92 protein-coding genes and 2 riboswitches (1 of these 94 running past the window's edge) are annotated in these 115,343 nt (G+C 41.2%); of the genes, 13 read left to right on the top strand and 79 right to left on the bottom strand.

Features of this window, described 5'->3' with window-relative positions:
- From hisA to hpf, 26 genes are all read right to left on the bottom strand, one after another.
- Nucleotides 1–350: the 5' end (the start) of a 1-(5-phosphoribosyl)-5-[(5-phosphoribosylamino)methylideneamino]imidazole-4-carboxamide isomerase gene (gene hisA, locus HNQ41_RS08000; protein ID WP_184663890.1), read on the bottom strand. Its footprint begins 379 nt before the window's first position; only the first 350 of its 729 coding nucleotides appear in the window; the start codon lies at nucleotides 348–350; the stop codon falls past the left edge of the window.
- Nucleotides 343–984: an imidazole glycerol phosphate synthase subunit HisH gene (hisH, locus tag HNQ41_RS07995; RefSeq protein ID WP_184663889.1), complete on the bottom strand. Its 642-nt coding sequence runs from the start codon at nucleotides 982–984 to the stop codon at nucleotides 343–345. Before hisH ends, hisA begins: the two co-directional genes overlap by 8 nt.
- The gene (gene hisB, locus HNQ41_RS07990; RefSeq protein WP_184663888.1) at nucleotides 985–1,575 is read right to left on the bottom strand and encodes an imidazoleglycerol-phosphate dehydratase HisB; all 591 of its coding nucleotides are present in this window, start codon (nucleotides 1,573–1,575) and stop codon (nucleotides 985–987) included.
- Complete coding sequence (hisD, locus tag HNQ41_RS07985) at nucleotides 1,568–2,854, bottom strand: histidinol dehydrogenase (RefSeq protein WP_184663887.1); 1,287 nt, start codon at nucleotides 2,852–2,854, stop codon at nucleotides 1,568–1,570. Before hisD ends, hisB begins: the two co-directional genes overlap by 8 nt.
- A complete protein-coding gene (gene hisG / locus HNQ41_RS07980; protein ID WP_184664011.1) occupies nucleotides 2,851–3,474 on the bottom strand; it encodes an ATP phosphoribosyltransferase in 624 nt (207 codons plus the stop codon). The genes hisD and hisG overlap by 4 nt, the downstream gene beginning before the upstream one ends.
- A gap of 19 nt (nucleotides 3,475–3,493) precedes the next feature.
- Nucleotides 3,494–4,681, bottom strand: coding sequence for an ATP phosphoribosyltransferase regulatory subunit (locus HNQ41_RS07975; protein WP_184663886.1), 1,188 nt, complete (start codon nucleotides 4,679–4,681; stop codon nucleotides 3,494–3,496).
- Between the two features lie 993 nt (nucleotides 4,682–5,674).
- A complete protein-coding gene (locus HNQ41_RS07970) occupies nucleotides 5,675–6,184 on the bottom strand; it encodes an acyltransferase (protein ID WP_184663885.1) in 510 nt (169 codons plus the stop codon).
- The gene (gene ppaX / locus HNQ41_RS07965) at nucleotides 6,181–6,834 is read right to left on the bottom strand and encodes a pyrophosphatase PpaX (protein WP_184664010.1); all 654 of its coding nucleotides are present in this window, start codon (nucleotides 6,832–6,834) and stop codon (nucleotides 6,181–6,183) included. The genes HNQ41_RS07970 and ppaX overlap by 4 nt, the downstream gene beginning before the upstream one ends.
- Nucleotides 6,835–6,862: 28 nt before the next feature.
- Nucleotides 6,863–7,807: a nucleoside recognition domain-containing protein gene (locus tag HNQ41_RS07960; RefSeq protein ID WP_184663884.1), complete on the bottom strand. Its 945-nt coding sequence runs from the start codon at nucleotides 7,805–7,807 to the stop codon at nucleotides 6,863–6,865.
- Between the two features lie 103 nt (nucleotides 7,808–7,910).
- Nucleotides 7,911–8,771 carry a prolipoprotein diacylglyceryl transferase gene (gene lgt, locus HNQ41_RS07955; RefSeq protein ID WP_184663883.1) on the bottom strand — a complete coding sequence of 287 codons (861 nt, stop codon included), beginning with the start codon at nucleotides 8,769–8,771 and terminating at the stop codon, nucleotides 7,911–7,913.
- 125 nt (nucleotides 8,772–8,896) lie between these two features.
- Nucleotides 8,897–9,835 (bottom strand): HPr(Ser) kinase/phosphatase, encoded by a 939-nt coding sequence (hprK, locus tag HNQ41_RS07950; protein ID WP_184663882.1) that lies wholly within the window; start codon nucleotides 9,833–9,835, stop codon nucleotides 8,897–8,899.
- 269 nt (nucleotides 9,836–10,104) lie between these two features.
- The gene (locus HNQ41_RS07945; protein WP_184663881.1) at nucleotides 10,105–10,455 is read right to left on the bottom strand and encodes a phage holin family protein; all 351 of its coding nucleotides are present in this window, start codon (nucleotides 10,453–10,455) and stop codon (nucleotides 10,105–10,107) included.
- Complete coding sequence (locus HNQ41_RS07940) at nucleotides 10,452–10,652, bottom strand: PspC domain-containing protein (protein WP_184663880.1); 201 nt, start codon at nucleotides 10,650–10,652, stop codon at nucleotides 10,452–10,454. The genes HNQ41_RS07945 and HNQ41_RS07940 overlap by 4 nt, the downstream gene beginning before the upstream one ends.
- A 30-nt stretch (nucleotides 10,653–10,682) precedes the next feature.
- Nucleotides 10,683–11,801 carry a DUF4097 family beta strand repeat-containing protein gene (locus tag HNQ41_RS07935; RefSeq protein ID WP_184663879.1) on the bottom strand — a complete coding sequence of 373 codons (1,119 nt, stop codon included), beginning with the start codon at nucleotides 11,799–11,801 and terminating at the stop codon, nucleotides 10,683–10,685.
- 140 nt (nucleotides 11,802–11,941) lie between these two features.
- Entirely contained in the window at nucleotides 11,942–14,824 is a 2,883-nt protein-coding gene (gene uvrA / locus HNQ41_RS07930; RefSeq protein WP_184663878.1) for an excinuclease ABC subunit UvrA, read from the bottom strand.
- Between the two features lie 9 nt (nucleotides 14,825–14,833).
- Complete coding sequence (gene uvrB, locus HNQ41_RS07925; RefSeq protein ID WP_184664009.1) at nucleotides 14,834–16,819, bottom strand: excinuclease ABC subunit UvrB; 1,986 nt, start codon at nucleotides 16,817–16,819, stop codon at nucleotides 14,834–14,836.
- 220 nt (nucleotides 16,820–17,039) lie between these two features.
- Nucleotides 17,040–18,260: a PDZ domain-containing protein gene (locus tag HNQ41_RS07920; RefSeq protein WP_184663877.1), complete on the bottom strand. Its 1,221-nt coding sequence runs from the start codon at nucleotides 18,258–18,260 to the stop codon at nucleotides 17,040–17,042.
- A gap of 159 nt (nucleotides 18,261–18,419) precedes the next feature.
- Complete coding sequence (locus tag HNQ41_RS07915; RefSeq protein WP_184663876.1) at nucleotides 18,420–19,910, bottom strand: S41 family peptidase; 1,491 nt, start codon at nucleotides 19,908–19,910, stop codon at nucleotides 18,420–18,422.
- Nucleotides 19,911–20,609: 699 nt separating this feature from the next.
- Nucleotides 20,610–21,842, bottom strand: a complete 1,233-nt coding sequence (locus tag HNQ41_RS07910; RefSeq protein WP_184663875.1) for a murein hydrolase activator EnvC family protein — start codon at nucleotides 21,840–21,842, stop codon at nucleotides 20,610–20,612.
- 66 nt (nucleotides 21,843–21,908) lie between these two features.
- Nucleotides 21,909–22,802 carry a permease-like cell division protein FtsX gene (ftsX, locus tag HNQ41_RS07905; RefSeq protein WP_184663874.1) on the bottom strand — a complete coding sequence of 298 codons (894 nt, stop codon included), beginning with the start codon at nucleotides 22,800–22,802 and terminating at the stop codon, nucleotides 21,909–21,911.
- The gene (gene ftsE / locus HNQ41_RS07900) at nucleotides 22,792–23,478 is read right to left on the bottom strand and encodes a cell division ATP-binding protein FtsE (RefSeq protein WP_184663873.1); all 687 of its coding nucleotides are present in this window, start codon (nucleotides 23,476–23,478) and stop codon (nucleotides 22,792–22,794) included. Before ftsE ends, ftsX begins: the two co-directional genes overlap by 11 nt.
- Nucleotides 23,479–24,150: 672 nt before the next feature.
- Nucleotides 24,151–24,492 carry a c-type cytochrome gene (locus HNQ41_RS07895; protein WP_184663872.1) on the bottom strand — a complete coding sequence of 114 codons (342 nt, stop codon included), beginning with the start codon at nucleotides 24,490–24,492 and terminating at the stop codon, nucleotides 24,151–24,153.
- Between the two features lie 67 nt (nucleotides 24,493–24,559).
- Nucleotides 24,560–25,441 carry a YitT family protein gene (locus HNQ41_RS07890; protein ID WP_425506976.1) on the bottom strand — a complete coding sequence of 294 codons (882 nt, stop codon included), beginning with the start codon at nucleotides 25,439–25,441 and terminating at the stop codon, nucleotides 24,560–24,562.
- Nucleotides 25,442–25,736: 295 nt separating this feature from the next.
- Nucleotides 25,737–26,841, bottom strand: a protein-coding gene (prfB, locus tag HNQ41_RS07885; protein ID WP_184663871.1) for a peptide chain release factor 2 whose coding sequence is annotated in 2 segments (ribosomal slippage) — nucleotides 25,737–26,768 and nucleotides 26,770–26,841 — 1,104 coding nt in all. Because the reading frame shifts where the segments join, the coding sequence is not laid out codon by codon here.
- Nucleotides 26,842–26,853: 12 nt separating this feature from the next.
- The gene (gene secA, locus HNQ41_RS07880) at nucleotides 26,854–29,394 is read right to left on the bottom strand and encodes a preprotein translocase subunit SecA (RefSeq protein ID WP_184663870.1); all 2,541 of its coding nucleotides are present in this window, start codon (nucleotides 29,392–29,394) and stop codon (nucleotides 26,854–26,856) included.
- Between the two features lie 320 nt (nucleotides 29,395–29,714).
- Nucleotides 29,715–30,278, bottom strand: a complete 564-nt coding sequence (gene hpf, locus HNQ41_RS07875) for a ribosome hibernation-promoting factor, HPF/YfiA family (protein WP_184663869.1) — start codon at nucleotides 30,276–30,278, stop codon at nucleotides 29,715–29,717.
- A gap of 959 nt (nucleotides 30,279–31,237) precedes the next feature.
- On the opposite strand from hpf, the gene HNQ41_RS07870 reads away from it, so the two are divergent.
- Both HNQ41_RS07870 and HNQ41_RS07865 read left to right on the top strand, forming a co-directional pair.
- On the top strand, nucleotides 31,238–31,696 hold the full coding sequence (locus HNQ41_RS07870) for a single-stranded DNA-binding protein (protein ID WP_184663868.1): 459 nt from the start codon (nucleotides 31,238–31,240) through the stop codon (nucleotides 31,694–31,696).
- Nucleotides 31,697–31,748: 52 nt separating this feature from the next.
- Nucleotides 31,749–32,078: a hypothetical protein gene (locus tag HNQ41_RS07865; RefSeq protein ID WP_184663867.1), complete on the top strand. Its 330-nt coding sequence runs from the start codon at nucleotides 31,749–31,751 to the stop codon at nucleotides 32,076–32,078.
- 146 nt (nucleotides 32,079–32,224) lie between these two features.
- On the opposite strand, the gene gbsB is transcribed toward HNQ41_RS07865, so the two are convergent.
- A complete protein-coding gene (gene gbsB / locus HNQ41_RS07860; RefSeq protein WP_184663866.1) occupies nucleotides 32,225–33,433 on the bottom strand; it encodes a choline dehydrogenase in 1,209 nt (402 codons plus the stop codon).
- A gap of 155 nt (nucleotides 33,434–33,588) precedes the next feature.
- On the bottom strand, nucleotides 33,589–35,064 hold the full coding sequence (gene betB / locus HNQ41_RS07855) for a betaine-aldehyde dehydrogenase (protein ID WP_184663865.1): 1,476 nt from the start codon (nucleotides 35,062–35,064) through the stop codon (nucleotides 33,589–33,591).
- Nucleotides 35,065–35,359: 295 nt separating this feature from the next.
- Between betB and cudC the strand changes: the two genes are divergently transcribed.
- Both cudC and HNQ41_RS07845 read left to right on the top strand, forming a co-directional pair.
- Entirely contained in the window at nucleotides 35,360–35,947 is a 588-nt protein-coding gene (gene cudC / locus HNQ41_RS07850) for a choline uptake/conversion transcriptional regulator CudC (protein WP_184663864.1), read from the top strand.
- Nucleotides 35,948–36,068: 121 nt separating this feature from the next.
- A complete protein-coding gene (locus HNQ41_RS07845) occupies nucleotides 36,069–36,968 on the top strand; it encodes a glycine betaine ABC transporter substrate-binding protein (protein ID WP_184663863.1) in 900 nt (299 codons plus the stop codon).
- Between the two features lie 455 nt (nucleotides 36,969–37,423).
- Here the strand turns inward: HNQ41_RS07845 and HNQ41_RS07840 are convergent, their stop codons facing one another.
- The 5 genes from HNQ41_RS07840 to HNQ41_RS07820 form a co-directional block, all read right to left on the bottom strand.
- Nucleotides 37,424–38,203: an energy-coupling factor transporter transmembrane component T family protein gene (locus HNQ41_RS07840; protein ID WP_184663862.1), complete on the bottom strand. Its 780-nt coding sequence runs from the start codon at nucleotides 38,201–38,203 to the stop codon at nucleotides 37,424–37,426.
- A 1-nt stretch (nucleotide 38,204) separates the two neighbouring features.
- On the bottom strand, nucleotides 38,205–39,878 hold the full coding sequence (locus HNQ41_RS07835; RefSeq protein ID WP_184663861.1) for an ABC transporter ATP-binding protein: 1,674 nt from the start codon (nucleotides 39,876–39,878) through the stop codon (nucleotides 38,205–38,207).
- Nucleotides 39,859–40,467, bottom strand: a complete 609-nt coding sequence (locus tag HNQ41_RS07830) for an ECF transporter S component (RefSeq protein WP_184663860.1) — start codon at nucleotides 40,465–40,467, stop codon at nucleotides 39,859–39,861. Before HNQ41_RS07830 ends, HNQ41_RS07835 begins: the two co-directional genes overlap by 20 nt.
- A gap of 50 nt (nucleotides 40,468–40,517) precedes the next feature.
- On the bottom strand, nucleotides 40,518–41,183 hold the full coding sequence (gene tenA, locus HNQ41_RS07825; protein ID WP_184663859.1) for a thiaminase II: 666 nt from the start codon (nucleotides 41,181–41,183) through the stop codon (nucleotides 40,518–40,520).
- A 307-nt stretch (nucleotides 41,184–41,490) separates the two neighbouring features.
- Nucleotides 41,491–41,592: riboswitch (TPP riboswitch) on the bottom strand.
- 329 nt (nucleotides 41,593–41,921) lie between these two features.
- A complete protein-coding gene (locus tag HNQ41_RS07820; RefSeq protein WP_184663858.1) occupies nucleotides 41,922–42,302 on the bottom strand; it encodes a DUF8042 domain-containing protein in 381 nt (126 codons plus the stop codon).
- Nucleotides 42,303–42,643: 341 nt separating this feature from the next.
- On the opposite strand from HNQ41_RS07820, the gene HNQ41_RS07815 reads away from it, so the two are divergent.
- Nucleotides 42,644–44,848, top strand: coding sequence for a glycoside hydrolase family 3 protein (locus HNQ41_RS07815; RefSeq protein WP_246421549.1), 2,205 nt, complete (start codon nucleotides 42,644–42,646; stop codon nucleotides 44,846–44,848).
- Nucleotides 44,849–44,895: 47 nt separating this feature from the next.
- Here the strand turns inward: HNQ41_RS07815 and fliT are convergent, their stop codons facing one another.
- The 6 genes from fliT to HNQ41_RS07785 form a co-directional block, all read right to left on the bottom strand.
- Nucleotides 44,896–45,261: a flagellar protein FliT gene (gene fliT / locus HNQ41_RS07810; protein ID WP_484600384.1), complete on the bottom strand. Its 366-nt coding sequence runs from the start codon at nucleotides 45,259–45,261 to the stop codon at nucleotides 44,896–44,898.
- A gap of 7 nt (nucleotides 45,262–45,268) precedes the next feature.
- Nucleotides 45,269–45,682 (bottom strand): flagellar export chaperone FliS, encoded by a 414-nt coding sequence (fliS, locus tag HNQ41_RS07805; protein ID WP_184663856.1) that lies wholly within the window; start codon nucleotides 45,680–45,682, stop codon nucleotides 45,269–45,271.
- Nucleotides 45,683–45,818: 136 nt separating this feature from the next.
- Nucleotides 45,819–48,077 carry a flagellar filament capping protein FliD gene (fliD, locus tag HNQ41_RS07800; protein WP_184663855.1) on the bottom strand — a complete coding sequence of 753 codons (2,259 nt, stop codon included), beginning with the start codon at nucleotides 48,075–48,077 and terminating at the stop codon, nucleotides 45,819–45,821.
- A gap of 170 nt (nucleotides 48,078–48,247) precedes the next feature.
- Nucleotides 48,248–48,811 (bottom strand): helix-turn-helix transcriptional regulator, encoded by a 564-nt coding sequence (locus HNQ41_RS07795; RefSeq protein WP_184663854.1) that lies wholly within the window; start codon nucleotides 48,809–48,811, stop codon nucleotides 48,248–48,250.
- 36 nt (nucleotides 48,812–48,847) lie between these two features.
- Nucleotides 48,848–50,233 (bottom strand): putative bifunctional diguanylate cyclase/phosphodiesterase, encoded by a 1,386-nt coding sequence (locus HNQ41_RS07790; RefSeq protein ID WP_184663853.1) that lies wholly within the window; start codon nucleotides 50,231–50,233, stop codon nucleotides 48,848–48,850.
- A 132-nt stretch (nucleotides 50,234–50,365) separates the two neighbouring features.
- Nucleotides 50,366–50,454, bottom strand: a riboswitch (cyclic di-GMP riboswitch).
- 320 nt (nucleotides 50,455–50,774) lie between these two features.
- The gene (locus tag HNQ41_RS07785; protein ID WP_184663852.1) at nucleotides 50,775–52,475 is read right to left on the bottom strand and encodes a methyl-accepting chemotaxis protein; all 1,701 of its coding nucleotides are present in this window, start codon (nucleotides 52,473–52,475) and stop codon (nucleotides 50,775–50,777) included.
- A gap of 392 nt (nucleotides 52,476–52,867) precedes the next feature.
- Between HNQ41_RS07785 and HNQ41_RS07780 the strand changes: the two genes are divergently transcribed.
- On the top strand, nucleotides 52,868–53,083 hold the full coding sequence (locus HNQ41_RS07780; RefSeq protein WP_184663851.1) for a hypothetical protein: 216 nt from the start codon (nucleotides 52,868–52,870) through the stop codon (nucleotides 53,081–53,083).
- Nucleotides 53,084–53,137: 54 nt separating this feature from the next.
- Here HNQ41_RS07780 and HNQ41_RS07775 read toward each other — a convergent pair whose 3' ends face one another.
- From HNQ41_RS07775 to HNQ41_RS07700, 16 genes are all read right to left on the bottom strand, one after another.
- A complete protein-coding gene (locus HNQ41_RS07775; protein WP_184663850.1) occupies nucleotides 53,138–55,558 on the bottom strand; it encodes a bifunctional diguanylate cyclase/phosphodiesterase in 2,421 nt (806 codons plus the stop codon).
- 472 nt (nucleotides 55,559–56,030) lie between these two features.
- Complete coding sequence (fliD, locus tag HNQ41_RS07770; protein WP_184663849.1) at nucleotides 56,031–57,698, bottom strand: flagellar filament capping protein FliD; 1,668 nt, start codon at nucleotides 57,696–57,698, stop codon at nucleotides 56,031–56,033.
- Nucleotides 57,699–57,803: 105 nt separating this feature from the next.
- Complete coding sequence (locus HNQ41_RS07765) at nucleotides 57,804–58,118, bottom strand: flagellar protein FlaG (RefSeq protein ID WP_246421541.1); 315 nt, start codon at nucleotides 58,116–58,118, stop codon at nucleotides 57,804–57,806.
- 229 nt (nucleotides 58,119–58,347) lie between these two features.
- Nucleotides 58,348–60,381, bottom strand: a complete 2,034-nt coding sequence (locus tag HNQ41_RS07760; RefSeq protein WP_184663848.1) for a sensor domain-containing protein — start codon at nucleotides 60,379–60,381, stop codon at nucleotides 58,348–58,350.
- A gap of 222 nt (nucleotides 60,382–60,603) precedes the next feature.
- Complete coding sequence (locus HNQ41_RS07755; protein ID WP_184663847.1) at nucleotides 60,604–62,115, bottom strand: MFS transporter; 1,512 nt, start codon at nucleotides 62,113–62,115, stop codon at nucleotides 60,604–60,606.
- A gap of 317 nt (nucleotides 62,116–62,432) precedes the next feature.
- Nucleotides 62,433–63,680, bottom strand: a complete 1,248-nt coding sequence (locus HNQ41_RS07750; protein ID WP_184663846.1) for a globin-coupled sensor protein — start codon at nucleotides 63,678–63,680, stop codon at nucleotides 62,433–62,435.
- 249 nt (nucleotides 63,681–63,929) lie between these two features.
- Nucleotides 63,930–64,619 carry a Crp/Fnr family transcriptional regulator gene (locus tag HNQ41_RS07745; protein WP_184663845.1) on the bottom strand — a complete coding sequence of 230 codons (690 nt, stop codon included), beginning with the start codon at nucleotides 64,617–64,619 and terminating at the stop codon, nucleotides 63,930–63,932.
- A 221-nt stretch (nucleotides 64,620–64,840) separates the two neighbouring features.
- Nucleotides 64,841–66,529, bottom strand: coding sequence for a methyl-accepting chemotaxis protein (locus tag HNQ41_RS16860; RefSeq protein WP_184663844.1), 1,689 nt, complete (start codon nucleotides 66,527–66,529; stop codon nucleotides 64,841–64,843).
- Between the two features lie 272 nt (nucleotides 66,530–66,801).
- Nucleotides 66,802–68,034 (bottom strand): DUF438 domain-containing protein, encoded by a 1,233-nt coding sequence (locus tag HNQ41_RS07735; protein ID WP_184663843.1) that lies wholly within the window; start codon nucleotides 68,032–68,034, stop codon nucleotides 66,802–66,804.
- A 12-nt stretch (nucleotides 68,035–68,046) separates the two neighbouring features.
- Entirely contained in the window at nucleotides 68,047–68,274 is a 228-nt protein-coding gene (locus HNQ41_RS07730) for a DUF1858 domain-containing protein (RefSeq protein WP_184663842.1), read from the bottom strand.
- A 555-nt stretch (nucleotides 68,275–68,829) separates the two neighbouring features.
- The gene (locus HNQ41_RS07725; protein ID WP_184663841.1) at nucleotides 68,830–70,500 is read right to left on the bottom strand and encodes a bifunctional metallophosphatase/5'-nucleotidase; all 1,671 of its coding nucleotides are present in this window, start codon (nucleotides 70,498–70,500) and stop codon (nucleotides 68,830–68,832) included.
- A gap of 131 nt (nucleotides 70,501–70,631) precedes the next feature.
- Nucleotides 70,632–71,867, bottom strand: a complete 1,236-nt coding sequence (locus HNQ41_RS07720; RefSeq protein WP_184663840.1) for a dicarboxylate/amino acid:cation symporter — start codon at nucleotides 71,865–71,867, stop codon at nucleotides 70,632–70,634.
- 1,160 nt (nucleotides 71,868–73,027) lie between these two features.
- The gene (cydC, locus tag HNQ41_RS07715; protein WP_184663839.1) at nucleotides 73,028–74,743 is read right to left on the bottom strand and encodes a thiol reductant ABC exporter subunit CydC; all 1,716 of its coding nucleotides are present in this window, start codon (nucleotides 74,741–74,743) and stop codon (nucleotides 73,028–73,030) included.
- Nucleotides 74,743–76,470 (bottom strand): thiol reductant ABC exporter subunit CydD, encoded by a 1,728-nt coding sequence (gene cydD, locus HNQ41_RS07710; protein ID WP_343043342.1) that lies wholly within the window; start codon nucleotides 76,468–76,470, stop codon nucleotides 74,743–74,745. Before cydD ends, cydC begins: the two co-directional genes overlap by 1 nt.
- Before the next feature lie 4 nt (nucleotides 76,471–76,474).
- Nucleotides 76,475–77,494 carry a cytochrome d ubiquinol oxidase subunit II gene (gene cydB, locus HNQ41_RS07705; RefSeq protein ID WP_184663838.1) on the bottom strand — a complete coding sequence of 340 codons (1,020 nt, stop codon included), beginning with the start codon at nucleotides 77,492–77,494 and terminating at the stop codon, nucleotides 76,475–76,477.
- The gene (locus HNQ41_RS07700; protein WP_184663837.1) at nucleotides 77,494–78,852 is read right to left on the bottom strand and encodes a cytochrome ubiquinol oxidase subunit I; all 1,359 of its coding nucleotides are present in this window, start codon (nucleotides 78,850–78,852) and stop codon (nucleotides 77,494–77,496) included. Before HNQ41_RS07700 ends, cydB begins: the two co-directional genes overlap by 1 nt.
- Nucleotides 78,853–79,285: 433 nt before the next feature.
- Between HNQ41_RS07700 and HNQ41_RS07695 the strand changes: the two genes are divergently transcribed.
- The 3 genes from HNQ41_RS07695 to HNQ41_RS07685 all read left to right on the top strand — a co-directional run bounded on the left by HNQ41_RS07695 (nucleotide 79,286) and on the right by HNQ41_RS07685 (nucleotide 81,275).
- Nucleotides 79,286–79,651, top strand: coding sequence for a Na-translocating system protein MpsC family protein (locus HNQ41_RS07695; protein WP_184663836.1), 366 nt, complete (start codon nucleotides 79,286–79,288; stop codon nucleotides 79,649–79,651).
- 130 nt (nucleotides 79,652–79,781) lie between these two features.
- Nucleotides 79,782–80,789: a sodium-dependent bicarbonate transport family permease gene (locus tag HNQ41_RS07690; RefSeq protein ID WP_184663835.1), complete on the top strand. Its 1,008-nt coding sequence runs from the start codon at nucleotides 79,782–79,784 to the stop codon at nucleotides 80,787–80,789.
- A 12-nt stretch (nucleotides 80,790–80,801) separates the two neighbouring features.
- A complete protein-coding gene (locus HNQ41_RS07685; protein WP_184663834.1) occupies nucleotides 80,802–81,275 on the top strand; it encodes a carbonic anhydrase in 474 nt (157 codons plus the stop codon).
- A 77-nt stretch (nucleotides 81,276–81,352) separates the two neighbouring features.
- Here the strand turns inward: HNQ41_RS07685 and aceA are convergent, their stop codons facing one another.
- From aceA to HNQ41_RS07665, 5 genes are all read right to left on the bottom strand, one after another.
- Complete coding sequence (gene aceA, locus HNQ41_RS07680; RefSeq protein ID WP_184663833.1) at nucleotides 81,353–82,636, bottom strand: isocitrate lyase; 1,284 nt, start codon at nucleotides 82,634–82,636, stop codon at nucleotides 81,353–81,355.
- A 63-nt stretch (nucleotides 82,637–82,699) separates the two neighbouring features.
- On the bottom strand, nucleotides 82,700–82,987 hold the full coding sequence (locus tag HNQ41_RS07675; protein ID WP_184663832.1) for a hypothetical protein: 288 nt from the start codon (nucleotides 82,985–82,987) through the stop codon (nucleotides 82,700–82,702).
- A 36-nt stretch (nucleotides 82,988–83,023) separates the two neighbouring features.
- On the bottom strand, nucleotides 83,024–85,207 hold the full coding sequence (locus tag HNQ41_RS07670) for a malate synthase G (protein WP_184663831.1): 2,184 nt from the start codon (nucleotides 85,205–85,207) through the stop codon (nucleotides 83,024–83,026).
- Nucleotides 85,208–86,144: 937 nt separating this feature from the next.
- Nucleotides 86,145–86,459, bottom strand: coding sequence for a hypothetical protein (locus HNQ41_RS16650; protein WP_246421540.1), 315 nt, complete (start codon nucleotides 86,457–86,459; stop codon nucleotides 86,145–86,147).
- Nucleotides 86,435–88,327 carry a Z1 domain-containing protein gene (locus tag HNQ41_RS07665; protein ID WP_246421539.1) on the bottom strand — a complete coding sequence of 631 codons (1,893 nt, stop codon included), beginning with the start codon at nucleotides 88,325–88,327 and terminating at the stop codon, nucleotides 86,435–86,437. The genes HNQ41_RS16650 and HNQ41_RS07665 overlap by 25 nt, the downstream gene beginning before the upstream one ends.
- Before the next feature lie 194 nt (nucleotides 88,328–88,521).
- Here HNQ41_RS07665 and HNQ41_RS07660 point away from each other — a divergent pair, with 194 nt between their 5' ends.
- The gene (locus HNQ41_RS07660) at nucleotides 88,522–89,817 is read left to right on the top strand and encodes an MFS transporter (protein ID WP_184663830.1); all 1,296 of its coding nucleotides are present in this window, start codon (nucleotides 88,522–88,524) and stop codon (nucleotides 89,815–89,817) included.
- A 162-nt stretch (nucleotides 89,818–89,979) separates the two neighbouring features.
- Nucleotides 89,980–90,522 (top strand): CueP family metal-binding protein, encoded by a 543-nt coding sequence (locus tag HNQ41_RS07655; protein ID WP_425506975.1) that lies wholly within the window; start codon nucleotides 89,980–89,982, stop codon nucleotides 90,520–90,522.
- A 448-nt stretch (nucleotides 90,523–90,970) separates the two neighbouring features.
- Here HNQ41_RS07655 and HNQ41_RS07650 read toward each other — a convergent pair whose 3' ends face one another.
- The 14 genes from HNQ41_RS07650 to HNQ41_RS07585 all read right to left on the bottom strand — a co-directional run bounded on the left by HNQ41_RS07650 (nucleotide 90,971) and on the right by HNQ41_RS07585 (nucleotide 109,497).
- A complete protein-coding gene (locus HNQ41_RS07650; protein ID WP_184663828.1) occupies nucleotides 90,971–94,573 on the bottom strand; it encodes a dynamin family protein in 3,603 nt (1,200 codons plus the stop codon).
- A 614-nt stretch (nucleotides 94,574–95,187) separates the two neighbouring features.
- A complete protein-coding gene (locus HNQ41_RS07645) occupies nucleotides 95,188–97,929 on the bottom strand; it encodes a DEAD/DEAH box helicase (RefSeq protein WP_184663827.1) in 2,742 nt (913 codons plus the stop codon).
- Nucleotides 97,930–97,947: 18 nt separating this feature from the next.
- Entirely contained in the window at nucleotides 97,948–99,201 is a 1,254-nt protein-coding gene (locus HNQ41_RS07640; protein WP_184663826.1) for a hypothetical protein, read from the bottom strand.
- Nucleotides 99,194–99,871: an OmpA family protein gene (locus HNQ41_RS07635; protein WP_184663825.1), complete on the bottom strand. Its 678-nt coding sequence runs from the start codon at nucleotides 99,869–99,871 to the stop codon at nucleotides 99,194–99,196. The genes HNQ41_RS07640 and HNQ41_RS07635 overlap by 8 nt, the downstream gene beginning before the upstream one ends.
- A gap of 50 nt (nucleotides 99,872–99,921) precedes the next feature.
- Entirely contained in the window at nucleotides 99,922–101,847 is a 1,926-nt protein-coding gene (locus HNQ41_RS07630) for a hypothetical protein (RefSeq protein ID WP_184663824.1), read from the bottom strand.
- A 498-nt stretch (nucleotides 101,848–102,345) separates the two neighbouring features.
- Nucleotides 102,346–103,347, bottom strand: coding sequence for an LLM class flavin-dependent oxidoreductase (locus HNQ41_RS07625; RefSeq protein ID WP_184663823.1), 1,002 nt, complete (start codon nucleotides 103,345–103,347; stop codon nucleotides 102,346–102,348).
- 93 nt (nucleotides 103,348–103,440) lie between these two features.
- Nucleotides 103,441–103,908, bottom strand: coding sequence for a hypothetical protein (locus tag HNQ41_RS07620; RefSeq protein WP_184663822.1), 468 nt, complete (start codon nucleotides 103,906–103,908; stop codon nucleotides 103,441–103,443).
- Nucleotides 103,909–104,039: 131 nt separating this feature from the next.
- A complete protein-coding gene (locus tag HNQ41_RS07615) occupies nucleotides 104,040–104,954 on the bottom strand; it encodes an aldo/keto reductase (protein WP_184663821.1) in 915 nt (304 codons plus the stop codon).
- Nucleotides 104,955–105,351: 397 nt separating this feature from the next.
- Nucleotides 105,352–106,527, bottom strand: coding sequence for a cobalamin-independent methionine synthase II family protein (locus HNQ41_RS07610; RefSeq protein WP_184663820.1), 1,176 nt, complete (start codon nucleotides 106,525–106,527; stop codon nucleotides 105,352–105,354).
- Nucleotides 106,528–106,557: 30 nt separating this feature from the next.
- Complete coding sequence (locus HNQ41_RS07605) at nucleotides 106,558–107,277, bottom strand: sulfurtransferase TusA family protein (RefSeq protein WP_184663819.1); 720 nt, start codon at nucleotides 107,275–107,277, stop codon at nucleotides 106,558–106,560.
- A gap of 18 nt (nucleotides 107,278–107,295) precedes the next feature.
- Nucleotides 107,296–107,658, bottom strand: coding sequence for a DsrE family protein (locus HNQ41_RS07600; RefSeq protein ID WP_184663818.1), 363 nt, complete (start codon nucleotides 107,656–107,658; stop codon nucleotides 107,296–107,298).
- 1 nt (nucleotide 107,659) lies between these two features.
- Nucleotides 107,660–107,917, bottom strand: a complete 258-nt coding sequence (locus tag HNQ41_RS07595; RefSeq protein WP_343043341.1) for a sulfurtransferase TusA family protein — start codon at nucleotides 107,915–107,917, stop codon at nucleotides 107,660–107,662.
- A gap of 339 nt (nucleotides 107,918–108,256) precedes the next feature.
- On the bottom strand, nucleotides 108,257–108,460 hold the full coding sequence (locus HNQ41_RS07590; protein ID WP_184663817.1) for a YjfB family protein: 204 nt from the start codon (nucleotides 108,458–108,460) through the stop codon (nucleotides 108,257–108,259).
- Nucleotides 108,461–108,549: 89 nt separating this feature from the next.
- Nucleotides 108,550–109,497: a dimethylarginine dimethylaminohydrolase family protein gene (locus tag HNQ41_RS07585; protein ID WP_343043340.1), complete on the bottom strand. Its 948-nt coding sequence runs from the start codon at nucleotides 109,495–109,497 to the stop codon at nucleotides 108,550–108,552.
- A gap of 589 nt (nucleotides 109,498–110,086) precedes the next feature.
- Here HNQ41_RS07585 and HNQ41_RS07580 point away from each other — a divergent pair.
- The gene (locus HNQ41_RS07580) at nucleotides 110,087–110,281 is read left to right on the top strand and encodes a hypothetical protein (RefSeq protein ID WP_184663815.1); all 195 of its coding nucleotides are present in this window, start codon (nucleotides 110,087–110,089) and stop codon (nucleotides 110,279–110,281) included.
- A 174-nt stretch (nucleotides 110,282–110,455) separates the two neighbouring features.
- Here the strand turns inward: HNQ41_RS07580 and HNQ41_RS07575 are convergent, their stop codons facing one another.
- Nucleotides 110,456–110,875, bottom strand: coding sequence for a DnaA N-terminal domain-containing protein (locus tag HNQ41_RS07575; protein WP_184663814.1), 420 nt, complete (start codon nucleotides 110,873–110,875; stop codon nucleotides 110,456–110,458).
- Between the two features lie 360 nt (nucleotides 110,876–111,235).
- On the opposite strand from HNQ41_RS07575, the gene HNQ41_RS07570 reads away from it, so the two are divergent.
- Entirely contained in the window at nucleotides 111,236–111,481 is a 246-nt protein-coding gene (locus tag HNQ41_RS07570; protein WP_184663813.1) for a hypothetical protein, read from the top strand.
- A 294-nt stretch (nucleotides 111,482–111,775) separates the two neighbouring features.
- On the opposite strand, the gene HNQ41_RS07565 is transcribed toward HNQ41_RS07570, so the two are convergent.
- From HNQ41_RS07565 to HNQ41_RS16855, 4 genes are all read right to left on the bottom strand, one after another.
- The gene (locus HNQ41_RS07565; RefSeq protein ID WP_184663812.1) at nucleotides 111,776–112,921 is read right to left on the bottom strand and encodes a hypothetical protein; all 1,146 of its coding nucleotides are present in this window, start codon (nucleotides 112,919–112,921) and stop codon (nucleotides 111,776–111,778) included.
- Between the two features lie 217 nt (nucleotides 112,922–113,138).
- Nucleotides 113,139–113,546: a hypothetical protein gene (locus HNQ41_RS07560; protein ID WP_184663811.1), complete on the bottom strand. Its 408-nt coding sequence runs from the start codon at nucleotides 113,544–113,546 to the stop codon at nucleotides 113,139–113,141.
- A gap of 365 nt (nucleotides 113,547–113,911) precedes the next feature.
- Complete coding sequence (locus HNQ41_RS07555; protein ID WP_246421538.1) at nucleotides 113,912–114,157, bottom strand: ArsR/SmtB family transcription factor; 246 nt, start codon at nucleotides 114,155–114,157, stop codon at nucleotides 113,912–113,914.
- 401 nt (nucleotides 114,158–114,558) lie between these two features.
- Nucleotides 114,559–115,248, bottom strand: a complete 690-nt coding sequence (locus HNQ41_RS16855; RefSeq protein ID WP_343043345.1) for a reverse transcriptase domain-containing protein — start codon at nucleotides 115,246–115,248, stop codon at nucleotides 114,559–114,561.
- Nucleotides 115,249–115,343: the final 95 nt, after the last annotated feature.

Genomic DNA, 115,343 nt, shown 5'->3' with positions numbered 1-115,343 from the left:
ATCGCTTTTACAAAATCCGGATCAGACACCGCAGAGCTACCGAGGATAATCCGGTCAACACCGTTTTCTAAATAACGAGCGGCATCTTCTTCTGTCCGAATACCTCCACCGACTTGAACACGAACAGGCAAGTTTTTAGCAACATCCAGTACATACGCATCATTGACAGGTTTTCCTTCTTTCGCCCCGTCTAAATCGACGAGATGAATCCAAGAAGCCCCTTCGTCAACAAATCGCTCCGCCATTGCTTGTGGCGAATCACCATACACCGTCTCACGATCATAATCTCCTTGCATCAATCGTACACACTTTCCGCCACGAATATCGATCGCTGGATATACATTAAACACGTCCGCTTCCCTCCTCAACTGCCTTAGCAAAGTTTTTCAACATACGCATTCCGATATCACTACTCTTTTCAGGGTGAAACTGTGTTCCCCACACGTTTTCACGTCCGATGACGGCAGGGACAAGGACGTCATATTCAGCAGAAGCAATCAGCACATCTTCTTCTACGCTTGCAACATAAGAGTGCACGAAATAGACGTGACCAGGTTCAACTTCTTGTAACATCGGATGATCTTCCTTGTGGTAACGCAATAAATTCCATCCCATATGTGGCACTTTGTAAGTGGTGCCCTCACTCGTCTCACCTGAAAAACGATAGACATGGCCCGGCAATAAACAAAGACCGGTCGTATGTCCATGTTCTTCACTTCTTTCCAACAATAATTGCATCCCTAGGCATATCCCGAGTAATGGTCGTCCGTCATTGGCCCATGTTTTTAGCATGTTGGTTAAGCCTTGGCGGTCTAATTCTTTCATGGCATCTGGAAAGGCACCGACTCCAGGCAAGATGAGTCCATCGCTTTTGGCAACTAGCTCTTCGGCATCTCCGGAGATGAAATAATGATGACCGAGGCGCTCTAGAGCTCTACTGACACTGTGCAAGTTGCCCATGCCATAATCGACGACACCGATCATTTATAACATTCCTTTCGTGGATGGGATGCCTTTGACGTTTGGGTCGATGCTTGTCGCTTCGTTCAATGCCCGTCCGAGTGCTTTGAAAATCGCTTCGATGATATGGTGGGTATTATGTCCGTAATGGACGTTTACGTGTAAATTGATTCGTGCTTCAACAGCTAGCTTCCAAAGAAACTCGTGGACGAGCTCTGTGTCAAATGTGCCAACTTTTGCTTGTGGTAGTTCGGCACGAAATTCCAAATGTGGGCGATTACTAATATCGACGACGACGTGCGCGAGCACATCATCCATCGGAACGAACGCATCACCATAGCGACGGATTCCTTTTTTATCGCCGACCGCTTCGAGGAGCGCTTGACCGAGTACGATGCCGATATCTTCAGTCGTATGGTGGTCATCAACATCTGTGTCTCCGTTCGCTTGAATATTGACGTCAAACTGTCCATGCTTTGTGAATAAGTCAAGCATGTGCGTTAAAAACGGTACGCCTGTATCTATCGTCGCCTCACCAGTTCCGTCGATGTCCAATTGCAAATCAATTTCTGTTTCATTTGTATAACGTTGTTTTGTTGCATTTCGTTCACTCATCTTGATCCCCCAATCTTTTTTCGACAGCACGTGCGTGTGCATCTAAACCTTCAAGGCGCGCAAAACGTGCGATCGCCTCTCCGTTATTTTGTATCGCTTCTTGGCTATAAGAAATGACACTCGATTTTTTCGTGAAATCCTCTACATTTAATGGACTTGAGAAACGGGCCGTTCCATTTGTCGGTAACACGTGGTTCGGCCCTGCAAAATAATCACCGACTGGCTCTGAACTATGTTCACCGAGAAAAATCGCACCTGCGTGGCGAATCGAGCCGAGCTCTTTCATCGGGTCATTAGTCATAATTTCCAAATGTTCAGGTGCGAGTGTATTGACGGTATCGATGGCTTCTTGCCACGTTGATGTAACATAAGCAGCACCGTAATTTTTGATCGATGCTTCAGCAACGTCTCGGCGTGGTAACGTTTCTAGTTGGCGGTCGACTTCTTCTGCCACTTCTTCTGCTAGTCGCTTCGATGATGTGACGAGGACCGCTGATGACATTGGGTCGTGTTCAGCTTGACTTAAAAGATCAGCAGCAATATATGTAGGCTTCGCTGATTCATCGGCTAACACGACGATTTCACTTGGTCCTGCGATCATATCGATATCGACAGTGCCAAAGACAGCACGCTTTGCTAAGGCAACAAATATGTTTCCGGGGCCGACAATTTTGTCGACAGGATCGATCGTCTCCGTGCCATAAGCCAGAGCGCCAATCGCTTGTGCACCACCGATTTTATAAATTTCCTTTACACCAAGTTCTGCTGCTGTGACAAGAACCGAATCGGCTAAGCATCCCTTTTCATCAGGCGGGGAGACCATCGCAATGCGTTCAACGCCTGCGACTTGTGCAGGAATGACGTTCATTAAAATCGAAGATGGATAAATCGCCGTTCCACCCGGGACATATACACCTGCTGCATCAAGTGGGGTCACTTTTTGCCCAAGTAATGTCCCATCTTGCTTTGTCGTAAACCACGACTGTTGTACTTGTCGCTCGTGAAAGTCACGAAGGTTTGCGATCGCATCGCGAATGATTTGGAGATCGGCTGTTGCAAAGTTTTCATAGGCGCGTTCGACTTCTTCACCACTCACTTGGACAGGTGATGGACGAACACCATCAAACTTGTCCGTATAGTCCGCGACTGCTTTATCTCCTCGCTTTTGCACATCTTGTAAAATCGATTGAACAGCTTGCCATTGTTCATCTGTCCCTTCATCGACAGAACGTTTCAAAGTCACTTGGTCATCAACTTGAACAACTTTTAACCGGCTCATTCCGAGGTCTCCTCCTTTGCGATCACAGGCTCTAACCTTGTGACCATCTCATCAATCGCCGCTGCTTTCATACGGTAACTGACTGGATTGACGATGAGACGGGATGTGATCGTCATCATTTCCTCAGTTTCGACTAATCCGTTTTCCTTCAATGTCTGACCTGTTGACACGATATCGACAATGCGATCTGCAAGGCCGACAAGTGGCGCTAGTTCGATCGAGCCGTTTAACTTAATCATTTCTACTTGCTCGCCTTGTGCACGGAAATAACTCGAAGCTAAGTTCGGATACTTCGTCGCCACTTTCGGAGCGATGTCCTTCTTACGTTCATAACCAGGCAGAGCCGCTACCGCCATATAACAAGCACTAATTTGTAAATCTAATAATTCATACACATCACGTTCTTCTTCAATCAACACGTCTTTTCCTGCTACACCAACGTCACAAACACCATGTTCAACATAAGTTGGCACATCCATTGGCTTGGCTAAAATAAAACGCATTCCCGCACTTTCCGATTCGATAATCAGTTTTCGTGACTCTTCAAATTCGGGTGGAAGATCATATCCAGCAAGCCTTAGTAATTCAACCGCTTCATCAAAAATACGTCCTTTTGGCATCGCAATCGTTAACCATTCATTATTCACTTGAGCCACCCCCGTTCGTTCCAATCAAATACTCAACCTTTGGATACGCTTGGGAAAACGCATCAACATCAGCAATCCCTGCAATATCTTGTAAAACCACCGTTTCTCCATTTTCTCGAAGACGCTTCGCTTCTCGAACTGCCTCTGCTCTTCGCTCATGGCTGAAAATGAGACACGTAGATTGCTCTTGTTCAACTTCAGCTGACCCTAACGCTTCCACTAGTAAATCGAGACGTAAGCCAAAGCCTGTTGCTGCCTCTTGTTGATCGAACCGGCGCAACAGTTCATCATAGCGGCCTCCACTTCCTATTGGGTAGCCAAGATTTGAACTATACGCTTCAAAAACAACACCTGTGTAGTAACTCATATGCATCAGTAAATTTAAGTCAAAACGGACGTTTTCCTCGACACCGAAAGAGGTTAAAACATCGGATAGCTGCACCAAGTCATCAAGTGCCTGTCGTGCTTCTTCAGTTTCCGCGATTCCATAAGCTTCATCTAAAACTTCTCGTCCGCCGCGAAGTTTTAGTAACTTTTCGAGTCGACGTTTATCAATCGAAGATAAGGAAAGCGACTCGACATGACGACGGAAGCCAACGTAATTTTTTTCATATAAATAACGTTTTAAAACTTCTGCCCGTTCTTCGCTCCCAAGAATATCGATGAGTAATGCATGAACGAACGCGACATTCCCGATCGCAACTTGTACGTCTTGCAGTTCAATGCGGTTCATTGCCGAGAGCATTAACGCTATCACTTCACCGTCTGCACTTACCGTTTCGTCTCCGATTAATTCAACGCCCACTTGTTCGAATTCCGCTGTTTTTCCACCTTCACGCTGTTGTGCACGAAACACATTTGCATCATATGTTAAACGAACTGGACGTTGTTTTTCTTTCAACGTTGATGCTGCAATGCGCGCAATCGGTGCTGTCATGTCTGGACGAAGAACAAGGGGATGACCTTGTTGGTCTAACAATTTGAAAAGTTGTTGCTCTAATATTGCTGACGCATAACCAACTGTATCAAAATATTCTAATGTCGGGGTTTCAATCGGTTCATACCCCCACTGACGCATTTCAGTACTAGTCTTTTTACGAATGCTTTCTTTTACACGATATAAATTCGGCAGTGTATCGCGCATTCCTGTTGGTTTTTCAAACATTAAAGGTTTTACCATTTATGCCACCTCACTCTGTAAATTCAAATAAAGGCTTCTCAAAGGTCATAGAAACGAAGAACAGCGATCCTTCGCACTCCGTTACTTTAGTTCGCTAACGTGATAATATAATAAAGAACTTTAAATAGTAGTCTACCTTTGTTCCCGTTTACCGTCAACCGAAAACTTTCAATCAATTCACTCTTTTTTCGTTACCTATAATTGTAAACGGTTCCGAGGGTGTTTTCAGCTAATAACCACCCAGTGGAAGAAGATACACTTCTCAGCTTAGTTTTTTCGGAAAGCTCGGACTCTTTTCCTCTTCAATTGTTCGGATACTCCTTGGGTTCGGACAGATCCACTACTTTTCTCCCCTTTTTGTCCGAATTCACCTCTTATTCGGACAGTTACACTACTTTTTCTTCCCTTTCTGTCCGAATAACCCTCTTATTCGGACAGTTACGCTGCTTTTCCCCCTCTTTCTGTACGAATATCCCTCTTATTCGGACAGTTACGCTGCTTTTTCTACTCTTTCTGTCCGAATTCACCTCTTATTCGGACAGTTACGCTGCTTTTTCTACTCTTTCTGTCCGAATAACCCTCTTATTCGGACAGTTACGCTGCTTTTCCCCCTCTTTCTGTCCGAATATCCCTCTTATTCGGACAGTTACGCTGCTTTTCCCCCTCTTTCTGTCCGAATAACCCTCTTATTCGGACAGTTACGCTGCTTTTCCCCCTCTTTCTGTCCGAATAACCCTCTTATTCGGACAGTTACGCTGCATTTCCCCCTCTTTCTGTCCGAATTCACTTCTTATTCGGACAGACCCACTACTTTTTCTCCCCTTTCTGTCCGAAACTCCAACCATGTGAATAAGGCGATTAATATGTGATTTCACGACTGTTTAGTGGACAGGGCAATAAAAAAACGCATGAGATTTCTTGTCTGAAACCTCATGCGTTCCCATTTGTTTTTTGAATATTTCCACCTCTGAAATAAACCAGTTAGACGAAAATTTATTCTTTCATCGATGTCTCTTGTTGATTTATTTTTATCACTTGCATTGGGTTGCCTCCGACAAATGCACCCGGAGGCACATCTTTATTGACAAGCGTTGCTGCCGAAACCACAGCCCCATCACCAATCGTCACCCCTGGTAAAATTGTCGAATTAGCGCCGATCATCACTTCATCGCCAATGACAACGTCACCGAGGCGGTATTCATCAATTAAGTATTCGTGCGTAAGAATCGTCGTATTGTAGCCAATCACACAATTACGACCAATCTTAATTTTTTCAGGAAACATAATATCTACCATGACCATTAAAGCTACAGACGTCTGACTTCCAACTTCCATACCGAGAAACGTACGGTATAACCAATTTTTCACTGACATAAATGGACTATAACGACAAAGCTGAATAACAATGAAAGTTTTCATGACTTTAAAAAACGATACCGTACGATACACTTGCCAAAGTGAATTCGACGACTTCACAGGATAACGGTCTGTCCGCCGACTCATGTCTCCTCGACCCCTAGGTGAGTCAGCAATTCTGGCATTGTTTCAAGCATGACATCCGGCTTGTAACTTGCCAACTTGTCTTTTCCTTGGATCGTCCATGCGACGCCGGCTGTATACGTGTTCGCATTTTGTCCACCAAGGATATCATGCTTACTATCGCCGATCATTAGCGCGCTCACTCTTGATGAGCCAAGTTGTGTCAATGCTTTATCAAGAGGTTCAGTTGCTGGTTTTACTTCTTCAACATCATCGAGTGTAATGGTGACATCGAAGAAACGCTCAAGACGAGAAAGTTTTAATCCACGTTCCGCCGTTTCACGACGCTTCGTTGTAACGATCGCCATTTTATAACCTTCCTGGTACAACCGTTCAACTGTTTCATAAACCCCTTCATATTCTTCAACGAGTTCATCGTGCTTCTCATGGTTATATGTGCGATATACATGTTCCATTTCTTTCGCACGCTCAGGATCAATCCTTTGAAACGTATCTGCCAATTGTGGCCCAATAAACGAAATCGCATCTTCTCGCGTATATTCACCAGGTTTAAATTGATCTAATGTATGCAAAAATGAACTAATAATTAACTCTACTGTATTAACTAGCGTTCCATCTAAATCAAATAGCAATGTATCGACATCTTTAAAAATCGGTTTCACATTACCTCTCCTTTCTTAATTAGGCCCCGTAGGCCCTCGACGCCTCTGCATCTCTTTTTTCTTTTCGGTTCCAAACAACGGCCACCGCCACTGTGAGAAGTACTGCTGTAACAATGCGAATAATCAATAACGGCCATACCGGGATGCCTAGCGGAATAAAAATAAGCGTATCTTCAATCACCGCGTGACAAGCAACGAGGAAGATAAACACGAGGTACAAGTCTTTCTTCGCTACACCATCCTCTTTTACCGCTTGAATCATCACACCAGCACCAAAAGCAAGCCCAAACATTAACCCCGCAGCTAACGTCGTGGATGTATTTTCACGAATACCTAGCATTCTCGTAAACGGAGACATCCAACGAGAAAACACATTCAACCAACCTAATTCTTTCATGATCTGAATACCCATCATAATCGGGATCACGATGGCAGCAAATTGGACAATCCCAAGTACCGCGCTTTCAACCCCTTGATAAACGATTGGCCAAAACCCATTCACCGTCTCTTGACTACTGGCAACAAGGCCATATTCGGCAATCTCTTGCCCACCTTGCCAAAAAAGGTTGATCAACCATGCTGACACGAGCGCTAAACCAATTCGCACGAGCAAAACGACCCATATTTTTAAACCAACTTGCTTGGCAACAGCTGATTCAACAAACAAATTATGAGAAAACGAAAGCATCACAGCTAAAATAAACACTTCTTTCACAGTCAGTTCAAGCGTTAAAATCGCACCGATTGCCGCATATAAATTCAATACATTTCCTAGAACGAGAGGGATGGCTGCTTCCCCTGACAACCCTAAAATAGACATCAGAGGGGCAAGTAGTGACGTCAAACGATCCATAACAGGTGTGTGACTTAACATCGTCACAAGTAACGTAATCGGAAAGATAATCTTCCCTAACGTCCATGTCGTTTTTAAACCGACCATCAACCCTCGTTTTAACATACCCATTTTCAAAAACCCCCAAATCACTCGGTTGATTAACAACGATGACGATAGAAGGTGACCATCTTTTTCCGTTTTAACAAGTCCCCTCTCGTTTCATACAATCTGTTTACTTTTTCTTCTTTCCTTTTTGTGCGTTATTTTTACTTTTCTTCGTTTCTTCGTCAAGATACCTTATGTTAGCTAACCCTTCTTTACGTCGATAAATGAGGAGCCCAATGGCACCGATGATAAGTAAAACTGACATGACTTGTGCTGTACGTAATACATCAAACATCATTAAACTATCTGTTCTCATTCCTTCAATAAAGAAGCGGCCAACTGAGTACCAGATGACGTATGTTAAGAATAATTCACCACGACGCAAATTCATCCTGCGTAATAACAGGAGTAAAACAACACCGACAATGTTCCATAACGACTCATATAAAAACGTCGGGTGATAATAGACACCATCAATAAACATTTGATCAATGATAAAGTCAGGAAGCATTAAGTTTTCTAAAAAACTGCGACTCACTTCCCCACCGTGAGCCTCTTGGTTCATAAAATTTCCCCAACGTCCGATCGCTTGACCGAGCAAAATACTAGGAGCGGTAATATCAGCGAGCTTCCAAAATGATAGTCCGCGTTTTTTCGCGAACACGACAGCAGTAATCACTGCCCCAATCAGACCACCATGGATTGCAAGTCCACCTTCCCAAATCGCAATGATCCTTCCTAAATCACCAGCATAATGCTGCCAATGGAAGATGACGTAATACAATCTCGCAGATATGATTGAAATTGGCAACGCAAAAATTAGTAAATCAGCGAGTGTATCTTTCGGTAATCCTCGTCGATCTGCTTCTCGATTTGCTAATAAATACCCGAGCAATGCCCCAACGGCAATAATCAAACCGTACCATTGGACCGTAATTGGACCAAGGTTAAAAGCAACCGGGTCTAACGGTTGTACTGAAGCAACCATTGTTTCCACCTCTCTCTATTCAATTCGCGCTTTTCATGATTTTCGATACAAGCTAAAACCTGTGCAAAGCGCAGTTACCGTTCATCGTCTCATACCTTTGTGAAGATTTCATTGAGAAAAATCAATTAAAATTCGTCTTGATCGCCTTCTTCAATCACATCCGTGAGACGATCCGAGAACTGTTGCGCAGCATTAATGCCCATTCGCTTTAAGCGGAAATTCATCGCAGCAACTTCAATAATGACCGCTAAGTTCCTTCCTGGTCTTACAGGAACGGTCATTTTAGGTACTTGTGTATCGAAAATTTTCATCTCATCTTCCGTCAAACCGAGACGATCGTACGTTTTATTTTCATCCCACAATTCTAAGTGAATCGCAAGCCCTATTCGTTTAAAGTTACGAACAGAACCGGCACCAAAAAGGGTCATAACATTAATGATACCGAGACCTCTAATTTCAAGCAAGTGTCTAATTAACTCAGGTGATTTTCCAATGAGCATATTATCATGTTCTTGATGGATTTCGACAGAATCATCAGCAACGAGACGGTGGCCGCGGCGAACAAGGTCTAAAGCCGTTTCACTTTTCCCTACGCCACTAGAACCTGTAATTAACACACCAATTCCATAAATATCGATTAACACCCCGTGAATCGCTGTCATCGGTGCTAGTTTACTTTCTAAGTAAGTCGTTAACTGACTACTTAAGCGCGTCGTCGATAAGTCAGCTCGAAGGATCGGTACACCTACATCGCGAGCAGCTTGCATTAATTGTTCAGGTACTTCTAAGTTACGAGATATAATGATGCCTGGTGTATCATATGTACAGAGGCGCTGCATCCGATCGTCTTTTTCATCTTCTGACAGTTCCGAAAAAAACGTCAATTCGGTTTTGCCGAGAAGTTGCAACCTTTTCGCTGGATAATAAGTAAAATATCCAGCCATTTCAATTCCTGGCCTTGATATATCACTTGTCGTAATTGGACGATAGTTAATATCATCATCTTGGTTGACGAGCTCTAAATGAAACTGTTCCATGAGATGTTGTGCTGTCACTTTGGGCATTGTTGTTCCTCCTTATCAATTACGAGCACTTATTCAAACACATTCGTACTTGTGCGTTTGTTCTTAAACAACCACATAAATCGTAGTAAATGTTTGACAAGATTTTATTATAACTTATTTATTTTACCATGATTCCCGTTAAGCCGTGAACATATCACATTTGTTTCACATATTTTACGCCAAAACTGTTTGTAAATGTTTGTCAACAAAAACAGCCTGCAACCGAACAATGTCCAGTTACAGGCTGTTTACCTTTGCTTTACCGATGATCACCTTGGCTTCAACATCAACGTATGAATCATCGTATTGAGAAGAGCCATGACGATCGCTGCAACAATCGCCATTCCAAATCCATCGATGACAAATTCACTACCCATTAGCGTCGAGGTCAATTGTAACATCAATGCATTGATAATAAATATGAATAAACCTAAGGTCAGAAACGTGATCGGGAGCGTTAATACGACGAGGATCGGCTTAACAAGCAGATTTACAAGCGCAAGAATAAAACTAGCTAATAAAGCCGCACCAAAACTTTCTATGTCCACACGAGTAAAAAAATGGGCGATAAACAGAAGGATGACACTGTTGACAAGTAATTGTAATAGCCAACCTGTCATTGGCGAACATCGCTTTCATTTGGCATGATAAATACACCAACGGCGTATGCAATAACCACTGGAAAAATGGCAAACGGGATCATTAATAATAGAAAGAGAATTCGAACAACCGTTGAGTCAATATTGAAATATTGCGCAACCCCTCCGCATACACCACCAATCTTTCGGTCATGCTCTGTACGATATAGTCGCTTCATTGCGTCACCCTCCTTTCCTCGCCAAGCACGTTATGGTTGATTACTGACGTTAATCGAACCTGTTCTTGTTTCCGCTTCAATATACAATAGAGGCGTTACATCACGATTAGACAAAAACGCCATCGACTTGGAAGCAAAATCTTTTTTCTCATCGATTGTTGTTAAATTCGGTAAGTCACAATGAATACCGCCAAGGTACGTTTTTAATTGACCCTCGGTTTTTACACTGTTCGGTACGTGAACAGTGACACTTCCCGTCGTCGTTTTAAAGTAACCTTTAGCAGAACGAGCGTCTGTTAACGTGTAATGGATTGAACCATTGAGGGTCTCAATATCCACCTCACCACATGCGACAGATAAATCTATGCTCCCATTTAACGTTTTTCCGCCTGCATGATGACAACGTAATTCTTCAATGGCAATACTTCCGTGAATCGTTTCAAGGTGAACGTCTTCTGCGTCAATTTTTTCGAATTGAATGCGGCCGTTAACGGTTTGCCCTTCAAATTTTTGCATGCTTAGTGTTTCCCCAGTCAACTTCCCATTAAACGCATAAAGTTTTACTTGTTGAAGTTTTCCTCTCGGGATACGAACAACAGTATTTACTTTCATGGATTTTGAAGGTGAACGAAACTGAAGCGCCCCCTCATGCAAAGAAAAGATCGCTTCATCAAGGAAAAAGCGCCGAGCTTCTTGGGCGTCCTTCACTTTATAAACTTTTACTTTACACTCTACACGTACATCGGGCTCATCCCATGCTTCAAATGTGATATCACCATTTTCAACAGAGATGTTCATATTTTCAACAGAGGCATCGGTATGTTGAAAAATATGTTCGACTTCGACAGAGGAACCAAAATTAAAGTCAAGGTCAAAATCTTTCACTTTCTGAACAGCGTCTTCAAAAAAATCTCCGAAACGACGCATCAAAGAAGTATCTTTATAGGTGCCACGATGCGCACCTCCAGCGTTCCAATCGACTTGCTTACTCAAAGACTGGGGTCCATTTTCAAAACTTGCCGACTCTGCTTCTTCTCCATTTTTAGCGTCACCGCCATCTTTTAAAGCATTTAATAGTTGAACCCCTTCTTCAGTACTAATTTTCCCGTCTTCAATCATCTTTAAAATCATTTTTCGTTCCTCTTGCATGACACGTTCCTCCTTTATCATCCTACCTATTGCCGAAAAAAACACATTCTTATGAAATTCGACCAATAAGCGAGTTAACGATTCATGACAAAACGTAAAGTCTCTTACACTTTGGGACCATTGCCAGTGTAACCGATGCGTTAACTTGATGTCGGCACATAAGATGCTGTTTCATCGACGCGTTCAGCCATACGTTTACGTTCTCTTTCCAGTATCGGTTTTAAATACTGCCCAGTATGAGACCTTTCAATTTCAGACACTTTTTCAGGCGTTCCTTCAGCGACAATTTCACCGCCTTTATCTCCACCCTCAGGACCAAGGTCAATAATATGATCTGCGGTTTTAATAACGTCCAAGTTATGTTCAATGACAAGAACGGTATCGCCATTTTTAACGAGGCGTTGTAGGACGTGCAATAAACGCTCAATATCATACACATGTAAGCCTGTCGTCGGCTCATCAAGAATATATAAAGTCTTGCCATTTGACCTACGACTCAATTGAGATGCTAGTTTTACACGTTGCGCTTCACCTCCAGAGAGCGTTGTCGCTGGTTGACCTAATGTCATATACCCTAAACCGACATCAAAAAGTGTTTGAATTTTTCGTTTGATCCGAGGAATGTTTTCAAAAAATGAAAGACCATCTTCCACAGTCATATCTAATACGTCTGCGATCGTTTTCCCTTTATACGAAACTTCTAATGTTTCACGATTATATCGTTTACCACCGCATTCTTCACATGGTACGTAAACATCAGGAAGAAAGTGCATTTCAATTTTTATGATACCATCGCCACGGCATGCTTCGCACCGTCCTCCTTTAACATTAAAACTAAAGCGTCCTTTTTTATAGCCACGCACTTTCGCTTCGTTTGTCATGGCAAATACATCACGTATATCATCGAAGACACCCGTGTACGTCGCTGGGTTAGAACGCGGTGTGCGCCCGATTGGAGACTGGTCAATATTGACGACTTTTTCCAAATGGTCGATACCTTCTAGCGCTCGATGCTTACCTGGCTTTTGCTTTGCTTTATGAAGCTTTTGGGATAACGATTTTTGTAAAATTTCATTAATAAGCGTACTTTTACCTGATCCTGACACGCCAGTTACAGCATTAAACACCCCTAATGGGATCGAAACTGACGTGTTTTGCAAATTGTTTTCTTTTGCACCTTTAATCGTAATTTTCCTATCGGTCACAGGACGACGTTCAATCGGTAGAGGAATAAACTTTCGACCGGCTAAATAGTCACCTGTTAATGACGAATCACTCTTTTGAATATCTTCAGGTGTACCTATCGCCGATATTTCTCCACCATGCGCTCCTGCACCTGGTCCAATGTCAACGATATAATCAGCAGCGAGCATCGTATCTTCATCATGCTCCACAACGATCAAGGTGTTCCCTAAATCACGCATCTTTTCAAGCGTTTGAATAAGACGGTGGTTATCCCGTTGATGAAGACCAATAGATGGTTCATCTAAAATGTACAAAACACCCATGAGCGAAGACCCAATTTGCGTGGCAAGACGAATTCGTTGCGCTTCTCCACCTGAGAGCGTACCAGCAGAACGAGAAAGGGTTAAATACTCCAACCCAACATTTATGAGAAATTCAAGGCGCTCCTCAATTTCTCGTAATATCATACGAGCGATTGTCATTTCTTTTTCATTGAGGGTTAACTGTTCAAAGAAGGCCTTGGCTTCTTTAATCGACATATCCGTCACTTCGCCGATATGTTTCCCAGCAATCAATACAGCTAAACTACCTTCTTGAAGTCGGTTACCTCGACATTTTGGACACGGTTTTTGTACCATGTAACTTTCCATTTGTTCACGAATGTAATCAGAACTTGTTTCATGATAACGGCGCGAAATGTTATTCATAACCCCTTCAAAATAAATTTCACGTTCACGGACTTGACCCGATTCATTTTCATAGCGAAAATAAAGTTTCTCCGCTCCACTGCCGTATAATATCCATTCGAGCTGTTCATCTGTTAATTGTTCAACAGGAACATCCATCGGTATATCATAGTGCGCGCACACACTTTGTAATAACTGTGGATAGTATTGTGAACTTGTCGGTTCCCATGCAGCAATTGCATGTTCATTTAACGTTCTGCGTGGATCAGGGATGACGAGCTCTTTATCCACTTCCAACTTGCTCCCTAAACCATCACAAGATGAACACGCTCCGAATGGGCTATTGAATGAAAACAAGCGCGGTTCTAAGTCACCAATCGAGAAACCGCAATGCGGACATGCGTGGTGTTGACTAAACAACAATTCTTCTCCATCAATAATATCGACCATCACACGCCCATCTGCCACGCTAAGCGCCGTTTCCAGTGAATCAGCTAGTCGTGTTTCTACACCTTCTTTGACGACAAGGCGGTCTACAACAATTTCTATGTCGTGCTTCTTATTTTTTTCTAAATTCATTTCCTCGGTTGCTTCACGCATTTCCCCATCAATACGAACGCGTACATACCCTTGTTTTTTTATATCCTCAAGAATTTTTACATGCTCACCTTTACGTCCAGACACAACAGGTGCGAGAATTTGACATTTTGTTCGTTCTGGATAAGTTAAAATGCGGTCCACCATTTGTTGAACCGTTTGTGACGAAATCTCCACCCCGTGTTTCGGACAAGTTGGGTGGCCGACTCGCGCAAATAACAATCGCAAATAATCATAAATTTCTGTGACTGTTCCGACTGTCGAGCGTGGGTTACGACTTGTTGTTTTTTGATCAATTGAAATCGCTGGTGACAAACCTTCGATCGCATCAACATCAGGTTTATCCATTTGTCCGAGAAACTGTCGCGCATAAGCCGATAAAGACTCAACATAGCGACGTTGTCCTTCTGCATAAATCGTATCGAAAGCAAGTGTCGATTTACCAGATCCTGATAATCCAGTAAATACGACGAGTTTATCACGAGGAATTGTCACATCCACATCTTTTAAGTTATGTGAACGCGCGCCTTTGACAACGATGTTTTCCAAAGCCATAGTTAACCGTCATCCTTCCGCCTTTAATTCATTAATAATATCGCGCAATTCAGCTGCCCGCTCAAAGTTTAATTCTTTCGCAGCTTGCTTCATTTCTGTTTCCATTCTCTCAATGACTTTTTCTCGTTCTTGTTTACTCATTTTCGGTGCTTCAAATACATCAGTAGCTTCATAGGTCTCGCCTTCCTCTGCTGCATATGTCGCTTGAATGAGTTGAGGAACCGCTTTTTGGATCGTTTGGGGTGTAATGCCGTGTTTTTCATTGTGTTCTTTTTGAATCGAGCGACGGCGTTTCGTTTCTTCAATCGCCACATTCATTGAATCTGTGATTTTATCCGCGTACATAATCACGTGTCCATTCGCATTTCGTGCTGCGCGCCCCATCGTTTGAATGAGTGAACGTTCAGCTCGCAGGAACCCTTCTTTATCTGCATCTAGAATTGTGACAAGGGACACTTCAGGTATATCTAGTCCTTCACGAAGCAGGTTGATTCCAACGAGAACATCAAACTCACCGAGCCGCAAATCTCGAATGATTTGAATACGTTCAAGTGTTTTAATATCCGAGTGTAAATATTTCACGCGAATACCGACTTCTTTCAAATAATTCGTAAGATCTTCCGACATTTTTTTCGTTAACGTCGTCACGAGTACTCTTTCATTCCGTTCACTTCTAAGGCGTATCTCTTCGATGAGGTCATCGATTTGTCCTTCGATCGGACGAACGTCTATCGTTGGATCTAAGAGACCCGTCGGCCTAATAATTTGTTCAACGACTTCCGGACACTTTTCCATTTCATAAGGTCCAGGTGTCGCAGAAACGTAAATCGCTTGATTGATATGCTTTTCAAATTCCTCAAATCGAAGTGGGCGATTATCCTTAGCTGACGGAAGTCGAAAGCCATGGTCAACGAGCACTTGTTTACGTGCTTGGTCCCCGTTAAACATGCCTCGAACTTGTGGTAATGTCACATGTGACTCATCGACGACGATCAGCGAATCATCAGGAAAGAAGTCCAATAACGTGTAAGGTGTAGCCCCTGCCTCACGAAACGTTAAATGACGAGAATAGTTTTCAATCCCTGAACAAAAGCCCATTTCTTGCATCATTTCAATATCATAGCGTGTCCGTTGCTCAAGTCGTTGCGCTTCAAGAAGCTTCCCTTGCTCGTTTAGCTCAGCTAGACGTTCCTCAAGTTCTTTTTCAATGTTGACGATCGCACGCTTCATTTTTTCTTCGCGTGTAACGAAGTGAGAAGCTGGAAAGATCGCTACATGCTCACGCTCCCCTAGCACCTCTCCTGTCAATGCATCGACTTCTGTCATACGATCAATTTCATCACCAAAAAATTCGACTCGGATGCAATGTTCGTCTCGGGAAGCAGGAAACACTTCAACAACATCACCACGAACCCGAAACGTTCCGCGTGTAAAGTTAATATCATTACGCTCGTATTGAATATCGACTAAATCTCTCAACAACTCATCGCGATCTTTTTCCATGTCTGTACGTAAAGATACAACGAGATCCCGGTACTCTTCTGGAGAACCTAAACCGTAAATACACGAAACACTCGCTACAATAATCACATCACGGCGTTCAAATAAGGCACTTGTAGCTGAGTGACGTAGTTTATCAATTTCATCATTAATACTGGCATCTTTTTCGATATATGTATCCGATTGTGGAATATAAGCTTCTGGTTGATAGTAGTCATAGTAGCTGACAAAATATTCGACAGCGTTGTTTGGAAAGAACTCTTTAAACTCACTGTAAAGCTGTCCTGCGAGTGTTTTGTTATGAGCGATAACTAGTGTAGGTTTATTGACTTCTTTGATAACATTTGAAATCGTAAACGTTTTTCCTGTACCTGTGGCTCCGAGTAAAGTTTGGTGTGTTTTATTTCCCTTAATCCCTTCGACAAGTTCACTTATTGCTTGGGGTTGATCACCTTGTGGATCATATTTTGATTGTAACTCAAACGTTTTCTCTATCTCGTTCACGTTACTCCTCCTTCCTGAAAAGAGAACATGTTAACGCTATGATTCAGTTCACATAAGCGAATTTTCGTCCATCACTATCGTTCACATTATACCATACGTTAAACCACAATCCACAAAATACGAACGTGCATTCTTTTCAGGTCTGCCCAAACCGCAGCCTATCCAAATACCCTATAAAGAAAAGAGAGGATCTCTCCTCTCTTTTGATCATTTACGACATCATCGTCGTTTCATTTGAAGTTGGCAGGCTTTCTTTACTTTTTTGACTTTCATCTGTAATAAACAGTAAACCTATTTGATGATGTTCACCATCATAAATGGCCGTTTGCGCAAAACGAACTTCCCCACGACCATCTACGACTTGAAGTTTACAATACGCTGAATTTGTCTGTAGTGCTTCATAAAATTCGCGTTCAGTTTTCACTTCGACCCCATTCACATTCGTGATCAACTCTGCTACTTGAATGTTCATTTTTTCAGCTGGAGATTGAGGAAGGACGCCGACAACGACCAACCCACGTTCACGCAGTGTATAGATGGGAGAACCTTTTGTTTCTTTCATTTTTTCCAAAACAAATAAAAATTCGCGTCCAAATAAAGCAAGCACAGCAGTAACTACCGCAAAAACTGGATAAAATAGGGCCATCACTGCGCTAAAGGTAACGAGAAGCACCACCAAGCTGGATCTTTTTCCGAACTGACCGGTAGCCTCTTCAGGACGTTGACTCATTAAATCATGGTGATACGAAAGAGTTACAGGGAAAAGCACCAATCCCCATTGTGATCCATCTGCATAGATCGTTGGCCACCAAGATGGCAGTTCCAAAGAACCTACAGGCCAAAAAGTAACCAACGGAACAATCCAAAGCTGTTTCAATGTGAGCAAACCAATTGGTTTTCCTCGTGTCCCTTTCTGTAGACGCGGAGATGGACGTTTACTCCCATCAGTAGTAATCAAGTATGTTTCAACAAGAGAAAGAACCGCAATAAAAATGGCCAACATTGATAAATCCACCGAGCGTAAATCATTCAACCATGTATTCAAGAAAGCCCAATCAATCGGGACAGATGGTTGTAAAAGAATGACAAACATTGACAAACTTGCAATAGCAGAGAAGCTTGTCCATCGAAATGGAAACAAAAAGATCGTAAAAACAGATAAAAGTGCAAATAGAGCAAGGAGTCCAGTTGGAACAACGACACCGATCGTGATAAATAAGAAAGAAGCGAACACTCCCACCAACAATGCACGGCTTAATGGTGAAATGAGGTCATCAACAACATCGTAAACCCTTATATGAAAATGCTTGCGCTCATTTTTGACTCTTTGAACACCGATATAAATTGAAAATGCTATAAATATGTATAAAAGCGGATTTATAAAAAAACGACCTATTGCTAATACCATTTCCCATATAATTTCTCCTATCAATGACGCCCCCTCCTCTTCATTATCCTTAGCGCTTCATATGTGCTCTTTAACTCCTTCTCTTTTGAACGAAAAAATCCTTTATTTGATCATGTAAAAGTGAAAAGCGAGGCAGACTTATCCGCTTTAAAGTCAGCCTCGCCTTATCACAAAGTATCAATTTTATTCTAACGCATCAAAAAGTACATCAACAGCTGTTTTCATCTGCTTATCGTGAGCTGGGTCTTGAATAGCTTCAATGATTAAATCGTGCAATTGTGCCGCCGTTTTTTCACCAATAACCCCGTTAACTTCTAGACCTTCATCTTCTTGAAAACTTCGCACAGCTGCTTCTGTCTCTTCATTAAAGTATCCATCGGTTCGCCCTGGATCATAACCAGTCGCTTCAAGCATTAACTGGGCTGTTTCTACTTTTTCATCATTCATATCAAATTCAAGCTGCTCATCTTCATTAAGTGCTAAAGGCGATAAATAAAAGAATTCAGGTTGTTGAGCCTCCACTGTTGGCTCAACACCAACTTCATTAATGAAGTTGCCATCTGAAGTTAACCATTTAAACACTGATAACTTCAATTCACTACCATCGCCAAGTTGCAATGCCTGCTGAACAGTTCCTTTTCCAAATGAAGGTTTCCCGACAACTTCTTGACCACCTGCCTCTTTTAAAGCTGCAGCTAAAATTTCAGATGCGGAAGCACTTCCTTCATCAATAACAGTCACGATTGGATATGTTTTTTCTTCTTCAAGCTCAGAGACTTCTTGAATAACGCCACCTTCACGGTCAGCGATTTGTACAATCGTTTCCCCGCCAGGGATAATCATATCACCAATGTCTTCAACACTTTGTAAGTAACCCCCGGGATTCCCGCGAACATCAATAATCAAGCCGTCAATACCTTCACTTTCTAATTGTTGTAAGCGATCCCCAAAGTCCTCCGCAGTGTTCTCTGAAAAAGAGGTCAATTCTAATTTACCGATCGTTTTCCCTTCTTCTCTAATGACCTCGCTATGAACGGTTTCAATCGGTATCTCGTCTCTCACGACATCATATTCCATTTCACCAGAGACGCCTGGACGGTCAATCGTTAGTGTCACTGTCGAACCTTTTTCGCCACGAATTTGTAAGACCGCATCATGCAACGATAAACCTTCAACCGATTCACCATCAATCTTTAAAATTCGATCGTTCGGTCTCAATCCCGCGTCTTCTGCAGGTGAATCACGAAATGGTGACATAATCGTCACATAACCATCCATCATCGACACCTCTGCACCAATTCCTTGAAAGTGAGAGTCTAATGACTGCATAAATTGCTGTGCTGTATCTTCATCCATAAAGTCAGAATATGGATCATCCAATGTCTCAACCATTCCAGAAATCGCCCCATCAATCAAGGCTTGTTCATCGACTTCTTCAAAATATTGTCCTCGAATCATGTCAAAAGCTTTATCAATGTTTTGTAATGAATCTGCATTTGTAGATTCAAGAAGCGCTTGTTCGAACGTCGTTTCATCATCAGCATCTTTGGTTTGTTCCATAACTGGCAAGGCGTTGTCTCCAGCAGCCACCTGCAAGCCCATATACATTCCACCAGCACCGACAAGAATTGAAACAGCAACGATGACTGCGAAAATTTTTCGGTTCAATTCCATTCTTTCACCTCATTTGTAAGAAAAAGATCACAGGTTTTCAGTTATAAAACGGTCAACATTGATTGAAAATAGCAATCTTTTGTAAAGCAATGTTCTTCAGACATTCATCCGTTTATTTCCAACAAGTTCACTTTCCCTCAGTTTATACCATCTTCACGATGGCTATGCATTTTTCCATTACGACAAAGTAAAACTAGTATACGGTAAAGCATTTAAATTATTTAAAAAAATTTGGCTCTTTTCGTATAGGTTGATTGTTATTTGAACCGGAGTTTATATACATTTCCGTCGCTCATCCGTGATGAACAGGACGTTACCGTTTTTAGCTGATTCAGGAGCCTTGGTGTATTCAAACTACATATGGTGATGTAACCTTGTTCATTTGTATTCAACAGTAAAACCTTTTAGGGAAACAGCCTTTCACTTAAACAACACCTATGTCTTAATGATTTCGTTTAACTTCACTATACACGCTGTTAACAAGAATCTCAAGAAATGATCAAACCATCCCCTTAACACAAAATCTTATTTTTTTATAGTTCAACATGTACTGTGCAGCTACTTTATATGGTCTTGATAAGAAAAAAGACTGATGGTTAATGGTAGAAATTGTACAAAATGACATAATCGTAACATAAGATGTTTGACGATTTTATCGATCTGTTTTCTACTTTTTTAACCATCAGCCTTCTTCATTTGTTATTCAATATATCTAAGTGGATCGACAGCGTTTGTTTTACCTAGATTCCATGGTCCTTCATGAACTTCAAAGTGTAAATGGGGACCTGTAGAACGACCTGTGTTTCCCATATACCCTAGGCGTTGTCCACGTTCTACGCGTTCACCACTGGACACTTCACGATTTTGTAAATGCGCATATACAGTTGTTAACTCTTGCCCACCAACATTATGTGAAATAAAAATCGCATTTCCATATGAAGCTGAGTAATAGGAACGAATCACGGTTCCAGCTTCGGCAGCGACAATTGGCACGTTACTTCTGCCACCTTGTCCGATATCAATTCCGTGGTGGAAACTCCCCCAACGCGGACCATGGCCAGAAGTAATCGCTCCGGTTGCTGGACGTTGAAGCGTACCATCTCCACCACTACTGGTTTCCGTCGTTTGCTGCGTTTGCTGTTGACGTTGTTGTTCCTCCCAACGTTCAAGTTCTTGTTTTCTCGCTTCTTCTTGGGCTTGTAAAATTTCATCTGCTTCTTCTAATGATATAATTTCATTACTTAACTCTACTTCTTTTTCCTCTAATTGATCCATAAGGACATCTTTTTCATCACGCTGTTTATCTAAGTTTGCTTTTAATGTTTCTAAGTCTTCTAGTTGTTCTTCAAGAGAGGCTAATTCTTCTTCGAGTTGTTGTTTCGCTTCTTCGACCGCTTGTTTATCCGCAATATGTTGATCTAATATGTTTCGATCTTGTTGTGCAATTGTTGTTAATGCGGCAATGCGATCTAATAGATCCCCAAAGCTTTGCGCACCGAGAAGAACTTCAATATAGTTTACCTCTCCACCGTTTTGGTACATCGAGCGAACGCGATCTTTTAATAAATCATCACGTTCTTCAATTCTCTCTTCCAATTCCACTATTTCCTCTTCTAATGAAGTGACATTGTCTTCTGTTTCTGCGATGTCTCCTTCTTTTTCACGAATTTGTTGATTTGTTTTCGCGACCTCTGCGTCTATTTCGGCCATTTCAGCTTCTACTTCAGCGATTTCATCATGAAGCTCTTCCATTTCCTCTTCTGTTTTTCCAGCTTCTCTTTGCTTTTCTTCACGTTCTTCTTGAATCGAACGAATTTTATCCTCTAGATCGCTTCCCGTATTTGCAGAAACAGAAACCTCACTCCACGGCTGAAAAACAAGTAACACACCGAGAACAAAGGCAATAGCACTAGCTCCCCACTTCTGTTTCATATCCGTCTCTCCTTTCACCGACAACAACCGTTTTATTTCCAGGGCAATAGACAAATAATTCTACGACTATACTTTCAAAAATTTGCGCACGCTCATCAAACTTCCCCATACGCCTACAAAAGCGCCAATGGAAATAATAATCAACGAGACTTGTAATATAAGCGGGTATGGAGGCAACATTTCGATAAACGATAAGTCTACGCTTACGGTGATATATTGATAGATTTGTTCATATCCGTAGACTAAAGCAACGATCGGTATCAGTGAACCGAAAACCCCTAGTAACAATCCCTCAATAAAGAACGGCCAGCGAATAAAGCCATTCGTTGCTCCGACAAGTTTCATAATTTGAATTTCTGTTTTTCGAGCGATGATTGTAAGCTTGATCGTATTGGCAATCAGAAACATTGCGGTAAACATCAAACCAACAATTAAGGCAATCCCTATAATCCTCGTAAGGTTGGTAAAGGAAAAAAGTTGCTCTACAATATCTTGACCGTAGTCGAGCATTTCGACATGATCAAAGGACTCAATTTGCTGTGCGACTTGTTCCGTTTGGTGTGGATCGTTAGCTTGTACAACAAAGACATCATTGAGAGGATTTTCTTCTCTTAATGACTCAAATACTTCGCCCTCTTCGCCTAAACTTTCGATTAAGTCATCAAGACCTTCATCTCTAGGAACAAAATCAACCGAATCGACTGTATTCAAAGATTCAATGTTCGAATATAGCTCGTCCTGTTCTTCTTCAGAGGCGAGCAAATCTATGAATACTCGCACCTCTACATCATTTTCTAACTCATTCGTAAAATAATTAATATTTAAAATGATCGTCAAAAATGCCCCAACCACAAGAAGCATCACAGTAACTGCACTAATCGATGCAAAAGTCATCAACCCATTACGACCTAAGTTCTTCGCACCTTCTCTAACATGGCGAGCCAGGGTCCTAGCTTTCATAACCGTAGTCCCCCCTTATTTCGTCACGGGCAATTCGACCACCATCAATAGCAATCACACGTTTTCTCATCGTATTAACGATTTCACGGTTATGTGTCGCCATAACAATCGTCGTTCCATGAGCGTTGACCTCTTCTAAAATATTCATAATCTCCCACGACGTTTCAGGGTCCAAGTTCCCTGTTGGTTCATCGGCAATTAATACACTTGGGTTGTTCACAATCGCACGAGCAATCGCAACTCGTTGTTGTTCCCCACCTGATAATTCGTGAGGTTTAAAGCGTGCTTTATTTTTCAATTGTACAGTTTCAAGTGTACGCATCACTCGTTGACGAATTTTAGCCGTATCCTCTTCGATCACTTCAAGAGCGAAGGATACGTTTTCAAAAACAGAAAGGGATGGGAGTAACTTGAAGTCTTGAAAAACAACCCCAATACTTCGTCGTAAATATGGGACATGTTTTTCTTTCATACTAGATAAATCTTTTTTGTCCACATACACTTTCCCTTTTGTCGGCTTTTCCTCTCTGTATATTAATTTTATAAATGTTGATTTACCAGCACCGCTTGGCCCGACAACATAAACGAATTCCCCTTTATCAACTGATAGGTTCATTCCATTTATTGCCATAACTCCGTTTGGATACGTTTTCCAAATGTCACGCATTTCTATCAATGGATCATCACTTCCTATTTGTGTCATTCACGATGTTGTTCAGTTGATGCAATAGTTCCGTCCTCAATCAGTTTATATATGAGATGTAACGGTTTTTGACAAAAATAAACGTTACATTTGACAAAGCGTCATAACATCCTGTTAAACAACAAAATCTTTAATTCCTCATCCATTATATCATCATTATTCAACATTTTAAGATGATTTTTTTTACATTTTGATTTCAATAGATTTGACTTGAAAATTAATTCTAAATGAATGCCATCATGCTTAACAAAAATAAAGGCTGTTTTCTAAAAGATTGTTGCTGTCTTTAAAAAACTTGGTAATACTCGGGTTCGTTACAGTGGTTCATAGGTTTCGCAGTCGCGGACATATGTTCCGTTAATCATCTCTTCTGCAAGCAATAAAGGGCATTTTTTTGCAAATAGCGGAACTCATGTCCCTAAAACACTCAAAAACAGCTCTTTTCAATTAAATAGCGGAATCAATGTCCGCAGCGACCGAAACATTGGACGTGACTCCATTTAGCAACTTGGAATCACACCTTGCACCCACTCCGCCGAATTTATTAAAAAACAACAAAGGTTACGAAAATAGCCAAAATAAAAGAAGCCGTCCTTCTGTTAGGACGACTGTTCAAGGTGTTTATCATCATTTTCATATGTTAAATTATTGATCTGCTGCCCATTGGGAAACAAGTTCTGCTTCTTCCCCTTCAAGGATGTTTGATTGCATTATCCCAGGACCTTCTTCAATGGCATTTAATACCTCTTCTTCTGATAAACCAGTGATTGGTGGCCCAGAAGTTCCTTCAAGGTCACCACCATGACAGCCTATGCAAGACTGTTCATACAACTCTTCAGCTCGTCCAGCGTCGTATGCTACCTCTTCGACTTCTTCAGTCGCCTCTTCCATGTCGTCACCTGTGTCTACATCATCCTCAGGTTCTTCTCCACCACACGCTGCTAAAACAAGTGCTGATCCTAACATCAAAGTAAGAAGTTTTTTCACTGTAGACCCTCCTCCCAAAAATGTCATCATTTTCTATTTATTTGTCCACTTTATTATAACCTATTTTTTACGTTTTGAAACCCTCACCGAGCACTTCATTTGTATCACTGACTATTACAAACGCTCCTGGGTCAGTTGCCTTAACAACTTGCTTTAACCTTGACACTTCATTATGGTTGACAACACACAAGAGTACAGGACGTTCATCGTCTGTGTAACCTCCGTGGCCATCGAGTTTTGTCACACCCCGGTCGACTTTTTCAAGAATATCTTTTTTCACTTGCTCTTGTTGGTCTGAAATAATCATCGCCATTTTGGAGCGGCCGAGACCAACTTGTACGATGTCTATCGTCTTCCCTGTCACGTAAAGGCTAATTAATGCATATAGCGCAAACTCAATATTAAAAACGATTGCCGATGATAAAACGACAAGCCCGTCCATCATAAAAACAGATGCCCCGAGGGAGACGCCTGTATATTTATTAATAACCTGCGCTGCTAAATCAGTTCCACCTGTCGAAGAGTTAGACCTGAATACAATACCTAAGCCAAGGCCAACACCGATCCCGCCAAATAATGCTGCCAAAAGTGGATCCGATGTTGCTGGCTCCCAATTACGCGTTAGAAAAACGACATACGGTAAAAAGAGCGTTCCGACAAGTGTTTTCGCCCCATATTTTAAACCTCCGAGCAAAACAACACCCGCAATAAAAAGTGGAATATTTAATGCCCATTGTGTAAAAGCCGGTTCAAATTGCGTCACCGCATACACAACGGTTGAAACCCCACTAACACCACCTGATGCAATTTGGTTAGGGAGTAAAAATAAATTAAATGATATCGCAACGATCGCCGCACCGAGAAATACGTGTGCATATTCGAAAAGTACCCTCATTTGTGGTGAATACTCTTTTTGTTCCCCTCGGCGTCGCTTTTTTGCTGAAACCATGACTATCGCACCTCACTAATAACTACCGACTTCACTTATGAGAAAGTCGACCTATGTTTGGAATTATTGTTGTGTTTCCCTCTATTTTCCTCAAGTAGTATATCACCACGCCCTAGTAGTGTAAACGCAATCGAAGTAACGTAGTAAAGGGGTAGACGACACAAAAAGAGGCTGATCTCTAAAATAGTATTTGCAGATCAACGCTATATGATTTGCTTACCCCCCATAATAAATAAGGCCATGCGCTAAACTTCTAGCGCATGGCCTCTTATTTCTGGGAAAATGATCAAAAACTTTAAGAAAGTTTCGAACGTAAATAAGCGTCGATAAACGGAGTTAGCCCACCATCCATTACCGCTTGTGTGTTTCCTGTTTCATAATTTGTGCGGTGATCTTTTACCATATTATATGGATGGAATACATATGAACGAATTTGACTTCCCCAGCCAATTTCTGACTGTTCACCACGGATCTCTTCCGCTTCTTTTCGTTGTTCTTCAATTTTTTGCTGAATCAATTTCCCTTTCAGCATTTTCATCGCTTTTTCGCGGTTTTTAATTTGGGAACGTTCAGACTGACAAGTGACGACTGTGTTTGTCGGTAAGTGCGTCATACGTACAGCGGAGTCTGTTGTATTAACATGTTGACCTCCTGCGCCACTTGATCGATACGTATCAATCTTTAAGTCCTCTGAACGAATCTCAACATCTTCGACATCATCTTCAAGTTCTGGTGTGACTTCACAAGATGCAAATGATGTATGTCTACGACCTGACGAGTCAAACGGAGATATACGTACAAGACGATGGACACCTTTTTCTGCTTTCAAGTAACCATAAGCATTGTGCCCTTGAATTAGTAGTGTAACGCTTTTTACTCCAGCTTCATCACCTGGCAAATAATCTAACGTTTCAACTTTAAAACCGCGACTTTCCGACCAGCGTGTATACATTCTAAGGAGCATCGAAGCCCAGTCCTGAGACTCCGTCCCCCCTGCACCTGGGTGCAATTCTAAAATCGCACTGTTACTGTCATACGGCTCACTTAACAACATTTGCAGTTCGAAATCATTGATGTTTGAAGCTAGCTCCTTAAGACCTGCTTGCAAATCAGCGATTAATTCTTCATCGGGCTCTTCTTGGACGAGTTCGTAGGATACTTCGAGATTGTTATATGTTTCCTCTAATTTTCGAAACACCTCTGTTTGTCCCTTTAAATGATTTGATTCATCGATTACTTTTTTCGCTTCGCTTTGTTTATCCCAAAAACCAGGCTCCGTCATTCGCTCTTCTAATTCCGCGACTCGTTGTTCCTTCGTTTCGAGGTCAAAGAGACCCCCTAAAATCCGCTAATCGCTTAGCCATAGTATCTAATTCCTGCTTCATTTCCGTCATATCCATGTTCATCACCTCTTACCGTCCGTGACACTGCTTGTATTTTTTCCCTGAACCGCATGGGCATTCATCATTGCGGCCGATCGTTTCTTCTTTCACGTACGGTGTTTTCTTTTTTGCTCTTTCTTGTTCTTTTTGGCTTTTTTGCTTTTCTTCGGTCACACTGTTGTGAACAGCTTCCCCTTCAGCGACTTGTTCACGCTGTAAATTTTGTTGGATTTGTGCTTTCATCATGTATTTTGATACGTCCTCTTCAATAGACGCAATCATTTCTTCAAACATCTCAAAGCCTTCGAACTTATACTCACGGAGTGGGTCATTTTGGCCATAGGCACGAAGGTGAATACCTTGTCTTAATTGATCCATTTGATCAATGTGATTCGTCCATTTCGTGTCGACCACCCGAAGTAGAACGACTTTTTCAAACTCACGCATCATCTCTGGCGTAAACGCTTCTTCGCGTTCATCGTATTTCTTCTTCACAAGATCCGTGATCTGTTCAACAATTTCTTCAGGCTCTTGACCATAAATATCATTGACGGTTAAGTCACCTTCATCAAGGACCGTTGCATTCATATGGTCAATGATCCCTTGCCAATTCCAATCTTCTGGTACTTCTTCTTCAGGTGTATAAGCTTGGACATTGCGTTCAATCATTGAGTGAATCATCTGCTCAACGATTGATCGAAGGTTCTCTGTTTCCAGAACTGCATTTCGTTGATCGTAAATAACGTCACGTTGTTCACGCATAACGTCATCATATTGTAATAATTGCTTACGCGCGTCAAAGTTGTTACCTTCTACACGTTTTTGTGCTTGTTCAACCGCACGCGAAACAATTTTACTTTGAATCGGTTGGTCTTCATCCATTCCGAGTTTTTCCATCATATTACTCATGTTTTCAGAGCCAAAACGACGCATGAGCTCATCTTCTAGGGAAAGGTAAAATTGCGATTCACCTGGGTCCCCTTGACGACCTGAACGACCACGAAGCTGGTTATCAATTCGACGACTTTCATGACGCTCAGTTCCTAAAACATAAAGGCCACCTAGTTCAATAACACCTGCTCCAAGTTTAATATCTGTCCCACGCCCGGCCATGTTCGTTGCAATCGTGACTGCATGCTTTTGACCTGCATTTCCAATGATCTCTGCTTCTTTTTCATGGTTTTTTGCATTAAGGACATTGTGGGTAATCTTCTTTTTTGTCAGCATCTTGGAAACAAGTTCAGATGTATCTACACCTGCGGTACCAACGAGAACAGGTTGTCCTTTTTGATAAAGTTCCTCAATACGTTGAATAATCGCACGAAACTTTGCTTCACTTGTTTTATAAATCATGTCTGGTTTATCTTCTCGAATGATCGGCTTATTCGTTGGCACACTAACAACATTCATTGCATAAATATTGCGAAACTCTTCTTCTTCCGTCTTTGCCGTCCCCGTCATCCCAGCGAGTTTTTCATACATACGGAAGTAGTTTTGGAAAGTGATCGATGCAAGCGTCATACTCTCACGCTTAATATCCAAGCCTTCTTTAGCCTCAATCGCTTGATGGAGACCATCGCTATAACGGCGACCTTTCATCAAACGCCCTGTAAATTGGTCAACGATAACGACTTCACCATCTTGTACGACATAATCGTCATCACGGTGCATCGCGACATGTGCTTTCAAAGCTTGGTTAATGTGATGATTTAATTGTACATGTTGCTGATCAAACAAGTTATCAATATTAAACGTTCTCTCCGCTTTACCAACACCTGCATCTGTAATTTGTACATTTTTTGTTTTTTCGTCGTACGTATAATCTTCCTCTACTTTTAACATTTTGACGAAAGAATTGGCAGCAGTATATAGTTGCGTAGAACGATTTGCTGACCCGGAAATAATCAGTGGCGTCCTTGCTTCATCAACAAAAATTGAATCTACTTCGTCGACGATCGCATAATGCAATTTCCGTTGTACTCGTTGTTCATTATAGGTCACCATATTATCACGAAGGAAATCGAAGCCAAACTCATTGTTCGTTCCATAAGTAACATCGGCAAGATAAGCTTCACGCTTTTCCTCTTTAGACATACCACTGACATTCAAACCAACGGATAAACCAAGGAAATTATACAGTTTACCCATGTCTTCAGAGTCACGTCGTGCTAAGTATTCGTTAACTGTGACTACGTGGACTCCTTTTCCTGTTAGACCATTTAAATAAACAGCAAGCGTAGCAACAAGCGTTTTTCCTTCCCCGGTTTTCATTTCAGCAATATCCCCGTCGTGCAAGATGATTCCACCTAAAAGTTGGACCGGAAAGTGGCGTAACCCTAGTACACGAGTGGAAGCTTCACGAACGACCGCAAAGGCTTCAGGAAGCAAATCATCTAGCTTTTCCCCATTTTCATAACGCTCTTTAAACGCTTCCGTTTTTTTCTGGAAGTCCGAGTCTGCTAACTTTTTCATGTCTTCGCCGAGTTGTTCAATTTCATCAACTTTTTTTTGAAGTTTTTTTAACAGCCGTTGGTCTGGATCACCAATGACTTTTTTCAATAACCCTTTCATGGACATGGCTCCCTTTTCAGTTTCTTGTTTCAAAAATATTTTTTATTATATGTAAACGACGTTTTATCTGCTTTTTAAGCAGAAAACATATGATACAACATATACAGAATAGACATTTAATCTTTATTTTATCAGTTTCCTATGTCCCTTACAAGGAAGCGGTGGAAGCGCAAATAGGCAACTAAAAAAATCAAACAGCGCTTACCCTTCCAAGCTGAAAAAAAGCCGGACAAAGGTCCGACTTTTTTCAACTACTTCTTTAATTTATTCGCTCTAAACCTGACGGAAACCCCAAACCCCTCAGTATTTATTTCGAATTCTTACTCTGGCTCTATAAGGCCATATTTCCCATCATTTCGACGATATACAACATTTGTCTCACCATTTACAGCATTTGAAAATACAAAGAAGTTATGACCAAGCAAATCCATTTGCAGGACAGCTTCTTCCGCATCCATCGGCTTTAAATCAAAACGCTTTGTGCGGACAATATCAATCTCATCTTCAGACTCTTCTATTGCTGTGTCACCGTTTTGTAAGACCGGCTCCAAATCATTTCGGAACATATATTTGACACTATCTTGTTGACGGAACTTTTTATTTACTTTCGTTTTATGTTTACGGATTTGACGCTCTAGTTTTTCAATAACAAGGTCAATCGCAGCATACATATCCGAATGACTTTCTTCTGCTCGAAGGAGTAATTTAGGCATCGGTATTGTCACTTCAACCTTATGTTCCTTCGGCGTTACAAACATGTTGACGTGAACGTCGGATGAAGGGGTAGAATCAAAGTACCTTTCCAATTTCCCGACCTTTTTTTCTACAAAGTCTCTTAGTGCTGGAGTTATTTCAATGTTTTCACCACGAATGTTATAGTTCATGAGCAAACTCCTCCTTTCGGTTATGTAAGACATATTCTCCACTGACAATGAGTATTCCTTCTAGAATTGAAAAAAAATAAAAAAAACGTTCGAATCTGTCGAAATTCACCTAAAAATGAACGTATTACATCGACGAGTGAACGTAATAGCAAAGGTAATTTTTTATTCCCCCTTTCACTTTAATTCTATTATTCCCAGATTTAATAGAAAGAAAACATCTAAAACTTGTGAATAAAGGTTGAACATTTTTTGTATAAAATATGAAATAGAAAATTATCCTTGAATTCTTATATTCCTTGACATAAAATCAAAGTTAAGCTTCAAGATTAAACTTCAGGAATCTTACTTAACTTCCATACAACAAAGGTTGGCTAGGAACTTTTTCTTCTATATTAAAGATTAAAGTCCCCTTTGTTGTTGTGCCATTTTGACATAATTTTCTTCGTCAAGATGGGTAACTTATTGCACAACCTCTATCTTCTAGAGGTTGTGCAATATAGAGAACCACTTGCACATAAAGATAATAAGTTAGCGATGTTTTGTGAATTGTTGAGCAAGTTAAGAACCTACACACCTCTACTTCTTCATGCTCATCCTTTTTTAAAGCGCTCGTAGTGACAACACAAGGTGTGATATTTTTCAGAAACCCTCTGGGTCACTCCTAATTTACATATCTTTGTACGTCCCGCCCAACTTGACACTTCTTCATTTCACCCCTAATAGAGATCGTTTATGCGAGACGAGTTGATGCTGCGAATAATCAATATAAAACGATATTCAAAGCGACCATGATTCTTTCTTCTTCACGAATGTACTTACCTTCCATCCAGACTTCCATAATTTCTTTTTAAATGTTCAAGCAAAATATCATTCTTATAAGGGGGGATGCTTTGTATTTTTGATAACCTTCTTTTCTCATGCATGATACGTTTTCTACTATATTTAAAGGAGCGATTACCATGGTGAATCAGATCACATTGATTGGAAGACTCGTCCGCGATCCCGATATGTACTATACCAAAAGTGGCATCCCCCTTACTCGTTTTTCTCTTGCTGTGAAGCGATCATTTCGAAACCAAAACGGAGAATACGCAACAGACTTTATTCCATGCACAGCTTGGAGGAAAACTGCAGAAAATACATCACAATATTGTGAGCAAGGATCCCTCATCGCTGTTAACGGTCGTATCCAAAGTCGCAGTTATGAAAATAGTGAACAACGGCGAGTGTACGTCACAGAAATTATTGCGGAAAGCGTCCAATTTATCCAAACGCAACCTGCAAACAAAAAACACGAATCTTCCTCAAATGACTCGTTTCCATTTTCAGAACGGGATCGTCCCGGTGATAATATGGAGCAAGATCATCCTCAGCCACCACCAAACTTACCTTCACCAACGAACCATCATCCTTCATAATGACTAACTTCACCTTATCAAATTCACTTATTCCAAAATGGAGGTCATAAAAATGATATCTGAAATAGATTTGTTGAAAGTGATCGTTCATAAACTCGCAAATATTGAAAAAATGATGGTCAAAACGACTGATTTGGATACACTTATCGAAGAAATCGAGAAAAACAAAGCAGATAGTCAAACTTTAGCTCGTTCCCTCGACGATTTAAAGTTGACCCTCGCTGATAAACACGTCGAAAATATTAATGCCGATGAAGTATTACTACAAACATTGATTGCTAAAACGACGAATCAAGATGATGAATGTGCAAATATAACAATAGACCCTATTTTTATAAACCGAAAATTAGAAGGGAAGATTCCCGCCGCGCCTTTAAGATAACACCTCACAAAAAAAGTTGACTTACATGAAAGACACTCATAGGCGCCTTCCATTAAGCCAACTCTTCTGCAGGAGATGAAATAAAGATCATCGTATATATTTATTTAATAAAGGGGGATTTCACTTTCACTTAAGGCATGTTTTTATTAAACAGTTCGTGGAACAAGGTTGAACGTGCGCTTGTAAATCCACTCATAGTCACTCACGTTAAGGTCACGTGGGTTCCCTTCTGTTTGCGGATCTCCCATTGCTTCTTTAGATAGACGTTCTACCATATCCTCGGATACACCTTGCTCTTGTAGTGTAGGAATATCAAGGTCTTCAGCCAAGTCATACATCCAACGAACAGAAGCTTTTGCTGCTTCTTCAGTCGTCATGTTAGACGTGTCGATACCGAATGCTTTTGCAACGCGTGCAAAACGCTCAGGTGCCCCTTTCCAGTTGTACTCCATAACTGGTCCCATCATTGCAGCTACACATTGTCCGTGTGCAACTGGGATAATTCCACCAAGTGTTTGACTCATCGCGTGTGCAGCACCAGCTGACTCACTTCCGTAGGAAAGACCAGCGAGCATCGCCGATTGTGCCATTCCGTAACGTGCTTCTAAGTCCGTTCCATCTGCATATGCACGGCGAATATATGTTGCTGCATATTCAAGTGCTAGTAGAGCTACCGCGTCTGTTACAGGTTGAGCGAACTTCATTGTGTAACATTCAACAGCGTGAGCAATCGCGTCTATACCCGTCATTGCTGTAACATGCGGAGGCATGCTCACGTGAAGTTCAGGGTCGATGATTGTTAAATGTGCAGCGATAAGTGGTCCACCAGTGTTGAACTTAAATTGACGCTCTTCGTCTGTGATTACAGCCCACTGCGTTACTTCTGAACCAGTTCCAGCTGTTGTAGGAATTGTTGCAAGTGGCGGAACACGGTTTTCAAGCGGTTTTTTTCCTTCTGCTGCTTCATAATCAAGAACAGTTCCTTCATGTGTTACTTCTACACCAATCGCTTTCGCTGTATCCATGGAGCTTCCGCCACCTACAGCAACAAGTCCGTTACATCCTTCTTCTTCAAATACTTTGGAACCTTCACCGATTAAACGTACAGGAGGGTTTGGTTCAACTTTGTTAAACACGACAACTTCAACGCCTGCTTCCTTCAAACTATCTTCAACTGGCTTTGTTACCCCTGCATTGTAGATCCCTGGGTCTGTAACAAGCAATACTTTATTTGAACCTAGTGCTTTAATTTCATCACCTAAATGTTTGATCGCACCAATACCATGTTTAATTGCAGTTGGCACCTCAAATGTGTGGTACCCTAACATTGATTCTACTTTCATATTCATAGCCATTTATAATTCCTCCATTTCATTATTTACATGATTTTTATAGTATATTTATTTTCAACTCATGTCCTTGCAGGCTGATCAATACCAATAATGATTCGCCTGCAGGACACGAAGGATGAACAAACGATAATATGTTCGTTTAAATCTATGAATCTATTTTAACCAAACCAACCGACTGGTTCCGGGCTTAAGTTTTGGAAAATATGTTTTGTTTCTGTATATTCTTCAATCCCTAAGCGGCCAAGCTCACGCCCGATACCAGACTGCTTGAATCCACCCCAAGGTGCGTGTGGGAAGTATAGGTTAAATTCATTGATCCATACTGTTCCCATGCGCATTTTTGCTGAACAACGTTCGGCTTTGGCGATATCATTTGTCCATACGCCACCAGCTAGTCCATAAATTGAGTCATTTGCGAGTTGAACAGCTTCTTCTTCAGTAGAAAACTTCTCTACTGTAATGACTGGACCGAACCCTTCATCTTGGACGACTGTCATGTCCGTTGTACAGTTTGTAAGGATTGTTGGTTCATAAAAGAAACCATTTTGAAGTTCTGGATCTTCTGGACGTTTGCCACCTACAGCAACAGTTACGCCTTCTTTTTTGCCTGCTTCTACATAATTCATTACTTTATCTAAATGTTCTTGAGAAATGAGTGGTCCCATTTGCGTGCTTTCATCAAACCCGCTACCAAGCTTAATGTTTTTCACACGACTGACTAATTCATCAATGAACTTGTCGTGAATACTTTCTTCTATGATTAAGCGCGTACCTGCGGAACAAATTTGACCTGCATGGAAGAATACAGCATTCATTGCTTGGTCAACAGCTGTCTCGAAATCCGCATCCGCAAATACAACATTCGGGTTTTTCCCACCAAGTTCAAGCGCTAACTTCTTCACATTAACACTTGCTGCTTGCATGATTTTCTTCCCAGTAACAATGCCACCTGTGAAGGAAATCAAATCAACGTCTGTGTTCTCCGAAAGTTCTGCACCTACCGTATTACCTGCGCCAAGTACGAGGTTCGCAACCCCTGCAGGTACACCTGCTTCTTCAATTAATTCGAACACTTTTACGTGAGTTAGTGGTGTAATTTCACTCGACTTAATAATTAATGTGTTTCCTGTCGCAAGAGCCGGTGCTAGTTTCCAAGATGCTTGTAATAATGGATAGTTCCAAGGTGTAATTTGTCCGCATACACCAACTGGTTCGTGAACGACTTTACTAATCGAATTCGGGATTGGAGAACTAATGATTTCTCCACCATCTTTATCTGCAAGTTCCGCATAGTAACGGAACACACCTGCAATATCATCCATGTCTCCGCGACTTTCTTCTACTGTTTTACCAGTATCCAAAGATTCTAGTTGGGCTAATTCTTCTCGATCTCGTTCAATGAACTCAGCAACCTTTCTGACAATCGCCCCACGCTCTGTCGCAGGTGTGTTTGGCCATTCACCTTCGTCGAACGCTTTTCTCGCTGCTTCGATCGCCGCCTGCGCATCTTTTTCATTACCTTCTGCTGCTGTTGCAATAACCTCTTTATTGTATGGATTGATAATTTCTCTCGTTTCTTTTGATTGTGCGTCAACCCATTCCCCGTTAATGTACATTTGTTGATGTCGTACCATATGTTCCCCTCCTTATAAGATGAAACAATGAAAACGAAAAGCTCGTTTTTATGTTTTGTTAATTTTGTTAAGAAATAATTTAACGTTTTTAACAAGTTTAAATTTAGCATCCGTTTTTTATTTTGTAAATATTTAATCCGTTTAAAATTTTTTGTATAAACTTTTCAATATTGATATGACAAGGGTTGGACAAGCTTGTAAAAATTTTTTACACTTTACAAATGGAGATTTATTAGTAACATGAACAACGTAAACAAAATTTTTAACAAACTTAATACGAAAGGAGGTCTGATGATTGGCCGAATTTCGAGACGAAGACGCTAAAGGTTCAATAGAGAATGCTAAAGACTTAGTTGTTGATTCTTTAGCAGAAACAATGGATCTGTACGGTGTGACAAGAAGTGCTGGTACGCTGTATGGAACAATGTACTTTGAAGGCGACATGACGTTAGATGAAATGCGCGATAAACTCGGTATGAGTAAACCGAGTATGAGCACTGGGGTAAAAAAGTTACAAGATTTCAACGTCGTCAAAAAAACGTTCCGACGAGGACAGCGTAAACATACGTACATCGCCGAACGTGATTTCTTCCGTTTTTTCTCGAACTTCTTTAGTGATAAATGGGAACGGGAAGTCAATTTAAATTTAGAAGCGATCCGTCATGCACAAGAACAATTGTCTGAGGTTATCGCATCGGAATCTATCTCTTCGCACCTTAAAGAAGATGCCGAAGAGGTCTATCAAGTTCTTGAAGATTCCAAACCATATTACTATTGGTTACAACGATTAGCTGCTATGGTTAAAAGTGGAGAAATTTTTGAAATGATCCCTTTCCATCCACCAACAAAAGAAGAAAAAGAAATGAATGAAGGCGATACGTAAACCTTTACGTCGAAAGCAAACGTCCCCCTTGGTTAACATATAAGGGTGGCGTGTGCAAAGTGTAATATTTGGAATATTGTCAACATTCAGATTTAAATCACATGGAATGAGGAGGATGATGATGTTATATCGTCATTATGGAAAAAAGGCGTTGCTTCCTTTATCAATAACTGCATTACTACTAACAGCTTGTGGTGGTGAGGAGGATACCTCAAGTGAAGCTGATGCATCAGAGATTTATGAGCCAAATGGAGCAGAAATTGAGCTTACATATGTCGCTTGGGAATCTGAACTGGCTTCAACAAATGTTATTGGAAAAGTGTTAGCAGAAGCAGGATATGACGTGACTTTAACCGTTGTTGAACAAGCACCGATGTGGGCAAGTGTAGCAAGCGGAGGAGCTGACGGATTCGTCGGCGCGTGGTTACCTTCCGATATGGAAGCAGAATATGAAGAGTACGGAGATGACGTCGTTGACCTCGGCGCGAACTTAGAAGGGAACCGAACAGGATTAGCCGCTCCTAATTATATGAACATCGATAGTATCGAAGACTTGACACCGGATGTCGTCGGTGAAATTACTGGCATCGATGCCGGAGCAGGGATTATGTTGTCAACAGAAGAGGTAGTTGAAGAATACAACCTCGATATCAGTGTTACGACGAGTTCTGACGCTGCGATGACAGCATACTTAGATACAGCGATTGAAAATGAAGAACCTGTCGTTGTTACTGGTTGGCAGCCTCATTGGAAATTTAATACGTATGATATCGAATTCTTAGATGACCCACTAGGTATTTATGAAGAAGAAGAAGAGATCCGTACAATCGTTCGTGAAGGACTTAAAGAAGATCATCCACATGCTTACCAAATCCTCGATCAATTTTATTGGGAGCCAGAGGATATGAATGAAGTCATGCTCGATATTGCGGAAAATGAAATGGAACCAGACGAAGCTGCACAAAAATGGATTGATGAAAACCGTGACCAAGTCGACGAATGGTTAGATATCGACGAATAACTAGGGTTAAACGTAAATAAAAACGGCTAGCTCATTATAAAAATAGGCTAGCCGTTTTTTCACCTCTATGTTTTTGTTAAAACTCACAAAAAAGAGCCGAGGACACTTTTTTGAAAGTGTTCTCGACTCTTTCTTAAATCTCCGCAGGACTGCACCGTACAACTAAAAGGAGAATAGCTTACCGAATAACAATCGATAACTCGAATGTACTTAATATATTACCATGTTTTTCACATTATGCATAGTACCTTAATTGAACTTTACCTACATTTTGAACGCGCCACTAGCAACTTTAAACACTGTTTGAAATAGGAATAGATAACGAACTTTCACATAAATCCTTACCAGGAAACATAGGAAGAATATGATCATTATTTCCCTTTAAAATGGATAAAAATACTTCAAAAAAGTTGTGACACAAACCTCCCTGAAAGTGTCTAACCTTTATCTCACGCTCAAACCAAAAGATGGTTCCTCACAAACAGAAGCGTTCCGAGAAGAGTCAAAAAACCCACCGAAAAAATAAGATCGAACTTCGTCCATGGGACAACACGATAAAAACTACGTTCCCTACTTCCATCAAACCCTTTTGATTCCATCGCAACTGCAACCCGTTCAGACTTTCGAATTGCACTCGCCATCAATGGAATCATGTAGCGCTTCGTTTGCCGCAGTTTTTCTTTCAAGCTACGCGGTTCACCTAGCCCACGAATACGATGAGCGGCGCGGATCTGTTGGAGTTCTTTTCGAAACAGCGGTAGAAATCGATAAGCCGCCATCATCCCGTATCCAAAGCGCGGTGGTAGCTTGCAATTTTGAATTAAACTCAACATCAATTTCGAAGGTTCTGTCGTTAAAATAAACAACAAAGACCAAGAAGCAAACACGAGTGAGCGAAGACCTAACGAGATGCCCGTTAATAAATTCTCTTTAGCAACCGGGAGTCCAGCGATTGAAAATAACACCGTCTCCCCTCTTTCATCAGGAAACACGACATTGATCCAAACAAAACTAAAAGCAAATAAACTAAACGGCAGCAAGACCAACATTAAAAAGCGAACCGATACACCACCAAACACCGAAAGAACACTTAAAGTGATCAGCAATAATACAAGCGGTGTCCAAGGGTCAAACACCATGATCATAAAAACAATCACTAGGAGTATACTGATTAATTTCAATGTCGGATTGACTTGTTGTAAAAATCGTTGTTTTCTTTGGTATTCATCTAACATGCTACACACCGACCTTCTGAACAGCGTGCACCCACGGCTGCAATTCATATGAGAGAGGGCGTTGAATCGATGCTTTCTTTAACAGATGACTTCGCTGAAAAAATATCGATGGATGTCCGTGATAGGCGACTTTTCCACTTTGAAGAAGTGCGACGTGATCAGCATATTGATACACAAGATCCATGTCATGCGTAATCATAATGATCGTTTTCCCGCGCGCGTGCCAGTCTTTCAACAAAGCCATCAAAGCTTCCGTATTCTCTTGATCTTGACCAAATGTCGGCTCATCCAAAATCAAAATTTCCTGATCATTCGTCAACATCGTTGCAACCGATAAGCGCCGCTTTTGACCTTGACTTAGCGAGAATGGGTTTTGCGCTGCTTGTTCTGTTAATTGAAACGTATCAAGGAGCTCATTTACATAAGGTTTCCAATCCGCTTCCTTCCAACCTTGAACTTTAAAACCGTATGCTAGCTCCTCTTCTACCGAATCAGCTATGAATTGATGCTCAGGGTTTTGAAATACAAACCCGATTTGTCGCATCAATGCTTCACTCCGTAATTTTTCGTAAGATACGCCATCGATAACGATTTCACCGTGTTCTGGTTGAAGCAAACCGATTAACATTTGCGAAAGGGTACTTTTCCCAGCCCCATTTGGTCCGACAATAGCCAGGAAATCCCCTTTCTGGACGGAGAGCTTCACTTCTTCTAAAACAGTACGGTTCTTATAAGAAAACGACACGTTGTTGATTTGTAAAATCGGTTCTCGGGAAACTCCCTCTTCCTCTTCGGTCAGATGTCTTTCTTCTTCAGTAGGCTCAGGCAACCCTAGCGCTTGCCATGCTTGTTGCCATTCTGTGAAAGTAAGGGGCATCGCAGGCCATTTGATGCCTTTTTTCTCAAGTTGTTTTGCGTATTGGACTAGTTGTGGTACCCAAACGCCTTCTTTCGTGAGTTGGTCATAGTCGTTTTCAAAGACGGCTCGTGGCGTTGCGTCGGCCATTAGCTTCCCATGCCTGTTTAGAACGAGGACGCGGTCGATTGTTGACAGCACTTGATCTAATTTATGCTCGATTAAAATGATCGTTTTGTTAAACTGGCGAGAAATCCGTTCGAAGAGCGCGAACATTTCAGTTGTACTCGCAGGGTCCAAATTGGCTGTTGGTTCATCTAAGATCAATACATCTGGATCCATCGCAAGAATGCAGGCGATGCCTAGCTTTTGTTTCATCCCGCCTGATAGTTCATGGATACGACTCGAACGCCAGTTTTGTAAGCCGACAAACGTTAAGCTATCAAGCATTCGTTTTTCCATGTCTTTTTTTGAATACTGTAAGTTTTCCAGGCCAAACAGCACTTCCTCCTCTACCGTTTCCATACAAAATTGCGTTTCAGGATCTTGGAAGAGAATTCCTATTTGTTGACTCATTTCGCGGAGGCCAATGTCAGTCACGGGCTGCTTGTCGATGAGTACTCTCCCACTCGTTTCCACATCAAACGAATTAGGAATCAAGCCATTGAGGGTAAAAGCCAGGGTGCTTTTACCCCCACCGCTCGGACCGAGAATGAGGATGTTTTCTCCCTTTTCAATGTCGACGTTGATATTTGTTAAAATATCGGCATTTTGAAATGGATACCGAACAGTTAAATCGTCAATCTTGATTTGCGACATGTCGTTCAACCCTTTGCTTACGGTGTAATTTTCCTAAAGCAAAATTGTCTAAAACGCCTGTTTGGCTTAAGGAATCTGCGACTTTTTTGCTTCCCCAACCTGCGAGAACGGCACCGCTAATCAGCATTGTAGCAAGCATCAGTCCAATGACGAGAGAAGAATATTGGCTGTATCCATAGACAACGTAAGTGGTGATAAAGTTGGCAAATGTACCAAACATGCCTGCTAACATGAGGACGGGTAATTTGTAACTGCGGTATAGAAACAGGGCGAACGCTAGCTCGGCGCCAATTCCTTGTGTGACGCCAAGGAGCAGTACGACACCCGCATTGACCGACCCGACTAATATTTCTGTTCCGGCTGCGATCAGCTGTGCGGCAAACGCAACACCCGGCTTTCGAATAATGTAAGCACAAATGATCCCTGCCATAATCCAAAACCCAGTTAACAACCCCCAGCCAACAGGGCCTGTGATTCCTTGCATAAATTGCCCAAAGAATATCCAGCCGAGATAAAGGATACCGAACACGACAGATATTGAAGACATGACGACAATTTCTCGTAAATTTAATGATTTGCCTTGGTTCAATTAGTTTCCTCCTTACTTTTCTTTAGTTTTAGGTGACGATTGCTAACCAATTACACCGGCCATTCTTCCACTTTGTACGCCATGTCAAAGAACATATATTCAAGTTTACAACTAGCCATAAAGTGCTCGCGCATCCGTTGCTTTTCTTCTTCAGAAGCGCGCTCCGCCAATTCATCTAATTTCTCTAGCGAACGATTCATGCGCGGTTCTTCTTGCGATCCATAAAACGTGATCCATTCGTAGAAAGGATGGGATTCATCTGGATTGTATTCTTCAATCAGGCGTTTTCCGACATATAAATAAATCCACGGGCAAGGAAGTGCCACAGCGATTGCCTCAGCTAACGTTCCTTCATGAGCTACCTTCTCCATGTAATTCGCATAATGATGGGCTGTCGGCGCTAACGGATAACCTTGCAGTTCTTCATAATCAACACCTGCAACTCGGCAAAAGCAATGATGTGGATGGATTTCACTGTTTAAGATAAAGCCAATGCCACTGTTGAATAACTCCATGTCCTCGCGGTTATCGCACTTCGCCATTGACAAGGCACGCGCGCGAATCATCGCATTCAAATATTCATAGTCTTGTTTCACATAATGGATGAGTTGTTCTTTTTTTAAGTCTCCTTTACCAATCCCTTTAATAAACGGGTGATGGTAACAAGCTTGAAATAACTCCTCTGCTTCTTCGCGCAATTGATTTGAAAATGTCATAAAAAAATCCTCCCTTTTGTTTTGAGGAAGTCCGGAGTGCTTTTTGAGGCGTTGAAACACTGACTTCTTTGAAAATGGTAGCAAGAAAGCCGACCAATAGACTTGCGAACCAAAGTTTGTTTCCTTTTGCCAACAAAAAAAGCCCCTCCAAAAAATGGAGCGACTGATTGATTTACGTCAATATATACACGTGTCTTGGATATGTATCACCGATGTTAATTTGAGTTGAGTTGAGTTGTGTTGTGTTGTGTTGCTCGTTCTGTTCGGGTTATCAACTCAATTTCGATGCACATAACAAAGAGACTCGTGACCGTCGACTCCACTTTCCTACGCTGGTACTAACCAGATCAGGTTCAAAGGGACTAAGGCATCGCCTTATCTCAGCTAACAAGCGCCCCTAGTGGACTTCGCTATTTAAATTTTTAGACAAATTCAATTTATCATATCGTCATCACTTTGTCAAAACTAGGAAGGTTCGAGGGGGAGGGGGATAGAGTTTAGTGATGTAGTGTGTTGAAGGGTAGGTGCTACCAAAGTAGCACCTACCCTTTACCTCGCAAAAGTAAATGGCCATTTTCCGCTTAAAATCTTATTTTTCAGGACGAAAATAAACCTTTCCCAACCAAAAAAACCATATTTTCGTGTTAATTTCACTTTTTCGATGCACAGTAGTGAAGGGTAGGTGCTACCGAAGTAGCACCTACCCTTCACTTCACTAAAGCACCCGCTTCATATCTCTTATTCTGTATATACATGCTCCACAATTTGTTTCCACTTTTGAAGCAACGGCACAAACGTTTCATGCACAAAATACATTTTATCTCGTTCACCCGGAAATGTTTCTTCAATCGTAATACCTTTGTTCACCGCATCTTGAAACTTCCTCAACACTTCCATTGCAATATCATCATTTGAAAAAATCGACAACATCGTCATATTTTGCGTATTGAAAGGCTGCAACCCCTTCAAGATATCACGAACGAGGCGGTCACCGATATCATGGTCATTGTTAATGTAACACTCACCCGCATAACGAACAGCCGCTTCCACTTCATCAAGCATTTGCTTGTAATTTGTTATAAAACGTTGTTGCGCTTTAGAAAGTCGTTCTGTCGACATAAAAACTCCATCCTTTTCTTCGTCTTTTCGAAAACTTGATTATATTAAGGATAATTCACTCAGCTATTTTTCGTAAAGCTTTCCCACCGTAAACCGTTTAACGATATAAATTTCTGACGATTCTAGTAAATGAATAGCTAAAAGTTGGATGATCTAACAAATAACTTCCGTTCACGAACAATTATTGCAACAACATAGAAACACCCTAAAACGAAATCAACAACACGAGTAACTTTGTCCAAAAGAGAAACAAAGCGAACAACTGTACTAGCACATGCATGCACTACTTTTCACAAACTTAACATCATGTTGGCAACAAGCAACACTAAAGGAGTGATTCAATGAACCGTATGCAAAGAACACCCACCTTCCTCGGCCTATCGCTTTTACTCATATCTTCACTTTTCGGACCAAACACCGATGAAGGACAAACAGCAACAAACATTGAAAATGACGAATCATCCTTACTATTTTTAGAGAATGTCCCCCAAGTATCACTGACACAGCATGGTGATGACCAAACCGTTGACTTAACACCACTTCGGCTCACAGAAGGCGGAGGATTTGAAGAAGCAAGCATCGGACTAAGTTGGCAATCTTCCAATCAATCCGTCGCCACCATTGGAGACAATGGAGACATTCAACTCACTGGTAACCCTGGTGACACGACGATTACCGTCTCCGACGACAAAAACGCTGATGAAATCAAGCTCGAAGTAGACAATAACGCCAAACTAGACATCATCCAAGAAGACGGCAATTACGATGTAATCAAACGAGCGATCGACGAACTCACACTAGAAGAGCGGATCGGGCAAATGATGATGCCTGACTACCGAACGTGGGAGAACGAAAACGTCACAGAGATGCTTCCTGAAATCGAAGAACAACTCAAAAAGTATCATATCGGTGGCGTTATTTTATTTGCCGAAAACACGGTCGAAACCGAACAAACGGCTGAACTCGTTTACGATTACAAACAAGCTGCTGAAAAATTCGGCATGCTCGTCACCATTGACCAAGAAGGTGGCATTGTCACTCGCCTACAAGAAGGAACGGACATGCCCGGAAATATGGCTGTTGGGGCAACCCGCGACGAGGATTATGCCTTTGAAGCCGGCAAAGTCATCGGCGCTGAACTCGATGCCCTCGGTATAAATATGAACTTAGGACCCGTTGTTGACGTGAACAATAACCCCGATAACCCAGTCATCGGCGTTCGTTCTTTCGCCGAACAACCAGAACTCGTCGGCGAGCTCGGCACCGCTTATACAAAAGGCATGCAAGAACAAGGGATTGCAGGAATCGCCAAACACTTCCCAGGACACGGAGATACCGATATCGATTCCCATATCGGATTACCAGAAGTCCCCCATGATCGTGACCGCCTCTTTGATGTCGAGCTCACCCCTTTCCAAAAAGCAATGGACGAAGGGCTCGACGCGATCATGACTTCACACGTGACCTTTCCTAAAATCGACGACACAACAGTCATCTCTGAAAAAGACGGATCCGAAATCTCCCTACCCGCAACATTATCAGAAGACGTGCTCACAGGCCTCGTCCGCGAAGATATGGACTACGACGGCGTGATTATGACAGACGCCCTCAATATGGATGCCATCGCTGAACACTTTGACCCCGTCGAGGCAGCAATTCGCACCATCAACGCCGGCACAGATATCGTCTTAATGCCCGTCGGTTTACCAGACGTGTTTGCAGGCATTCATGAAGCCGTAAAAACCGGCGACATTACCGAAGAACGAATCAACGAAGCCGTCGAACGCGTGTTGACACTTAAACTAAATCGCGGCATCCTTAAGCAAGAAGAAGCCGAAGACCTTGGGAAAAGAAAACAAGTTGCGGAGCGGACGACCGGTTCTCTTAAACATATACACACAGAACAGGAGATTGCTGACGCCTCTATTACACTCGTTAAAAATGACGATGATGCACTACCCATCTCTTCTAACAAAAAAGAGCATTTGACAGTCATCGGGGAAGCATTCAGTGCTGAGCTTGCTAAAGCAATTGAGGACGAGCATGATGGAACGGTTTCACATATCCTGTTAGACAAAAAGCAGGATCGGCTGACGGCGGAGGAGCAGGCGCTCATAGGTAGAAGTGATCATATTGTGATTGGGTCGCATAGTGTCGATTTTGAGGGGCGCTCACCGAATCATCCGCACATGCAAGTGTACCAGCAAGTGACTGCAGGTGCTGATGTACCTGTAACAGGCGTTGGCATCCGCAACCCATATGATGTGATGGCGTATCCGGATGTCGATGCGTACATTGCGCAATACGGATTCCGGGAAGCGAGTTTTATCGCCACAGCGAAAACATTGTTTGCTGAGAATAACCCAACAGGTAAGTTGCCTGTGACGATTTACGATGAAAATGACAACGTGTTGTTCCCATATGGACACGGACTTAGCTATGATGAGGAAAACAAAGTCGATACACAGATGGTAAAATATAGTGAAATGAAGTCGCTTATTCGTCGTAACTTCACAATTTTCCTTCACGAAGCGATCCAACAATAAGATTTAAAAAAACCGTCCGGCTACCCGGGCGGTTTTCGTTCATGAGATTAATTTCGTTTATCAAAAAACACACCATCGACTGTACCTTGGTCGTAAGGATTTGTATACTTGTTCCCCGTCGTACGACGTTGCTTCGTGCGATTGTAATCACTGCGAATCGCAAAACGCATTTCGTTCATCCGCTTGTCTATCTCTTGATTCAAGCGATACACTTCCTCAACGTAACGATGGTCGCGCTCCGTCTCTGGGCGGGCTTCGCCTTCACGCGCCTGCTCCAACCGCTTCCCACGGCGATCCAACAGCTTGTGCATCCGCTCCAAATAACGTTCACGCTCTTCCATATCATCCGGCAATGGCTCACTCAAATGGTTATATAACTTTTTCGTCGCCATGTATAACCTCTTAATCAACACATCTGCCTCAAGATTGACCGTGCTGACGTTTTCTCTCACTTTGAATCACTTCTTTCCAAGTATCCCGAAACTGCGTCACATACTTCTCCGCCTCATCAAGCGCCTCAAGACTATTATGCACATTCGCCTGCACAAGCTGATGCTTAATATAATCATACAAACGAAGCATATTTCTCGTCGTCTCATCCTCCACCTTTAACGTCACCATCAACTCCGAAATAATGTTCTGTGCCTTCTTCAAATTCTCATTTTTCAACTGAACATCCTTGCCCTCAATCCCTTGGCGCCCCTGCTTAATAAACTTCAAACAACCATTATAAAGCATCAATGTCAACTGCCCCGGCGAAGCCGTCTGCGCCGCATTTTGCCGATACACATCCTGCCCTGCCATCGGTCCCATCGAATATTGATTCATTGCCATCAACCTTCACCTTCCTATATCCATCATTTTTCCTATTACAAGGGTACCACGTAAACTTTAAACCTGTACCCCTGTTTTTTTAAGAAAAGACATTTTCCACGCTATTACTACACTACGTTTACATCTTCCACTCTATCTACATACCGAACATTTGACTAAACAGCATGTTCGATTGTTGCTGCGCTTGTGCCATTGCTTGTTCCATTGCACCAAATTGGCTCCAGTAACGATCCTCAACTTGCGATAGTCGGCGCTCGGCCTGTTCAATTCGATCTTCTAAGTTATTCATTTGTCTTCCTAAAGCGAACTGATGGTCTTGCGAGCGACCACGCATTCCGCCAGCTCGTAGCGACAAGTTTTCAATACCCGCATCGAGCGTTTCACGGAGTCGAACAGCGACCCCTTTTTCTGCATTGGTATCACCGTTTGCCGCAAAAACTTGATGCACACTAGACGGATCTTTTTCAATCGCTTCACGAAGGGCATCTTCATTAATCTCTAACTTCCCACGCTCTAAATAATCTCTTGTCGTCGTGATCCCGATCGAAGCTAAACTATTAAACTCACTACCTTCACTGTCTATAAGAGTATACAAGTCGACACGCATCTGAACCATCGTACTGCGAATGGTTGAGTCGTTTCTCAACATTCCGCTCATCGCTTTTTCTTCCCACAGATCAATCTCTCGCTCAGACATCGCATGTCTTTGTTCATCAGTAAGCGGTGGATAATCACGGTAGCGTTCTTCTTGCAAACGACCGTTCACATCATCGAGAATTTCATTGTAACGCTCGACAAATCCTTCGATCGTCTCGAAGATGCTGTCCGTATCGACATCACTTTCTAAACGGACGGAAGCCTCGTCTCTAGAAAATGTTTCGTGTAACGTTAAAGACATATCTCCAAGGTCAAAACTGTTGCTTGGTCGTTCTGTCTCTAGCCCATTAACGGTGAAGCGCGCATTTTGAGCACCTTGTAAACCGTCATATGTAAGTCGGCCGGCATCATCTGTTCGCGCAACGACTTGTCCATCAACAACGATTTCTTTGTTCGTAACCACTTCACCATCTTCATTAGAAAGCACACCAGCATAAGCACCACCTGATTCTTCCGCTAGTGAGCGATCAAAAGTGACACCCTCAAGATCCTCGTTATCTCTGTCGTCAGCAAATGCCCAATCAAGTTTAGTCCCGGAACCATCTCGGATAACGAACTCGCCATCCTCTTCATGGATGTCGGCGTGCTGAAGACCGAGCAAATCTTCAAACAATTCACCTTCGAATTGAATGTCTTCTCCTGCACCATGAAAAGTACCCGTTTCTGTTCGTGTGACAGATAATCGGTCCGAGTATGGGTCATAAAAAGACTGTACCCCTAACTCTGATTCATTTAAGCGTTCGATGATATCGTCTAACGTATCATCAGCCGATACAATCATTTGTTCCGTTTGTGGGTCTCCATTTTCAGCAAATGTCGTGACGCGACCTGCAAGATACTGTTCTTTATATTCTACAGTGACTTGTTGATCGGTTTCTTCAGCTAAAATGAGCTCGCCGCTTTCTAGGTCAACGAACACTTCACCTTCTTTAAGTGTATGAGTAGGGTCTGTTACAACCTTAAGTGGGTCTTCACCCTCCACTTTCACTTCGATACTATCTTCACTAATGTTACCGCGCGAAAGTTCAAATTCGCTACGGGGTTCTCCTGCATCGAACGCTTCAACCGCTTTTTGCTGTATTCCCTCGATATGGACCGATTGATCAGCACTGATGTCGCGCGCAAATGTCAGTTGCAGTTCGCCATCATCAGAAATGTGTGCATAAACTTGTTCGTCGTTTAGATCGGTGTCGTCAGTTACAACTTGAAACGACTCTTCACCGACCGTAATATCAAGCTTATTAAGGTCTTTTTCATTCCAATGATCGCCACTGACATCGACTATATTTTCCCCTTCACCTTGAACCGTTTCACGGTGAATGATTCCTTCCTTCCAAACATCTGATGAAACCTCAGAATGTAACGCCTCGGATGGGTCGAGCGAAGAACCATCTGTCAGCGTTTTGTTACTAAAAGTAGAAGCTTCTTGTGCTAACTGTTCGACCTCATTGACCGTATAATTCATATTCGAATGCGCGCCCCGCACTTCGGCTGTGACACGATTGTCATCGGACGACTCGACCGACTGAACAGTCATATTTGAAGTCCTCATGACCGTATCAAACAGTTCCGTTCGAAACGCATCAAATTCTGTATTCACTTCACGGTACGCCTCTACTTGCCATTCCCTAGTCATCACTTGTTGTTCCAGTTTATCAATCGGTTGGCGCTCTACTTGCATGAGCTCCTTTACCATATGATCAATATCCATGCCTGAAACCATCCCCGCTACTCTCATCCCAGGTCACTCCTCTTTCCAATATTCAGTTGTCATTGTATTTGATTTTGTTATGTATATTTAATATCGGCTCTTAGTAGAGAAATGTTTAGTCTTTTATGGAGAGGTGTCACACTTTTAAAAAGGGAAACGGCAAGGGACAAAAGCCGCAAAAAAGGCCCATTAGTTCGTTAACTAAGGGACCCCTCTCGTACGTTCACCATGTCGTTTTTTATTAAAGTTTTCAAGATCGATGTATGATTTGTACAATCTAGTTTCTTTTTAACCACGTTTAAATATCGATAAATCGTCGGCGGAGATAAAAAAATCGTTTTTGCCATTTCCTCGACGTTCTTTCCTTCCAGGAGTTGGTCCATGATTAAAGCTTCTTGTTCTGTAAAGTATTGTTCAACCTTTTCTTTATTTAACATCAATTTTCTTTCTTCTTTTTCATCCTCTAAATTTCGAATAATTGACCGCGTAAAAGACGACGAGTGTTGAAGTTCTCCTTTGAAAATCATATGGAGCTCAGTCATATGATCGTCCAAACAATAGGAAAAAGTATCGTGCGAAAGGATCTTATCAATTAAACTTTCATTTAGCTTCGAATAAACAATCAGGATATTTTCTTCCGTTTGCGTAGGTACATCATCTTCTTCGAAATAGATGATCAAGTGATTACTATAATTTCTTTTTATCGATGATATTTCCTCTAACATCGCCTCTTTTTTAGTTTTTACCGCTACTGTGCTCATCTTGATGCTCCTATTCTATTTTTTAAGTCTTTCGTTTTATGTATTTTGAACAGGTGTGCAGCCTATTAACTTATGAATGGGTAAGGGACGACTAAACAAAAACCCTTGAACAAAATGACATTTTTGTTTTTGTAGAAAAGCCAATTGCTCGTTCGTTTCAACACCTTCAATTAAAACTTCAAGTTCTAAATGCTGAATCAAATTTATCATTTTGTTTAATATCTTTTTTATGCCACCGTCTTCATGAACATTTTGAATGAACGATTTATCGATTTTAACAATATCAATCGGTAATTTCATAAGGTAACCAAGTGATGAATATTTTTCGCCAAAATCATCTAATGCAATTTTGACACCAAGCTTCTTCAATTGCTCTAATTTCTCAACCGAAGAGTCAATCCACTCCATCACGACTGTTTCAGTAATTTCTAAGACGAGAAATTTCGGATCGATGCCTGTTTCGGTTAGAATCGTTTCAACCATTTCAACAAAATCATCTTGAGCAATTTGTCGAGGAGACAAGTTCACACTAATTGGCAAACAATACCCTTCTGTCTCTTGCATCTTTTTCATTTCCTGACAAGCTTCAAGCAATATCCATTTTCCTAGAGGAATAATGAGACCATTTTCTTCAGCGATAGGGATAAATTTGTTCGGTGGTACAAATCCCCAGTCAGAATGTTGCCAGCGGATAAGTGCTTCTAACCCTTTCGTTTTTCCAGTTCGGGTATCGATTTGTGGCTGGTAATATAAGGTGAATGGACGTTCAGTTTCTCTGTTGTTAATCGCATGATAAAGATGGCGCTCGACATTCATCCTTTCACTCACTTGCTCGTACATTTGCGAGTGAAAGAGCATCGCTTTTTGGTTGTGATGCTTAGCATGGTAGAGAGCAATGTTGGCATATTGAATGAGCGTATCGATTTCAGTGGTATCATCTGGAAACACACTCGCTCCAATCGTCGGTTGCAGGTAAATTTCGACGTCATTTTTTTCAACATAAAAAGGGGTTTGAAAAAGTTCACCATAATATTGCATAAGAGGTGGTACATCTTCTTTTTGGGATACCGTACTTACAACGACAAATTCATCTGCTGATATTCGATAAATCGTCTCTTCCTTACCGGTATAATTAGTTAAACGTTGGGCAACTTGCTTTAAGATCACATCTCCATACGCATGACCATATGTATCATTTAATAATTTAAACCGGTTCAAATCTAAATATAAAAGAGAGAATTTAGGATTCGTTGTATTAGCAACATAAGACTGTAAAGATTGTAGCAAAGACTTTCGATTCGGTAGGAAAGTCACTTCATCTTCATAAACCACTTTGTTAAAAGCTTCTTTATATCGTTTTCGATCTTGTACTTCAAGTTTGTCTAGTAACCGAATCAGATGGTTTTCTTCTTCCGTTAACATTGATGTCTCGCCCCTTATGAAAGTGATCGAAATAGGTAAAATACTAAAAGTTTCATATATAAAACTTCTTTTTACCAATAAAAAAAGCTAATCTGCACCGAGAATAGCCAAAAAACATACACGTGTATCTACTTTGGCAACCAGGCGATCATAGTTTTCTTGAAAACCGTAGACCCTAGGCTTTGCGTCCTACCCTTTCGAATAGTTTGCCGTTATCATTATAGTGATTTTATATTAGATATATTCAAACTATAAAACAAAATCAGACAATTTTCAACATTATACCTATGTTGTTTATTTAAGTATTTGTTGGTTGGATTTTTTTTTAAGTTACCATCGCTCGATCTCGTTAAATTATCCTTTTAATGCGCTTTTTTATTTATTTTACACAAGTTTTACGCTACTTGCACAATTTCGACAAAAGTTTATATAATTATCGGATCTTTGTGAACCCTGTCGGATCCCTAACTTCAGCATAAACTCATTAAAAAAAGAAGGAGCCCCTTTTTATTTGAGAAGGCCCCTTCTATTCAATGTAAGATTATAGTTTGAAATTCCGTACTGCTTGTTGAAGGTCTTCAGCCATATCAGATAGTGTGCTCGCTGATGCTGCCACTTCTTCCATTGACGCATTTTGCTCTTCAGCAGATGCTGCGACATTTTGCGTATGACTCGACGTATTTTTGACCGCCTCTGTCATGTCTTCAACGGTGGACACCATCGTATTGGCACTCTCCGTCATTTGTTCAGTTGCTGAAGTTACTTCTTCAACTTGTGCTGTTACATTTGAAACCGAACTGACAATGTCCTTGAAGGTCGTCTCAGCTTGCTGAGCTCCTTGAATACCTTCTTGAACCGAAACTTGCCCCTCTTCGATCGACTTGACTGATTTTTCGATGTCTGTTTGTATATCTTGAATGACGTCGTTAATTTGTTGCGCAGATTGACTTGATTGCTCAGCTAACTTACGTACCTCCTCAGCAACAACAGCAAAACCCTTTCCGTGTTCCCCTGCTCGCGCTGCTTCAATTGCTGCATTTAATGCGAGAAGGTTTGTTTGATCAGAGACATCTGTAATAAGCGAGACAATATCACCGATCTTTTCAGATTTTTCACCGAGCTGTTGAACGAGTTGCGCCGAAGCACTCGTTTTTCCATGGATGGTATCCATTTGCTGCATACTTTGGTTAATAACCTTTGTTCCTTCTTCTGCTTTTTTCGAAGTGTCACGTGCTGATTGATGAACAGATTGTATATTTTCAGAAACATGGCCTAAACCAGAAGATATATCACTAACGACCCCTTGTACATCATCTGATTTCTTTGATTGTTCGTCCGTGCTTGTCGCAACCTCTTGAATCGAATCTGTAATTTGCTCGGTTGCTTTCGTTGTTTCATCGGAACTTGCAGTTAGCTGTTGGGATGATGCCGCTACTTGCTCAGATGTTTCGACAACTTGTTGGATGAGTTGTTGCAAATTCGATTTCATCGCGTTAAATCCTTGCACAAGTTGGCCGATCTCATCATGAGACTGGTCTTCAACCGTTGTCGATAAATCCCCTTCTCCTGCTTTCATTAACGCTTCATTTACGTTTTGTAAACGAGCGCTCATTCTTCTTGTCATCCACACCATTGTCGTCCCTACAAGTGCAATCATGATCAAGAGAACGACGGCGACAGACGACATCATCGATGATACCGTATCATTGATTTCCTCTTGAGATGCACCGACGAAAATCATACCAATTACTTCATCGTCGGCGTTATGTATCGGTGTATAAGCAGTTTGCATATCTGTCCCGAGGATATCGATCTCACCAGCTAATTCCTCTCCTTGACCGAGGACGACCTCCACTGTTTCTCCTTCAGCTTCTACACCAAGAGACCGCTCACCGTCAATGATGAGATTCGTTGTTACTGGTTGTTTATTTTTAAAGATCGTCACGAGTCCATCGGTATTATTGCCAATTTCATCGATGATCTCAAAATCACCACTAATTCTCGTCTCTCCTTTATACAATTCGCCACCTTCAATATGCCACTCTCCAGAATCATAATCTTCTAGCATATAGTTCGCGACATGGATATCACTCGTCACTTTATCCGCTACAGATTGTTCAACACCTTCTGTCACTTGGTTGTACACAACCCAACCGACAATAATGACAAAAATGAGAAAAGATAAAAAAATCACAACATTTAACTTCGTACCTATTTTCCATTGATTAAAAAATGAGAGCATTTACTTTCTCCTTCCTGTATCATTCATGAAGTTGATGATTACTGAAATCGCTTGCAACAAACCATTATTTTCGTTCATTGTTACAGTGAACAAAGAGACCTCACAATAACGATCATGCAAGTTCTCACTTTTCAGAATTGTTATTTAATCCCAAGTCCCTATTAACATACTACTTCTACACATCGACATATTATAACATCATATTCCGTTTTACGACACACGTCGTCAATTGCTGCATGCTCAGATTTTTAATACGTGACTAATTCATTGAAAATTGTATGATTTATGGCTTTTTATATAATATTATGATTGAAGGTAAAGGCGGAATCATGATAAATTAAGTAGTTGGTTGGACTATCGTACAGATACTTTTATGAAAGGGTTGTTGACGAGTGAGTAACGAGAATAATGAACCAAAAACAGAAGATATTGCAGAAATTGATGAAGTCGTTGAGAGTGGTGGTATTGAATTTAAGGTGATCAACGTACTGGAACGATCCGTCGTCGTTGAAGTGATGGATGAAAAATTGAAAAAGAAAATGGAACAAACTGAAACACCGATTCGCACTGTATTAGCGCACGGAGAGTACATTCGCATCAATAAATAAGACGGTCCCCTCTTTAGTAATAAAGAGGGACCGCCACCACTCAAAGCAAGTATCCTATTTTATAAACCTCTTCGCTTCTTCTGCCGAAACAGGCGGGCTAAAATAAAAGCCTTGCGTCTCCTGGCAATTTTCCGACAGTAAACGATTCAGCTGTTCTTCATTTTCTACCCCTTCACTTACAGTGTTGATTTTCAATTGTTGAGCGAGCAACATCAGCGATTTTACTATCGCACGACTCTGGTTGGAATGGGTCACATCACTCACGAAAGAGCGGTCGATTTTAATCGTGTTAATCGCACACGTTTTCAAATGCTTCATCGATGAGTAGCCTGTCCCAAAATCATCAATAGAAATGCTTACACCCAATTCTCGTAATGCTTGCAAAGTGTCCATGATGTCCTGCTCACTTTCCATAAGTACTGTCTCCGTCACTTCTAAATCTAAACATTGCGGATCAATTCCCGTTTCTTCAATCACGTCTTTGACTGTTTGAATAAAAGTCTGCCGCTGTTGTAATTGACGCACAGACACATTGACAGACATTCTAATCCGTGAATCCTCTTTTTCGTGCCATTCTTTTAACTGTAAACAAGCGGTTTTTAATACCCACTCACCTAACGGAATAATGAGCCCAGTTTCCTCGGCTAACGGAATAAATTCAGCTGGCGATATGATACCTTGTTGTTCATGATGCCAGCGTACAAGCGCTTCAAATCCAACCGTTTCACCGCTTTTCACATTAATAATCGGTTGATACTGTAATATAAACTCTTCATTTGCCAATGCTTTTCGGATATTATCATCCAATATTACGCGCTTCAGCGTATCTTCTTCCATAGAATGATCGTAAACAATAAGATTATCTTTACCCCGATCTTTAATGTAATACATCGCCGTATCTGCTTTTTTCGTGAGCGTATTTACGGTCTCGTCCTCTCCTCCTCGATACATCGACACTCCTATACTTACTGACAAGTGAAAAGTGACTTCTTCTAATACAAACGGTTTTTTGATCGCTGCAATTAAAGACTCCCCAATACTCACCGCTTCTTCTTCAGTGACGTTAGGTAACATCACCATAAATTCGTCTCCACCAACACGCGCGATTGTATGATCATCTTTTAAACAAGCTTTAAATCGTTCTCCTGCTTCTATAAGCAATTGATCACCGACATCATGGCCCATTGTATCATTGACCGGTTTAAAACCATCTAAGTCCTTGAATAAAACAGCTAACGACTTGCCTTCTTTTTGCGTATACTTCATCGCTTGAGATAGTCGGTCATTAAACAAACTTCGGTTCGGTAAATCAGTCACTTGATCATAATAGGCCATCTCATGAATTCTTTTTTCATATTTCTTATTTTCACTTATATCTTTTCCGACACCGTAAATCCCTACAATTTCACCATTTTCATATATCGGCACATTCTTCATGTTAAACGTAAGACGTTGATTGTATTTATTAAAAAGCGTGCATTCATAATGTTGAGGTACGCCTTTTTTCACTTCTTCAAAGTGGTTGAGCGATTTCGGTAAATCCTCAACAGAAATGAGAGACTGAAACGATAACTGTTTCAATTCTTCATCTGTATACCCTGTAAGTTTTTGGACACTCTCGTTTCCGCCTAAATAATTACCAGCTAAGTCCATCGCAAAAATTGCATCTGAATTATACTCATATAACGAACGGTATCGTTGCTCACTCTTTTGAAGTTGCTTTTCTAATCGCCTTTCTTTTGTAACATCCTTAGCCATTCCATAGACACCGACAAATTCTCCATCAACAATGATCGGGACATTCGTCACAGATAAACGCATTTGTTCACCGTGTTTATTGATCACTTCAATTTCGTACATTTGTGTAGAACCTTGTTTCGCTAGCGAAAAGTGTGATTCTGTTTTTTCTATATCTTCTGGAACAATGAATGGATGAAAGGTTTTATTCAAGAGCTCCTCTTCTGAAAAACCTAACATTCTTTGGGCGCCTGGGTTCACTTCTATAAATTTGCCGTCGTTATCGATCGAAAATATCGCATCACTATTGTTTAAAAAGAGCGAAGCATATTTTTCTTCACTCTTCTTTAAAGCAACGAACTGATTTTCCCTCTCCGTCACATCACGTGTGATGGCCATAATATATTGCACTTCACCTTGTTCATTGAAGATCGGTGACAACGTCGTTTCAGCAATCATTCCGTTTCTTTCATAAACAAACCGCGATGATTGCTTTGATAAAACGACTGTTTTGTATTTTTTTATCATATCTACCGACTCTCGTTCAGGTAGCACATCTTCAATCCTTTTATTCATCACATCGCTAGTAAAACCCGCTAATTGATGCGCCTTCGTATCAGCCACGACATACGTAAATGTGCTTTCGTCATGCACTTCCAATACAAATACTGCTTCATCCAAATGATTAATAAATTGATTAAAAAAGAATGTGTGATCTATCGATAATTTTTCATCCATTTATGATCCCTCTCACATCTTAGGTGATATTGATGTCACCTTATATCATTCCCCAGTTCCCCAGTCGTTTAGAGAAACAAATTCTTTTACGCGAATGAATTTCATAATAGATGATGTAAAGATCATTCCCGAACAGCGATTGTGATTTCCACTGCAGGCGGACACTTTCCCAAGGGCTTGTCTTCAGCTAAATTCAGCTCCACAAACCGTCGCTGAATTGGATCCTCAGACTGCGCTTCTCCTTTGAGTCGCCGTCTTTCGTTTCAATCACTCGTTCAAAAACGAACGTTAACCTTCGTGATGACTGATTACATTCCTGATGTTTGTTAAAATCCTTCATTATGAATTGGCTCACGTATATAAATATTCTTCCTCTAAAAAAAGACAGTCAAACTGATATTTTCCCCATATACAAAAGAAAAAACGCGAACGTGCTAGAAAACACACTCGCGCCGTATTTTTAACGACCTACTTACATCATGCCGCCCATCTGTGACATCATTTGCTGTGATTGTTGCTGCGCCTCTGCCATTGCTTGTTCCATGCGCCTAAATTGATCCCAATAACGATCTTCCGTTTGTTGAAGGCGGCGTTCGAAATTCGCCATTTGATCTTCGGCTTGATTGATTTCACGTCCCAAAGTAAAGTTGTCATTCGTCGCTGAAAACTCATTGCCCGCACGTTCCGTCAGTGAATCCGTCGTCTGACTAATTTGATCACGCATTTGTCGAGCAATCCCTTCTCCTGTCCCTGTACTCCAGGACGGCCGATCACTCTCTTCACCGTCATCACTTCCATCACTTGCAAACAGTTGATAGACAGCTTCTGGATCATCCTCTACAGCTGAACGCAATTCATCTTCATCAACGACAAGCTGACCACGCTGCAAATAATCATCTGATGTTTCAATCCCAACATCCGTGAGGTGGGTGATCTCGTCACTGCCTGTGTGAACTTGATCATAAGCAACATTTCGCAAACCGTCGAGTCCACTTCGTAAAATCTGATCATTTCGTAATAAACCACTTCGCGAACGCTCTTGCCACATTTCTACTTCTCTTTCTTCCATTTCCTGCATTTGTCGATCTGTAAGCACCTGGTATTCGCGATCATATTCTTCACTGATCTTTTCATCAACATCGATGATCAACTCATTGTATGTATCAACAAATTCAAGGATTTCATCGACCATATGATCGGCATCTGTTTCCACATTTAAGTTAACGGAACCGTCTTCGGCATCAAACTGGTCGTGCAATGTGATTTCTACTCCGTTGTAGTCGAAACTGTTCGATTGACGCTCCGTTGTCATCCCGTTGACGGTGAACTCGGCATTTTGGGCTTTTGTTAGGCTCGCACCTTCAATGTCATCAATATCTTTATCACTATAATCTCCCTCTTCACTGTCATCAGGTAATTTTAATCCTTTCGTTAAAAAATCACCTTCAAACTTGATCTCACGTTCGTACCCTTCACCATCTTCACTATCAAGTTCAGTATCAGGATTATACACCCCCGTTTCATCACGCGTAACTGACACTTTCCCTGCAAACTCGTCATAAAACATCGTCACACCTGCATCTGAACTATTAATGTCGTCGATGATGTCATTGAGTGAATCGTCCGTATCGATCTCAATCTCATCATCATCACCTTGTTGATTTCCGTCTCCATCGTAGGTGATGATTTTATTGCCTTCTAAATCAACATCATCTAACCCTAGCAAATCCATTTGTTCCTCCAACGGCGCATCCGGATCAAGATCCTCAAAATCATCAATCTCCCCACCAACAACTGTCTCTGGTGTCGCAAGTTGTTCCACTTCATCAATGCGAATATTAAAATCACCGACATCCGCACTCGCTCGCGCCGAAACACGACTTTCATCCGAACTCGTGACATCCTTTTGCATCATATTCCCACGCATGGTTAAATCATTGAAAAGTTTATCATCAAAACTTTGAAACTTCATATTCATTTCACGATACTCATCGACCTTCAATTCTAACTCATTACGATCCGATTCCATACGGTCGAGCGGTTCACGCTCAAGTTGCATCAATTCACGGACTTGATTATCAACATCCATCCCCGATGCCATCCCCATCATACGATTGCTATTATTGATGATATCCGTCATCATTTCTCCTCCTTAATCGTTCCGTTCCTAAAGTGATTTCTCTATGTAAAAGGAAAAAAGACAAGCATCATTGCCTGCCTTTTCGTTTGTGAAACAAAATCAAGATTATAATCGTTCGTCGACAAGCATGCCGACACTCTCCATCATCGAAGCAACCATATCGAGAAACTTCTCTGGCGGCACCTCACGAATGATCTCATCCGTGCCACGCTCCATCACTTGAACATACACACGGTCCAACTGATCATGAATTTGAAACTCAAGGTCACGGAAATTTTTCGCCATAAATTCATTCATTCCCTCAACCTTCTCCTCAAGCGTCTCACGATCCCAAGACTGATCTTGCCCTTTCTTTACGGTCTCGCGAATCGACTCACTAACTGTCTTCTCCCCTTCATGACCTTTTCTATCACTACTCAAAGTCTCCCCCCGAGACTCCGGAAACGACATTGCGCCATCGATTTTCACGCTACACCACACTCCCTTCAAGAGAAAAGAAATCACCATCTACTCTTTATATCGGAATCCCACGACAAAAGTTTATAAAAACTTTTTGAAAAGAAGAGAAATGTGGATAATTCATACAAGATTTTCCTTCACTATGATTTGATGTACACTTCCTTGCCAACGACAGAAACATCAATCCCCGTCATTTCGAAGAAAGCTGTTCCGAAAATGACGTGATATTCATCGGTTTAAAATAAAAGTACCCTTGCGCGAACCGACACCCTTTATTCACTAAAAAGTCACGCTGTTCTTCTGTCTCAACACCTTCAGCAAGGCAAGCATAACCAAGCTTTTCCGACAATAAAATGAGCGCCTCCAAAACATCTTCAGACCGTTGATCAACACCGATCTGTCTAACAAACGAACGATCGATTTTCACTTTATCAACTGGTAACTGCATTAAGTATGAAAAATTAGAATAGTCGGTACCAAAATCATCAATCGAAATGAGAACACCAGCCTCTTTCAACATCGCTAAGTGATCCTGCGTATTGAGTGTCGAAAACAACTGTACACTTTCGGTAATCTCTACTTCCAACGAGCCCTTTGGAATTTTATATTCATCGATCCAATATAAAATCTGTTCCATAAACGTTCGGTTCGAAAGTAACGCCGTCGGTAGATTAAGTGCGACACTCCCTTTATAACCATCATCGTTTTGCCAAACCGTCAAAGATGTCATCACTTGATCAAGCAACTTTTCCGTTAAAGGTGTCATTAAACCGCTTTCTTCAGCGATAGGAATAAATGTCATTGGTGAAATCATCCCAAACTCCGGATGGAGCCAACGCGTTAAAAATTCTGCACCTATAATTTTCCCTGTGTCCATTTCTACTTGTGGTTGGACGACAAAATAAATATCATCATTTTCTAATGCTGCACTAAAATCCTCCAGCAATTTCACTCGATAACTTAAATCTGTATGCATCTGTTTTTCATATGTTTTTACTTCGTCGCCCTTCGTTTTTATCCGTTTGGCACTGTACATCGCCGTGTCAGCTGCTCTCAATAAATCTCCTTTCGTTTCACCATCATCTGGAAAATAACTTATTCCAATACTTGCTGAAACGGTATGTTCATTATCTGCGATCTGTATCGGCCGCTGAATTTCTCGTAATAACAACTTAGAAAACATCTCACGGTTATGTCCCGCTTTTCCATCACGATTCTCAATGAGCACTACGAACTCATCACCGCCAAAACGGGCAATGAAATGCTCTGAACCTAAAAAGTTTTTTAGGCGTTTCGCCATTTCTTCTAGCAGCAAATCCCCTTCGGCATGACTATAAAGGTCATTAATCCTTTTAAAATCATTCAAATCAACGAATAATACAGCAAATGTTTGGCCTTGTGTTGATGCACGTTCAATCATGTCATCGATCGCTTGATCCAAGTACTTTCGATTAGACAAATGCGTCAATTCATCATAATAGGCGGAAAAACGTAGTTGTTCTTCGGTACGTTTCCGCTCATCAATGTTTTGAAAATATATTGAACAACCTCCGCGCTGTCGAGGATAAAAGTGAACTTGATACCATGCATCAAGTCGAGGGTAATATTCTTCCATCCGCACAGTTTCTTTGTCGTCAACTGCACGGTAAAAACCGTCTGCAAATTTCGTTCCTTCTAAGTCTGGAAAAACTTCAAAATAATCACGGCCTAATAATTCTTCTGTGTCCATTTGTAAAATTTCCGCAGCCCGATCATTTACGTAAAAAAATGTATGATCCTCAGAGATCCCTAAAAACCCGTCTGTAATGCTTTCAAGGACTTCATAGACTTCGTTTTTGTATTCAACCACATCGGTAATGTCTATATGTCTTACCATCACGGCATAGGTCTCGTCTTTGTCATTAACAACTGGTGAAACGGACATTTTATACCACCGATTTTCATCACCGATTTGATATGAGTACGTTTGTTGATAGACTGTTTTTTCATATATCACTTCTTGCACAATTTCTGTAGGCAGAGGTCTGCCCTCTTCTTGTAAAACATCTAGATAATTAACACCGATGCCGAATTCCTTTGGATCATGACGAATTTCTTTCGCAAAACTCATCCAGGAAACGTTAACAATGATGATTAATCCTGTTAAATCAAGGACAGCAATTTGGTCATCAATACCATCGACAAACTGTTGAATTTTTTGCAGTAATTGTTGTTCAGCGTTCATATGTATCACCTGAGTTATTATGAAGTCTCTTGTTTCACGACATATTTCGACGTTCTTTTACATGTCTTGACTTATTATAGCGAAAGAATGCCCCGTTGCCTATATATTCCGACAAAATCTTCTTTTTTTCATTTTCCCCGACATGTCTTTTTTAACACGTGCGATAGCCCAATTAAAAAAAATCCTGTACGGCTCACCTCCGCACAGGATTTGACTTTATCTTCAAATTTTTTGTCCTTGAATTGGTTTTGGTTCTTGGAGGTCAATCTCTTGTTGTTTTAAATCAACAGATGATACTTGATAATCGTCTGCGAAAGATCCTTCTGGTTCTTCTAAGAAGAAGTAACAGTAGACAAAGCTAAACAATGCGCCAGCACCTAAAATCATAAAGAACTGTGTCGGCGTGACAAATGTATAAATCGTCAAATAGATAACAGACCCGACGTTCCCATAAGCACCGGCCATACCAGACACTTGACCGGTCAAACGCTTTTTCACAAATGGGATAATCGCAAAAGTTGCACCCTCTGCGCCTTGGATAAACAGTGACGTTAACAATGTGACAAGAATCGCCAAAATCAGCGGCCATCCGGAGTTGATTCCAGCCATTGCGAATAAACCGATACTGATTCCAATCATATAAATGAGCATTGTGACTCTACGGTTCCCCATGCGATCCGATAACCAACCACCGACGGGACGGGCAAACAAGTTAACAAATGCAAACGATGAAGCAACGAGCCCGGCTGTTGTCGGTGTTAAGTCAAATGTCGTTAAGAAGAAGATCGGTAACATTGATATAATCGCAAGTTCTGCACCAAAGTTCGCAAAATATGTCGTATTCAGTGCTGCTACGTTATTAAAATTGTAACGATCGTCCTCTGGTACGCCGCGCCGCAAAATTGGCAAGTTAACACGTAAAATTTGTACAATTTGATACACCGTTGCAACGACTAAAACTGCGATAATCCCATACCAAGCACTTGCGGACAAAAAGCCCATATCCATCAAACGCCAAGCTAGTACCGCAAGTGCACCGTTCAGCGGAATCGTCCAAATGATCAATTGCACGAGATCTTTATAAGAGCTAACTTCCATTGCTGAAACGTTTTTAGCACGGTGAAACGTCTTTCCTTCTGGTGTATCACGAACCGTAAACATATAAATAAACCCGTAAACGAGAGAAACGAGACCGGTAAAAGCGATCGCATAACGCCAACCATCATCTCCACCGAAAAATTGTAATGCCACCCACGGCAAAATCATCGCACCTGCCGCTGAACCAAAATTCCCGAATCCTGCGTAAAAACCTTCTGCAAAACCAACTTTTTTCGGTGGGAACCATTCTGATACCATGCGGATCCCAACGACAAAACTCGCTCCAATACAACTAATAAACAAACGAGCAATTAATAACTGCATCCATGACGTACCGAATGCAAACATAAACACCGGTACAGACATAATAATGAGTAACCACGAAAACACAAGACGCGGTCCATATTTATCTAAAAGCGCACCAATCACAACACGAGCTGGTATCGTCAACGCTAGGTTCACAATCGCTAGCGCTTCTAAGTGGCCACTCGTGAGCCACCCTTCCGACTCCACCATTGACGCCGATAGTGGCGCCATATTAAACCAAGCAAAAAACGATACGAAAAACGCAATCCAAGTTAGATGTAACGTACGAATTTGTTCATTTTTTACATCCATCACTTCATTTGGTCTCATTTCCTCACTCCCCCTCAAATCATGTTCAAGTAATCACAAAGTTTTCATTATCCCCCACCTAGCAAACCCCAATACTTGCTAAATGATGAAATGCACTCTTATTTAAGCAAGTTTTTTGTTTGAAATAAAGTGACAATGATCACATTAATACAAATGTCACACCGATGTAAATAATAAGTTCGTTTTCGTGACAGATGTCACAGTGGTTTTTGGTATTTTACTTACACTTATTTTCAGCAAAATTAGAGGAGCGCTTAAACATAAAAAACTGCAGAGTGAACGCAACATCCACCTCTGCAGTATATATCAAATCGTCGTTAAAACTGTTTCGTTGTTTGATTTAGTCTTTCTGTCGTTTCCGATAAAGTCTCAGTTGAGGATGTAATCTGATTGACCCCTGCTGATAAAGTTTGAATTTCAGCAACGACCTCGTCAATATAAGAGATACTTTCATCCATCGAAGATACAATTCCCTTGAACACGTCTCTTGTGACAACGAAATCTTCGTTCCCATCTTCCACACTTTGATCGACGTCATTTAGCGTAGAAACGACTTCCGCCATATGATGATGGTTTTCCCCAATGAAACCAGTAATCTTTTCAGCTGAATCTTTCGTTTGTTCAGCTAACTTTCTTACTTCATCAGCAACCACCGCAAATCCTTTCCCGTGTTCGCCCGCTCTAGCAGCTTCAATGGCTGAATTTAATGCTAGAAGGTTCGTTTTATCAGCAATATCTTTAACCAGATTGACGACTTCTTCAATCTTCATTGAGGAGTGTTGAAGATTTGCAACCGTTTCTTGCAGATTTTGCGCGTTATCTTGAATCTGCTTAATTCTTTGGTTAAGCTGATCCATTTTGTCAAAGCCATCTTGAGCAAGTTTTTGCGTTTTCTTTGATTGTTCTTCCGTTTTATTCACAGTTCCTAACATCTCATCACTACTTGAAGCGAGCTCTTCCATAGAGGCACTTGTTTCTTCACTAACGGCTGCCAATGAAGTGACAGTTTCTGAGATTTGCCCTTTTAATTGATCTCTTATGCTATCTTTTTCCTCAAAGGCTTTTCGATTTTGATTGTAGCCTTCCTCTAAAACTAATTGTTGTTCAAAATTGAACACTTTGGTTACAGCGCTTACAAAACACTTAAAATCCTCTTTACTTTCAATCGAATCATATGCAACATCTATTATCCGACTTTGCAATAATTGAAAAGCTCCGATGTACCATTTAGGTTCTAAGCCAATTTGAAAATGTACCCGAGCAATCGTGAGTCGCTTTTCGATATACGATTGATTGAACTCACAGTTAAACATTTCGATAATATGTTGAGCTAATGTTTGTTTTAAGCGGTCAATACGACTATGTTTTTCAATAATATGTTTCAAATGTTCGTTGGCTAACAGACGTCCATAAAAAGCTTCACTCAATTCATCTAAATGTTTCTGCAATACTGGTTTCATTTGCTTAACGATTCTTAAATCTGCTTCTGTCAATCCAATCAAAGATAACTCTTCGCTAAAATCTTCTGTATCAAAATCAATAAATACTTCCTGTTGTTCACTCATTTGCGAGAGACTTTCCTCTTTCTTGGACTTTTTCTTTTGAAGAAATCCAATAGGGCTCATTACGACCGAAACACCGCCTTCATTATAAACGACAACAAGAGAGGTTTATGTATGTATTCTCTCGTCCATCGCATTTTATTTCATTTACATAGTGTTAATAATTACATTATCGGCCTTTTTTTACTATTTTTCAACAAAAATACATCATTAAAAAAGACGCCTCTTATGGCGCCTTCGTAAATTATTTTTCTAAATAATACAGTTTTGTACACCGCATGTTTCACAAACGAGCAGATCACGAAAGAAATCAATGTCTTTAATAAAGTAATAACGATTTCTTTTTTCAACCACGCCTTTGTCACGCCATTTACTTAAAATTCGACTCACTGTTTCCCGAGAAATCCCTAAGTGTTTACTAATATCTTGCACGGCAAACTGCTCTTTAATGAGAACACCATCGGGCATTTGTTTTCCATACATATTTTTGGCGCGAATAAAAAATGAAGCAACCGCTCCTTCCGAACCAAAAACGAGGTAATCCCGCAACTTCGCTTTGCTCGCTTCAAGGGCCTCTGACACCCATTTCGTAAATTGCAAACCTAAACGACCATTTTGCTCCATCAACACTTCCATATCTGCCTTCTCAATATAGTAAAGATCCGTATCTTCCATCGCTTGCGCCGAGTTTGAATACGTCGCCCCACTAAAGATGCCGATTTCACCAATACAATCCATCATCCCACGTACAAATACGGTGATCTCTTTATCAGGGAGCATTTCTTTAAAAACACGAACTGTCCCTCGACTAATAAAGAAAATACGTTTCGCTTGCCCACCTTCAACGAAAACGTAATTTCCGGCAGGAACATGGATTTTTTTTGCATTAGCCATCAACATGTCATAATCATGAGATTCTAAACGTGCTAATAACGGTTCCATCTTTCCACCCCGTTCTAGGAAAATCATAAACTTGTCTCTAACATTATCATATTACTTTTAATTATACACCATTGCGCTTATTCACGGGGATAATTAATATTAGAAGCCCCTTCCAATATCATGTAAAATGATGAAAAATCATAGGACAGAAACGCATTCATGTTCAAGAACCGGTGTCGCATGGTTTGACACATGAAACCTTAGATTCAATTCGTAAACATTTATTTCACAGTAAAGCGGTTCGTATATTGTTGTAATGACTCCGCACGTTTGGCAAGGGATTCTGAAGCACTTGTAATTTCATCCATCGATGCGTTTTGTTCTTCAGCACCTGCAGCGACTTGCTCAGCACTCTCGGTAAATTCACTCGATTGCTTGGCAATGACATCCATATCCTTGTTCATTGCCTGTGTCGATTCGGTCATTGCTGAAGATACACGTAATGTTTCTGCCACACTTTTATTGACCACCTGAATTGCTTCTAAAATATCTCGAAATGCTTGGTCTGCTTCTTGCATCGATGTACGACCTTGTTTCGATTTTTCCTGGCTGTCGTCCATACTCCGCTCGGCTTGTTCCATATCTTTTTGTATTGTGGAAATTTTCTCTCGAATCTTTGCAGCTGATGTTGATGATTCTTCTGCAAGTTTACGAACTTCATCTGCAACGACTGCAAATCCTTTTCCGTGCTCACCAGCACGAGACGCTTCAATCGCCGCATTTAGCGCCAATAAATTCGTCTGTTCAGCAATATTTGTAATCACATTAATAATGTCACCGATTTCTGAAGATTGTTTCGTTAATTGTGAGATCACCATTGCGAGGTTTTCATTCTTCGAATCGATCTCTTTCATTTTTTCCATCGTTTCAGAAATCATTTCGTTACCTTGTTGGGATATGTCATTAGCTTGACGACCGGAAGTTTTCACATTTTCTAATTGTTCTAGTATCTCCTTGTTCCCTTTGCTAACTTGATCAGACCGTTGTTTCGTTTTCTCTACAGTGTCAGCCTGCTTTTGCGCCCCTTCAGATACAGTAACAATAGAATTTGTCATTTCATCTGATGCTGCTCGCGACTCTTGGGCGCTCGCCATTAATTGCTCAGATGTTGCTGCGACTTGTTCGGATGACTGTATCACTTCAGAGACCATTTCATGTAAATTACTCATCATGTCATCGAAGTTCCTCGCCAAGTCCCCAATTTCATCATTTCGTCCTGTTAAATGTGAAGGGTCTGTCGTCAGATCCCCTTGGGCAACTTTTTCCGTGTGTGTTTGAAGCGCTCGGAGTGGTCGAACTAAGCGTTGCCCTTGAGAAAACGCATAAATAATCGCTGCTACAACGACGAGAAGCGCCGCTATCGAACTAAACATGAACATCGACTCATACATTGTGCGACTGTCTTCGTAAACTTCTTCAGAAATGCTTTCGTTAAGAACAATCAGCTCTTCTAAAGCAACACTTGCTTGATTGAACGGAATGCCCCCATCTTGTAATCCTGAATGCGCCTGATCATATTCATTGTTACGGACAAGTTGAATATTATTTTCAACAATGACAGCAAAATCTCCCCAAGAAGTCGCGAAGCTTTCAAACAGTTCCTGATGATCGACTCTTGTCAAATGCCCTTCATAACGATCAATGATTGCATTAATTTGTTTTAGATTTTCTTCAGCTATATATGTCGGTTCCTCTTCTTCATCCAAGACAGACGTGACCATTTGTACACGTGTATTTTCAGCTAACCGATTCATTTCTGCAAGCTCCGTTAATGGAACGACGCGGTCTTCATACAACTCATGAACATTCTCCTGCACCGTCGTTGTCCCATAGAGCGTGAGAAAAATAATCACAGCTAGCACGCCTATTAAAATCGCATAAGAAACTAATAATTTTCCTTTAATTTTCACTTCGTACTCCCCCTACGTCTAAATCAAAAAAGTGATAAGGTTAGGGTGATATTCCCACGCCTTATCATCTTATCTATCAACAACTTTATTAACATATCATAAATAAAACGACATTTTGATTGTTTAATCGACATTTCCCTCCTTATACACAAAACTGTCACAATTAAAAAAGGAAAACCATCCCACGAGGTAGAATGACCTACGAGCGAATGGTTTTCCCTTTCATACTAGATATATAGACCTGTTCAACTCATAGCGTTTAACTGCAACACTTATGACATTAAACGCTTTTCCCCTTCAATTTCCTGAATTGGCGCGATGTTTTGCGTAAATTCTAACGTACCAAGGTACGTTCCCTCTTCATCACGCACCGCAAAATAACGAATCAACACATACTTATCTTTCAAAGGAATCCAAAAGTCTTCGCTATCTTTTTTCCCAGATTTAAAGTCTTCTAGAATTTGATTGACGATATGCACACTTTGCGGTGGATGACAGTTTTGCACCGTACGGCCAAGTTGCGCTGTTGACCGATGGAAAATGCGATCTTTCCCGTGTGAGAAGTAACGGAAAATATCCTGATCATCAATAAACGTCAAGTCGATCGGAAGATGATTCATAATCAACTCCAACTGCTTAATCGACACCGTCCCTGTTTCCATACGAACGATCCCCTCGTCTAACGTACGCTCCGTTTGCACTCGTTCCCGCTTTGGCTTCCAAGCTTGCGGCGCTTCAATAAAGCAATAGCCAAGCTCATCACTCTCCGCCTCAATCTCAATCCACTCATCTTCCGTCAAATGCTGCAACGCCATCGGAAGCAAAATATTCTCCTCTTTAAAGATCATATCCGACACTTCTTTAATGACCCATTCAAGCTGACTCACCATATCTTCATGCGTCCACTCACCATCCATAAGTTCAAGACGCGCTTTCTTCATCGCTGCACGAATCCTGTCATCCACACCCCACATCACTTGCGTCGGGCCATGGATACCATACTTCTCTAGATATGGTAACAATAAGTTTTCTTTTCGTTCATAATGCTTTCCAATTTCTAATAAACTCGTTAAATCGTCGATCAGTTTCTGAACGGTCTCTTCATTTGCTTCTCGCACAAATTGGTCTTTGTGCAAAGATAAACGGAAATTGACGAGCGGATCAATTTCTTTATTTTCCAAAACAAAGGTATGCACGGGGTGACCTGGTTCTTGCCCTAAAGCTTCTGATTCGTGAATCTCTTCGATCGATCCTTTGAACACTTCGGTATGGACAGAGCAGAGGCGTTGTACCTCTTCGACAGGGATGCCTTCTTCTTCCATTAATGATTGTTCCATTTGGGAAATTTCGCTAACGCTCACTTCTTCGATCGCTTCTTCGAATTTTGCCTTAACGTCGTCAACGTTTTTGCCATCGTGCAATTCTTTAATGATTTCTTTTAATAAGGCTTGACGTTCACTCGTTTCGTTTTTCTTCGCTTTACGATTGTTAATTAATTCACTCATGATAAAGCCTCCCTAATCAATGATTGTAAACCCGTTCGCCTGAAATGCTTCTGTGACTTTTTGTAAAGGAATGTTTTTGACTCGACACCCTTTTGGGATCGTCATCACTCGCCCTACGGATTGAAGCATGCCTGGCTTTGTCATATTTTCAAATCCAAGTTCCACCATAATATCGATGATTTCTGGGTAGTCTGTGCTTAACTCATAAACGGAACGCTTTAGTGACAGTTGCTTTTCCATCTGAGCGCCTCCAGTTTTTTTATTTATGTCAATTGCGATTGATAACTATTTTCAATAACAGCTTACCACGGAATATTTTGATCTTTAGTGATTCGTATCACAATGAACGAAAACGATGTTAAAAAACGTGGAGTCAGACTATTGCTGTGGATAAAAAAGCGCTATCATCCACAAGTGGCGCTAATTTGTGGATAATTGGAGTTAACAGATGTGAATAATCAGATTTTTGTGTATAAGTTTTCTGTTTTTATTTATTAATGCTGGGGATAAGTGGAAATGAGATACGAAACTGTGCATAACTGCGTTCATTTATACACAGTTTCCACGGATTTGTTTATATAAGGATCGAATGCGTTTGCTAAAATCGGAAAGTTATGCACAGGTACGGTACAATGATAAATTGTGGTGAGTGGACGGGTTTGGGCTGTTGCTCTTATTGATGACCCGTTTGATCGCTTTTTTTGTTCGTACGGCTCCCCCTTACTTCTAAGCAATAACTTTTTCCCACTCAAAAAAACCAGTTGCATCTATTGCAACTGGTTTATATTCTAGGTCTCATTTCGCCACATCAATAATGCGCCCTTCAACCGTAGTATCAACTTCTCCTAATTCGGCAACGTAGTCGCGCAACACTTCCCAATCGCTGAGGCCTAAATCTTTGACGCGCCCTTGTTCATATGCCGAGGCGAGGATGTCATATCCTTCTCCACCATAAGCAAGAAAGTTGTTTGTGACAACATAGTACGTTTGATCATCATCGATGGCCATCTCATTGTCGCCATCCTTTACTTGTACAGATTGAATACGGCTTCCTACTTCAGCTTCATGATCATACGTATACGCAAGTCCAGAAACATGTAAAAAGCGCCCACTCTCACGTGGCGCCGTTTTTACGCTTTGCTCGAGCACAGCTTTGATTTCCTTTCCTGTAAGAGCGGTCACCGCTAACGTGTTACCGAAGGGTTGTGCTTCAATGATTTCACCAATCGTTATCGGACCTGCTTCAATCGGAGCGCGGATACTACCTCCGTTCATGAAAGCCATGCTTACTTGAGGATCGACAGCTTGCGCTTCGTGTAACATCGCATCTGTGATTAAATTTCCTAGTGCTGTCTCACTATTACGAACGCTTTCGCCTTCCCCATCGCTTTTAACACGAGGATTAGGGAAATCACGCATAGCAACACCGCCACTTTTTTCATTTTTCACTTTGTCTACTTGCTTTGCGTATGGCTCAAGCACCTCCATAGCTTCAGGGTCTGGCTTTTTCTCTGTCACATCAATTAACTGGCCGTCGTAATCAATGACATCTCCGTTTTCATCAAAGCCGACGTTAACGTGTCCTAAGTATTGTCCGTACTCTCCTGCTTGCACGATGACAGTTGGGGACATCTCCTCGCCTGCTGCGTTTTCTGTGACGACATACGGTTCTTGTAAAATTGTATGGCTATGTCCTCCGACGATGACATCTATACCTTCTACGTTTGCTGCTAAAGACAAATCGTTACGAGCGTCTGGATGAACGTCAAAACCGATGTGCGTAAGAGCGATAATTTTATCAACGCCTTCAGCTTCAAATTGTTCGACCATCTTTTCTGCTGATTCGAGTTCATCTTGAAACGACACGTAATAAGGGCTCGAACTGTTTTTCGTCGTTTCTGTATCGATGCCGAAAATACCGACCTTCTCACCGGCAACTTCTTTGATGATCCCTTCATACATGGCGCCTGCTTCCGGTTCATGATGGACGCCTTCTTTAAACACTCTGGAAAGCCCTTGATCGGTCGTGAAGTTGATATTCGACGCAACGACTGGGAAGGTGGCGGAGCTGATAAAGTCAACCAGTTCTGGGTGGCCAGCTTCTTTTCTTCCTAAGTCGAATTCATGGTTTCCTAAGCCCATGGCGTCGTATGACATGTGGTTCATGAATAGAAGGTCGGCTTGGGCGTGAAACATGTGAAAGTAAAGGGTGCCTGAGAAGATGTCGCCTGCGTGTAGTAGTAGTGTGTCTGGGTGGTTGGCGCGTACTTCGTTGCTGGCTGTGATGAGTTGTGGGAAACGTTCGACGTGTCCGTGGATATCGTTGGTGTGCATGATCGACAACTGAAACGGGACTTCGTTGTCGGTGTCGGCAGCTTGTGAGTATGTTGGGATGATGCTAGTGGCGATGATGACAAGGAAAAATATGATGCGGACATGGTGCTGAATGGCCGTTTTCATATTCATGATCGTTCTCGCCCCCTATGAATTTCTGTGAACGTGATTATGGTTTACAGTCGTTCATAGAAATATGAGGTTGTCTGTGAAAAAAACGGGACATGACCGTTGTTCGTGGCATGCCCCGTTTCGTATGAAAATTAAGCGGTTTGATTTGGTTGCGTCGTGCCTTGGTCGTCATCATCAAATCCTTCATTTCGATCAACGATCACTGCACCTGATGCGTCTCCGATAACGTTTACGCCTGTTCTGAACATGTCGAGAATCCGGTCAATACCCGCGATCAAGGCAATCCCTTCTAATGGGAGGCCGAGGTTTGTGAGTACGAGCGTCAACATGATCATACCTGCTCCTGGAACGCCGGCTGTTCCGATGGAAGCGAGTGTCGCAATGAGAACGACCGTCATAAGATCCATTGCGGTAAGGTCAATGCCGTAAAATTGTGCGATAAACAACACGGCAACACCTTGGTAAATCGCGGTTCCGTCCATGTTAATCGTCGCACCGAGCGGCAGAACGAAACTGCTCGTTCCTTTCGAGACACCGAGGTTCTCGGTCGTATTCTTGATCGTAAGCGGTAGCGTTCCTGCACTACTTGCGGAACTGAAAGCAAAAATCCCCGCTGGCGCAATCCCTTTAAAAAATCGAATCGGGCTCATCTTTCCGAGCACACGTACGGCAAGTCCATATGTAATCACCAAATGGATCACGCACGCGACAGCCATCGCTAAAACAACTTTGAAAAGTGGTAGTAACACGGACAAGCCATGATCACCAATGATCGGTGCGACTAACCCGAATACACCAATCGGCGCTAGTGCAATCACAAAGGTTGTCACCTTAAACATTACTTCTGAAAACCCTTCGAAAAATTGTAGAACTGGTTTCGCCTTTTCACCAACAGCTGCGATCCCAATCCCTAAAAAGAGTGCAAAGAAAATAATTTGTAAAATATCCCCTTGCACGAGGCTTTCAAATGGATTTTCTGGAATGATTTGAAGCAACGTATCGACGACGCCATCCGTCGCTTCCGTCTCAGCTGCACTTTCATCAATACTTTCTGCCGGAACATCTACGCCAGCACCAGGGGCAAATAAATAACCCATCCCTAAACCGAGCGTAATCGCAATTGCTGACGTCGTTAAATAGTAAGCGACCGTCTTACCACCAAGGCGGCCAATTTTCTTCAAGTCTCCAGTGCCAGCAACACCAACGACGAGCGTCGCTAAAATTAATGGCGCAATAATAAATTGAATAAGACGTAAAAATGCATCACCAAGAGGCGAAACCACCTCTATTTCTGGGCCGACAATCGCTCCGAGAACAATCGCTAGCACAAAAGCAATCGTAATCTGCGTCAAAAAATTAATCCTCATTGCTTCCCCTCCCCATAAATGAAATTCTTCTCAAATCCAACCCCTTTCTGAATATTTCCAATATCGTATCATAATGAATTTTCATAGCACAATAAGCTTTCAGAAAATAATAACAGTTTTATTCACACTGAGAGACGATCCCTCACCTATTACCATGGCTATTCATGAACATCATCCGATTTCCTTGAATTTCCTCCATTTTTAGACAGTCCGGTATTTATAGACTTATGGACTGAACGATATTCTTCGTTCGTTCATAGCATCTGATTTTTAACGCAAGAAAGCACCACAGTTGTTCAAAGTTTACTTGTGAGGTACTCAAGGTCCGAATGTCGACGGTCTTCGGACAGGTTCACTGATTTTTCTACTTAAACTGTCCGAACAACGACTACCTTCGGACAACTTTACTCCTTTTTCCACTCAAACTGTCCGAATAACGCTCATCTTCGGACAGGTTTACTCCTTTTTCAACTCAAACGGTCCGAACAACGACTATCTTCGGACAGGTTCACTGATTTTTCTACTCAAACGGTCCGAACAACGACTATCTTCGGACAACTTTACTCCTTTTTCCACTCAAACTGTCCTAATAACGCCTACCTTCGGACAACTTTACTCCTTTTCCCACTCAAACTGTCCGAACAACCCTCACCTTCGGACAACTTTACTCCTTTTTCCACTCAAACTGTCCGAACAACCCTCACCTTCGGACAACTTTACTCCTTTTTCCACTCAAACTGTCCGAACAACCCTCACCTTCGGACAGGTTCACTGCTTTTGCTCCTCAAACTGTCCGAACAACGCCAACCTTCGGACAACTTTACTCCTTTTTCCACTCATACTGTCCGAACAACCCTCACCTTCGGACAACTTTACTCCTTTTTCCACTCAAACTGTTCGAACAACCCTCACCTTCGGACAGGTTCACTGCTTTTGCTCCTCAAACTGTCCAAAACTCGACCTTTAGTAGACCATTCAGTACCGTATAGAAGGATTCGTTCAAACCGCGTGAATAAGATGTCACAACTTTTTGTAATAAAACGTTGATCTAGCAATAAAAAAACGCATGAGATTTTCTATGTAAAATCCCATGCGTTCCCCTTTTGTGATTTGATTGTTTGCACCTCTGAAGGAAAACAGCTATCGTTCAAACTGAGGTTTTACGCCAGCACTTCCCGTTCAATTTGCTTCATCTCATAAAAATACCCTTTTTTCGCCATCAACGTCTCAAAACTACCTGACTCCACAATCTCACCGCCATCCATGACGATAATTTGATCCATCCACTCCAACCCCTTCAGCTGATGACTGACGAGGACGAGCGTATCATCTTGTGAATGATGAAGAATCAGCTGATGGATCTCACTTTCCGTAACCGCGTCCAAAGAAGACGTCGGTTCGTCAAGTAACCACAGTGACCCGTTCTTTAACACAGCTCTTCCGATCGCGAGTCGTTGCTTCTCGCCACCTGATAAGTTTTCCCCTTTTTCATAAACAGGATCGTCGAGGGAAAAGCCATCTAGTTTCACTTGCTCAAGTACTTCTGCTAACCTTTCATCTGCCAAATCAGATCCGGCGATTTGTAAATTATCGCGGATCGTTCCGTAGAAAAAGTGGTTATGCTGTAAAACGATTCGGGTATGTTCCCAAAGTTGTTCTTTATTGATCTCGTTTAAAGGGGAACCATTAATCGAACATTCCCCCTCTTGAATCGGATACATTTTCATAAGCATTTGCAAAAGCGTTGATTTACCTGACCCACTTGGACCGACGATCGCCGTCTTAGAACCAACTGGAAGATGAAAGTCCACACCCTTTAAAACAGGACGAGGCTGATCTGGGAAACGAAATGTAATGCCGTGACCTGAGATTTCAATGTTTTCCATAAAAAAAGCGTCTTCATGCGGTGGTGGTTCTTCTGGTGTTGATTCGGCTGTAACTGTATAAAGTCGTTCAGCGGCGTGGCGACTACTTTCATAATTACTTGGAAAAGAAGCCATCGGCGTCGCCGATTCAAAGACAGTAAGTGAAATTAAAACGAGCATGGCTAAAAACACACCATCTAATTGGCCGCTTTCGACCGAAAAAGCCCCGACAAGTAAGACAAACCAAGTAATGAGAAAAGCGATTTGACTATTAATCGTTTCGCTGTACGATTGGTGAATCGTTTCTTTTTCTTGCTCATTAATATAGTCCATTGAGGCACGGCTCATCTCATCCTCACGCTTTTCAAGCTGTCGGTGAATTTTTAAGTCACGAAATCCGTAAAGGAGTTCCGTCGCTTCCGCAGATAAATCCCCGCGCTTTTCCCGAACATTGGCATCGACGTAGCGCTCACGAACGGCAAACCAAGCAGGAATGACGAAACCTGTTAAGATGAATCCGATGAACAATAGAAGCGCGCTATATAAAGAATAAAAATACGTAAAAAGAATCGTACTAAAAAACACGATAAGCATGACAATCGGAGGATAGACGACGCGTAAAAACAAGTATTGTAAACTCTCCACATCACCGACGACACGCGATAATAAATCACCACTGCGATATTTTTGAAATATCCCCGGCGCATGAGGCTCTATACGTTCATAAAAATACGTCCTCAAGTGACTAAGCATCGTAAATGTCGCTTGGTGAGAGAAGTACCGTTCACCGTAACGACTGCCAGCCCTTAGTAGCCCGAAAAAGCGTACGGCAATGATCGTCGCGGTCAATGTATACAATGGTGGTTGGAGCGCGGATTTAGAGATTAAATACCCACTCGCTGCTAACAAGCCAACCGAGGCAATTGCGGCGAGAAAGCCGAATACGATCGCCAAGAAGACGTTCTTTTTCTCTATCATGATTAACCGAGTCACTTGCATGACAGCTTTCATCAGGCCTGTTCTCCTTTCCTCGCCATCACCATTTCATTATAGCGCGGTGATGTGGCTAGCAATTGTTCGTGTGTTCCGTGAGCTTCAATCGATCCTTCTTCTAACAAAATGATTTGATCAGCTTCTTTGATCGTATAAAGCCTGTGAGCGACGATGAACACTGTCGCACCTTTGGAAAGCTCGTGAATCGACTCTTGTAAAATTCTTTCTGTTTTCAAATCTAAACCGACCGTCGGTTCATCGAACAAAATCATTTGCGGCTGTTTTAGAAACGCACGTGCTAAAGCGATACGCTGCATTTCTCCTCCTGATAAACCGCGTCCCGCTTCACCGATATCCGTTTCATAACCATCCGGCAGTGCTGCGACCATGTCTGTGAGTCCCGCTTTTTTAACTGCGCGCTCCACCTCTTGTTGACTCGCCTCAGGTGCGCCTAAACGAATGTTATCTGCAAACGTCCCAGAAAAAAGGTATGGGTGCTGTGAAATATAGCTTAATTGATCAAACCAAGCACTTTCACGATAGCTCGTGAGTGGTTGACCTTCGACACGGATTTCTCCATCTTCTAATGGCAATAATCCAGACAAAAGATTTAATAACGTTGATTTCCCCGCCCCACTTCTGCCGACGATTGCCACTTTACTTCCTGATGGCACCTTAAAATCAAGGGTTTTAAGCACTGGCTGATCGTCTCTATATGAAAACGAAACATTTTCCACTTCCAACGACGGTGGCGCTGTTGTCGTTAAATTGTTTTCTCCCCATTCAACAACCTTTTCTCGTTTCGTCCATTCGTCAGCGATTGTTTTCGCCGCTGCCATACTGCTACGCCCTGTGTGAAATGTACTCCCTAAATTTTTCAATGGTAAATATAACTCAGGAGCTAGTAAGAGAACGAAAAACGCCGTCATAAATGTCAATTGACCATAAACGAGACGAAGGCCTACTTCAACGGCGATCATGGCCGTGCTGATCGTTGCTAAAATTTCTAACATTAAAGCTGATAGAAAAGCAATTTTTAAAACGTCCATCGTCGTTTCTCGAAACGCGATACTTTTTTCATGAATCGATTGCCTTTCTCGTTTTCCGCGTCCAAAGATTTTCAACGTCGTTAACCCTTGAAGCGTATCGAGAAAATGTCCTGAGAAGCGCGTCATTTTCTCCATTTGTTTAGCCGCTTTCTTTTCGGACATGCTACCGATAAGTATCATAAATACAGGAATTAAAGGCGCCGTAATGAGCATAATCAAACCTGAATACACGTTTTGTGTAAACACGACGACGAGAATCATAAGCGGTACAATCACCGTTTGGATGACTTGAGGAAAATAACTACTAAAATAAGCGTCGACTTCATCGACAACGTCCATGAGCGTACTCACTTTTTGACCTGATTGCCCTTGTACAGATGCTTGTAATGGATCATGAACATATTGATGAAGGAGTCTCTCACGATAATTTCTTTTCACTTTGGAGGCCATTTTTATCCCTGTACGGGTTATGATGTGTTGGATGAATCCTCTGATTAAAAAAACGAGCAATAGGACCGCAAATAACGGAATGACCTCGCGTACCGCTTCTCCTTGAAGGAAAACACGATTGACGATAGATGCAATTGCATAGGCTTGTCCGATGATCACGATTCCTGAGATGGTAGATAAAAAAATGAGAAGAAACATTCGGCGCTTTTGCGCGAATGCTTCTTCGTTCAGTTGTTTCATTAACATGCTTTTAGTACCCCGCTCTCTCGTGACTTGCTTTTCCGCGGAACATATAATATACAAACGAGGTATAGCCAATCACGATCGGCATCCCGATCAATGCAATAACGAGCATGACCGTCAACGTATAGTCGGATGACGAGGCATTATAGATCGTCAAGCTTTGTGTCGGATCTGATGCGACAACTAAATTCGGGAATAAACCTGCCGCAAGCGTGATAAATTTCGTTGCAACGATCAGTGAAGTCGTGATAAAAGCGGCTTTGAAACGTTGTGCTCCCACCATACCTGGCACCATCAACATCGCAACAACAGATAAGATCGGAATCACAAACAACACTGGCTGAGCTAAATAATTATCAAACATGTGTGGCACAAATATAAATGTTGCTATTGTTCCAACAACCCAAGCAAGCAACAATGTCACATTGAACGTTTTCGTGAGCTTGATCGCTCGCTGTTGCAAATCCCCTTCCGTCTTTAAAATCGTATAAGACGCACCTTGAAGTAGAAAACCGATTAACCCAATCACGCCAAGAATAAGTGCATAAGGGTGAAGAAGTTCGAAAAACGTTCCGACATAGTTTTGTTCAGCATCCAACGGAATCCCAAGTACAAGATTCCCCATCGCTACGCCGAACAGTAAAGCTGGGATCAAACTACCAATCATAAACATTTTCCCCATTAGCCGTTGCATAGGCGGGTCGTCTTCACATTTAAAATAATACTCTATACCTACCGCCCGAAAGATAAGACCAAACAAGACGATCATCATCGCCAAGTAAAATCCGCTAAACACGGTGGCATAGACGAATGGGAAGGCGGCGAATAGCGCACCACCTCCAGTGAGAAGCCACACTTCATTGCCATCCCAAACGGGTCCGATGCTGTTAATTAATGTTCGTTTTTCATTTTCAGTTTTTCCTAAGTTGTAAAAAAGGACGCCAATGCCAAGGTCAAATCCATCTAAAATTGCGTAACCGACAAACAATATCGCTAGTAATAGAAACCAAATGAGATGTAAGTCCATTAGGCAAGACCTCCTTTCTCTTCTTGCTCCTCTAAGTGTTTAAATGATTCATCCATATCGAATTTCTTCACTTCTTTTCTCATTAAATAGATCATTAAGTAGGTGAGAAATGCATATACCGCAACAAATAGACCTAGAGATATCATTACTTCAGCTGTCGATATGTTAGATACAGCTTCTTCGGTTCGGAACAATCCATACACCGCCCAAGGCTGACGTCCCCATTCCGTGACAATCCATCCTGCTGAATTGGCTAAATAAGGTAGCGGCAAGATCCAAAGTGCTGTTTTCATCACTTTCGGCTTTTCAAATATCGTACCTTTTCTCCATTGATAAGCGAGGTACAGATACCAACCAATAAAGAAGATGCCTAATGTGACCATGACACGAAAAGCGATGAAATTGCCCATAATATTCGGTCGATCCTCGACAGCGAACTCTTCAAGGCCGGTGACTTCCGCACCTACATCATCGTGTGTAAGGAAACTTAATAAACCAGGAACCCCCACTTCAAAGCGGTTCGTTTCATTTTCTATATCTGGTATCGCAAGCAACAGCAGTGGTGCATTTTCTTCCGTTTCCCAATGTGCTTCATAAGCCGCCAATTTCGCAGGCTGATATTCCCCGACGAGCTGAGCATGGCTATGACCTGAAAATGCTTGTAGTACACTGAATACAAGACCAAAAACCAACGCTATTTTTATTGACTTTTTCGCTAACGGTATGTTCTTTTTCTTTAAAATAAAATAAGCGCTAATCGCAATGACGAATACAGATGCTGTAATATAAGCGCCTTCTATGACGTGCAAATAACGAATCATCGTTGTAGGGTTAAAAAGCGCTTCTGAAAAGCTTGTCATTTCCGCGCGCCCTAACTCTTCATTAACTTGATAACCAGCAGGTGTGTGCTGCCATGAGTTGGCCGCAATAATCCAAAATGCTGATAAGTTTGTTCCAAATGCAACCATTAATGCTGCAAAAAAACGCATACCTCGCGAAATCTTGTCACGTCCAAACACGAGTAACCCGATAAACGTAGACTCTAAGAAAAACGCAAATACACCCTCTGCCGCAAGCGGTGCCCCAAACACGTCACCGACAAAACGGGAGTAAGCTGCCCAGTTCGTTCCAAACTGAAACTCCATCGTAATCCCTGTAGCAACCCCAACAGCAAAATTAATTAAAAATAATTTCGTCCAGAAACGAGCCATTTTGTCATAAAGCGGATCTTTCGTCCGCCAATAACGAAACTCCATAAACGCAATTAAAACCGCTAAGCCTAGCGTTAGCGGGATAAAAAAATAGTGGACGACCGCTGTGAACGTAAACTGCAGTCTTGATAATAACAACGCATCCACTAAAGACCCCCCTCCCCGAATTTTACTTATTATATTTTTATAAGAATTATTATTAACCTCATTGTATCTAATATCTGCCAATTGTTTGTGAAGAGCGCGTGAACAATGTGTGAATATTTCTTGACTATCGCAACTTTTTGATTTCGGAAATATAATAAATGAAAATTCAATAGCTAACGAATATTCTTTTCTTCACATAGCATAATCGTTGATTTAAAGCATTTTCAGGTAACATAAAAGTTTGATCATCTTCTTTCTCATTTGAATGTAAGGTTAATACCTAAGTTGACATATCGATATTTAAAGGTTAAAATTCAATAAATATAATGAGACTAAAAAAGCTTTAGCATCTAACTAATGAAACAAATTGGCTGGATGAAAAAGCAATCTAAAGGATTTTCCCTTCAGCATTTACAATAGGTGGGGACTAGTTATGACAAAGAAAACAAAAGGTTCCGTTGAAGCAGAAATCAGTAAGGCTTTGACGCATTGGGAAAAGGATTACCTCGGGCGTGGCTCTGTCTCCGTGAAGAGTGACATTTTACGAGATATGATTATCGTATCTTTACGTGGCGTTCTGACACCTGCGGAATACTCACTTTGCGATACCAAAGAAGGGAAGTTTTCGGTCAAGAGAATTCGCTCTGAATTGGTTGAATCAGGTGTAGAGTATCTGAGAAAATTAATTTATGAAATGACTAATCATGAAGTGATTAGTGTCCATACTGATTTAAGTACGAAAACCGGAGAGCGAATAATCGTGTTTAAATTAGCGTCAAATTTAGAAGATACGTTTTAACAATGAACGGGAGATTCTCAAAAAACTACGGTTAGTTGAGGATAAACCGACAAATTATGCGATGGCAGGTCCATGTAAGACCTTTATCGCTAAATTTGTCGGTTTTTTTATATTTATAGGAGGTGGCAATATGTCTGAAATTATCGTACAGAACTTATTATCCCCAGTCGTCTTGTTTTTTGTATTAGGCATCTTGGCAGCTCTATTTAAATCTGATTTAACTTTTCCAAAAGGATTAAGTGAAGGTTTAAGTATTTACCTATTAATTGCCATCGGGATCAAAGGAGGAATTGAGCTCTCCAACTATCCGCTTGATGCTGTCATCGGTCCAATATTCGGCGTATTATTTTTAGGGATAACCATTCCTTTCATTTCTTTGATCATTACACGGTTCATGAAGATGGACTTAAAAAACTCTATTAGTCTAGCTGCCACGTATGGGTCAACGAGTATTGTCAGTTATGGTGCAGCTGTTTCAATTCTTGAAGCAAATGGCACTAATTATGAAGGGTTTATGAATGCGATGGTTGTCCTTATCGAAAGTCCGGCTATATTAGTCTCTTTACTACTATTTAACATTTTACAAAGAATGCAAGAAGAACCAGCACTTGCTAAACAAAGTGTTGGCATTGTCCCTTCCATAACGAAGATGATTGATTTAGAAGTCATTAGGGAAACGATTTTCGGAAAGAGCATTGTGCTATTATTAGGAAGTTTAATCATCGGCTTAGCCGTAGGAGACAACGGATTGCCGATGATCGAACCACTTTTTATCGATTTATATGACAGTGTTTTAATTCTCTTCATTTTGTACATGGGATTAATCGTTGGGCAACGTTTGCCTGAAGTAAAACAACACGGTATCAAATTACTCCTTTATGGATTATTAACACCGCTTCTGTTCGGAAGCTTAGGTGTTCTGACTGGCGATTTCGTTGGCTTATCCACTGGAGGCGCTACATTGATGGGTGTTCTTGCAGGGGGCGCTTCTTATATCGCTGCACCAGCAGCATTAAAAACATCTGTACCCGATGCCAATCCGTCCATCTACTTAGGACTTGCTTTAGGGGTCACTTTCCCTTTCAACCTTGTCATTGGCATCCCTGTTTACTACGAAATTGCAAAATGGATACAATAGGAGGTTCTTTAAATGGCAAACACCAATAATAGCGTGAATTCAAAGATTTTAATTATTACTAACTTAAGCGAGGACGCACAATCTCTGTTTCCTCGTTTGACAAATAAAAAACGCGAACAGTTTTTGATTACTAATCACCTGACAAACACAATATTAGATCCTTACGGCAATGTGTTGAAAGATGTGATGATGGCTATTTACGAGGAAGATATCCAAGAAATTTATTTGATTTGTGAAAAGCACAATAGAAAGGGAACGTTGTCAAAAGAGAAACTTCTTTCTTCATTAGAAGAATTGGACATTGCTCCAAAAGATCAAGAAGGATGTATTGATTGGCTTACCAAACCTAAGCAAACAGAAACGACAATCCAGGAAAATATCAATGTCATTCAACAACACCCACTTATGCCAGCTTCCGTCTCAGTTTATGGTTTTGCTATTCATACGGAAACTGGTGACTATGAAGCCATTGAGACGAACAGTTAATCAACAAACAGATAAGCGAGTAGCACACGATCAAAAACACCACGGCCTGAGGCCATGGTGTTTTTGCATATTTTCAATTAGGACTTTTGGAATTGTTCAGATTCTGTAGAACCTGTTAGTGCTAATGTTGAGGATGCACCGCCAGAGATTACTTGTGATACTTCATCGAAGTAACCTGTTCCAACTTCACGTTGGTGACGAGTTGCAGTATAACCGTCTTTTTCAGATGCAAACTCAGCTTGTTGTAGTTTTGAGTAAGCAGTCATGCCGTTATCTTTATAGTCGGCAGCCAATTCAAACATGCTGTGGTTAAGCGCATGGAAACCAGCAAGCGTGATGAACTGGAATTTATAACCCATTTTACCTAGCTCACGTTGGAATTCTGCAATCGTTGCATCATCCAACTTCGCCTTCCAGTTAAATGAAGGTGAACAGTTGTAAGCAAGCATTTTTCCTGGATATTTCTCATGAATCGCATCAGCAAAGCGCTTAGCTTCTTCAAGGTTTGGTTCACTTGTCTCACACCAGATAAGGTCTGCGTATGGCGCGTAAGCGAGACCACGAGCAATCGCTTGATCTAAGCCAGCTTTTGTACGATAGAAACCTTCTTCAGTACGTTCACCAGTTAAGAATGGTGCGTCGTATGGATCAACATCGCTTGTTAATAGGTCAGCAGCGTTTGCATCTGTACGTGCAATGATCACTGTTGGTACACCGGAAACATCTGCAGCCAGGCGAGCGGAAATTAAGTTTTGAACCGCTGTTTGTGTCGGCTGTAATACTTTACCACCAAGGTGACCACATTTCTTTTCAGAAGCTAACTGGTCTTCTAAGTGTACACCAGCTGCACCTGCTTCGATCATAGATTTGGCTAGTTCAAATACGTTCAGTGTACCACCGAAACCAGCTTCCATATCTGCAACGATCGGTGCGAACCAGTGCGTATCGCCTTCACCTTCTGCATGTTGAATTTGGTCAGCACGTTGGAACGTTTGGTTAATTCGCTTTACAACTTGCGGAACACTGTTTGCTGGATATAAACTTTGGTCTGGATACATTTCACCAGCTAAGTTCGCATCAGCAGCAACTTGCCAACCACTTAAGTAAATTGCTTGCAAGCCAGCTTTTACTTGTTGCATCGCTTGGTTACCTGTTAGGGCACCTAGAGCTGCTACATAATCCTCATCATGCATTAATCTCCAAAGACGCTCAGATCCCATTTTCGCTAATGTATGTTCAATTTCTACTGAACCTCGTAATTTCGCAACGTCTTCAGCGCTATAAGGACGCTCTACACCATTCCAACGATCAGACTTCCATTCTTGTTCTAACTGACGCATTTGCTCTTCACGAGTAGCCATAATAAAATCTCTCCTTTTGTTTTAATACAATAGTTTTGTTATATAACAATAATGCCGTAGAGATTAATCAATATCAGCACAGCATTGTATTGCCGACTTTTCATCTTCATAAGTCATTCCACATGCGCGACAAATTGGGCCTAGCTCTTTTTCTTCAGCTGGTGTACGTAGCACGATAACATTGTTCGCCTCTTTTGCGCTTACATTCAATTGGTCCCCTCTATCACAAGTTACCTCGAGTACAGTATCATCATAGATGAACATCGTCGCGTCCAACTCATCCTTACCTTTCCCTTGATGAAGCTGCTCCTGCACCCATTGCTCTGCTAACTCTTCAGCTCTGACATTCATTTATGAGACACCCCTTTTTTTTATATTTTATGAGTATTAAATATTCGCCTTCGCTTTCGATTTATGCTCTTGGCGTTTTTCATGCAACACTGGTTCTGTATATCCATTTGGTTGCTCTTTACCTTTCAATACGAGATCCAATGCAGCTTGGAAACCTGTTGAGTTTTCAAAATCATCAGACATAGATGTGTAGTTCGGGTCATCTGCATTTTGTTTATCGACGACTCGCGCCATTTTCTTCATCGTCGTGATCACTTCGTCTTCTGTGCAAATGCCGTGATACAACCAGTTGGCCATATGTTGACTTGATATTCTAAGCGTTGCACGGTCTTCCATTAACCCGATATCTTGTAAGTTAGGTACTTTTGAACAACCAACACCGTGTTCAACCCAACGGACCACATAACCGAGAATACTTTGTGCATTCGTCTCTAACTCTTCTTGAATCTCCTTTTGCGACCAGCTTGGATTTGCTTCCACAGGGATGTCAAGAAGTTCGTCAAAGCGGCTCTCTAGCTCATTTCTTAAATGATGTTGCACACTATCTACATTGATATTGTGGTAATGAAGCGCATGTAATGTTGCCGCTGTTGGTGATGGAACCCAAGCAGTATTTCCGCCTGCTGTTAATTGCGATTCTTTGTTATCGATCATCGCCTTCATTTCATCAGGCATCGGCCACATTCCCTTACCAATTTGACCAACATCACCTAAGCGCGTCGCTAAACCGTACGTAACATTGGAATCTTCATATGCATTAAGCCAAGCTGACGTCTTCATTTCCCCTTTGCGAATCATTGGACCAGCGTAAAAGGATGTATGAATCTCATCACCTGTGCGGTCTAAGAATCCTGTATTAATGAAGAAAATACGTTCTTTCACCGCTCGGATGGCATTTTTCAAGTTAAGTGATGTGCGTCGCTCCTCATCCATGACACCCATTTTTAATGTGTTAGGCGACATGCCGAGCATTTTCTCAACCTCTGCAAAGAGACGGTTAGCAAATGCAACTTCTTTTGATCCATGCATTTTCGGTTTAACGATATAGATGGACCCTTTTCGAGAATTGCGGTACTTGCCGTTACCTAATAGGTCGTGTTTCGCAATCAAACTTGAAACGAGTGTATCTACGATTCCTTCAGGCATTTCCTGACCGGACTCATCTAGGACAAGGTCAGTTGTCATGAGGTGACCAACATTTCGAACGAGCATTAACGAGCGACCTTGTAGCTCAAACGACTCACCTTTCGGACTCACATACTGGCGATCCGGATTTAGCGTTCTTTCGATTGTTTTATCACCTTTTGAAACCTTTGTTGATAACGTTCCTTTCATCAATCCGATCCAGTGGCGATAAACGTCTACTTTATCTTCTGCATCAACAGCTGTTACTGAGTCTTCAAAATCAATGATCGTTGACACTGCAGCTTCGACTTCAATGTCTTTGACACCCGCTTTATCACTTTTCCCGATCGGATGGTCACGATCAATTTGAATATCGACGTGTAAGTTTTGATGCTTTAATAAGATCGATGTAGGCTCACTAGGTTTTCCTTGATACCCAGCAAATGATCCTGGGTGACGAAGAGGTGTTTCTGTGCCATCTGAAGTCGTTGCGATTAATTGCCCTTCCTCGTCAATGCGGTAGCTCGTCACTTGTTCGTGACTTGCACGTTCAAGTGGTGCAATAGAATCTACGAATTGTTTTGAGCGCGCAATGACTTTCTCTCCTCGCACTGGGTTATACGATGTTCCTTTTGTTGCTCCATCTGTTTCATCAATAACATCCGTTCCATACAAAGCATCGTATAAACTTCCCCACCGCGCATTTGCGGCATTAAGCGCATAGCGAGCATTGTTTGCTGGAACGACGAGTTGAGGACCCGCTTGAACAGCAATTTCATCATCTAGTCGCGTCGTCTCTACATGGAAATCGGACTGCTCCGGCTCGAGATAGCCGATCTCTTTTAAAAACGAACGATAAGCCTCTCGTTCCCCAATTCCTTCGTTCTGTTGATGCCATTCATCCATTTTCTGCTGTATTTCTTCACGCTGTTTCAACAGCGAACGGTTTTCTGGGGTTAATTCAGTTAATATTCTCTCAAATCCATCCCAATATTGTTGCTTATCGACATCAGTACCTGGTAACACTTCTTGTTCTATTAATCTGTGTAAACCTTCCGCTACCTGCAACTTTCCAATTTTGATATACTGGCTCATCTCTCTCCTCCTTCGCCGTTTTCAATGTTTCATTGTGTTATAACAGTGATTTGATTTAATACTTATTATAATACAAATGTTAAATAATGCAACCCTCATTTTGGAATTTTTCGAATATTTTATCATTAAAAAATTCCTCTGTTATGATATAGATTGATGTGACGGGCATGGGATTGGTAAAAAACTTTTGTGATTTTTGTTTCGGATATTTTTTGTTGTAAAACAGGTGTTGTTATACAGAAGCTACCCAGTCCAACATACGCTGTTACTCCTGTTTGTATGAACAGAAATTTAACATTAACATAACAGCGTTTACATTCTGTTTATAACAGTATAAACAACCATTATAAAAATGACAAGTTTTTCCTATCACTACCTGTAGGTATATTGAAAGATTGTAAAAAAGGAATTGAGCTGTTTATGAACAAAGGAGTCAGTGACATGTCCCCAGCCAATTTCACTTCCGAAAAGTTAGATAATGTCAGTCAAAAATTAGAGATTTGCTGATGAACGATATATGTTACAAAAAGGCTGTTTTCTAAAAGATTTAGTTTGCACTCGGATACGCCACAGGGGGACATTGGTGTTTTGGACCTCAGGTGAATATCGCTCCGGACATACTGTCCTCTGAAAACAAAACGAAACAGTGAACGTGACCGCATTTAGCTAACCTAGCGTCGCACCTTTCGCTTCTCCAAGTTCATCAGAAACAACAAAGTATACGAAAAGATCCTACAAAAAAGACGATCCAAAGTCGTTTATGAATAACCCCACGGTACGACACCGTGGGGTTGGGGTTTCATAGGTATATGAGAGGTAGAGTGAAAGGGTAGTTTCATGAGGAAATTTATTCCGTTTTGTGCATAGAAGCTTGATTTTTGTGCATGGCACCTCAGTTTTTGTGCATAAATCCCGACTTTTGTGCATGGACCCTCAATCAACCTTTCACCGTTTTCTTCGCAAATACCGTCGACGTCATTTCACTCGGTGTTACCATCACCGGCCACCAAAACGGACAGCCCATCCAGCCTTGTTCCTTCTCACCATTTTCCCGCAGCAAAATCAGTGCTGGCACTGTCTTCGCCAACTTCCGCGCAACGCGAAGCTCACTGTTATTCCCGCGCGGCGTGTCCGGTGCATCTTCAAAACGACCATCTGCGCCTAAACGCTTAATGTTCCGCTTCGTACGCACAACAAGCCACACGTATCTAGGCGCCGCAGCTCCTTCTAACTGCGACACGTAATCAAGCACCGCTTCATATTCTTCCAAATCCCACGCCGTCCTTCTTCCATCACGAGCGTCGAATGAATCAATGCAAGCACCTTCTTCGCGTCCTCCACCCGCACCAAATAACTTCCCGCGCCGTCATGCTTTTTCACCGCAGCCCCCGCCAGCGCCTTCACCTGCGCGTCAATCTGTTTCACCGTCTTCTCGATGTGCGTCTTGTATCCCGTCTGAAAACCAACCGGCAACAACCGCTTCCCTGGTTTTAACATCACCATGTCTGAGAGCAACAGCTTATTTGGGCTACAAGGCACGATCTCCTCATGACTCTGCTCAATAAACACGACGCCTTGATCTTGTCCGCCTTTTTCAATCGCCCGCCGCAACTCGCGGTCAAACTCATGCATCGTCCGCATCGCCTCATAAATCTTCTGCGTCGTGTAAAAACGCGTCACCGCCACATCCTCCAAGGGCCGCGCCCCATACATTCGCGAATGCTGCAGCACCGTATCTTGCTGGAACCGCTTCGGATTCCTTCCATAATAGAACCCAATCAAATTACGAATCGTCACACCCCGGTCCAAAATTTGCCCACCGATAAAAATGTTCAACGGTCCACGCAACTGAAGCTGTCCCGTCTGATCAAGCATCTCATCAACATCCCGCTCCGAATTCACAACCGACGTAATCACATACTCCTCTAAGAGAGCCTCGCGCACATCTGAAACGACTTCATCCACACCCGGCTGCGGCAAATCAAGCGTCGACATCGACCGCCACATATCCCAATACGCATCCTTCACTAACGCAGAAAAACGCGCACCATCTTCAAGCGCAAGGTGACGCAACGCAGCTTCCATCGTCTCCACGACATATCCTTGCCACTCATGCGCCGCTTTCCCCCGCTCCGTGTGAATGATAAACGAATACTTCTCCCGTTTCTCCCCGAGACGCACCGCCTGCCACCTGCGCCAACAAGCCCCAACGAGAAAATTGACAAACGCCGTTCGCAACCCTTCAACCGACCCACTCGTCAGGACAGTATCCGCCTTCACACGCCGCCGATCCTGCTTCTTCAGCGCCTCCAACTCACGCTCCTTCACCTCATGAAACAAATAACGCGCCATATGCCCCTCTTCCAGAGACGCCTCAAAATACATCTCACCACCAACATACTTATCATGAATCGGCACCAACACCGTAAACGCCGGCCGAATCGGCGCAAACCACTTATGCTCATGAATCACCATATCATCCGGTTGCAAATATAATGAGTAAGGCGTCGCCGTTACTTGCAAATAGGCAGAAGAAGACAAGCTTTTGCGCAACCAATCGATTTGGCTGGCAATTTTGCGCATCTCAACAAGGTTCGACTCACGCTGATGCTCGTAGGCCACACTAGCAAAATCAGCTTCGTCGTCGATAAACAAGACCCGTCTTTCCTGCAACTGTGGGTATGTTTCACTGAGGGCCTCCTGTAGCCGCTCCATGTTTCGTGCTTCTTTTTTCACGACGAAGGCGAGCTTTTGCGACAGCTCGTACTTTTTTAAGTTTCCCGGAAGAGCCATAATATCGAAAACGCGTAACTGATCGTTCTCAATCGGCTCTTGAAACTCAGAAGACAAGCGCTCATAGGTTTGTTTCGCTAACGCATTCGAGTTTTTTGTGAGCACGATCGTCACATCGAAGTCGTTGTCAAAGGCGAGGCCTATGATGCCGATAAACGCGCGTGTTTTTCCGGACTGGATTTTCCCGAGGAGCATCCCTGGTTTGTTCGTCGACGTTTGTTCGGTCATGAGTTTCTCTACGGTTTGTTCCATACAATGAGTGAGTTCCTCGCTGTAGGCGTTGTTCGTTTTCAAATATTGATAGAGTGAGTTTTCTGTTGAAATCATGATGCACACCTTCAATCTCGTTGTTCTGGTGAGTCTATTTTATCATTTGAAAGCCTTTGCGGTGGTTTGATTGAAAATTTCGTTAATATCTGTAGGGTATGACTATGTGATGTATATCACAGCACGGAAATCGGTATCGTGCTTTTATTAGAATATGAAGACGATCATGATCACGCTTTATGGGGGTTGAATTTATGGCGAAAATAACAGAATGGAACCCAGAAGATGAACAGTTTTGGGCGTCCAAAGGTAAAAAAATTGCGAATAAAAATCTATATCTCTCGGTTTATGCATTAATATTAGCTTTTATTATTTGGCAGCTTTGGTCTGTTGTTGCGGTAAGATTAAATGATGTTGGATTTGATTTTACGAGTGGACAGCTATTCACGTTAGCGGCTCTTCCTGGTTTAACTGGGGCTACTTTCCGTTTGGTTTATACGTTTCTCCCTGGGATGATGGGTGGTAAGAAAACAACGTTACTGACGACGGGGGTCCTGTTAATTCCGGCTATCGGAATCGGATTTGCGGTGCAAAATCCAGAAACGAGCTTTATGACGATGGCCATTTTGGCCGCCTTTTGTGGTTTAGGTGGCGGTAATTTAGCTTCCTCAACATCTGCTTTGAATCCTTTTTATCCGAAGAAAGCAAAAGGGACAGCGAACGGGATCAATGTTGGGATTGGAAACTTAGGTGTAAGTGTTGTTCAATTTTTAACGCCGATCGTGATTGGATTCGGATTTTTCGGTGTCATGACAGGTGGAGGGCAAGTGCTGCCTGATGGTTCGGAAATCTATATCCAGAACGCTGCGTTTATTTGGGTTATTCCGATCGTTTTATCCTTTGTTCTAACGTTATTTTTCATGGATGAATTACCGAATACAAAACAGAGTGTCAAAAGCCAATTGTCTGTTCTAAAACTTAAGCATACTTGGATTATGGCATGGTTATATATCATGTGTTTCGGTTCATTCATCGGCTTCGGTGCAGCATTTCCACTAATTATCGATAGTGAATTTTCCGCTGTTGATGGTGTGCAATATGCATTTTTAGGACCATTAATCGGTGCTGCGTTAAGACCTGCCGGTGGATGGTTGTCTGATAAAGTAGGGAGCGGAGCGAGTGTTACATTTTGGACGATTATAGGGATGGTATTATCAACGTTAGGGATTTTATATTTCTTGAACGCTGAGAACTTTATTGGTTTCTTACTATTGTTTATTCTGCTATTTGCAGGGACTGGGATCGCAAATGGGTCAACGTTCAGAATGGTTCCGTTTATTTTTGAAGAAAAACAATCAGCACCTGTTATGGGATTAATCGCCGCATTTGCAGCCTATGGTGCTTATTTCATCCCTGAAATTTTTGGTACTTCGATTGATGCAACAGGAAGTGCGAATATCGCTCTTTATATTTTTGTCGTATATTATTTAGTTAGTTTATTTGTATGTTGGTTCTGGTATTCTCGAAAAAATTCAGGTTTTGACTGTTAAAAAAGGGCTTAGGCCTTTTTTTAACGCATTGGTCATCCGTATGCGATCGATGCTTATAAAACTTATTAAACTGATAATTTTCCTATTGATTTTTCTATTAAATTCGACTATTTTATATTTAGACATTGTGAATAGTCGAGCTTGAAGATTTAAGGTGGTGAGATGAAAATGAAACTAAAGTATGTTGTCGTTGCCGGTGTGTTTTTGGCTGGTATCCTTATCTCTTTATCCGTTTTGAACGACACGAACACTACGTCTGAAGACGTGGGAACGGAAGATATTAAGCAGCTTGTCGATGACTACACTGAAGGAAATATTCCTGATGAAGTCGCCTCGATCACCTCCCATGAGCTGATCGCAACGGACAGTGATGATAATGAAACGATTTATGAGTTACCAGAGGACGAATTTTTCGTTTCTATCGCGCCATATGTCGACCAAACCCACCCTTGAAGCATTCATAACCTGACAGGTTGTCAGGGAGAGTTGGCAAACGAAGATTTTGACGTGCTCGTTGAAGACATGGAAGGAAACGTGATCGTCGACGAAACGATCAATTCTGAAGCCAATGGTTTTATTGACCTTTGGTTACCACGAGATGAAACATTCCTTACAACGTTTTCCTATGACGGCAAAACCGTAGAAAAAGAGATTTCTACGTTCGAAGGAGACGACACTTGCATTACGACAATGCAGTTGACGTAAAAAAACAGGCTGTTGAGATGACTTTCTCGACAGCCTGTTTTTATTTGGAAATGATTGCTTATGCGTTGTTAAAGAGTTTAGTGCTTCGGACATGTGTTCCGTTATTTTCATAAATTGAGGGATTTTAGAGGGGCTCACGGACATCTGTTCCGTTATTCGCTGAAAAACCCCCGATTTTCACCACTTCAACGCCTAATAACGGAATGTATGTCCGCACCACCCCGAAAAATCCACTTTTTGTCACAAATAACGGATCTCATGTCCGTGTGCTGTTTGATGGAGATGGTAAATTATTCCGTTTTACGCAAAGAGGGGCGATTTTTACGCAAAGCACCCAAAATTTTACGCATACAACAGCAAAATTTACGCAAAGCGCCCCGAATTTTACGCAAACGACAGCACCACAACCAAAACCAAAACCAAAACCAAAACCGCCCCACCCTTAAACTCACGACTCAAACTGTTCCATCATCTCATCCAACGCGTCAACAGACACTTCTCCATCCAAGACGGACAACCTTGAGCGCACCGCCAATTCGAGTTCCTGAAGGAGTCCTTCTTTCAAATCCTCTTCCGCTTGATTCCAAGCTCGACGATACACGGATACGAATGCCTCAATTAACGAAGACACGTAGCGTTGTGCCAAAACTTCAATGTCTCCCTCAAGCTCTTCGGTCAGTGCTTTACGGCCGTCTTGCTCAAAAAATTGCTTCGCGTTTTTGAAGTGGCGGAACGTTTTTTCCAATGCAGCACGCTCGTCGGTGCCTACTTCTAACGCTGGCAAATCAGGCATCTCCACGTCAAGCTCGGCAATGTAGTCACCGCTCAAGTGAATCGCGGCGCGTTTGGTTTCGTGGTGCCAGCTATCGACGGCGCGCGCCTGCAGTCCGCGTAGCACATTTTCTAAACGTAAGGCGGTCGCTTTCGCTTCGTCTTTCAACTGCGCCCCCAAACGGTAAAGCAGTTCATCAAGGCAAAATGACAATTGTTCCTTATGGTCCTGCCCCTTCGTAAACACAGACGGGTGGAAAACGTCGCTTACATGTTCGCGATAGGAGAAGTCCCAACGCTGCTTCACGTAGTGGAAGAGCGAATGAACCTCTTTTTCCACCTCGCTCACATAAGCCGGGTACGACGTCTCGTTGATCTCAGCCTCCCACTCCTTCTGTTTCGCTAACAGCTCCTCTTTTTTCCGCTCACGAGCTTCCGTCGACTCGCTCAACTCCGCTTTCATATCAGCAAGCAACTGATAGCCACGCTCTAAATCACTATCCGCCGATTCAAGCAGCAGCTGCACCAATTCCTCACCTATAAACCCGGCAAACGCCTCCTGGAACTGGGCAAACCCAGCATCCGCTTCACCACGAAGCGCCTTCAAACTCGACACCGAGAACATGCGCGGATCTTGAATCCCCGACTTCCGTAAACTATCCCCGACATGACGCTCCACTTGCTCAAGCTCATTCGCATCCGACGCCAAGTCACTGGCATTAATCAAGAAAAACATCTTATCCATCGCAAACTGATCCTTCACACGCCCAAGCTGATCGAGAAACTGACTGTCCGCCCGACTGAACGCATGATTGTAATACGTCAAATACACGATCACATCAGAATTTTTAATAAAATCAAACGTCACATCTGTGTGGCGCGCATAAATCGAATCCGCCCCAGGCGTATCGATAAACTCCAAACCTTGACGCGTCTGCGGCGAATCATGATAAAACGCCACCTCCTGCACAAAACAAGCCTTCTGCTCCTCGGCCACATACGCCTCGTAATCTTCCTGACCAACCGACAGCGTCTCACCAAGCTGCTCCTGAATATCCTTCCACCCCTTCTCACACGCCTGCAAAAACGAAAAATACGGCTTCAGAGAACTTTGGATGTGCTGCGGGTTGAGCTTTTTAATTTGACGTAAAGTTTTGCTTACATCTCCGTGATCATCAAGGTGCAAGCGTTCTGCGGAAATACCGATTTCCTCTTCAATTCGTTCGCGCGTTTTAAATTGAATTTGCGCCGTACGCGTAGGATGGTCTTCCGTTGCCGGCAAAATATAATTGATCGCCGCCGTCGTCGGGTTCGGTGACACCGGCAATAATTTTTCACCTAAGAGCGCATTGGCAAACGACGATTTCCCTGCACTAAATGCACCAAACAAACTGATACGAAAACGCTGATTTTCAAAGCGGGCTGCTTTTTGTTCAAATTCATCAGCCACTGTCGCAAGCGATGGAACTTTCCTTAGCTGCTCAGCGGCACGTTTATAACGGTTCGCTGCACGCTCTAGCACTTGCGTATCAAAGGAAACAGGGCTTGCCGAGTCTGAATCTCCACTTGGCGCAGAAGGTGCAGATGCGGATGTCGTTTCTTGTTGTTTTGACTCTGGTGCCTCTTCTGGAAGGTACCACTTGAAGCTGAGTGACTTCTTCGGCACTTCTTCTTGAAACGCATTTTTCGTAAACGATTCATAAAGTTGCTCGATCTGCGCATCGATTTGTTGATCCCACATCGTTAGCTCGTCTTGTAAGTTTTCAATCTTCTCATAGGATTCCACGCGCGCTTTGAGTGGCTCGTAAGTTTCTGTATGCTGTTTTTCAAGCTGCGCTTTCACTTGCGCGGATAGTTCTTTGATTTTATCGATGTAAAGTTTTTCGATCCGTTCGCGCAATTCGTCCTTATATGCGTGAATATAGTTACGCGGGTCGACCTGTTGTTTAATCGTATCTGTCAGCCAAGCCTCAGGAACATCAAGTGACCAATCCATTAATGCTTGCTTAACCAATTGATCTTCCAAATGAAAGGATTCCGCTTGTTTCTGCAAAATGTCTTTGATTTTCCAATCGATATTTGCTTGTACGTTTTTGACGAGTTCTTCGTAGAAGGCTTGTTGGCGTTTGGCGCGTTCTTCGTTTGTTTTCTTTTTGCTAAATAGGAAGCCGACTTTGAAGTCTTCTTGGTAGCTTTCGATGAGTGAGCGTGCGAGTTCAGTTGTTGTATAGGGCATGATGTGGGCTTTGCGCATCGTTTTTCGTGATTGTTGGACGACTTCGTCTTGGAACCGTTCGGGTGCTCGTTTTGAGTTTTTGTACTTTTGCAAAAACTCTGGGTCTTCGTCGTATTCGACTTCTGTTTTGATCGCGTCAATTAACGTTTGTTGTTGTTCGCGTTTTTGTTGTTCTTGGCCGCGCAAGAATTCTGCGTGTTCTTGGAGGACGCTTTGGACCGCGTGCGAAAGGTGCTGCTGGATGAGTGTTTGTTTGTTGGCTTTTACTTCTTTGAGTGTGTTTCTGAGTTCGGCCAATTGGTTCACGCGTTCTGATGCGCCTTTCAGTGCTGTACAGAAGATGCCGTCAATGGCGATTCCCCACTCTTGTAAGCCTTCTTGGACGCGGTCGAGGAATGCTTGCAGCGACAGTTCGTTTGGGTTATGTTTATCCATTTGATTGATGACGAGAAAAACGACTTTGCCGTCTTCTTTCAATTCTTTCATAAACGCAAAGTTGTGTTCAGACTGAACGTGGTGATAGTCAGCGACGAATAGGACGACATCGGCTAAGTGCAAAGCGGCTTGCGTTGATGCTTGGTGGCGCGGGTCGGTCGAGTCAATACCTGGTGTATCCAATAGTTGCACGCCGTCTTCTAAGAGTGCGTGCTGATGGTCGATATCAACTTGGCGCACTTCATCGCCGTCGCGGCAGTATTGTTGCAAGTTCTCGATCTCGTCGATGGATAGTGTTTTTGTCGGGTCGTTGGCAAAGTGCACGCGCGCTTCTGGTTCGCCGTGTTGGACTTGAACGACATTGGCACTCGTCGGAATCGGGCTTGATGGCAGCAATGGCTCCTCCATGATCGCGTTAATGAGCGTCGATTTCCCTGCCGAGAACAAGCCGCAAAACCCAATATGTAGCGTTTGCTCTTGTGATTTTCGGGCGACTTCGGCGATTTTTTGCGCCGTGTCATCGTCACCTGCTTGTGCTAGTTGTTGGATGATCGATGTTAATGGCTGTTGTAAATCTGTATTCGTTCTCTCCTTCGTGACGGTATTCATGTATGAAAACCCCTTCTTATAGATTCGAGTTTTGTTTATATACACTATGGAAATGAAACGATTTCATATAATATGATTATATCTTTTTTTGTGAAACACTCAAACCATTTGCACAATTTTTATAGTAAAAATGTGCGAGGGGGGTGGTGGCGGCGAGGTGGTTCGGGGGACCATTTCATGTTTTATGAGTGAAAATGGACGGTTTATGAGTCGAATCGGTGCATTTATGAGTGAGTTAGGTCTATAGCCCCCCGACAGGTTCGCTCGTCATCATATTACCATTTTGCCGCATTACAACTATCTTCAGTTATCATTTATAATGTTATTAGAAACTTCGTAAACTAAAAAGATCAAGTGCTCCTAACACTTGGTCAAAAAAGTAACCACCTTACTCCATGATCGTGGGAGGGGCGGTTACTTTTTTCTGGTTTCATTGACGATTACGACAACAAATGCGAGTACATTGATTAGAACTCTTAACGCTACTGTTATAAAGACAGTACTCCTATCGGACAAGTGACGCGCTATTTCAGTTAAACTTCATGATAGAGGTCGCGAACTGGCAACACCTCATGACCTCACCAAACTCTTTCAGAGAAACACTCAAAATCTTATTAATGAATCTTTACCTCTTTCAATACTTCATCTTCAATATCTAATTTCGAATCTGGAACAATAACGCTTCCTGCTAATTCTTTCTTATCTTCTATAACTTTATTGACAATTTCTTCCACGGTTAAACTACCATTGAACTGTTGCGACCCTTTAACAATAGGATAATATACAGTTACTCCTTTTCCTTGTCCAATTCGATGCACACGGTCAGTTGCTTGGTTTTCTACCGCTGGATTCCACCAACGCGTGTAATGAATAACGTGATTTGCTGAAGTTATTGTTAATCCAGTACCTGCTGCTTTAGGTGATAGAATCATTACATCAAAGCCACATTTATGATTAAAATCATTAATATGCTCCTGTCTTTTATTAGTCCCTCCATTAATAATCATTGGATTAACATTAAGTTCTTTAGCGATATGCTCTTTCAAGATTACCTGCATTTGACGATACTCTGTAAAAATGAGTGCTTTTTCTCCTATCTTTTTTACCCCTTTTAAAATATTTAAAGTTTCCGCCAATTTCGGCACTTTTTTCGGAGGTAAGGATTGTAGTTGGCTCTTAGTCAAAGCTGGATGCGAGGAAATTTTTTTTAGTTCTCCAATTGCTTCTAAACCATTAATATCCTTGTTTTGAGCTTTTATCACAACATCTTCATACAACTTTTTTTGTTCTGGTCCGAATAAAACTTCATGTATTTGATTCGTCTTTTGTGGGATTTGGTCCCCTAATTCATCATCCTTAGTTCTTCGTTTGTATACCGATGCAATTCTTTGCGTAAGATGATTTTCAAATCCACTTACATCTTGGCGCCCGCTCTCATAAGGAGTGATAAATTGATCTTTGAATTCTTTTAAGCTACCAAGTAAACCTGGCTGAACATAATCCATTATTGACCATAACTCACTCAGACTATTTTCAACAGGAGTTCCCGTTAAGGCTAAACGAAAATGTGTCTTTAATGCTTTAATTACTTTTGATGAGGATGTTGTAGGGTTCTTTATAGCCTGTGCTTCATCACATATTGTTGCCATCCAATTGATTTGTCCTAAAACTAATTGATCTCTTACTAATGTTTGATATGTTGTGATAACAATATCATAATTCTTGATTGATTGAGGTGCTGTATGACGAGACGATCCTTGATGAATATAAATTGAATTACCCAACTCAGGAGCAAATGTTGAAATTTCATTTTTCCAATTTTGCACCAAAGTCTTGGGAACAATTATTAATGTTGGAGTTAGTTTGTTCATTTGACGTAAGTAAGTTAAAAAAGCAATCACTTGAACCGTCTTTCCAAGGCCCATATCATCAGCAAGTAATCCTCCTAATTTTTTATAATTTAAAGACTTCATCCACACAAATCCTTCAATTTGAAAGGGTTTTAAAGATGCTTTAAACCCATCCGGGGGATGAGTATCCAAAACCCCTTTATCCTTCATATCTTGCTTCACCTGAAGAATTGGTTGGTTATACTCTAAACGATCGATATTTTCAAAGATCTCTAAGACATAAGGAAGGTTATGGTGAGAGACTTCATGATGATTCAGTTTGTCTTCATTTAAATCTTCAACAGCTTGCTGAAACTGACTTATATCATCTGGAACCTGTATCCATTGTCCTTCCTTTTGAATAAATTCTTCTCCTTCATTCGATGCATGCACCATGTCATCTATGATATCCAAGTCTAGGCGATCGATAACTTCACCTTCATCATCGGTACTTTGTACACCAACATCAATATCAAACCAACCTCGTTCATTCTCATTAGCATGAACATAAGGTTGCGCTCGATATACTTTAATTCCTAGCTCTTTCACCCGCTCACCAAAGTTGTCTAAATTCAAATCTGCGATGTTTGGAATAAATGCTTCAGGGTTATTAATACATTTTGGAATATCTGATCCCTTTATTGGCTCAACCTCTTGCAATGATTTTGCGTTATCTTGTACTTTCTGGTCAAGGAAAATTTTCTCATCACCTTGGCCTTGATAATACATTAATTGTCTTGATGACATTTCATCAATAACCTGGGGGTCTATATCATCCGTAGATGAGTATCGAGGTATTAGTTCAATTTGGTCATTTTGATACGTTACATCCACATCCAAACCATCAATCAACAAGTACTCTTGTTTCTCAAGGTATTTATCCATTGGTATATTTAATTTTCGTGCTTGATTTCGAACTTTAGCAATGTATTCAAAAATCTTTGTTTCATCCATTGGAGAAGGAGCATTTTGAATCTGTTGTTCAAATTCATAAAGCTCTGAACTCATTAAAAATTCTTCACCATTTGGAAGAATGATAAGAGGACCTACACAATCAGCTGTACGTTCTACATGCTTCCAGTTATTAACCCCCTTTTCCAATAAGATTTTGAACTTAGTAGAACCAACAAAATAATCGTGTGATAACATCGCATCAACGTGTGTTACATGCTTAGGTAGTCCTAAAATTGCTCTCATTTCTTCTGTCATCTCGTATAAATATCGATATTCCAATCGATACTCGCCATTTGCCTCTTCTAGAAAGTTGTCATACCACAACTCTTCAAGCATTTCTAATTGCGCCAAATGTTCTTGTGCCCTAATTTCTCGAATTGTCAATTGAAGTGGTAATGTTACTGATTCTTGTGTGCCTTCTTGAATCATACGAAACGCAAGGTAATCCGTTCGTCGTTCAACTGAAAGTTGAATAGACTTTCGATTCTTCTTAAAATTAGTTAGAATCCCCAAGGTATCCCCTCCCAACCATTACTCTTGGTAACTAATGTTTCCAGATAAAAATTCTCTCATATACCTATCAAACTTAAACTCCCAATTCCCTCGATGTATTAATCGATTGATATATAAGGGTACACCTTGATATTCATAATGATCTTTTTCTTTAAAAAACGATTCTTTCCTATCTCTATTTCTTGTTCGCTGAAACTGTTTATTATTACGTCGAGGCAGCAGTATATCCAAAAAGCCATCACGATAATAAAAATAAGCTGCCCCTCCTTTTCCGAATTCTACAACAACAAAATTGCCAAAATCTAATGCGATAACAGTAGGTTTGTGTATGACATATACATTTTTCACAGAGCTCATATACTTCTTCCAATATTCAAAACGCATATATTTCATATCTTCATCAAAAAAATCTTTTAATTCATTTAACATTAACCATTTTTTTACTTTATCTATGTCTGATTGGTCAAAAAAACCCCAAGGACGTTCATCTTCATTTGGGTTACTAATTTTACGAAGTGCCTGTAGCATAATTTCATCGTCCATTTCATCATATCTACGGTGAGAAATATATATGGAAAGAAGTGATTTATAATTCTTCGTGGTCCAGATGTCCAAATAATTAGTAATTACATCGACACCTTCTAATGAAATGAAAACAGGATCCGCTAAACCTGACACCAACTTATTTTTTAAAAGATAGTAATAAAGATCTGATTTTTCCTTAATACACCAACTTCGCAGTGTATGTTCAATAGGATAATCACTTTGGTTTATTTTTTCAGTCATTTTCATAAGGATTGAATCTGTATCTTTAAACACCTCCCTCAATTGTTTTCTAATGGTGTTATCAAGCTTTAAAAATGAAGGTTCTTCTTCCAATTGCAAAGCATGAGACAACACACGATGAATATGGTGATCTTCAAAATAATATTGAAAGATATACCACATCTGTTTCCCAATATCTCTTTGATACCCTTTAATCAAAATAGTCGTTATTTTCTTGATGGTGTCTGTCGTTTCATTCTTATAAGGATAATCATAAACAAGTAACCTAACCTCTCGTTTCTTTAACATTGCTGCAAAGTTTGTCAACTCAGCCTCATCCAAAGGAAGCTTTCGAATCTGCGCTAATAAATCTGGGAGTTTTTTTCTGCCTAACTTAACAAGGAGTTCTCGATCGATGTTTTCATATTTTTCTTCTACTTTTTTTCGTTCTCCTACTAGCAAGCGTGGAGAAAATGAAAACTTTCTGAATGGATTTGGCTCATTCATCGTCGGTCACCATCATTTGAATCTCTTCTATCAACTCTTCTTCCTTTAATCTAAATTTAAACTCTACTCTTCTCGATTCATCTGCTGCAATTTCACCTTTTTCATCCGCAATAGGATTACTAAATGAACGTCCGTTAGCTGTAATCAGTGGCCTCAACTCTTCACGGTATTCAAACTCTGGAAAATCGTCATCTAGTATCTTTTCTACAACTGATAGTGCACGGTCTTGAGAAAGATTGAGATTATAGAGATAATTCCCTTGTGTATCTGTATGACCTTCTACAATTACTTCAGCAATTTGATCTCGAAAGGCTGGTGACATAAGTATCCCTATATATTGAGGAATAAACTCTTGTAAATAACTCTCCCCTTGATTCGAAAGTTCACTTTCATCAAGGTCGAAGAAAAGGCCCCCTGAAAACCGAATAGCTCCTGTCTCCGAGTCAACATTCATCTCTAAATCCGAATCTTCAAATTCTTGAATAAGCTGCTCAATAATTTCTGCTCTTATACCAATCAAATCTTCGATCATTTCATCTTTCGCTTCAATGGATGATTGATTTTCTAATAAGCTAACCATTAGAAAGAGAGCGAAAAATAGTAATAGGGCAGACATTAAATCTGAATATGATATCCAAAAATAACTTTTATCTTCTTCCTTCTGTTGCATATTATATCTTCGGTAATTTCGGTATCCTCTTGACAAAATACATCACAACCTTATTTTTGACCTGACTCTTCTTTCATATAAGTATTTAAGGTTTTCATTAGTTGATTAAACCTCTCAACCTCAGTTGGTAAACCTTCCACACTTTCATATATTTCTTCTGTTCCCGTACGAATAGAGTCAACACCTTTTGATAAATTTTGAATCGCCTTGCCTAACTCTTCATCAAATTGATCAAATGTACGTGCGAGTCCTTGATGCATCTGCTCTGAGAACTGATTCATTGATTGAGAAAGTTGTCGATTCATATCGTCTAATTGTTGAACCGTTTCCTTCCAAAACTCATTGATCTTTTGATTACGCTCATCCATCGCTTCTATCTGTGTATCCTTTGACTCTTGGATAAATGATGAAACGTTATCTAAACGTTCTCTTTCATCCATTACGTTTCTTAATGTATTCTCTATACTTTCTTGAACTAAGTGGTAAACCTCTGCTTGCTGATGGAATTTATCCAATATATTATTCAAACTCTCATTATTGTTCTGGACTAAGTTAACGTGTTCACTTAATGTTTCTGAGAGAACTTGATTAGTTGAAGCTGTCTCAGACACAGCACTTAGATGTGTATCCATCGAATCTAACAAATGTTGAAACCTATCTTGAAAAGCTAGTTGACCACTTGAATAAGATTGTGCTTTCTCTAAATTTTCATGTAACAATTTCATAGAATTATCAATGATCGTTTGTTCTTCTCTTACTGATTCTAATGTGTTAGACATTGAACTTTGTAGCTCACTTTGAGTACTTGTTGTTGAATCAAGTTTATCCACTGTTTCTTGAAGAAAAGTATGATAAGAAGTAACCTGCTCAGTGTATGCATGAATGTCGCTCGTTAATTTCGTTGTAGACTCGACCATTTCTGATTGTTTTTTGGCAGATTCATTCATTGAATGAAGAAAGTGATCCATTTCCTGAAAAACATTCTCTTGCCATGATGCCATTTTCTCAAGTGTTTCAGATAATTGGTTAAAATAGTCGGATGTCTCATTATTTAAAGAAGAAACAAATTCATCGACCATTTCCTGTAAACCTTCTGCCTGTTTTTCGGATGATTTTTCGAGTGCTTGTTCAACAATATTATTGGTTCGTTCAAAATGCGGTTCCATTACATTGGAGATGCCCTCTTGTATTCCAGACACCATTTGAGGAATTAATGTATTTGACATTACGTCTTGAAAATTTTCCATTTGTTCCTTTTGAGTTTCAATCAAGGATAACAATGTATTTCCTTGATCTTGCGTAGGAAAAGCCTTATCCATCTCATCTCGGTTATTCACAAAAGTCTCTAATAACATGGGATATAAGACAATTTTATCTAATAGTTGCCAAATTAATGAAAAGCTAATGCCTAAAATGGAGGAGTAAAATGCCATTTCCATTCCACTTATTAAGTCTTGAATTCCAGATTGAATTGTTGAAGAATCGGCATCCATTGTTAACCCTTCAATACCTGCTACTAATCCAATAAATGTTCCTAAAATACCAATTGAAACGAAAATACCAGGAATTGCTTCTAACAATTTTCTACATCCATTTTTATGTACTAAATTCTCTTCCAATATATAGTCATATACATCAGGATAATATATGTTTCCTTCCTCCAGGAATTGTCGATATCTACCATAGTAGCTATTCCAAGCTTTCAACCATTCTGAATTAAGTTTCTTAACGACTTTACTTTGACTATTTATCCAATTATTAAACTCATCAATTTTTTTTATATCTTGGTTCTTTAAATTAGCTAACTTATTCTTTATTGCCCTATTCCTAACAAATGAATTCCCATACCATAATAAAACTAGTATAAATAATAAAATGAAAATACCAGTCATAATTTGCATGTAATTTGTTATAAAAATATCTGGATCAATCCTAGACACTTGCTCCATCAACGTCATGGATATATTATTATTCATTACATTCCCTACTTTCAATCAATCAATTATTATAATTCAAAAAACAAAGTTCCACCCCATTTTACCTAACACATGTCATTTTTCCTACACTTTCCGATCATTTATTTGACAAAATGTAACACATTCTACTTCCTTAGACTTATTTAAGCACACAGAATATTGTATTGTTATTAAAAATTTCCCTCGTCTCGTCTAATAAAATTTTGCCAACAATAGGATATATCACTTATACCGAAAATTTACATTAACTCTTCACCTCAAAAAAACCTAAGAATAACGACCAAAACTTGACAAAACATCCAACTAAATGAGCAAAAGAAATACAATCTTCCTCTAAAAAGACTGCCCATACACTATAAATGTATGGGCAGTCTTTTTAGAGGAGCGATAACATGTGAACATACATAGACATGTGTTCAACAATTTTCCTCAAAACATTTTACTTTATTCAATTTTGTTTCAAACAACCAAACCAGACTACATACCTCTCCCATATAACTATTGCCCATCCACAACTTCCTTCAAAATCTCGTACGAACGTTTTTGCTTATCCTCATCATACATGTACGTAACCGCCATAATTTCATCGACGTCATACTTCTCTTGGAAATGAGTTAATTGTTCTCGGATCGACTGTTTATTTCCTAACAATGTCACACGGGACATGGATTCTGCTGCTTCTTTCTCACTCGGATGCCACAAGTCGTCCATATTTTCAACAGGAGGGCTTAACGGTGTTTGTGTGCGGCGAACAACATTTAAGAAAAATTGCTTCATCGTTGTTGATTCTAGCTGAGCTTCTTCATCCGTTTCAGCCGCGATCACATTGAGACACACCGTCATATAAGGCGCATCCAAGTATTCCGACGGCTGGAACTGCTCACGGTAAATCTTGATCGCTGCATCCATTTGCTGAGGTGCGAAGTGCGACGCAAACACATACGGTAACCCTAATTTCGCCGCTAAAACCGCGGAATCGGTTGATGAACCAAGGACATAAAGCGGAATGTTCGTATCAACACCAGGATGAGCTTTCACATAATCTTGAACCTCTTCAGGGCCAAAATACTTTAAAAGTGCTTTGACATCATTCGGAAATGTATAAACGGAATCATTGTTCGAACGTCGGAGGGCATTTGCCGTCATCATATCTGTTCCCGGCGCACGGCCAAGTCCCAAATCCAAACGGTCAGGATAAATCGTCGCCATCGTACCAAATTGCTCAGCAACAACGAGCGGCGAATGGTTCGGTAGCATGATCCCACCTGATCCTACACGAATACTGTTCGTTTTTTCTAAAGTATGTTTAATTAAAATCGCCGTCGATGAGCTGACAAGCGTTGGCGTATTATGGTGCTCCGCAATCCAATAACGCACATAGCCCATTTTTTCCGTCGCCTGCGCCAAATCCACCATTGAATCAATCGCAGCTTTTTCGTCTTGACCTTGACGGACAGGCGCTAGATTTAACACTGACACAGGTATTTGTATATTTGCCATATTGATTACCCTTTCTTGTAGAAGTTTCACTCATATTAGACTTCCCTACTATTTTACTTTAAACAATTTCGATTGCCGAAACAAATGATGCGCTCAGTGCTTTTGCGTTAGGTTGATCATTTTTTCCGTCAGGTGGAGCTGTTTTTCCTTCAGGTGAACCGATTTTTCGATCAGGTCGAGACGTTTTTCCTTCAGGTAACACTGTTTTTCCTTCAGCTGAACCGATTTTTCCTTCAGGTAGAACCATTTTTCCTTCAGCTGAACCGTTTTTTCGATCAGGTTGATCATTTTTTCCTTCAGCTGAACCGTTTTTCCTTCAGCTGAACCGATTTTTCGATCAGGTCGATCATTTTTTCCTTCAGCTGAACCGTTTTTTCCGTCAGGTCGATCCGTTTTTCCTTCAGGTGAACCAATTTTTCCGTCAGGTCGACTCTTTTTCCCTTCAGGTGAACCGTTTTTTCCGTCAGGTCGACTCTTTTTTCCTTCAGGTGAACCAATTTTTCCGTCAGGTCGACTCTTTTTTCCTTCAGGTGAACCGATTTTTACGCAAAGAGTGGCCATTTTTACGCAAACGTTCCCCTTTTTTACGCAAAGAACGCTCATTTTTACGCATAAAACCTTAAATTTTACGCACACAACCCCAACAAAAAAAGCCCACACACAAAATGTGGACTTCCCTTCCTCTATTCCTCTTAAGGCAGCTCATTCCCTGCCGCGCGATACAATTCATACCACTCTTCACGCGTCAGCTCAACATCCGACGCCGCAGCAATCTGCTTGATCCGCTCTGGGTTCATCGAGCCGACAATTGGCTGCATACCAGCCGGGTGACGCAAAATCCACGCGATCGCAATCGCCGAATCCGTGACACCTTTCTTCTCAGCCATCTCCTGCAACTTCGCGTTCACCTCAGGGTAATCGTCATTGCCGACAAATACTCCTTCAATCATCCCATGCTGAAACGGCGACCACGCCTGGATCGTCATGTCATTCATGCGGCTATACTCAAGCACACCGCTTGCACGCACAATCGACGGGTCATTTTGCATATTCACATTGAACCCCTCATCAATCATCGGTGTATGTACAAGACTCAATTGCAGCTGATTAATAATCAAATCCTCAGCAACCGCTCTTTTCAATAACTCAATCTGCATCGGATTTTGGTTACTGACCCCAAAATGACGCACCTTCCCGCTCTCTTTCAACTGCGCAAAAGCTTCCGCCACCTCATCAGGCTCCATCAACGTATCCGGACGATGCAGCAACAGAATATCAAGATAATCCGTCCCCAAACGCTTTAAGCTCCCATCGACGGAGTTCAAAATATGATCTTTTGAAAAATCAAAGAAACCTTTCCGAATGCCGCACTTGGATTGGAGGATGATGTCACCACGTTTCGTGGAAGATTTCTTTAACGCTTCCGAAAAGACCTCTTCCGACACACCACGACCATAAATATCAGCGTGATCGAACAAATCAATCCCCACTTCAACTGACTGATCAATCACTCGAGCTGCCTCATCAACCGACAGCTTGTCCATACGCATACAACCTAGAGAAATCTCTCCGGCCTCTAACTCAGTCCCTAATTTGATCTTTTTCAAGAAGGCACCCCCTACTCATTTTCGTTAAAAGTGACAGCCTGTAAATGTAAATGCCGTCTCCTTCAACAATAATCAGTATCTGCATGTTTGTAAATGAACAACCAATGAATTCGCTTTCCTATGATAATTCCAAATAAATGAATGAAGTGATGTATTGATAAGAAGATGAAAACGTCGTGCCCTTGTGAAACAATCTAAAACACTTAACATACGTGTTCAATACGATATTCTTTTTATCAATGCGTCCAAGCAGTACACAAACCATATTGAACAACTTGTCCAATGTGCTCACACCCTTTCAAACGGTAGGGTGTGCAAAAATATGGAAATTATGTACTAATTTAAAGAGGTAGGGGGACATCCCCCTACCTCTGGTGTAACATGTTATTTAGGCTGCCTATTTTACCGGTTCCGACTTTAATATCTCTGCTGCTTTGTTTATATTTGCTAGTTTCTTCGTCGCGATTTCTGAGGTGTTCATCGGTTTTTGAGCAAAGGTTCCGAAACCGCAATCAGGGTTCAGAAATAACCGATTTAGAGGAATGTATTGCGCCGCTTCCTTCACGCGGTCTACAATTTCATCTACTGTTTCGACCTCTGGAACCCTTGGGTTAACCACGCCAAGTCCTACCTCTATTTCAGTATCCTTAAATACCTCTAATGCCTGTAATTCTCCAGCTCTCGGTGTTGCAAACTCTAGCACTAGCTGATCTAGATTTAGCTTAGCTAAGTGTGGCATTAAAGGATCGTACGGCCCCTTGAGAAGAGTGTCCTCTTGTGTACTCCAGTTCCCCCGGCAAATGTGAAGGCCAATTTTTGAACCGCGGCCAAGCATCCCTTCTGTAACTTTGTTAATAAGCTCCATCGCAAAGTCTAGCTCCTCATTTGCATCTGCCTTCGCTGTTAACGCTCCGCACATGAATGTTCGGTTGGCGTTCTTTTGCGTAAACACAAGCTCTGTCAGAACAGGCTCATCCATCTGGATAAACGGTACGCCACTGGCGATTAAATCTTCTATTTCTTCCCTTAAAACTTTAACAATATCCTCTGCCAAGTCTTCCTTCGTTGGATAAGCATTAGCCGATAACCCCTCGACCCACATGGAACGAGCGAGTAGATAAGGGCCTGGAATGGCTACCTTTACTGGTTTGTCCGTGTGTTTTTTTATAAATGCATATTCATCTACAGCGATCGGATTTTTCCGGCTGATCTTTCCAGTCGCTGCAGGGTTTGTAAGAGAATAAGCTGGAATATCTAGTGTCCCTAAAATCTCTTCAAAACTCGCTTTATCTTCCACATACTTTAGTAAATCTGAGATTGAGAGCATGTCAACATTATTGATTTTATCCGCAACAAAAGAGATGAAATTGTCCCTACGTTGCTCTCCATCGGTAATCATGTCTATGCCCGACGCTTCTTGGTGTTTAATGCATTCGACCACTGCTTGATCAGCAATTTCATTAAATTGCTCCTCTGTTATTCTTCCGGCCCGCTTATCTCGTAGTCCGTTCAATACTTCTCTTGACCGCGGCCAGCTACCAACCGTTGTCGTTGTCAGAAATGGGGAAGTCATATGATCACACCTTTTTCATTCTCTTATCGTCTATATAATAGAAAAGTTAATCTTGATATCGATCGTATGTTTTAACGTTTGATAAATCGGAGAACGTTCGATTGTAAGTTTCCATAAATCTCGTAATTCTTCTTCCTCGTTAGGAGATGTAACATAGAAGGTCCCTGTCACTTCTATAATCTGTGGACTTCCAGTGTCCTCTAATTCCATATGGTATAAAACATTATCTAGTTTTCCTTTTAGCATCATTTCCGTATGATCAATGGTGATATTTCTTTTTGAACTGTGCGATTTAAATCCAACAACTAAGCAAGAAGACAAAGAGGCTAATAAGTGGTCTACCGCGCTTGGCGCCTCCACTTTCTCACTAAATTCTGCCGGCTGGCCGACAGTAAAACTATGGTTTCGGGAATGAACCTTTGCCGTTAAGTCTTCATCATTACTTGTCCGCACAACCCATTGGTAGTTTTTAGCAGCTTTTAAGTCCTCGTCTAAAGATTCCACGACTTGGCCACCTTTTTGTACATAATAACTGGTGGTATTTTCTCCAGGTTCTGAACCTAAAAACTCATGATCCACCATCCGGCACCAAACAGGAAGGTCATCGGCTACCGTTCTCTCGCGGCTTCTCACCTCTAGTACCTGCCCCGGTTCTAACGGAGTGATACTCTTTTTTATAATTAAAAGAAGCCCTGACCCGCAGTCAAGATCTCCTCCATCACACATACTATGAGCGGTAAATTGAGACATAAGCAACCTCCTAAAACGTTAATATGTTATCGAAGCAGCACCTTCCGATAAAAATTCTACTACTTTGGCACCACCAACAATCGTCGCACCTTCGATTACATTGTCTTCATTTAACTGACGCTTTTTGTGACAAGGGCTGCATACCCAAAGAGTACCCCCCGCTTCCACAAATTGCTCCATTAAGTCTTTTAATGGAGCAAAACCATCTTCGTGAATCTCGTCTGCGTAACCTCTATCGGATAAGTAAGCGCCATCAATATTTAAAAAAACGACAACTTCCTTCCCTGATGCAACCGCTGCATTAGCGACGACGAATCCGACTGTGGCTCTATCTGTGTCGTTTTTCCCGTTTGTTAAACTCACTAATAATTTGTTTGTCATGTTACTTCATCTCCTTTTGAATAAAAAAATGGGTTTGTAAGAGCCCACCTTGTTCACTGTGTAACAAAGTATGTCCTTGCATACGGCACCAGGAAGGAACGTCCTCGACGGCACTTAAATCGTAAGAAATCACTTCCATTACCTGTCCGACCTCAAGTTGCTTCATTTTAAGATAGATATTCATAATTAATTCGCCACAACTAGCTGACCCTGCATCATAAACAAAATCTATCTTTACTTGCCCCTGAATCTCAATCACCTCACACAGGATACCTTTTTATACCTATCCCTCTAGCAGCAATTCAAACTATACCTGTTATCATCTTACTTTAAAGGAATATCGAAGTGAATAGATATTGAAATAAGACATAAAAACGTCAAATTCCATGACGTAACCCTTATTACTACCGTAAGATTACCGAATCACACAGACGGTTATCATAACGCCAGTACGTCTGACATAACGAGTGACGGGATTTGCCATCACAAACAACGATTTTAGAAAACACAAAAAGCCCGCCCTCCCTGACCCTCACGTTTAACAAAACAGTGAGTCATAATAGGAAGAACGGGCTGTTCTTGTTATTCACCTTTTTAATTAAATAGACACATCAATACTGCCACCCTTGCCAGGTTCAATTGCATGCTGCTGACGCGGCTGATCTTGGTTTTGTTGCATCATATCCTTAATCATGTCGGTCTGTTGATCCCCCGTATCCAACGCCTGCTTCATAAGCGCAGTATTCGCTTTCCCTTGCGCCTCATTTAAAGCCATTCCGATCGACGCACCTGTGATATCCATCCTCACACCTCCTTTTCTCTAGCTTACCACGACTTTCCTATCAGTTCATTATTTGGATAATAGATTATAAGACGTTATGTCGAAAAACATCACACCGGATCACGCTTCAAAAACGCCGTCATACAGTGGACCGCCCCCCACCCTTTCATCACCTCATCCAACCCTACCTCAATCACCTCAATACCATGCCGTTCAAGCGTCGCCCGCGTCTCAGGACACCCCGCAGGCGCCACCACCTTCCCAGGCTCAATCGCCACAAGATTGATCGCCATCCCTTGCTTAATCTCTTCTATGTTCGTTAATTCAATCAACTCAATCCCTTGATCCATAAGCACCTGCGCACAATCATACCCTAAGTGCCATGGGAAAACGATCATCTTGTCCGTATCCACCATGTTCATATAACCATCCAGATGTATCGAACCATAGGGAATTTCCGTCCGAATGATATTACTCACGCCAATGTTGCGAAGTTCATGTTCAACTTGTTGTGCCCCCGCTTCATTTGTGCGGCTCCCAGTGCCGATCACAACCGTGTCGCGGTTTATCCACATCGCGCTCGCGCCTTCAAAATAACCGGCACCGTTTATCGTTTTCAAAATCGGCACACCAAGTGTTGCCAACGTGCGCGCAACCGCCTTTTCCTCACCACGACGCGCAGGAATCGCCGGCCGACACACAATCGCCCCTTCTGGCGTCATAAACATTAAGTCACGCATAAAATACGCATTCGGGCGATCTTTACGTTGATTTTCTACATAATAAACATCAACACCGTGAGCACGGTAAATGTTTGCAAGTTCATCTTGTTGCTGGCGTGCTTTTTCAGGATCCATCACACCACGAAAACGATACGTTTCATAGTTTTCCGCTGTTACACCATCAATCTCCTCACCCGGACGATGCATGAGCACCGCTCTCAGCTTGCCAACCTCCGAATCACAATACCAATCGCCCCACAAATCTTTCATCTCATCGGAAAACGTCTGTTCAGACGGAAACCAACGCTCTCCCTGGACTTTGATACCACTTTTCACATTATCACCTCCAGCGTCATTTGAACCCTTGGAATATATGTATATCATAGCTGTGAACATTCATGATCGTTTGAATAAGAAGATGTAGGTTCGTTTCTGTATTCCCTTTTACCACACTCAGGTTCATTGACTTCGTTTCAAAACATTTATATAATATGCCATAACATCGTAACAATATTGATATCAAAGGAGCCGCAATGGATGATTGAGGTTAATCCCAACCCATTGTAAAAGCTCCTTTTATTTTTGCTCTTCAACCTCTACAATTTCCTTTTACCCCATTACAATATTCGACAAACTGAACGAAATACCTTCAATATCATTGATGTTCTCTCCATTTGACATTAGAAAAAGAAAACCACCTGATCATGAATGATATCCATGTTCAGGTGGTCTATGGTAATAAATACACCATAAATTTCACTGAATAATTGCAGTGAGATTACAAATCTGGCTAATTAAATTCATCTCTTTGTTTCATTCCGAATATTTGTTTGTTATTTGAATACCCTGAGTAACACACTAAGAAACGTAAAGTACCAAGGTATTTTGGTTAAAATAATATGATTTTAATAAGGGGAGGGTTAAAATGAATTCCTCTCTAGACAAAACAAAAGCTATAGAACTAGCAGAAAAGTTTGGAATTCAAGTTTCTTTTGATAATCCAGAAAGTGGGGTTTTCCTAAATAATAAGGAAAACAACCAAATGACTAAATATGAGCTGGAAGAGTTCCTACCTGAGTTGAAGGGGTTCGATAAGGACTTCATCGTAATTCGTAAATAGCCTTCCGTATTTTTATGCTTTTTGTAAGCACACTACAACTTCATTCTACTGACACTCGAAAATTATGAGTGCCAAACCCACCTGAACAATATAAATGTGCAGGTGGGTTGATTGTTGATCACTATTACAACATCATTACAAAATCGGGCAAGCGAAAACTGTCCCTTCGCTTCGCTATTTCTCAGCTTCAAGTTGACTTATTCGTTTTTCAAGTGCTTCTATTTTTTCGTTTTGCAGTTTATTTATTTCAATGAGTTCAGAAACTTGATCGACCGTTTCTCTAGTCAGTCTTTTTAATTCCTCGTATTCAGATAAACTCGATGAAGGTTCACTTCTCATATCAGCTTTATCGCTATTATCTACATGAACTTCATAACCCTCTCCCATCAGTTCTTTTACTGTCTTGAAAATGACATCCTTATAGCGATTTTCAATCCAATCTGCTGCAAATGCATTTGAAGCTTTAACAATAACAGTATTACCCTCAATCTCCGCTTCAGTGTTAGCGAACCATGTTTCAAAGCTTGGTTTAGATATTTCGTTACTAATCTTTTTTAGAACTTTATTCCACCATTCATTCCCGTTCTCAGTCATAGCTATTTCTCCTTTTTTTCTACCGCATGTCCTTCATATATTGTTTATTATACTTTATTCTGGGGGTTTTTAGGAAATAAAGACAAATTAGTGCATCATTTATTTCCATTTTGTATTCAAACAATCCCTTATAACCATTTTAGAAAATGGCTATGGGCAATGCGCCTATAGCCACCTCTTGAATTCCCGAATTTGTATGCTTTTTGTTAGCAGCGCGATTACTTTTCTGAGTTCATTAGTTAAAATGATTACAACATCATTACAAATTCGGCTAACTGGATCCGTCCCCGCGCTTCCAAAGAGCAATATGAAAGCATATTACAAAGAATTTCGGAACCAAAAAGTCAAGAACAGTTAGAAATGGACCGGATTAAAGAAAGAGAAAATAGAGTCAATGAAATTATCACTCGAAAAAAAATAGAAAGATCATTAGAAAAAGAAGCTGAAAAAATTTGGAGTCAAAAACCTGAAGAAGATCGAATAAAGCGGGTGGGGTGGTTCAGAAAAGAAGAAGATTTGGAGAAAAAATCTAAGTTTATTAAAGAGTTCGTTGATGATAACTTTGAAGAGAAATTACGTGAAGCTTTCGGGGTGACAGATAACTAAATAGTAACATAGAGGTTTATGCTTACATAAAGTACTCCAAATAAGGCATATCCCTTAATTTATATTTAATCCGGAACAAAAACGAATGACTTTTTCAAATATGAAAAGGTCATTCGTTTTATGTAAGTAATTATTTTAATAATCAGGTGGTAGTATTGTTATAACCATTATAGTTTTATCTTCTTCTAGAGGATCACTATCAAAAAAAATCACAAGTCGAGCAGTCGGATCACCATTTTTACGCTCCCTAATAGTAAAAGAGAAGACATGACTTATTTTTTATAATGTGCTCGATTATTGATAATAAACAGTATGACTAGTTGATGTTGTATGGTATTCACGAATATCTCCAAACAACTCATATGTCATATCAATTTCTTGATCTAGATTCAGGAAATCCCCTGAAGCTTGTGTACTCCAAGATAACTTTGATTCAGCAATTAAACCATCGGACTCTCCATACTCTAAACCGTAGGCATCTTTTGAAGCAAAGCCACCATGCCAATCATATGCTACGTTCCACCCTGAAGAACTAGCATCGACAGAAACAGAGCTTAAATAAACAGATATATCATCAAGAGAATGATCTATAATGAAAGGTATATCAAAAGATGAGTGACTGTTATCTAGAGGTTTTGCAGCAGCAAAGGTAGTGTATGAATCACCACTTACATCAATACTTAGATCATGAACTCTTACTTCATTAACAAAATCAGGATTAGATGCTGTTTGTTTGGCATTATCAGGTTCAGTAAATGCTCCTACTCTCCATGGTGTATGATTCCCACCAGCATCGTATTCATCTTCCCAGGCCTGAGTTTCTGTACGCATATATCTTCCGGTTGTTCCAGTAATTGATCCTAAGCTACCGTCAGTTAGAATGGAAACCTCCCTTTCAGAATCCGAAGTGATAGGTTGATCAAAAATTATGTTTTCATCATATGTTTCGATTTTCTGATTGTTATTATAATCAAGAATTATAGTGAATGGGGATTTTCTCTCAACATTTCCATCCTCTTCAACTAAATCAAATATATTAATTGAAGCAATTTTTTCTCCATTATCGTTATTATATACAAATGCCTCAAACTTTAACTCGTCATCGTTTGTAACGTTTCCCGTATAAACATCAGTTTCATCAGTTTTATTAGTTTCTTCGTTGTTTAAGTTTCCTTCGATTTTATATCGTTCGTTTTTAGAAGGAATAACTAGATTACCGTTAATTTCGTCATCTTTAATTCTAGTATTACCAGTAACTTCAAAACCATCAGTAAAAGTATGCTCAATTGTATCATCAGAGGTTTGTTTAATTTCATGCGTCGATTCATTTAATATTCCTTCGCTTGGCAGAAAAACATCTGTCCCTTCTGACTCAGCAAATGGGACATACGGGTTAATCGCTAGTACAAGTAATGTTGTTAATGGGATGATTTTTTTCATACTATCTCCTCCAAATAATTTTCAAGTTTTTGGGTCTTCTCTTCCTAAATAGTGAAAGTGAAAACTTTTTTCTTTGCATCACAATAATTTCAAGTTAAATTTGCTAACAAGGTCTTCATCAAATGATCACCTCTAACTAAGATATTTTAGATCGGAAAAGGTATTTACAGATACTCCATGATTTGAAGTATAAATAAGACGATAGATTTTGGGTGTTTTACTCTCTCCGATCAGGTTTGTTTGTAGATACAAATTCTTCAACTTCATTAATGTCAGTCGTTTGTAAAATTAATTCATCGGTATCGAAAACTAGAAAGGTAGGGTAACTTTCAATATCAAATTTCCCTGTATAATCATATATAATGTTTTCAACACGTCTATCCCAAGTCCAAACTATACCTCTATCATAAAGATATTTTCTACTTTCTTCGCTTAATGATTCGTTAATAGCATCTAGTTCATGATTGTCCCTGTAATCATCATTTTCTACAACTGCATACAGTGTGTAATAACCTGTGAATGGGTCCGGTAGTGTCTTGTTATCAACCAATTCATCCTTTGGCACTGTTTGGGTACATGCTATTAGTATAACGATTGAAAAAACACTCAAAAATAATAACCTCAAAGTATCACTCCTAAGTTATCAAATTTTAATATCATACAGTTTCAACACTAGGTAATAAATGACTTTTGATAATCAAATCATTTATAGATGTTTTGTGATTTTACTTTCTGATACAAATTTTTAAACCTGCACTTCTCTGTTTTTCTAACCTTTAATGCAGCATGTTCACAATATCTTCGCTTCCTTAGTGTATATCCTTCGGTGGTCTGTATAGATTCATGTCCTAAAATTTCTTGAACAGAACAAACGCTAAGTAGTCTTCCCCTCCTAAAAGAAGGTCCATATTCTTAATAGAAGGGTTCAATGTATATATGGTGAACTTCCCCTCCCTCCGCGACTGGATAACATCTCCTCGTTCCAAAAGTTTAAGATGGTGAGTCACCGTTGAATTCACACTGTCCAGAGCTTCGGACCAGCTCGCAAAGGCAACATTCCCGCACAGCTAATAAAGACACAATTTTAAGGCGTGTGCCGTCACCAAGCGCTTTAAAGAAGGCAGCTTTCGCATTGATTTCTTCATCCTCCTTAAGGTAAGAGAACTTTTCCTGCGTCTCTTTTAAAAGTTCTTCGCATTCTTCCTTATTTAAAATCATCCACTCATTCATTGCCATGCCTCTCACCTGCCTTGTTTATTGTCTCTATTAAATATATCACTTTCACGCTAATAAAACTACATTACTAGTTTTATAGTTTCCGACACTTTCGTGACAGGATATGGATAATATGGATTTAGTTTCTCGAGCATTGGAAATTGGATCATTCAATCCAAAATGAAAAAAACCCGTTTCTTCATTACTGAAATGATTGTTCAGTGGTAAAGAAACGGGTCGGGATCCTGGCAGCAGGGATGCTAATATTCTTCATTAAGGTGATCATTTATTACAATATGATTACAAAACCGGATAACGAGTCGAGTAGGAGGGAGCCTCTCTACTTAAATGTAGATTGTGCTCCGCCCCCCTCACAGAACCGTACGAGCGGTACTACCGCATACGGCTCTTCCTATCACCCTTCAAGTAATATAACTAATTTCAGTTCGGAAATTATAGATGTTCACCTTAACCTTCGGTTTCGGTAGTGGATTCTTCTTGAGGAATAAGTTAAATTTGTCCCAAGTAAATGATTTTCGTTGACTTCGTCTGTTTAGCCATTTGAATAGCAGTAACTGGATTTTGTCTTTGAATTCATCTACTGAGTGGATATTATCAGTGATACAATAGTAGTTATAATATCCTACCAATGAGCGTTTCATCCGATCCATGATTTCATGGATATTCATGTTTCGGTTCTTCTTTAACCAAACTTTGGTTTGCTTCAGTTTATTGCTCATTTTCTTTTTGTCTGTTTTCCTCTTCACACGGAATTTGCCTGCCTTACTGTTACTGCAATAGTGCGTGAATCCAAGGAAGTCGAATGTAGGAGGCTTCTTTTGTCCTTTACGTTGGCAATTTTCTTCGGCAAACTTTCCGAAAGGAATGACTTTGGATTTATCTTCAGCGATCTCAAGATGAAATTGTCTAAGTCTTTCTTTTAATTTCCCAAAGAATTTGTAGGCATCTTGTTGGTATTGAAAACAACAGACAAAATCATCCGCATATCTAACGATATGGGCTTGCCCTCTACATTCTTTCTTCACCTTCTTTTCAAACCAGAGGTCTAGCACATAGTGGAGGTATACATTTGCTAGTATCGGAGATGCTATCCCACCTTATGCCAAGAAAGTAATTATGCTAAGTAAGTAATTAAAAACCGCATAAAATGAATAATCTAATTGAATTTTACTTTGCATAATATCCG

It is taken from the genome of Texcoconibacillus texcoconensis, from assembly GCF_014202575.1.
Classification (GTDB): Bacteria; Bacillota; Bacilli; order Bacillales; family Salisediminibacteriaceae; genus Texcoconibacillus; species Texcoconibacillus texcoconensis.
Note: the sequence above shows the minus strand (reverse complement) of the source record. Positions and strands in the feature narration are given on the sequence as shown.

What these genes read in the sequence shown, in the direction of transcription:
- hisH (WP_184663889.1), bottom strand. Translation starts at nt 984, where the DNA reads ATGATCGGTGTCGTCGATTATGGCATGGGCAACTTGCACAGTGTCAGT.
- hisB (WP_184663888.1), bottom strand. Translation starts at nt 1,575, where the DNA reads ATGAGTGAACGAAATGCAACAAAACAACGTTATACAAATGAAACAGAA.
- hisD (WP_184663887.1), bottom strand. Translation starts at nt 2,854, where the DNA reads ATGAGCCGGTTAAAAGTTGTTCAAGTTGATGACCAAGTGACTTTGAAA.
- hisG (WP_184664011.1), bottom strand. Translation starts at nt 3,474, where the DNA reads ATGCCAAAAGGACGTATTTTTGATGAAGCGGTTGAATTACTAAGGCTT.
- HNQ41_RS07975 (WP_184663886.1), bottom strand. Translation starts at nt 4,681, where the DNA reads ATGGTAAAACCTTTAATGTTTGAAAAACCAACAGGAATGCGCGATACA.
- HNQ41_RS07970 (WP_184663885.1), bottom strand. Translation starts at nt 6,184, where the DNA reads ATGAGTCGGCGGACAGACCGTTATCCTGTGAAGTCGTCGAATTCACTT.
- HNQ41_RS07960 (WP_184663884.1), bottom strand. Translation starts at nt 7,807, where the DNA reads ATGGGTATGTTAAAACGAGGGTTGATGGTCGGTTTAAAAACGACATGG.
- lgt (WP_184663883.1), bottom strand. Translation starts at nt 8,771, where the DNA reads ATGGTTGCTTCAGTACAACCGTTAGACCCGGTTGCTTTTAACCTTGGT.
- hprK (WP_184663882.1), bottom strand. Translation starts at nt 9,835, where the DNA reads ATGCCCAAAGTGACAGCACAACATCTCATGGAACAGTTTCATTTAGAG.
- HNQ41_RS07945 (WP_184663881.1), bottom strand. Translation starts at nt 10,455, where the DNA reads ATGACAGGTTGGCTATTACAATTACTTGTCAACAGTGTCATCCTTCTG.
- HNQ41_RS07940 (WP_184663880.1), bottom strand. Translation starts at nt 10,652, where the DNA reads ATGAAGCGACTATATCGTACAGAGCATGACCGAAAGATTGGTGGTGTA.
- HNQ41_RS07935 (WP_184663879.1), bottom strand. Translation starts at nt 11,801, where the DNA reads ATGCAAGAGGAACGAAAAATGATTTTAAAGATGATTGAAGACGGGAAA.
- uvrA (WP_184663878.1), bottom strand. Translation starts at nt 14,824, where the DNA reads ATGGCTTTGGAAAACATCGTTGTCAAAGGCGCGCGTTCACATAACTTA.
- HNQ41_RS07915 (WP_184663876.1), bottom strand. Translation starts at nt 19,910, where the DNA reads ATGGAATTGAACCGAAAAATTTTCGCAGTCATCGTTGCTGTTTCAATT.
- HNQ41_RS07910 (WP_184663875.1), bottom strand. Translation starts at nt 21,842, where the DNA reads ATGAAACAGAAGTGGGGAGCTAGTGCTATTGCCTTTGTTCTCGGTGTG.
- ftsX (WP_184663874.1), bottom strand. Translation starts at nt 22,802, where the DNA reads ATGAAAGCTAGGACCCTGGCTCGCCATGTTAGAGAAGGTGCGAAGAAC.
- HNQ41_RS07890 (WP_425506976.1), bottom strand. Translation starts at nt 25,441, where the DNA reads ATGGTTTCAGCAAAAAAGCGACGCCGAGGGGAACAAAAAGAGTATTCA.
- secA (WP_184663870.1), bottom strand. Translation starts at nt 29,394, where the DNA reads ATGAAAGGGTTATTGAAAAAAGTCATTGGTGATCCAGACCAACGGCTG.
- hpf (WP_184663869.1), bottom strand. Translation starts at nt 30,278, where the DNA reads ATGAACTATAACATTCGTGGTGAAAACATTGAAATAACTCCAGCACTA.
- HNQ41_RS07870 (WP_184663868.1), top strand. Translation starts at nt 31,238, where the DNA reads ATGGTGAATCAGATCACATTGATTGGAAGACTCGTCCGCGATCCCGAT.
- HNQ41_RS07865 (WP_184663867.1), top strand. Translation starts at nt 31,749, where the DNA reads ATGATATCTGAAATAGATTTGTTGAAAGTGATCGTTCATAAACTCGCA.
- gbsB (WP_184663866.1), bottom strand. Translation starts at nt 33,433, where the DNA reads ATGGCTATGAATATGAAAGTAGAATCAATGTTAGGGTACCACACATTT.
- betB (WP_184663865.1), bottom strand. Translation starts at nt 35,064, where the DNA reads ATGGTACGACATCAACAAATGTACATTAACGGGGAATGGGTTGACGCA.
- HNQ41_RS07845 (WP_184663863.1), top strand. Translation starts at nt 36,069, where the DNA reads ATGTTATATCGTCATTATGGAAAAAAGGCGTTGCTTCCTTTATCAATA.
- HNQ41_RS07840 (WP_184663862.1), bottom strand. Translation starts at nt 38,203, where the DNA reads ATGTTAGATGAATACCAAAGAAAACAACGATTTTTACAACAAGTCAAT.
- HNQ41_RS07835 (WP_184663861.1), bottom strand. Translation starts at nt 39,878, where the DNA reads ATGTCGCAAATCAAGATTGACGATTTAACTGTTCGGTATCCATTTCAA.
- tenA (WP_184663859.1), bottom strand. Translation starts at nt 41,183, where the DNA reads ATGACATTTTCAAATCAATTGCGCGAAGAAGCAGAGGAGTTATTTCAA.
- HNQ41_RS07820 (WP_184663858.1), bottom strand. Translation starts at nt 42,302, where the DNA reads ATGTCGACAGAACGACTTTCTAAAGCGCAACAACGTTTTATAACAAAT.
- HNQ41_RS07815 (WP_246421549.1), top strand. Translation starts at nt 42,644, where the DNA reads ATGAACCGTATGCAAAGAACACCCACCTTCCTCGGCCTATCGCTTTTA.
- fliS (WP_184663856.1), bottom strand. Translation starts at nt 45,682, where the DNA reads ATGGCAATGAATCAATATTCGATGGGACCGATGGCAGGGCAGGATGTG.
- fliD (WP_184663855.1), bottom strand. Translation starts at nt 48,077, where the DNA reads ATGAGAGTAGCGGGGATGGTTTCAGGCATGGATATTGATCATATGGTA.
- HNQ41_RS07795 (WP_184663854.1), bottom strand. Translation starts at nt 48,811, where the DNA reads ATGAGCACAGTAGCGGTAAAAACTAAAAAAGAGGCGATGTTAGAGGAA.
- HNQ41_RS07790 (WP_184663853.1), bottom strand. Translation starts at nt 50,233, where the DNA reads ATGTTAACGGAAGAAGAAAACCATCTGATTCGGTTACTAGACAAACTT.
- HNQ41_RS07785 (WP_184663852.1), bottom strand. Translation starts at nt 52,475, where the DNA reads ATGCTCTCATTTTTTAATCAATGGAAAATAGGTACGAAGTTAAATGTT.
- HNQ41_RS07775 (WP_184663850.1), bottom strand. Translation starts at nt 55,558, where the DNA reads ATGGATGAAAAATTATCGATAGATCACACATTCTTTTTTAATCAATTT.
- fliD (WP_184663849.1), bottom strand. Translation starts at nt 57,698, where the DNA reads ATGACGGATATCATCAATAATAGCAATCGTATGATGGGGATGGCATCG.
- HNQ41_RS07760 (WP_184663848.1), bottom strand. Translation starts at nt 60,381, where the DNA reads ATGAACGCTGAACAACAATTACTGCAAAAAATTCAACAGTTTGTCGAT.
- HNQ41_RS07755 (WP_184663847.1), bottom strand. Translation starts at nt 62,115, where the DNA reads ATGAGACCAAATGAAGTGATGGATGTAAAAAATGAACAAATTCGTACG.
- HNQ41_RS07750 (WP_184663846.1), bottom strand. Translation starts at nt 63,680, where the DNA reads ATGAGTGAACAACAGGAAGTATTTATTGATTTTGATACAGAAGATTTT.
- HNQ41_RS07745 (WP_184663845.1), bottom strand. Translation starts at nt 64,619, where the DNA reads ATGGAACCGTTATTAGCACGTTTAGAATCTCATGATTATGACATGTTG.
- HNQ41_RS07735 (WP_184663843.1), bottom strand. Translation starts at nt 68,034, where the DNA reads ATGAGTGAATTAATTAACAATCGTAAAGCGAAGAAAAACGAAACGAGT.
- HNQ41_RS07730 (WP_184663842.1), bottom strand. Translation starts at nt 68,274, where the DNA reads ATGGAAAAGCAACTGTCACTAAAGCGTTCCGTTTATGAGTTAAGCACA.
- HNQ41_RS07725 (WP_184663841.1), bottom strand. Translation starts at nt 70,500, where the DNA reads ATGAATATGAAAACGGCCATTCAGCACCATGTCCGCATCATATTTTTC.
- HNQ41_RS07720 (WP_184663840.1), bottom strand. Translation starts at nt 71,867, where the DNA reads ATGAGGATTAATTTTTTGACGCAGATTACGATTGCTTTTGTGCTAGCG.
- cydC (WP_184663839.1), bottom strand. Translation starts at nt 74,743, where the DNA reads ATGAAAGCTGTCATGCAAGTGACTCGGTTAATCATGATAGAGAAAAAG.
- cydD (WP_343043342.1), bottom strand. Translation starts at nt 76,470, where the DNA reads ATGTTAATGAAACAACTGAACGAAGAAGCATTCGCGCAAAAGCGCCGA.
- cydB (WP_184663838.1), bottom strand. Translation starts at nt 77,494, where the DNA reads ATGGACTTACATCTCATTTGGTTTCTATTACTAGCGATATTGTTTGTC.
- HNQ41_RS07695 (WP_184663836.1), top strand. Translation starts at nt 79,286, where the DNA reads ATGACAAAGAAAACAAAAGGTTCCGTTGAAGCAGAAATCAGTAAGGCT.
- HNQ41_RS07690 (WP_184663835.1), top strand. Translation starts at nt 79,782, where the DNA reads ATGTCTGAAATTATCGTACAGAACTTATTATCCCCAGTCGTCTTGTTT.
- HNQ41_RS07685 (WP_184663834.1), top strand. Translation starts at nt 80,802, where the DNA reads ATGGCAAACACCAATAATAGCGTGAATTCAAAGATTTTAATTATTACT.
- aceA (WP_184663833.1), bottom strand. Translation starts at nt 82,636, where the DNA reads ATGGCTACTCGTGAAGAGCAAATGCGTCAGTTAGAACAAGAATGGAAG.
- HNQ41_RS07675 (WP_184663832.1), bottom strand. Translation starts at nt 82,987, where the DNA reads ATGAATGTCAGAGCTGAAGAGTTAGCAGAGCAATGGGTGCAGGAGCAG.
- HNQ41_RS07670 (WP_184663831.1), bottom strand. Translation starts at nt 85,207, where the DNA reads ATGAGCCAGTATATCAAAATTGGAAAGTTGCAGGTAGCGGAAGGTTTA.
- HNQ41_RS07665 (WP_246421539.1), bottom strand. Translation starts at nt 88,327, where the DNA reads ATGATTTCAACAGAAAACTCACTCTATCAATATTTGAAAACGAACAAC.
- HNQ41_RS07660 (WP_184663830.1), top strand. Translation starts at nt 88,522, where the DNA reads ATGGCGAAAATAACAGAATGGAACCCAGAAGATGAACAGTTTTGGGCG.
- HNQ41_RS07650 (WP_184663828.1), bottom strand. Translation starts at nt 94,573, where the DNA reads ATGAATACCGTCACGAAGGAGAGAACGAATACAGATTTACAACAGCCA.
- HNQ41_RS07640 (WP_184663826.1), bottom strand. Translation starts at nt 99,201, where the DNA reads ATGAATGAGCCAAATCCATTCAGAAAGTTTTCATTTTCTCCACGCTTG.
- HNQ41_RS07635 (WP_184663825.1), bottom strand. Translation starts at nt 99,871, where the DNA reads ATGCAACAGAAGGAAGAAGATAAAAGTTATTTTTGGATATCATATTCA.
- HNQ41_RS07630 (WP_184663824.1), bottom strand. Translation starts at nt 101,847, where the DNA reads ATGAATAATAATATATCCATGACGTTGATGGAGCAAGTGTCTAGGATT.
- HNQ41_RS07625 (WP_184663823.1), bottom strand. Translation starts at nt 103,347, where the DNA reads ATGGCAAATATACAAATACCTGTGTCAGTGTTAAATCTAGCGCCTGTC.
- HNQ41_RS07620 (WP_184663822.1), bottom strand. Translation starts at nt 103,908, where the DNA reads ATGGCCACTCTTTGCGTAAAAATCGGTTCACCTGAAGGAAAAAAGAGT.
- HNQ41_RS07610 (WP_184663820.1), bottom strand. Translation starts at nt 106,527, where the DNA reads ATGACTTCCCCATTTCTGACAACGACAACGGTTGGTAGCTGGCCGCGG.
- HNQ41_RS07605 (WP_184663819.1), bottom strand. Translation starts at nt 107,277, where the DNA reads ATGTCTCAATTTACCGCTCATAGTATGTGTGATGGAGGAGATCTTGAC.
- HNQ41_RS07600 (WP_184663818.1), bottom strand. Translation starts at nt 107,658, where the DNA reads ATGACAAACAAATTATTAGTGAGTTTAACAAACGGGAAAAACGACACA.
- HNQ41_RS07590 (WP_184663817.1), bottom strand. Translation starts at nt 108,460, where the DNA reads ATGGATATCACAGGTGCGTCGATCGGAATGGCTTTAAATGAGGCGCAA.
- HNQ41_RS07580 (WP_184663815.1), top strand. Translation starts at nt 110,087, where the DNA reads ATGAATTCCTCTCTAGACAAAACAAAAGCTATAGAACTAGCAGAAAAG.
- HNQ41_RS07575 (WP_184663814.1), bottom strand. Translation starts at nt 110,875, where the DNA reads ATGACTGAGAACGGGAATGAATGGTGGAATAAAGTTCTAAAAAAGATT.
- HNQ41_RS07570 (WP_184663813.1), top strand. Translation starts at nt 111,236, where the DNA reads ATGGACCGGATTAAAGAAAGAGAAAATAGAGTCAATGAAATTATCACT.
- HNQ41_RS07565 (WP_184663812.1), bottom strand. Translation starts at nt 112,921, where the DNA reads ATGAAAAAAATCATCCCATTAACAACATTACTTGTACTAGCGATTAAC.
- HNQ41_RS07555 (WP_246421538.1), bottom strand. Translation starts at nt 114,157, where the DNA reads ATGGCAATGAATGAGTGGATGATTTTAAATAAGGAAGAATGCGAAGAA.